Genomic DNA, 84,605 nt, shown 5'->3' with positions numbered 1-84,605 from the left:
GGCCGGCGACCGCAGGGTCGGCGGAGGCGGCATCGGCCGCTGCGTCGGCGGCCAGCATCCGCCGGGCCACCTCGATGCGCGCGGCCTCCGCCTCGGCGGCGGGCAGGCGGCCGGACTTGGCATCGCGGGCCAGTTCGGCCAACTGGTCGCGATAAACCGCGAGGTCCGCCTCCCGTGTCGCCTTCATGGTGCGGGCGCGCGACAGCGGCCACAGCACGGCGAGGGCCGCGACGGCGGTCATGAGGGCGAGGGCCGTGAACAGAGGGAGTGGGATCATCACCTGCGAGCCGTTAGCGGCTGACGATCGTCGTGCATAGGTCACACGCCGTCCCAGCGGCGCGGAGCCGCAGGCGATCAGGCATTCGTGACCGATCCACGCCAGATCGACACCGCTCGGGCGATCCGGTACACCAACCCGAAGTGCGCCGCATCGTGCAGCGCAGCAGGAGGAGATGGGGATGGGCCTGTTCGATCAGATGGCGGGCAGCATGCTCTCCAACATGCTCGGACGCGCCGGTCCGGAGGGCGCCGGCGCCCTCATCGACACGCTGCTCAGCGGCCCCATGGCCTCGGCGCTGCCCGGCATCCTCGACGGCGCTCTGGCGAAGACGCCCTACGGCAGCATCGAGGGCGTGCTGGCGCAACTGCATGAGGCCGGGCTTGCCCACGAGGTGGAGAGCTGGCTGTCCACCGGCCCCAACGTGCCGGTGAGCGCGGACGAGATCGTCAACGCGCTCGGCGCCGAACCCCTCACCGCCATCGCGAACGGGCTGGGCCTCCAGCCGGAGATGCTGCCGGAACTCCTGGCCAAGCACCTGCCGGCCATCATCGATCGCTTCAGCCCCAACGGCGTGCTGGAGCTTCCCGGGCGGTGATTGCCCGGCCGGTGATGATCGGGACGGTGATTTCCGGGACGGGCTGGGCCCGTCCCTTCCGCATCACCTGAAACTCACGTGCACGAAGTCAGGTGCACGAAGTCACTTGCACGACGTCACTTGCACTCCTGCGCCACCCGATCGATGGCCTGGCCGAGGCCGACCAGCGAATATTTGTCGGTGGTCACGTTGCCGCGCAGGGAGGTGGAGGCGACCGTGAGGTCCTTGCCGCGCTTCATGGCTTCCACGAGCTTGGATTCGTCCGCCACGTTGCGCACCCAGGCGCCCTGATCCTTGGTGTAGAGCTGGAGCGTCGCGTTGCCGACCGTCAGGGTGGCGTCCGAGCCCTCCTTCAGGGGGAAGCCCATGGTGACGGTCACTTCGTTCTTCACGTTCTCACCGGGACGGGTGGAGATGAAGAAATAGGCCGGATCACGCTTCAGGCCCTCGGGCGCGCGGGTCTTCGGCTGGGAGATGGCGTAGCAGACCTTCGGACTGGAGGTGGAGACGTAGACGCTCCAGTCGCCGAACTGCGCCACCGCTTTCGACTGAGGCTGACCCTGCGCGACGGCCGGGACGGCTGCGGCGCAGGCGAGGAACACGCCCAGGAGTGCAGGATGGACACGAGGAAGCGTCATGGCTTCTCCTAAATCGCTGGGGCCCTTTAAGGCAATCGGACTTCAGGCTGGCCGCCGGCTGTCGGGTAGCGAGGCAGGCGGTCAAAAAAATGGCGGGGTGGTCTTGCGTTTTCCTAACCCAAAGGCTCGGCTCCGCTCAATGCGCCGGACGTGCGAAGCCGCCCGATTCGTTGCGCCATGGGACTTTGCGAGACTGTCCGGCCGCTCGGTGAAGCGCAAGGCGCAGGGATCGTAAGGGGCCGGTGCCGTCGCGGAAGGGCGTGTTTACCCCGTGCTTCCGCCCGTTTGGGTTAATTTTTGGTAATCCGGTCCCGTCACGCGGGAGAGAAGGAGCGTTCATGAAAGCGGTGGTGTGCGCGCGCCATGGTGCCCCCGAAACCCTCGAGATTCGCGACGTGCCGCAGCCGGTGCCCGGTCCCGGCGAGGTTCTGGTGAAGGTCGCGGCCATCGGCCTCAACTTCTTCGACACGCTCATCATCCGCGATCTCTACCAGGTGAAGCCCGAGCTGCCCTTCTCCCCCGGCGCGGAATATGCCGGCCATGTGGCGGCGCTGGGCGCGGGCGTGACCGGCTTTGCCGTGGGCGATCGGGTGTGCGGCTATCAGACCTACGGCGCGGCGCGCGCGTATGTCGCGGCACCGGCCCAGTTCCTGGCCAAGGTTCCGGACGACGTCGACCTCGTGAAGGCTGCCGGCCTCATCGTCACCTACGGTACGGCGCTCTATGCCCTGCGCGACCGCGGTGAACTGAAGGCCGGCGAGCGGCTCGCCGTGCTCGGCGCCTCGGGCGGTGTCGGCCTTGCGGCGGTGGAACTCGGCCGGGTGCTCGGGGCGCGCATCATCGCCTGCGCCTCCTCGCCGGAGAAGGTGCGCTTCGCCCTGGAGCACGGCGCGGACGAAGGCTTCGACTATGCCTCCGGCGACCTCAAGGCCGCGCTCAAGGCGTTCGGCGGCGAGAAGGGGCTGGACGTGATCTACGACCCCGTGGGCGGCGACATGGCGGAGCAGGCCCTGCGTGCGCTGGGCTCGCTCGGCCGCTTCCTGGTGGTGGGCTTCGCCGCAGGCGAAATCCCGAAGATCCCGCTCAACCTGCTGCTGGTGAAGAATTGCGACATGCGCGGCGTCGCCTTCGGTGCCCATGCCCGGGCCAATCCCGGCTGGCTGCGCGACGCGGTGGCCGAACTGATGGGCTATGCCCGCGACGGGCGCATCTCCGCGCACGTGGACAAGACCTTCCCGCTGGAACACTGCGCCGAGGCCCTCGGCGAGATTTCCGGGCGCCGGGTGAAGGGCAAGGTCGTACTGACCGTGGCGGACTGAAGCTCAGGCCGGGCGGCCTTCCTCCCCGCTCACCTGATGGTCGGGATCGAGGGCTGCCTTGGCCGCTTCATAATGCTCGGGCTTCACGTGGCCGGAGAGCAGCTTCAGCGCGCCCATCAGCACGGCCGCATCGTCGCCGAAGCCCACGAGCGGCAGGAAATCCGGCGCGATGTCGAACGGCAGGACGAAATAGGCCAGCGCGCCGAGCAGCGTCGCCCGCACGCGCAGCGGCGTCTCGCGGTCGAAGGCGGCGTAATAGCTCGCCACCGCGTCCTCGGCGAAGGGGACGTGGCGGGCGGCGCCGCGCATCTTCTTCCAGAAGCCCTTGCGGACGCTGGCCTCGTCTTGCGCGGCCTTGTCCCGCTCGGCGCCCGAGAGGCGGTCGAAATCGTCGGAGTTCAGCGTGTGCGTGGTCATGCCAATGAAATGGGGACCGCGCACAGCGCTGCAAGAGGCGGGTCGTCCTACAGAGGGGCGCCCTACAGGAGAGGGTAGGCCGCTTCGACGAGGTAGGGGCCGCCGCCCACCGAATCCCGCGAGGAGAACAGCACGAAGCGCGGCACGTGGAACGGCGGGGTGCGGAAGGAGCCGCGCGCGGCAAGGTAATCCGCCACCTGCCGTGAGGACGCGTCGCGCAGCCGGGCGAGGGTGACGTGGGGCTTGTAGTTGCGCTCGGCACCGAGGCCGAGCCGCTGCATGATGCGCTCCTGCTCGGCCTGCAATTCCATGAGCGCCGCATTGGCCTTCACCGCCGCGAACACGGCGCGCGGCTTGTGGCCGCCAAACTGGTCCAGCCCGTCCAGCGCGATATCGAAGGCCGGGCGGCGCACCTGCCCGAGCATCAGCATGATGTCGCGGCCGGTGGCGTCGTCCACGTCGCCGATGAAGCGCAGGGTGACGTGATAGTTCTCGGAATCGATCCAGCGCGCGCCGGACAGCCCGCCTCGCAGCATGGAGAGGCCGAGCCCCACCTCGGGGGGGATCTCGATGGCGGTGAACAGTCGCGGCATTGAACCCTCCGCGATGGCCGGCGGAACGGGGCCGGTCTCACGAGGAACCGCGGTGCAACCGCGGGCCCAACGCGTCCAGTGAAGGAGATTCGCGCGCCGAAGGAAAGGGCTCTGCCCCGTCTTCGGCGGCGCTGAAACAAACCGCCCGGCCGAAGCCGGGCGGAATGTCTAGGGCTCAGCGCTGGCCGGGCCGCGGGCGGTTCTGCGGCGCCGCCCGCTGCTGCGGCATGGCCCGCGGCTGCGGACGCATCTGCTGGGGCCTCATCTGCTGCGGCCGTTGCTGAGGCCGCATCTGCTGGGGCCGTTGTTGCGGGCGCATCTGCTGCGGCCTTTGCTGGGGCCGCATCTGCTGGGGCCGCTGCTGCGGGCGGACCTGCTGCGGCCGGTTCTGCGGCCGCACGTTGGCGGGACGGTTGGCCGGCCGGTTCGGCTGGACCGACGGCCGGTTGGGCCGGTTGGGACCCGCGTTCGGATAGCCGGGCCGGTTCGGGCCGGCATTCGGATAACCGGGACGGTTCGGTCCCGCACCCGGAACACCGGGCTGGCCGGGACGGCCCGGACGACCGGGTCCGACGCCGGGAGTGCCGGGATATCCGGGACGGCCCGGACCCGCGCCGGGCTGGCCGGGGATATTGCCGGGCATGCCGGGGCGACCGGGACGGCCGGGGCCGACGCCGGGTGTGCCGGGATAGCCGGGACGACCCGGTCCCGCTCCGGGATAGCCCGGACGGCCAGGCGTGCCGGGAACGACGGGCATACCGGGACGGCCGGGACCAACGCCGGGTCCACCGGGATAGCCGGGCGTGCCGGGACGGCCCGGACCACCGGGATAGCCCGGACGGCCGGGGGCTCCAGGAACAAGCGGCATTCCGGGACGGCCGGGACCGACGCCTGGTCCACCCGGATATCCGGGCATTCCGGGACGGCCGGGACCACCAGGTCCTCCGGGTCCGCCAGGCCAGCCAGGACGACCGGGTCCCCCCGGTCCACCCGGTCCACCCGGCCAACCGGGACCGCCGGGGCCACCAGGACCACCGGGCCAGCCCGGACGACCGGGACCTCCGGGGCCACCCGGCCAGCCGGGACGGACCGGCGGCGGGAAGCCGGGACGGCCGGGAACCCACGGTCCCGGACCCCATGCCGGCGGACGGCCACCCCAGCCCGGACCCCAGTAGGGCGGGCGCACCCAGCGCGGCGGCACGACCCACACCGAATTCCACGGCCGGTTGTTCCAGCCCCAGTTGTTGTTCCAGTAGGAGCCGACCAGCACGCCGGCGCCGAACGCGAGCGCACCGGTGGCGAAGGTGGTGAACACCTCCGAGCTGTCATAGGCCGGCACGTAGATCCGCTCGGGATCCGCCGGCTGGATATAGATGGTGCGCGCCGGGCCGCTGCCGCCGCTGCTGGCGGGCACTTCCTGCGTCGTCACCACCTGCTGCGGCGTCGTCTGCAGGTTGCCGACGGCCTGCGCCTTGGCGCGCAGCATCTGGATGGTGTTGGAGACGTCCTGCGGCTGGGTCGAGAAGGCGAGGCCGAGGGATTCCGACCATTCCATGTGCTCATGGAGGAGCGTGACCACGTCCGGAAAGCGGACCAGCGCCTTCACCGAGGAATCCCAGTTGAAGGCATCCACAGCCGTGAAGTTGCGCTCCTGCACGAGGCCGGGATTGGCGACGATCCAGTTGTAGGCTTCCACCAATTGTTCCGGGAACAGGGTCGCCGGGAACAGGATGGCGAGCAGCGGGTCCGGATAGAGCGCCACCGGGCCGAGCAGATATTCGAGCTCGCTGAGCGAATAGGCCGGCTGCACCTGATCGCCCGGCTGGGGCGGCGGCAGCGGCTGGCCCTGCGGCGGCGGGACGGCGCCGGGCTGGACGGCCGGAGGCCCTCCCTGCGGATAGCCCTGTGCGCCCTGCGGGCCGGGAGGCGGGGTCTGGGCGAGGGCGGGATAGATGGTGGACCAGCCGAACACCGCCGCGAGTGCGATGCGCGAGAGGTTTCCCGTCCGCCCCTTGACGCAGTTTCTTACGGATATGCCACCCATGCGGCCCTCCTTGTGGCGGCGCTTTGACCCTAGGTTAGATCCGCGGGCGCCGTCGTTCCTTGATGTTGCTCTATTTTCTCGGGGTGCGTGCTCAGGGCAGGGGCACGAGGATTTCGATCTCCAGCGCCTCGGGCGAAGCAGTCAGGAGGTCGGTGCGGTAGCGCTCGATGTAGAGGTCGTTCTGCTCGACGTTCTTTTCGTCGAGATAATTGGCGATCTGCTCGTAGGTGTTGTCCATGTCGCCGAACGAGCCGGTATGGACGAACCGCAGAACCTTACCCGCGAAGGAGCCGCCGAGCTTCATGGGCTCCGCCGGCTTCTGCGTGGTGGTGCCCGAGAACGGCACCTGTACCTCATAGTCGAAGCCGCGGTCGTCGCTGGTGGTGTACATGACGAACACTTGGCCGGCCCGCGTCAGGCCCAGCCGCTTCAGCTCGGTGTCGGCCTTGCGGACGGCCTCCACCAGCTTGTCATAGGCGTCTTCCCACGAGGACGAGCCCGAGAGCGTCAGCACCGGCACGGGCGACAGCGTCAGTTCGTCCGGCGCAAAGGTGGATGCGGCGGGCGCGCCGGGTGTGACGGGCGTCGTTTCCACCTTCTTCGGGTCCACCACCGGCGGCGGGGTCAGCGTGTCCTGCCCCTTCTGCGGAGCATCCTGCTGCGGGGCATCCTTGGGCGCCTGCGCGACCGCGGGAGCCGCCAGCGCCATCATGAGCCCGAAAACAACCGCCGCCCGTCCGAGCCTCGTCCCCCAAACGCCCGTCATCGTCCATCCTCCCGCGGGCCGAAGGGCCGCGACGCACTCTGTCTAGCATGTTCTCATGGCGCAGTTCGGCGTGATTGCGGCGCCTTGCGGGCGGCGCGGGGGTGGTGTGATGGACGGAACGGCGCCATATAGGGCAAAGACCTTGTCGGACAGCCCGGACGCCCGTGAACCCGCTCAGCCACCGCCCCTTCGTGAAGATGAATGGTCTCGGCAACGAGATCCTCGTCCTCGACCTGCGCGCCGATCCGGTGGAGGTGCCGCCCGCCGCCGCGCGGGCGCTGGCGCGGCCGTCGGTGCTGCCGTTCGATCAGGCCATGGTGCTCTATCCCCCGCGCCGCGACGACACCGCCGCCTTCGTGCGCATCCTCAACAATGACGGCTCGCTTTCCGCCGCCTGTGGCAACGGCACCCGCTGCATCGCCGCGCTGGAGGCCGAGCGCACCGGCACGCCCCACGTCCTGTTCGAGAGCGAGGCGGGGCTGCTCGACTGCACCGTGCGCCCGGATGGGCAGGTGAAGGTGGACATGGGCGCACCCCGCCTCGGCTGGCGCGACATTCCGCTGGCCCATGAGGTGGGCGATACCGCTTCCGTCCTCGTCCCCGGCTTCGAGACTCTCGGGCCGGCGGTGATGGTGAGCATGGGCAACCCCCACGCCATCTTCTTCGTCGACGATGCCGACGCCATGGATGTGGAAGGTCTCGGCGCCGCGCTGGAGCACCATCCGCTGTTTCCTGAGCGCGCCAACATCTCCTTCGCCAGCCTCACCGCGCCGGATCGCATCCTGCTGCATGTGTGGGAACGCGGCGCCGGCCGCACCCGGGCCTGCGGCACCGCCGCCTGCGCCACCGGCGTCGCCGCCGTTCGCACGGGCCGCACCGGTCGGGCCGTCACGGTGACGCTGCCCGGCGGGCCGCTGGAGATCGAATGGCGTGAGAGCGACGGTCACGTGCTGATGACCGGGCCGGTGGAGCACGAGTTCGCCGGCACCCTCACCCCTGCCATGCTGGGGGAGGCCGCCTGATGGCGGAGGGACCGGGCGTGCAAGCCGGCGTCGAGGTGGTCAATTTCGGCTGTCGCCTGAATGCGCTGGAAGGTGACGGTATCGCCCGCGCCGCCGCGGCCGCGGGGCTTGAGCGCGCCTTCGTGGTGAACACCTGCGCCGTGACGGCCGAGGCCGTGCGGCAGGCGCGCCAGGCCATCCGCCGTGCCCGCCGGCGCGATCCCGCGCTCCGGGTCATCGTCACCGGCTGCGCCGCCCAGACCGAGCCCGCCACCTTCGCCGTCATGGACGAGGTGGATCTGGTGCTCGGCAACGCCGAGAAGGTTTCGACCGCGAGCTGGGCCAGCGCCCGTACCGCCCTCGATTTCGGCATCAGCGCCGAGCAGAAGGTGCAGGTCCAGGACATCTCCGCCGTGCGCGAAGCGACGCCCCATCTCGCCGACCGGTTCGAGGGGCATACGCGTGCCTTCGTGGAGGTGCAGAACGGCTGCGACCACCGCTGCACCTTCTGCATCATCCCGTTCGGGCGCGGCCCCTCGCGCAGCGTGCCCATGGGTGCGGTGGTGGCGCAGGTGGCGCGGCTCGTCGCAAGCGGCCATGGCGAGGTGGTGCTGACCGGCGTCGATCTCACCGCCTATGGCGCCGACCTTCCGGGCGCGCCGACCCTCGGGCGGCTGGTGCGGGCGGTGCTGGCCGGCGTGCCGGAGCTGAAGCGGCTGCGCCTCTCCTCCATCGACGCGGTGGAGGCGGATGCCGAACTGATGCGCGCCCTCGCCGAGGAGGAGCGGCTGATGCCGCATCTGCACCTCTCGCTCCAGTCCGGCGACGACCTCATCCTGAAGCGCATGAAGCGCCGCCACAGCCGGGCCGAGGCGCTGGCCTTCATCGCCGCGCTGCGGCAGGCGCGGCCGGACGTGGTGCTGGGCGCCGACATCATCGCCGGCTTTCCCACCGAGACCGAGGCGCAGGCCCGCGCCACGCGCGACTTCGCGGAGGAGGCGGGCCTCGCCTTCCTCCACGCCTTCCCCTATTCCGCCCGACCGGGCACGGCGGCGGCCCGCATGCCGCAACTCGCCCCGGCGCTGGTGGCCGAGCGCGCGGCGCGGCTGCGCGAGACCGGGGCAGGGCTGCTGCGCCGGCACCTGTCGGCCGAAGTCGGCCGCCGCCGCACCGTGCTGGTGGAAGCCGGCGGGCGCGGACATACCGAACATTTCACCCCGGTGCGCCTCTCGGGCGCAGCCGTGCGCGGCAGCCTCGCCGATCTCAGGATCGCCGGGCACGACGGCGCGCGGCTCATCGCGGCGTGACACATTTCATGGGATCTCGGGCATGAGCCAGCAGGACGGCGGAAACGACAAGAAGAAGCGCGGCTTCTGGGGCTGGCTGAAGGGCGAGCCCGCGGCCGAAACGCCGGTAGCGCCGCCGCCCGACGCGCCTGTTCCCGATGCGGCGGAAGCCGCGCCCGCGCTTGTTGCGCCGGATGTACCGCTGCCGACCTCGGTGGAGAGCGCTGCGGCGGAGCCTGCCGCGCCGCCGGTGCCGGAGCCCGTCGCCGCGTCGCCCGTCGAAGCACCCGCGCTTGAGCCCGCCGAACCCGAGGCGCTTGCCGAGGCTGCGCCGGAGCCCGTCACAGCGGCTGAGCCTGAGCCGGTCGAAATTCCCGCTCCTGAGCCGACCCCGGCCGTCGCGCCCGAAGCTCCTCCGCCCGATCTTCCCCCGCCGTCGCCCGAACCCGTCGCTCCCGCTCCGGCCCCGGAGCCGCGCAAGGGCTTCTGGAGCCGCCTCGCCTCGGGCCTTGCCCGCACCGCCTCCAGCCTTGGGCAGGGCATCACCGACCTTGTTTCCAAGCGCAAGCTCGATGCGGCGACGCTGGAGGAGCTGGAGGAGGTGCTGATCCGCGCCGACCTCGGCGTCGAGACCTCCATGCGCATCGTCGAGGACGTGGGGCGCGGCCGGCACGACAAGATGATCTCGGCCGAGGAGGTGAAGAGCCTCATCGCCGCCGAGGTGGAGCGCATCCTCGCCCCGGTGGCGACGCCGCTGGTGGTGGACACCGCGCACAAGCCGTTCATCCTGCTGATGGTGGGAGTCAACGGATCGGGCAAGACCACCACCATCGGCAAGCTCGCCTCCCAGTGGCGCGCCGAGGGCCGCAAGGTGGTGCTGGCCGCCGGCGACACCTTCCGCGCCGCCGCCATCGAGCAACTGAAGGTGTGGGGCGAGCGCACCGGCGCCACCGTCATCGCCCGCGAGCAGGGCGCCGATGCGGCGGGCGTCGCCCATGACGCCATCACCGAGGCGCGGACCCAGAACGCCGACATATTGATGATCGACACCGCCGGTCGCCTGCAGAACCGCGCCGAGCTGATGGCCGAGCTGGAAAAGGTGGTGCGGGTCATCAGGAAGCAGGAGCCCACCGCCCCGCACGCGGTGCTCCTCGTGCTCGACGCCACCGTGGGCCAGAACGCGCTGTCTCAGGTGGAGGCGTTTGCGCGCATCGCCGGTGTCACCGGCCTCGTGATGACCAAGCTCGACGGCACGGCGCGCGGCGGCATCCTTGTGGCCATCGCGGCGAAGCACAAGCTGCCCATCCATCTCATCGGCGTGGGCGAGGGGCAGGACGACCTCCAGCCCTTTGCGGCGCGGGATTTCGCACGGGCCATCGCCGGGCTGGAATGAGGTCTTTCGCGCCTGTGCGGTAGCGCTCTGCCGCCCTGCTGCCGTTTCGGCACGCGGCGGTTGCGAATCCGCCGTTCCTCGGGAAATGTCGGCCTTGAGCGCCGCCGTGCGCCATCCCGAGGATCGCCGCAATGACCCTGTCTTCCCGACGCCTCTTCTCCCTCTCGCTGGCCGCAGGGACGCTTCTGGCCCTCTCCGGAGCGGCCTTCGCTGCGGAAACGACGCCGCTGTTCAAGATCGTCACGATGAAGGACGAGATCGTCGTCGGCCTCTCGCCGCAGGATGTGGCGGCCCTCGGCGGCAGCGATGTCACCGCCATCGGCAAGGCGCTGAAGGGGAAAGGCGAGGTGACGCTCTGGCGCTATGCGGTGCGCAAGGCCGCCGACGGGGCGCTGGAGCAGGCGCCGGTGGCGCGCGTGAGCATCCTCGGCAATGACAGCCTGCGGGTCGAGCCCTACACGACCCCGCTGAAGATCATCGCGCCCCAATGAGGCGCCTCGTCCTCCTCGCGCTTGCCGTGCCTGTGCTGGCGGGCGAGGCCCGCGCGGAAGACCCGGCGTGGGTCGCCGCCGCCACCGCGCAACTGCCGAAGACGCTGGTGGCCGGCCGCGTTCTGCGCACGGGGGAGCTGGGCCAGACGGCGCTGATCGCCGTCTTTCCCGCCGGGGCGGATGATCCCAGGACACCGGGCAGCGCCTTCGCGCCCGGGCAGGTGCTGGAGGTGACGCTGACGCCTGAGGGCGATGCCCGGAAGGTCGTCTCCGCCACCGTACGCCCGCGCACCCCTCAGGACCCGGCCGGGGACGATCCCTTCGCGGAGGAGCAGGCGGATATCCTCGCCGTTCTGGCGAAGCAGAAGGCGGAGCCGGGTGTCGAGCCCTGCCGGATCAAGGCATGGTCCATCGACATCAGCCGCAAGGGCCTTGCCGTGCGCGCCGCGCCTTCGGCCACGGCGAAGGTGGTCGGCACCCTTGCCCCGCCGCGCCACACGCCCGAGTCCGGACAGGGCGAGGACGACAGCTGGCACGCGGAGTTCGAGATCACCGGCTACAAGGACGGCTGGTTCCGCATTCGCAACGCCACCCCGCCCGGCGCGCCTTACGATGATCCGCCGCCGCGCTCGTACCCGAAGACCTACAAGGGCGCCGGCTGGATTCCGGCGGACAAGGCGGGCGGCGCCTATGCCAACACGCAGATGCCTGTCATGCGCCTGCATCAGGCGCCGAACGTCGATTCCAAAGACATCCCGCCCGGCGATGACGCGGCCGACCCCTCCGGCAATCTGCCCATCGACGGCACGCTGGAGCGCCTCTACGCCTGCTCCGCCAACTGGGCGCTGACCAAGAGCCGGGATGGCAAGCGCGGTTGGTGGCGCGGCATCTGCTCCAACCAGGTCACGAACTGCAGCTGAGGACTAGTCGCGGGGCACCGCCAGCAGGTCCACATGGCCGATGACGCAGCCCTGCGCCAGCGCCCGCGCCTGATGCCAATCGGCTGCGACTTCTGCCGATACGTGCCCGCTCTCCACCGCCGCCTGCGCGGTGCCTTTCGCCAGCTCGGCGATCAGCTGACTGTCGCCGGCACCGAGCCGCCACGGGCTGTCGGCCGTCTCGATGACATAGCCCGCCGCCCCAAGGGCCTCGCCCAGTATGGTGGCGGCCTCCGCGCCAGCGGCGGGGCCAAAGCCCTTGTCGGTGCCCTGATCGGCGCGGAAGGCATCCGCGATTTCGGCATCCGCTGCATGCGGCGGCGACCACGCATCCCGGCCGTCGCACGTCAGCGCCGCATGGAGCACCACGCCGCTGCTGGCGAACGCTGCCGCCAAGCGTCGGCACCAGTCCGCAGACACGAGGTCGTAGAAGGCCGAGGCGGTGACGAGATGGGGCTGGAAGGCCAGCGGCGCGGCGGGGTCGGCGGCGATGTCGCGCAAAGCGAATTCCACCGTCACCTCCTTGCCCGCGAGATCGAGCACCAGCGTTGCCCCGTCCTCCCGCCAGCCGTCAGCGAAGGCGCGAAAGGCGGTCCGGGCGGCCTCGGCGAGGGTGTCGTCGTGGTCCACCAATATCCAGTGCTGGCGCGGTCCGAGCTTCGGCGCGAGCGCCCGCAGATTGGAGCCGGAACCGGCGCCGAGATCGACGATGCGCTGCTCCGCGAGGGACGACAGCCGGGCGGCGAGCTTCGCCTCGAGCGCCGCCGATCGGGCGCGATGGTCGGCGGCCTCCCGCAGGGCGAGCCAGTCGGCGGAGAAGGTCGCGGCAGGGGCGGGGGCCAATTCGCTCATCGGTCGGCGACCTCCATCAGAACCCGACCGATGACGGCCACGGTGTCGGACCAGTCGGGCAGGGCGGTGCCGGCGGCGAAGGCGGCATCGGCCATCGTCCGCCGCCGCGCGGGATCGACGAGCAGCGCGCGCAACGCCGCGGTGAGGGCTTCGGGATCGCCGGGCGGCACCTTCAGGCCGGCCCCGTCCGGGACCGTCTCCCCGGCCGCGCCGCCGGTGGTGCAGATGACCGGCAAGCCGCGCCGCAGCGCCTCTGCCAGCACCATGCCGTAGCCCTCATAAAAGGAGGGATGGACGAAGATGTCGGCGGCGGCATAGGCCTCGTCCAGCCCCGCCACTTGGAGCGCGCCGGCGAGGCGGATGCGGGGGCCGAACCCGGCCGCGCGGGCGGCGATCTCCCGCGCCGTCTCCGGCTCGAAATCCGGGCTGCCGACGATGGTCAGCGTCCAGTCGAGATCCGTGAGGCCGTCGAGGGCGTCGAGCAGCACGCCATAGCCCTTGCGGGGCGTCAGCGACCCCACTGCGATGAGTCGGGGCGGCTGGCCGTCCGCCGGCACGCGGGCCGCCGGGGCGGTGCCGGGCAAGGCGAGGGTGATTTTCTCCGGCGGCACGCCATAGCGCTCCACCAGCATCCGCCGTGTCTCCGGGCTGACGGCGATGACGGCGGCGGCGGCGGCGAGCGCTCCGGCCTCGCTTTCCAGCAGACGGGCCGCGACCTCCTCCGGAAGGCCGGTCTCCAGCGCGAGGGGATGATGCACCAGCGCTACCACGGGTCGGCCCAGCCGCCGCAGGGCCTCGCCCGGCAGGGCGCCGAGGGCGAGACCATCGGCCAGCAGCACGGTGCCGGAAGGCGTCGCAGCAAGAGCGGCGAGAGCCGCCTCGATCTCGTCCGCCGTGGGACAGGGGAAGCCGCCTTCGAGGGAGAGTGGCGTCGCATCGAAACCCTGCGCCTTGAGACCTGCGAGGATGCGCCGGTCATAGGCATAGCCGCCGCTGGGGGTGTCGATGGCGCCGGGATGGACCAGCGCCACCGCCGGCCGCACGGGGGTGCTCACGCGGCGGGGCCGATATCGGCCTCGTACCAGGCGCGGGCGACGTGGGATTCGTGCAGCGACACCCGGATGCGCACGATGCCGTCGCCTCCGGTGCCGAGATCGCCGGAGCGGGCAGCGGCCGCCATGTGGTCGAACACGTGGCGGGCCAGCACCTCGGTGGTGGTGTTGCGGCCGGCGAAGGCGGGCACCTCGTCGAGGTTCTTGTAGTTGAGCGGGCCGAGCACGCCTTTCAGCGCCTCATGGGCGCGGGCGATGTCCACCACCACGCCCTCTTCGGTGAGGTCCTCGCGATAGAAGGCCACATCCACCACGAAGGTCGCCCCGTGCAGCGCCTGCGCCGGGCCGAACAGGTCGCCCCGGAAGGAATGGGCGATCATGATGTGGTCCCGCACCTCTACCGCGTACATGGAATGTCCTTTCTGTCCGGTGGTCCGGCTTCAGCCGTATTTCACGACGGTGGCGATCCCTTCCGCACCGGCTGCGAGAATACGCGGCAGCCGGGCCGGCAGATCATTGAAGGCGACCTCCTCGGTGATGAGCGCATCGAGCCGGTCGTCGGCGAGGAGGTCCAGCGCCTTGAGCAGGCGGCGGCGACGGCTCCAGCGCGGGCGGCGGGCGGGGCTCACGGCCCCCACCTGCGAGGAGAGAATGGCGAGCCGCTTGTGATGGAAGCCGCCGCCCAGCGCCACGTCCACCGGACGGTCGCCATACCAGCTCATCTCGATCACGCGGCCCTCGTCGCCGCAGCAGGCGAGGCAGGCGTTGAGGCCCGCCGAGGAGCCGGAGGTGTGGAAGACGAGATCGGCATCGAGATCGGTCGGGCCGGGCTCGGCGGGCAGGAAACCGGCGCCGAACGTCGCGGCCACCGCCGCGCGGGCGGGATCGGTGTCCACCACCGTCACCTCCGCGCCGGGCAGGCGGCCGCAGAGATAGGTGACCAGCAGGCCGACGAGCCCCGCGCCCACCACCACGATGCGGTCTCCGGGACCGGCGCCGCCGTCCCACACCGCGTTGAGGGCCGTCTCCATGTTGGCGGCGAGGGTGGCGCGCCGCGCCGGCACGGCATCGGGCACCGGGGCCAGCATCTCTGTGAGCGCGACAAACCGCTCCTGATGGGGCGCGAGGGAGAAGACGCGGCGGCCGAGAAGTTCGGGCGGCCCCACTTCCACCGCGCCGACGGCGCAATAGCCGTACTTCACCGGAAACGGGAACTCGCCCTCCTGCAACGGCGCGCGCATGCGCTTGCGATGGACGGGATCGGCGAGCCCGGCGGCCACCAGCCGCTCGGTGCCGCGGCTGATCGCGCTGTATTCGGTGCGGACCTGCGCGGTCGCCTCGTCCACCGCCGGCAGCACACCGGGCCTCAGCTCGCTGATGCCGGGCGCGACGTACCAGAGGGCGCGGGCGAAAACCGAAGCGTGGCAAGTTGACGCAGGATGAACGGCCATGCTTTGGCTCTCGTATACGCTTGGGGTTTCGTCGCCGCGGGCCGCCGGCACCCAGGGAGCTATGCATGTCTTCAAGGTCCGGTCCACTGTCCACGCTTCCGGAGAAACCCGCCCCTGCGTCGGCCACGCTGACGCCGGCCCTGATCCAGCCGCTCTCAACGCTCCGGCGGCGCCGTCTGTTCATGCTGGTCGCAAATCTCGCGACGGTGGCCCTCGTCCTCGCGGGCATGGTGGCGCTGGGCGCCCATGACGGCTTCTCGCTGGTGGATGGGCTGCTGCTGGTCTGCGCGCTCGCCATCACGCCGTGGAATTCCATCGGCTTCTGGAATGCGGCGGTGGGGCTCTATCTGCTGCACGGGCGGCGCCGGGGCGTGGAGGCGGCCGCGCCGTTTCTGGCCCCGCCTCTGCCCGAGGGGCCGATCACGGCGCGCACCGCCATCCTGCTCACCGTGCGTAACGAGGACCCGTCGCGGGCGCTGGCGCGGCTGAAGGCGGTGAAGGCCGACCTCGATCTCACCGGCCACGGCGGCGCCTTCGATTTCCATGTGCTCAGCGACACCTCGCGGCCGGAGATCGCCGCCGCCGAGGAGGCGCTGGTGGCAGCGTGGCGGGCGCAGGAGGGGCCCTCCCGCATCTTCTACCGCCGCAGGGCAGACAATGCCGGCTTCAAGGCCGGCAACATCCGCGCCTTTTGCACGGACGCGGGCGAGCGCTACGACTTCATGCTGCCGCTCGATGCCGACAGCCTGATGGGGGCGGACACTATTCTCTCCATGGTGCGCCTGATGGCGGCCTATCCGCGCCTCGGCATCCTGCAGAGCCTCGTGGTGGGGCTCCCCTCCCAGAGCGCGTTCGGGCGCATCTTCCAGTTCGGCATGCGCCACGGCATGCGCAGCTACACCCTCGGCGCGAGCTGGTGGGCGGGGGATTGCGGGCCGTTCTGGGGGCACAATGCGGTGATCCGCGTGGCCCCCTTCCGCGACGCCTGCCATCTGCCCGAGCTTCCCGGCGGCGCGCCGTTCGGCGGACCCGTGCTCTCTCACGATCAGGTGGAAGCGGTGCTCATGCGTCGCGCCGGCTACGAGGTGCGCGTGCTGCCGGTGGAGAGCGAGAGCTATGAGGAGAACCCGCCCGCGGCCACCGATTTCGTCGGCCGCGATCTGCGCTGGTGCCTCGGCAATCTCCAGTATCTGCGCCTGCTATCCGTGCCCGGCCTCGCCGCTAGCCTCCAGCCCATGAGCCGGTTCCAGCTCGTCTGGGCCATCCTGATGTTCGTGACGGTGCCGGCCCATCCGGTGCTGCTGGCGCTGCTGCCGCTGGCGGCGGCGGAGGCGGGGCCGGCCTATCCCGCCGCGCTCGCCCTGGCGCTCTACGCGGGCATGATGGCGATGGCGCTCCTGCCCAAGCTCGCCGGTGTCGCGGATGTGCTGCTGACCTCGGGCGGCGTCGCCCGTTATGGCGGCGCACTGCGATTTGCGGCGTCCGTGGCGGTGGAGCTGGTGTTCTCCTTCCTGCTCAGCGCCATCACCGCCATGGCGGTGACGCTGGAGATGGTCCGCCTGCTGCTCGGCCGGGTGCGGGCCTCGTGGCGCGCGCAGGCGCGTGATGGCCACGGGGTGGACTTCGCCCATGCGGCCCGGGCGTTCTGGCCGCAGACGGTGTTCGGTCTCGCCGTTCTTGCCGCGCTGCTGGCGGTGCAGCCGGTGCTGGCGCTGTGGGCGGCGCCAGTGCTGGCGGGCTACGTGCTCGCCATTCCCTTCACCATGGCCACCGCCGATCCGCGCCTCGGCCGGCTGTGCGTGCGCCTTGGCCTGTGCGCCGTGCCGGAGGAGTTCCGCCCCAGCCGGGTGCAGCGCCTGCTCGCGGGCGAGAGCTTCGAGGCCCGCCGGGCGGCCTGATCTGAGACGGCGCAGAAACGAAAAGGCCGGGCGCGAGCCCGGCCTTTCCTGATTCTGTGCGAAGGGATGGGATCAGCGCCGGCCGAAGCCGCCGCCAAACCCGCCGCCGAAGCCACGGCCACCGCCGAAGCCTCCGCCAAAGTGGTCTCCACCACCCCAGCTGCCGCCGCCGCCGAAGCGATCGCCGCCGCCGAAGCCGCCGAAGTCGCGGTCGAAGCCGCCGGAGCCGAAGCTGTCGCCACGGCCATAGGCGTCGCCGCCGAAGCCGTCGCCGCCGTAGCTCGACACCCGCTGATTGCTATAGGAGCGGGCCTGCTCCTCGTGATCGAGGCTGGAGGTGTCGCGGGTGGTGTTCTGCCAGCCGGAGGTGGTGTGCTGGCTCCAGCTGCCGTTGTCGTTGTGCTGGTAGACGTTGCCGTCGTGGTCCACCGCCACATGGCCGTTGTCCCAGGCCACCGCGTTGCCGGTCTTGGCATTGCCGGCGACGCCGCGGCTGTTGACGTTCACGTTGCCGTGGTTGTCGGTCACGCCGGTCTGGGAGGCGTGGTAGGTGCCGGTGGTGGGGTTGGCGCCGGCGGATTCACGCCCGGCGGCGGCATTGCCGGTATAGGCGTTGCCTTCCACCCCGGCGCGGCTTTCGCCGCGGGCGCCGGTGGTGGGGTTGTAGCGGCTGTTCTCCCGTCCGGCGGCATAATTGCCGGAATAGGGATTGAACGCGGCGGCCGAGCGGCCGGCGAAGTTGGTGCCGTTGGCCGTGGTGCCGTGCCAGTCGCGGCCTGACCAGTCGGTGCCGTTCCAGGTGGTGCCCCAGGCGTGGTTGACGGTCGCGGCGCCGCCCCAGCGGCCATAGAGGTTGGTCTGGTTCAGGTTGGTGTAGCCCCAGTGGCCGCCCCACGGGCCGTAGGGTCCATAAGGCCCATAGGGACCATAGGGATGCCAGTAGGGACCCCAATAGGGATAGACCGCCGCGCCCCAGCCCCAGCCGGCGGCGAAGCCGAAGGCGAAGCCGGTGTCGAGGCCCAGCGCGAAGCCGGCGCCGACGCCGTAGGTGACCGGGCAGGAATACCAGTCGGCAAAGCCCACATAGCCGACGCAATTGTAGCCGGTGCCGTAGACCACCGTGCCGCCGGGCGCGACCACGACGCCCATGTAGCCGGGGGTATAGCCCACCACCACCGCGTCCGGCGTCGAGCCGTAGATGCGGACGTAGGTGACGTAGTGCATCGGCGAGGACACCGGGATGGTGTAGATCACGTCCGGCACCACGTCGGCGACCCGCCAGGGGCCGGCGGGATCGACGGCCGCGAACCACGCGCCGTTGTTGACCGCATAGAAGCGGTCGGGGGCGAGGCGGATCACCGGCGTTGCGGTGTTCACCGCGTAGGCGAGCGCGGTGCCGCTGATGGGCTCGAACTTGGGCGCGCCCTCATAGGCGACCTTCAGCTCCACGCTGCGCTTCACGGTGGCCGTCTGCGGGATGGTGGCGGCGATGGCCGCTTCCTTCGCCTGCGGCGTGCCCGCGACCGAGACCAGCACGTTGGCCTTCGGATCGTTCGGCGAGATCTTCGAGAAGTCCTTGGGCAGCGCGTTGCTGGCGACGAAGGCCCACGGCCCCTTGAGGTCGGGCGCCTTGAACCAGCGGCCGGAGATCAGGACGTAATAGGAATTGGAGGTGGTCTCCATGAACACCGCATGGTCGGCATTGTTCATGGTGAGCAGGTTGGTGCCGGCGACCGGGAGCATCTGCGGCTGGCCGTCGGTCTGGATCAGCTCGGACGGCTTGGTGACGGCGATGATGGCCGGGGCCGGATTGATGGGCTTCTTGTCGTTGTTGAGCAGCGGATCGGCCGGGGTCTCGGCGATGGCGGCCTTGCCGGCGGAGGCGAGGGCATCGGAGACCTGGGGGGTGACGATCCAGGTGCCGCCGAGGTTCGGCGTCTCATACCAGTGGCCAGCGGCTTCCAGATGATAGGTGCCGGCATCGTCCTTCAGCAGTAGCGGGCGGGTATTGACGACCCGCTGGAAGCCGCTGACGCCCTTGATCGGGCGCAGCACCGGCTCGCCGGCGACCGGAACGAGGATCGTGGTCGTGGTGGCGAACAGGATCTGCGGCGGGGTGTTGTCCACCGGCTGGGTCTGGACCTTGGCCAGTTCCTGGTTCACCGCATAGCTCGCCTGGAGCTGGTCGAGCGGCACGGTCATGCCGTCGGGCGGCAGGCGGGTCTGGAGGGCGGAGCGGATTTCGCCCGCCTTGGCCGGCTCGGTGGGCACCTGCACGCCATCGATGGTGAAGGTGGCGAAATGGACGAGGCCGGCCGGCTTGTCGATGGCGACGCGGGTGGTGAACTTCACCATGCCGTAGGTCGGCGTCCCCGTCTTGACACCGATGGCGACGGCGGCGCGGCCGGACATGGTGTCGCCGGTCCACACGTCGATCTGCGGCTGATAGAGCTGGAGGACCTGATTGTCGGGCAGGTCATAGACGCGCGGCCAGGTCGGCGGCGCGGAGGGCGTGGCTCCGGGCTGGGCCTGCGCCTGAGGTGTCGACTGGGGTTGCTGGGCGTCGGCCGTCGCGGTCCACAGCATCGCCGCTGCAACCAGCGCGGCGGCTGAGGCGCCGCTCCAAAGTCGCTTCATGAACTCCCTCCCTCCCGAAACACCGGGGCGCGCACACCTACCATGTTCGCAGTCGAACGTCAGCGTGGCCGGGCGGCACCTTCGGGTTGCGCCGCCGGGCCGTGGCGCGCGAGGCATGAAGCTCAGCCAGCCCGGGCGCAGCTGCGCTGCCAGGAGAGGCGCGGCCCCTGCCACGACAGGCTGATGGCCTTGCGCGCCGGGCAGGCCCGCGTCGCAGCGTCTGCCCCGCCGCGATCCCAATAGTCGCGCCACTGGTAGGCGACGTTGCGTGCCACGGGCTGGTCCGCCTTCGCCATGGCGGGAGCGGCATCGCCGGGGAAGGCACGCACGAGGTCGCCGCCACCCCAGGCGGCGATGGCGATGAAGGTGGTGGCGGCAGCCGCGATCAGGGATGAGGTCTTCATGGCAGGGTCCGGGGCAGCTCGTTGTTCGACGTCGCGTGGCCGGCTTAGAACGCCGGACCGAGGCAGGTCGTCCCCTCAATGGAGGATGTTTTCATCATGCTTGTACGACGCCGGGGCTGAACCCGTGCCGACACGGGCCTTTACCTTCTGTTCATCTTTTCGCGAGCGCGTCACGCGATGCTGCGTCGCCGCACGTCAAAAAGGTGGGCGGGGGCGGCTCCGATTTGAAATTCCAGTCTTGATCTCTGCCGTTAGCCGGAGTTCGCTTGGGCTGCGGCGCGCCTTCAACGCGCCGCGGGGGAGCCGGATCCGCCCGGTTTCGATCGGCCTCGGCGGTGAATTCGGCCCCTGAACCTGTGCTGGATGCGTGCCAACTGCCCGGTCGCGACGGGCGGAGGCGCGCGGGGGAGACTGGGCAATGAACAAATACGTCGCCGAGTTCATCGGAACCGCGGTACTCGTCCTTTTCGGCTGCGGCTCCGCCGTGCTCACCGGCTACGGCTCCGCGCCCATCGGGATGCTCGCCATCGCCTTCGCCTTCGGCCTGGCCGTGACCTCCATGGCCTACGGCATCGGCCATGTATCCGGCTGCCACATCAATCCCGCCGTCACCATCGGCGTCTGGGCGGCCGGCCGCATCCCCACCTCCGAAGTGCCGAAATACTGGATCGCCCAGATCCTGGGCGGCATCGCTGGCGCCGCCATCCTGTTCATGATCGCCTCCGGCAAGTTGGCCGGCTTCGATGTGAAGACCGCCGGTCTCGGCCAGAACGGCTGGGGCGAGGGCTATATCGGCGGCTACGGCCTCGGCGCCGCGATCCTCGCCGAGCTGGTGGGCACCTTCGTGTTCCTGGTGGTGATCCTCGGCTCCACCTCCAAGGCCGGCATCACCCAGGCGGCGGGTCTCGCCATCGGCCTGTCGCTGGTGATGATCCACATCGTCTTCATCCCCGTCACCGGTGTGTCGGTGAACCCGGCCCGCTCCATCGGCCCGGCCCTGTTCGCCGGCGGCAAGGCCATCTCCCAGCTCTGGCTGTTCATCGTGGTGCCGCTGGTGGGCGCCTATCTCGCCGGCCTTCTGTTCAAGCTGAAGGTGCTCGAGGACTGAGGCTCCGTCGGCAGGACGCATAAAAAGGGGGCGCGCCGGCAAGGCGCGCCCCCTTTCCGTTTGCCGGGTCGGGGCTCCCGGCAAACCCCCGCTCCGGGATCACGTCACTCGGCGGCGACAGGGCCTGCCGGGTTCTTCTGCTGCTGCGCCGTCTCCGCCGCCTTGGTCCGGGTCTCGTGCTCCAGCGCCGCCTTCACGCCCGCCCCGTACTCCGAGTGGACCTTGGTGAAGAGGGCGATCTGCCGGTCGGCGATCTCCTGCGGAATGCCGTACATGGCCGCCGCGAGATTGCTGAAGAGCCGCTGGCGCTGGCCGGCGTCGAACAGCTCGAACAGGGCGCGGGGCTGGGAGAAGTCGTCATTGCCGATGCGGTGGCTGTAGCGCTCGGCATCGCCCGAGATCTTCAGCGGCGGCTCGGCATATTTGGCGTCTTCGGCGGCGCCGTTGAACGAGTTGGGCTCGTAATAGGCGTCGGTATTCCCGGTCATCTGCGGGAAGAACCGCATGGCGCCGTCCTTGTGGTAGTGGTGCACCGGGCACTTGGCGGCGTTCACCGGCAGGTGCTCGTAATGCGTGCCCAGGCGATAACGGTGGGCGTCCGCATAGGAGAAGATGCGGGCCTGCAGCATCTTGTCCGGCGAGAAGGAGATGCCGGGCACGATGTTGGACGGCGAGAAGGCCGCCTGCTCGATCTCGTTGAAATAGTTCTCCGGATTGCGGTTCAGCTCCATGACGCCGATGTCGATGGGCGGATACTCGCCGTGCGGCCACACCTTGGTGAGGTCGAAGGGATTGTAGGAGGTCTTCTCCGCATCCAGCTCCGGCATCACCTGCACCTGCACCTTCCACTTGGGGAATTCGCCGCGCTCGATGGCGGTGAACAGGTCCTCCTGCGTGGATTCGCGGGTGCGGCCGACCACCTCGGTGGCCTCGCCATTGGTCCAGTGCTTGTGGCCCTGCAGGGTCTTGAAGTGGAACTTCACCCAGAAGCGCTCGCCCGCCTCGTTGATGAAGGAATAGGTGTGCGAGCCGTAGCCGTTCATGTTCCTGACGCCCACGGGCAGGCCGCGGTCGGAGAACAGGATCGTCACCTGGTGCAGGCTCTCCGGGGAGAGGGACCAGAAGTCCCACATGGCGGTGGGCGAGCGCAGATTGGTCTTGGGATGGCGCTTCTGGGTGTGGATGAAGTCCGGGAACTTGTAGGCGTCGCGGACGAAGAAGACCGGGGTGTTGTTGCCCACGAGGTCCCAGTTGCCCTCGGGGGTGTAGAACTTCAGCGCGAAGCCGCGCACGTCGCGCTCGGCATCCGCCGCGCCGAGTTCGCCGGCCACCGTGGAGAAACGGGCGATCATCGGCGTCTGCGCGCCGGGCTGGAGGGCCTTCGCCTTGGTGTATTTCGAGATGTCGCCGGTGATGGTCAGCGTGCCGTGGGCGCCCCAGCCCTTGGCGTGCACCACGCGCTCGGGAATGCGCTCGCGGTTCTGGTGGGCGAGCTTCTCCAGGAGCTGGTAGTCCTGCATCAGTACCGGACCGTGCGGACCGGCGGTGAGCGAATTCTGGTTGTCGGCGATGGGATTGCCGGCGGTGGTGGTGAGGGTGGGTCGCGTCATGAAGGGCTCCCTGCTTGGATTCGCGCCGTGACGGCTGCGGATCATCCGGGGCGCAGGATGGCCGTGAGTTGGAATAAGCACAAATCAGATTGCATTGAGTTTTCGATAAGGTAATCTTATCGTGTGCTCTCCACCCGTCAGCTCCGCTACTTCGACGCCCTCGCCCGCCACCGTCATTTCGGCCGCGCGGCGGAGGAATGCGCCGTCACCCAGCCGGCCCTTTCCATGCAGATCCGCGAGATGGAGGAGGCGCTGGGTGTGCGCCTCGTCGAGCGGGGGCGCAGCGGTGTGCGGCTGACGCCGGTGGGCGAGGAGGCGGCCTCCCGCGCCCGCGGCGTGCTCGCGGCCCTTGCCGACATGGAACGCACCATCCGCGATCGCGGGCGCCTGCTTGAGGGGCGGATGCGGCTCGGCGTCATCCCGTCCATCGCGCCCTATCTCCTGCCGCGCCTGTTGCCGGAGATGGCGGGGCGCTGGCCGGGCGTCGAGATCGCGCTCCGGGAGAGCCAGACCGAGCAATTGGTGAACGACCTCGCCCATGGCGACCTCGACCTCGTCATCCTTTCCCTGCCGGTGGAGCACCCGGCGCTGGAGACCAAGGCGCTGTTCGAGGACCCGTTCCTGCTCGCCGTTCCCGAAAGTTCGGCGGATTTTCCGGGCGAGACCGCCGCCGCCGAGGACATCCTTGCCGCCGACCTCCTGCTGCTGGAGGACGGCCACTGCTTCCGCGACCAGGCGCTCAACGTCTGCCGCAAGGTGGATGCACGCCAGTTGCGGCGCTTCGGCGCCTCCAGCCTGTCCACGCTGGCCCAGCTGGTCGCCAACGGGCAGGGCGTGACGCTGCTGCCGCAGATGTTCGTTGCATCAGAGGGCGGGCGCATCCCGCGCGTGCGGCTGCTGCGCTTTCCCGATCCGGCGCCGTCGCGCTCCATCGGCCTCGTCTGGCGGCGCACTTTGCCGTTCCGGGACGACGTGGAGCAGGTCGCCGCCATGGTCCGGGCCTGCCGCCCGGCTGTGCAAGACGGCGAAGACCGGCGCTCTGCCTTGCTTTGACCCGCGTTCGCGGCTAAGCCCCGCGCAAAGACGGGGATCCTATGGCTCAGGACGGACTTTCCTACCGCGACGCGGGCGTGGACATCGATGCGGGCAACCGGCTCGTCGATCTCATCAAGCCGCTGGTGAAGGCCACCGCCCGGCCGGGCGCCGACGCGGACATCGGCGGCTTCGGCGGCGTGTTCGACCTGAAGGCGGCGGGATTCGCCGATCCCCTCCTCATCGCCACCACCGACGGCGTGGGCACCAAGCTCAAGATCGCCATCGATACCGGCGTGCATGACACCATCGGCATCGACCTCGTGGCCATGTGCGTCAACGATCTCGTGGTGCAGGGCGCCGAGCCGCTGCTGTTCCTCGATTATTTCGCCACCGGCCGCCTCGCGCCGGATGTGGGCGCCCATATCGTCGCGGGCATCGCGCGGGCCTGCAAGGCAGCCGGCTGCGCCCTCATCGGCGGCGAGACGGCCGAGATGCCGGGCATGTACCGCGACGGCGACTATGACCTCGCCGGCTTCTCCCTCGGTGCCGTCGAGCGCACCGAGCTTTTGCCGCGCAAGGATGTTGGCCCGGGCGACGTGATCCTCGGCCTCGCCTCGGACGGCGTGCATTCCAACGGCTATTCGCTGGTGCGCCGCATCGTCGAGCGTTCCGGCCTCGCCTGGACCGACGAGGCCCCCTTCCACACGGGTCAGAACCTCGGCACCGCGCTTCTCACGCCCACCCGGCTCTATGTGAAGAGCGTGCTCTCCGTCATCCGCGCGACCGGCGCGGTGAAGGCCCTCGCCCATGTCACCGGCGGCGGCATCACCGAGAATCTGCCGCGCGTGCTGCCGGCCGGGACCATCGCCCGCATCGACCTGTCGAACCTCATCGTTCCTCCGGTCTTCCGCTGGCTGGCCAGCGTCGGCGCGGTGGCTCCGGAAGAGATGCTGCGCGCCTTCAACTGCGGCGTCGGCATGGCCGTGGTGGTGCCGGTGGAGCGCGAGGAAGAGGTGGCCGACGCCTTCGCCGCCGCGGGCGAGACGGTGATCCGCCTCGGCGTCATCGAGCCCGGTGCCGGCGCGGCCCATGTGGTCTATGACGGGGCCGCCGACTTCGGGTTCGCGTCATGAGCGAGGCGGCGCCGAAACGCACCGCGATCCTCATCTCCGGTCGCGGCTCCAACATGGCGGCTTTGGTGAAGGCCGCCGAGGCGCCGGATTTTCCGGCCGAGATCGCGCTGGTCCTTTCCAACCGCGAGGACGCCGCCGGCCTCGACTTCGCCAAGGAACATGGCGTGCCGACCCTCGTGCTCTCGCACAAGGGCTATTCCGACCGCCTCGCCTTCGACGCGGCCCTCGACGCCTATCTGAAGGCCGAGGGCATCGAGATCGTATGCCTCGCCGGCTTCATGCGCCTGCTCACGCCCTGGCTGGTGGAGCGCTGGCGCAACCGGATGATCAACGTCCACCCCTCGCTCCTGCCGAGCTTCAAGGGCCTGCACACCCACGAGCGGGCGCTGGAGGCTGGCGTGCGGTTCCACGGCTGCACCGTTCATTTCGTGCGCGCCGAGATGGACGAGGGGCCGATCATTCTCCAGGCCGCCGTGCCGGTGGAAGCCGACGACACGCCGGACGTCCTCGCCGCCCGGGTGCTGGCGCAGGAGCACGTGATCTATCCCAAGGGGCTGGAGCTTCTGGCCGCCGGCCGGCTGAAGGTCGCCGACGAGCGGGTGGAGATCACCGGCGCCAAGGGCGGGCTGCCGCCGCTGGTTTCGCCAGGGGTGTGAGGGCAGCCCTCGTGCTCCGGACGCATGGAGCGTCAGCGGAATGCGAGCCGGAGCCCAGCGCAAAAGACCGCCGCAGGCGCTTCCCGATCTGCGATACCCAGGCATTGCCCCGCTGCGCGGAGCTCTTGCGCTGGACCCCGGATCAGCGCTCCGGCTGCGCCGTCGCTTGTCCGGGGAACTGACCTCGTGCCTGCTCTCGCTCCACGGCGCTGACGTTTCGTTGCAGTCGGCCGAGCGTGAGAGCCTCACGCCCCGATTTTCACCACCCGCACCTTGTTGTCATGAAAGGCCGCGCCACCCACTGGCGCCACCGGGTCGGCGCCTGTCAGCGTGTTGATGCCGTGCCCGCCGCGATGGGCGCCGGCCGGCTGGATCTGCTCGGAGACCACGACACCGCGCCGCAGCCCGTCGAACAGCCGCACGCGCAGCTCCACCCGCCCGCGCGGGTTCTCCACCGCCACCAGATCGTCCTCGGCCACGCCCAGCGCCGCTGCGTCCTCCGGATGGATGAGCAAAGAGGGCGCGCCCTCCTTCTCCTGCGAGGTGGGGGTCTCGGTGAAGGAGGAGTTGAGGAAGTTGCGGGCCGGTGCGGTGACGAGCCGGAAGGGATGGTCTGCATCCGCCTCCTCGATCACCGCCCAATGGTCGGGCAAAGCCGGCATGTCCGCCACCGGGCCGAACTTGCCGGGCGCGGGGAATGCGAGGTTCGCCCAGTCCACCGCGAGGTGGAAACGCTTGTCGCGGTGGGCGAAGCCGTCGAGGAAATGGGCGGCGCGGAAGTCTTGGCCCACGTCCATGAAGCGGGCGTCCTCCAGCGCTTCCACCGGACCGCGACCGCTCTCGCGCAGGGTCCAGTCGATCAGCTCGCGGGCGGTCATGGCGAAGCCGGGGTGCTCGGCACCGAGGCGTGCGGCCAGGGCGCAGATCACGTCGTGGTTGGTGCGGCACTCGCCCGGCGGCTCTACCAGCTTGGTGCCGATCTGGATGTGGGGATGGCCGCCCGCGCCGTAGATGTCGTCATGCTCGGTGAACATGGTGGCGGGCAACACGATGTCCGCCATCTTCGCCGTGTCGGTCATGAACTGCTCGTGGACCGCGACGAACAGGTCGTCCCGCGCGAAGCCGCGCTTCACCTTCTCCTGCTCGGGAGCGACGGCGACCGGATTGGTGTTCTGGATGAACAGCGCCGCCACCTTGCCGCCGCCCGCCAGCGCATCGGCCTCGCCCATCAGGATGGGGCCGATGCGGGACTGGTCGAGGGCGCGCACGGTGGGATCGAGCCGGTCGAGCCCCTCGATCATCTTCTTGCGCCAGCCATAGGTGCCGGACATGGAGTGCAGCGCGCCGCCGCCGAGATGCTGCCAGCTTCCGGCCACCACGGGGATGGACGCCACCGAGTGCATGTTCACCGCGCCGTTGCGGCTGCGGGAGAAGCCATAGCCGATGCGGAAATAGGAGGCGGGCGTCGTGCCCACGAGCCGCGCATAGGCCTCGATTTCATCGACCGGCAGGCCGCAGAGCGCGGAAGCCCATTCGGGCGTGCGGGTGGCGAGATGCGCCTCCAGCGCGGCTGCGTCGCGGGCGTAGCGCTCCAGATAGGCGCGGTCGGCGAGGCCGTCGCGGAACAGAACGTGCATCACCGCGCAGGCCAGCGCCCCGTCGGTGCCGGGGCGGATGAGGAGGGGGATGTCCGCCTGCTCCATGGTGGGCGTGCGATAGACATCCACCACCGCGATCTTTGCGCCGTGCTTCTTCCGGGCGTGGATGGCATGGGTCATCACGTTGACCTGCGTGGACACCGCATTGGTGCCCCACAGGGTGATGAGGCCGGAAGAGGCCATCTCGCTCGGGTCCACGCCGGAGATCTGGCCGGCGCCGGCCATGTAGCCGCTCCAGGCGGGATTGACGCAGATGGACGCGAAGAAGCGCGAATAGCGCTTCACATGGGTCAGCCGGTTGATGCCGTCGCGCATCACGAGGCCCATGGTGCCTGCGTAATAGTACGGCCAGACGGACTCCGCCCCGTGCTCGCGCTCGGCCTTCAGGAGGCCTTCGGCCACCCGGTCCAGCGCCTCGTCCCACGAAATGCGGGTGAACTGTCCCGAGCCCTTGGGGCCGGTGCGCAGCAGGGGATGGGTCAGGCGGTCCGGATGGTTCGCCCGTTCGGCGTAGCGGGCGACCTTCGCGCAGATGACGCCGGCGGTATAGCGCTGGTCCTTGGAGCCATGCACCCGGCCGATGCGGCCGTCGGCCATCACGTCCACCTTCAGGGCGCAGACGGACGGGCAGTCATGGGGACAGACGGACGGGTGGGTCGCAACCGTGCTGTGGGCGGTGTGCGAAACGGTCGGGGCATGGACGTTCATGGCCCCGAGACAATAAAGGGGGCGACGCGTTCCGTCGCCCCCTTTTCAGGTCTTACGTTAGGAGAGGCTCAGGCGCCGTGCCCGGCCTCGGCGGCGCGGTCACGCTCGCGGTTGCGCAGGACGTAGCCGAGCCCCAGCACGAAGAGGGCACCGATGGTGCTGGCCACATAATGGGGCAGGGCGGCCGGGTGCAGCCCGTCCTCCGCCACCTTCACCAGCGCCGGGTTGATGTGCTGCAGGTAGCTGAGCGCCATGACGTCCCCCACCAGCATCTCCCCCGCGATCCAGCCGAGCAGCGCCGCGCCGGCCCAGATGAGGATGGGGAAGCGGGTGAGCAGCGAGAGCAGCAGCTGCGAACCGAAGATGATGAGCGGGATGGTCAGCAGCAGGCCGAACACGAACAATTCCCAGTGCCCGCGCGCGGCGGCGGCGATGGCCACCACATTGTCGAGGCTCATGACCGCATCGGCGATGGCGATGGTGCGCACCGCCTTCCACAGGCTGTCCGAAGCGGCCACCTCGTGGGCATCGCCGCCATTGTCGGTGACGAGCTTGATGGCGATCCAGAACAGCAAGAGGCCGCCCACCACCTTCAGGAACGGCACGCCGAGCAAGTAGGACACCGCCAGCGCGAACAGGATGCGCAGGCCTACCGCCGCGCCAGCCCCGAGCAGGATGCCCCATTTGCGCTGCTTCGCCGGCAGCGAGCGGCAGGCCAGCGCGATCACCACCGCATTGTCGCCGGACAGGAGCAGGTCGATCCAGATGATCTGCAGGAGGGCGACCCAGAAGGTCGGCGCGGTGAAATCCATCGTCCACTCCATGGGGTGCAGGCGGGTAGTGCGGCGGGGCCCTCGGGTTTGGGCGCGCCGCAGTTATTATTACGTTGCGTCATGTTGATGACGCGGCAGAACTTCCGTTACGTCAATTGAAGGGCAGAAAAAAGGGGCCGGATGCGGCCCCTTTCGTCTCGATCGTCTCAGGCTGCGAGGTCGTCGTGGGCGTGCGCGCGCCGACCCTTGTACCAGCGCAGGGCCAGCGCGAGGCCGACGACAAGCGCGGCACCTCCGGCCGAAACGATGCGGTGGAGGTGATGGGTGGTCTCTTCGCCCAGGCGCTCGATGATGGCCACATCGCCGAGCAGCATGTCGCCGGCGACCCAGCCGAGCAGCGCCGCGCCGGCCCAGACCAGCAGCGGGAAGCGGTTGATGAGGGCCATCACCAGCGAGGAGCCGGCGATGATGAGCGGAATGGAGATGGCGAGGCCGAAGACCAGCAGGAACCAGTTGCCGTCGGCGATGGCGGCCACGGCCACCACGTTGTCGAGGCTCATGACGATGTCGGCCACCGCCACCGTGCCTACGGCCTTCCAGAGGTTGTCGCTGGATTGAATGGCCTCTTCGCCGCCTTCGTCAGGGCTGGCGAGATCCACCGCGATCCACATGAGGGCGAGCGAGCCCACGAGCTTCAGCCACGGCAGGGCCAGAAGTGTCGCGACGATGCCGGTGAAGATGATGCGCAGGCCGACGGCCACGCCAGCGCCGAGGATGATGCCCGTGCGGCGCACCTTCTCCGGCAATGAGCGGCAGGCGAGGGCGATCACCACCGCGTTGTCGCCGGACAACAGGACGTTGATCCATATGATCTGCAGCAGTGCCAGCCAGAGCACTGGTGAATCGAGCGACATGATCCCTACCCCGGGCCATTAGAGCGTCAGCGTCACCGCCAGATTGTATTCTGCGTCTGGTGCGCCGTATTTTGGATTTTGACGCTACGTTATTCTGCCGGAAGGGAACGCTCAACAAAAACCGGACGCCGCGGCGCACAAATTCGATCGCGCGCCGCGGAATCCTAATCAAATACCAGTTCAGCCGACGATTTCATTGCCGGAGAAGAACTGGGCGATCTCCACCTTCGCATTGTCGGTGCTGTCGGAGCCGTGGGCGGAATTCGCCTCGATGGACTCGGCGAACAGCTTGCGGATGGTGCCCTCGGCGGCGTTCGCCGGGTTGGTGGCGCCCATCACTTCGCGGTACTTGGCGACGGCGTTCTCGCCTTCGAGAACCTGCACCACCACCGGGCCGGAGGTCATGAAGGCCACGAGGTCGCCGAAGAAGGGGCGCTCCTTGTGGACGGCGTAGAAGGTCTCGGCCTCCTCGCGCGTCATGCGGATGCGCTTCTGGGCCACGATCTTGAGGCCTGCATTCTCGATGACGGCATTGATGGCGCCGGTGAGGTTCCGACGCGTGGCGTCGGGCTTGATGATCGAGAAAGTGCGCTCGATCGCCATGGGGGACCGTCCTGTCTGTTCATGGAAAAGGAATGCCGCGAGCATCCCGCGGATGGCGCGGCTCTTAGCAGGGGGGCGCCCAAGGGGCAAGGGAAGGGGCGAAATGCCCCGCCCTCAGCGGTCCTTCAGCACCCCGTCGATGGCCCGCTCCACCGCGGCGGAGGCATCGAACGCCACCGGCACGCCGAGCACTCGCGGCCAGAACAGCGGCTCCTTGATGGCCCCGAGGAATTGCGCCGCCGCCAGCTGCGGATCGCTGGTGGCGAGGCGGCCTTCCCCGGCGAGGGTGGCGAAATAGGCGCCGAGGCCCTTCAGAGCCGGTTCCTTGCCCACGGCGAAATAGGCTTGCGACAGCTCCGGAAAGCGCGGCGCCTCGGCGATCACCAGCCGCAGCAGCGGGACTACGTCCGGCCGCTCCCAATGCTCGGTGAGGCGCCCCACATACGCGCGCAATACCGCTCGGGGATCGCCGGCGGTGTCGCCGGGCAGCATGGGCGCGCGGGTGAAGTGGGACCAAGCGTCGTCGATGACCGCGGCGAACAGCTCGGCCTTGCCGGGAAAGTGCTGGTAGAGCGTGCGCTTGGAAACGGGGGCGGCCGCCGCGACGGCGTCCATGGAGGTGCCCTCATAGCCACGCTCTAGAAACAGCCGGCGCGCGGCGGCGCGGATGCGCGGCACGGTGGTGCGGCGGTCGCGCCCCGGGCGGGCGTCAGCCGGTGCGAAATCGGTCGCGGCGCCCGGCACGGGCGGCGGGGAGGGACTGTCGCTTGACATAAGTACACTATACGGTGTAGTTTACATTCGTGGCCAGCGCGGGTCCGCCTGGCTGTACCCTTCTTTCCCCTTCATATGAGGTCCCCCATGGACCATCGCTCCCTCGGTCGCTCGGGTCTGTCCGTGTCCGCCATCGGTCTCGGCTGCATGGGCATGTCTGAATTCTATGGGCCGAGCGACGACGAACAGTCGCTCGCGACCCTAGCAGCCGCTCTCGACCTCGGCATAAATTTCTTCGACACGGCCGACATGTACGGCGTCGGCCACAACGAGCGCCTGCTCGGCCGCTTCCTGAAAGGGCGGCGCGATCAGGTCATCCTCGCCACCAAGTTCGGCAACGTGCGCGGCCCCAATGGCGAGCGCCTCGGCGTCTCCGGTACGCCGGACTATGTGCGCTCCGCCTGCGACGCCAGCCTCGAACGGCTCGGCATCGACACCATCGATCTCTATTACCAGCACCGCGTGGACCCCAAGACACCCATCGAGGAGACGGTGGGCGCCATGAAGGGGCTGGTGGAGGCCGGCAAGGTGCGCTTCCTCGGCCTCTCCGAATGCTCGGTGGCGACGCTGCGCAAGGCGCACGCGGTGCATCCCATCTCCGCGGTGCAGATCGAATATTCGCTGTGGAGCCGTGATCCCGAAGAGGAAATGCTGGCGGCGTGCCGCGAGCTTGGCGTCGCTTTCGTCGCCTATTCCCCGCTCGGCCGTTCCTTCCTGACCGGTGCGGTGACGAGCCCCGACACGCTCGCCGCCGACGATTTCCGCCGCGCCAATCCCCGCTTCAGCGGCGATGCGCTCAAGGCCAATCTCACGCTGGTGGAGGCGCTGAAGGACTTCGCCGCGGCGAAGGGCGCCACCAGCGCGCAGATCGCCCTGGCCTGGATCCTCAACAAGCAGGACAACGTGATCCCGATCCCCGGCACGCGGCGGCAGAAGTATCTGGAGGAGAACGTGGCTGCGACCCGCATCCGCCTCTCGCCGGAGGAGGTCGCCACCCTCGACGCGCTCTTCGCACCCGAGGCCGTGGCCGGCACGCGCTATCCCGAGGCGGCCATGGCCATGCTGAACCTCTGACGCCGGACGTCTGATCCGCCCGCAATTTCTGAAGGCCCGCGACCTGTTCGCGGGCCTTTCCTATTCCCATGGGGAAAGTTTCTGGGTGGCCGGCGCGCCGGGAGGTTCACAGTCCCGATTTCACATGCTAGACACGGTGCATGTGAATATAACATTTCATCATTTGTGAAATGTGAAATCGGGAGCACGTTCCATGATCACCCGCCGCGCCCTCCTCGCCACCGCGCTCGCCGGCGCGGCCGCGGCCCCGTTCGGCGCCGCACCATCGCTGGCCCAGCAGGGGCCGAACACGCTGCTGAACGTCTCCTACGACATCTCCCGTGAGCTGTTCACGGCCATCAACGCCGAGTTCATCCCGTTCTGGAAGGAGAAGACCGGCCAGCAGCTGACGGTGAACCAGAGCCACGCCGGCTCGTCGCGGCAGGCCCGCGCGGTCATCGAGGGGCTGGAGGCGGACGTGGTCACCTTCAACCAGGTGATCGACGTGGATACCCTCGCCAAGGCCGGCTATGTGGCCAAGGACTGGCCGAAGAAGTTCCCCAATTCCGCCTCGCCTTATTATTCCTTCCCGGCCTTCCTCGTGCGCGCGGGCAACCCGAAGAACATCAAGGACTGGTCCGACCTCGTCCGTGACGACGTGAAGGTGATCTTCCCGAACCCCAAGACCTCGGGCAATGCGCGCTACACTTATCTCGCGGCCTATGCCTATGCGCTGGAGCAGAACAAGGGCGATGCCGCCAAGGCGGACGCCTTCGTGAAGAAGCTGCTCGCAAACGTGCCTGTGTTCGACACCGGCGGCCGCGCGGCGACCACCACCTTCGTGGAGCGCGACACCGGCGACGTGCTGGTGACGTTCGAGGCCGAGACCCGCACCATCGAGGGGCTCTATCCCGACAAGAAGCTCCTCACGGTCGTGCCGTCCGTGAGCCTTCTCGCCGAGTTCCCGGTGGCGGTGGTGGACAAGGTGGTGGACAAGCGCGGCTCCCGCGCCTCGGCCACGGCCTATCTCGAATTCCTCTATTCCACCGCCGGCCAGACGGTGGCGGCCAAGGCCTTCCACCGCGTGGTGGACCCCAAGGTGGTCGAGCAGTTCAAGGGCCAGTTCCCGCCCATCCGCCTCGTGAAGGTGGAGGACGTGTTCGGCGGGTGGGAGAAGGTGCAGGCCACCCATTTCGCCTCCGGCGGCAAGCTCGACAGCCTGTTCGTGGGCAAATGACCGTGTGACGCGTCGGGCGCGGGGGCGCCGCGCCGTGTCGCATTCCCGCCAGTCCGGCCCCCCGCGCCGGCGTCCCTCCAGGGCGCCGGCGCTTCTGCATCTGCTATTCCCTTGAACGGCCGAAACTTTCCGATGGCTTTGATGGGACGGCATGCAATTTGAATGGCTCCAGTGAACGCCCACCGAGCCGCGAGCCGTCATGTCCGAAGCCGCCGAAGTCGAAGTCCTCGATATCCCGCAGGTCTATACCCACCACGTCTTCTGCTGCTTCACCCAGCGGCCGCCGATGCATCCGCGCGGCTCCTGCGGGGCGAACGGTGCGCAGCCCTTGTGGGAGCGCCTGGGCAAGAAGCTGGAAGCCTCCGGCCGCCGCGACATCGCCATGACCTCCGCCGGCTGCCTGAGCTTCTGTCAGGCGGGGCCGATCATGGTCGTCTATCCCCAGGGCATCTGGTACACACCCAAGACCCCCGAGGATATCGACGAGATCGTCACCGAGCATCTCCTCGGCGGCAAGCCGGTGGAACGCCTCATCATCGTTCCCCGCATCTGAAAAGTCTGCGGGCAACTTCCTCACTGCTGTCATCACCCGCCTTGCGCGGACGATCCACGGTCGGGCCGGGACGGTTTTCCGGCAATCCGGACACGCGGAGGGGTGGATCCCCCGGACGAGCCGGGGGATGCGGCGGTCTCAGGCCGAAGGCCGAAGCAAGCCCGCGCGCCTCACGCCTTGGCGGGATCGGCGAGGCGGAAGGTGAGGCGCACGCCGGTGCCGCGCTCGCGCAGGTCGAATGTCGGCTCGCAGCCGAGCTTCATGGACATGGCCTTGACGATGCGGTTGCCGAGGCCGGTGGACTTCGCCGGCTTGTCCGGCGAGATGCCGGCGCCGTCGTCTTCCACGGTGAAGTCGAGCCGGTCGCCCATGCGCTTCAGCTTTACCCGCACCGGCCCCTCGCCGTCGGGATAGGCGTATTTCATGGCGTTGATGACGAGCTCTGTGGCGATGATGCCCAGGGCCACGCCACGATCGGGGTCGATGTGGATGGGGTCCGCATCGTAGGTGAGGGTGATGCCGCCGTGCTCCCGGTGCGCCGACACCTGCAGGTCGTCCAGCAGCGAGCCGATATACTGGTCGAGCGCAACGGTGGCGATCTGGTCGGACGTGTAGAGGCGCCGGTGCACCTGCGCGACGGCGGAGACGCGGTTTCGGGCGGAATTCAGCGCTTCCTTCACCCGCGGCTCATCGGTGGCGCCGGCCTGCACGTTGAGCAGCGAGACGATGATCTGCAGCGAGTTGCCGACGCGGTGGTTCATCTCGCGCAGCAGCAGCGCGCGCTCGGCGGCCAGGGCCTCGAACCGGTCGCGGGCGGCGCGGATCTCGGCCTCCGCCGCCTCGTGGGCGCGGCGCATGCGCACCTGCTCCACCGCCAGCACGAAAGCGGCGCGCAGCAGTTCGATGAAGTCGGCCTGCACCTCCTTCACCACATAGTCGGCCGCGCCCGCCTTGAGCGCGGCGACCGCGAGGCGCCCGTCCTGCGCGCCGGTGACGTAAACCACCGGCGGGGCGTTATCGAGGGCGCGGATGGCGCGCAGGGTGGTCATGCCGTCCTGTCCGGGCATGTAGTGGTCGAGGGCGACCACGTCGAACCGCTCGGTGCCGAGCCGGGCCAGCCCGTCTTCGCCCGAGAAGGCCGGAACCACCTCGAACCCGAGCCGGCCGAGCTGGCGCTGCACCAGCCGCCCGAGGGCGGGGTCGTCGTCCACATAGAGCACGCGCAGCGGCGGCGGCGGAGCGGATGCCGCGTCCAGTTGGGTTGCCAGAGGGTCGGACACGGCGCATTCCATCAGTCGGTCTCCGGCACCTGGATGACGGAAAAGAACAGGCCAAGCTGCCGGATCGCGTTGGCGAAATTCTCGTAATTGACCGGCTTCGTCACATAGACATTGGCGCCGAGGTCATAGCAGCGCTGGATTTCCACCTTGTCGTCGGTGGTGGTGAGCACCACCACGGGCGAGCGCTTGAGATGCTCGTTCTGCTTGATGCGGCCGAGGATCTCCACGCCGGTCATGTCTGGCAGATTGAGGTCGAGCAGCACGAGGAGCGCGCGCCCGCTGCTCTCCCGCCCGCTGCCATCGGCGCCGAACAGGAAGTTGACGGCGCTGGTGCCGTCCCTGAAGGCGACGATCTCGTTGTTCACGCCGGCGCGCCGGATGTTCTTCTCGATGAGGCGCGCATGGCCCTCGTCGTCCTCGATCATGATGATGGTGACGTGCTCAACCATGGTCCTTCTTTCCGGTCTCCGTGGGCAGGCGGCGCGGCACCGTCACCTTGAAGGTGGAGCCTTCGCCCAGCTTGGAATCGAGGGAGATGAGGCCGCCCATGCGCCGCACCAGCGCGCGGACATGGGCAAGGCCGATGCCTTCGCCGGGGCGGTCCTGCCGGCCCGAGCGGCGGAACAGCTCGAACACCCGGCCGCGATCCTTGGGATCGATGCCTCGTCCGTTGTCCTGAATGACGAAGGTGACGAAGCCGGGCGTATCCACCGCGCTCACCTCCACCCGGAGCGGCACGTCGTCCCGCCGGTATTTGAAGGCGTTGTCGAGGAGGTTGGTGAAGATCTGCTCCAGCGCCAGCCGGTCGGACTGGATCACCGGCAGGCGCTTGATGGCGATCTCACCGCCGGCCTCATGAAGCTGGTGAGTCATGCTGTCCCGCAGGTTCGAGAACAGCTGGCCCATGTCCACGTCCACCGGCACGAACTCCTTCCGGCCCTCCCGCGACAAGGCGAGAATGGCGTGGATGAGCCGATCCATCCGGGTGATGGACGTCTTGATGAAGCCGAGCGCCTCCTCGAAGTCGGCGGCGATCTGCGCATCGGCCTCCGGCGCCTCGCCGGCCTGCGCCCTCAGCTGGGCGAGGCGCTCGAACAGGTCGCCGCGCATGGCCTCGATCTCACTGGTGAAGCCCATGATGTTGACGAGCGGCGAGCGCAGATCGTGGCTGACGATGTAGGCGAAGCTCTGGATCTCGTCGTTGGCTTCCTTGAGGTCGGCGGTGCGCTCGGCGACGCGCTTCTCCAACCCCTGGTTGGCGGCCTCCAGCTCGCGCTGCGCCGCCTGCAAGGCGCCGACCTGGCGGCGATTGAGGGTGAGGGCGAGGGCACCGAGGACCAGCACCACCGCAAGGCCGGCGAGGCTGACCACGGTGAGCCAGACCGTGCTGTCGTGGGAGGCGTCGGTCCGCTCGTCGAGCAGCTCGGTCTCCGCCGCCTTCATCTCCACCAGCAGCGTACCGAGGCGGGTCATGGCGCCCTCGGTGCGATCCGCCCGAAGGTCGGCGGTGGCGCTCTCCAGATCGCCCGCGGTCCTGAGCGCCATGGACCGCTCGTAGGACGCAAGGCGTTCGGCGATCAGGGTCCGGGCCTCCGCCACGCGCTGCTGCTGCTCGGGATTATCTGCGGTGAGGGCGCCGATCTGTTCGAGCGTCGGCCCGGTCTGGGCCTTTGATTGCTCATAGAAGCGGGCGAAACCCTCGCGTCCGGTGATGAGGTAGCCGCGTTCGGCGCTTTCCGTGCGGCGGATAAGGACCTGCAGCTGGGAAACGGCGTTCATCACCTGAAGCGTATGGGCGACGCTCTCCGCATCCGACCGCGCACGGTGGATGAGGGAGATCGACGACGCGCTGATGGCGACGAGGATGGCGAAGCCGAGCAGCAGGAGCAGAGTCGGCCCCGGTGTCGCGAAGCGGCGTTGCCAGGGGCGCGGGGCGGTTTCGGCGAGGGTAGCCGTCATGACGGGGCACCAACGGGCGGAATGAGAAGGCGCGCGCGCCAATGCGCCCGCCGGCCGGACGTGGCCGAGCGGGCCTGACCCGTGCCGCGCGCGGAAGCCGCCTCACCGAGGGCGCGAGCCGCCCATTGTCCCATTTCGTCCCGCCTCTCCGGCGGCGCGGTAACAAGAAACCTCTGCAGGATCAATCCGCGCCCGCTCAAGGTGTGATAAGTGCGGACTCGCTTGAAGGTTCCCCGCGTTAGCGCTTGGATGCGGCTTGAACGTCGCTTTTTTGAAGACGGAGTATCATGCCGGTCACACTCCCCGGCCGCCGACCCGACGAGGCCTCTGCCACAGCAGAGCCTGCCGACGAGGTCGCGGCCTATCTTTCCACCTACGGCGAGCCGGAGGTGGTGGAAGTGCTTCTGCCCGACACGTCCGCGGTGCTGCGCGGCAAATGGATCCCCGGCCGGTCCATCACCAAGATCTGGAAGGACGGGGTGGCCATCCCCCTTTCCATCTTCGGCCTCGACATCTGGGGCTGCGAGGTGGAGGCCACGGAGATCCACCTGGAGACCGGCGACAAGGACGGTCTGTGCTGGCCGGTGGCGGGCACGCTGAAGCCGGTGCCCTGGGCGCCGCGGCCCACCGCGCAGGTGCTCATCACCATGCATGAGCCCGACGGCTCGGCCAAAGGCGCGCCGTGGAAGCTCGATCCGCGCCAGCAGCTTGCCGGCATCGTGGACCGCTTCACCGCGCGGGGCCTTGCCCCCTGCGTCGCCTTCGAGCTGGAATTCTATCTGCTGAAGCCGTCCGACGTACCCGGCGCGCCGCCGGAGCCGGTGTTCCCCGCCACCGGGCAGGCGCGGCAGAACATGTATTCCATGTCAGACCTCGACGCCTTCGCGCCGGTGCTCCACGACATGCGCGCCGCCTGCGAGCAGCAGGGCCTGCCGGCGGATACGGTGATCTCCGAGGCCGCGCCCGGCCAGTTCGAGGTCAATCTCTACCATCGCGTGGACGCGCTGGCGGCAGCCGACGACGCCATATTGCTGCGCCGGCTCATCGACGGCGTCGCCCGCCGGCACGGCCTGCGCGCCAGCTTCATGGCCAAACCCCTCGTGGACTTCGCCGGCAACGGCATGCACGTCCATGTGAGCCTGATGGAGACGGCCGGCGGCAATCTCTTCGCCAAGCCCGATGGCGTGGGCGACCGGGCGCTGCGCCAAGCGGCGGGCGGGCTGCTCGCCACCATGGCGGACTCCACGCTGTTGTTCGTGCCCAGCTACAACGGCTATCGCCGCCTCGTGCCGGGCTCCTATGCGCCGGTCTCCATCAGCTGGGGCTATGACAACCGCTCGGTGGCCGTGCGCGTGCCCAACGGACCGCCCGCCGCCCGCCGGCTGGAGCATCGCATCGCCGGGGCGGAAGCCCATCCCCATCTCGTCCTCGCCGGCATTCTCGCCGGCATGCTGGAGGGTCTGGAGCGGGAGATCGAGCCGCCTGCGCCGCTCTCGGGCAATGCCTACGAGCACGCGGCCGAGCGCCTTTCCCCCTCCATGGAGGAGGCGGTGCGGCGGTTCTTTGCGTCCGACTTCATCGCCCGCGCCTTCGGTGAGGACTATCGCCGCATCTATGGCGTGATGAAGCGGGAGGAACTCGCCGCCTTCACCCGGCAGATTCTACCGCTGGAATACGACACCTACCTCTGAGCGCTGCGGCGTGGCCGTTTCCTGTTGAGCGTTGTGCCGCAACGCAATAGCCTTCCACCACCGGGGACGGCAGGATAAGCCCGCCCCGCGCAAGAGGAGAACGGCGGATGCTTCGCCAAACGCTAGCTGCAGTCGTCGTGGCCACGCTCGGCCTTACCGGCGTGGCGACGGCCCAGGAAAAGGTCGTCAACGTCTTCAACTGGTCGGACTATATCGATCCGACCGTGCTGGAAGATTTCACCAAGGAAACCGGCATCAAGGTCCGCTACGACGTCTTCGACAGCAACGAGGTGCTGGAGACGAAGCTGCTGGCGGGCAAGACCGGCTACGACGTTGTGGTGCCGTCCGGCTCCTTCCTGCAGCGGCAGATCAAGGCGGGCGTGTTCATCCCCCTCGACAAGTCCAAGATCCCGAACCTGCAGTACGCCTGGCCCGAGGTCACGAAGCGCCTCGCCGTGTATGACCCCGGCAACGATCACGCCGTCAACTACATGTGGGGCACCACCGGCATCGGCTACAACGTGGACAAGGTGAAGGAGCGCCTCGGCGACATCCCGCTCAACACCTGGGACATCATGTTCAAGCCGGAAATCCTCTCCAAGCTGAAGGATTGCGGCGTCTATTTCCTCGATGGCCCGGAGGAGGTGATCCCCACCGCGATGAAGTATCTGGGTCTTGATCCCAATTCCAAGAACCCGGACGACATCGCCAAGGCCGGCACTCTGCTCATGACGGTCCGGCCCTACATCAAGAAGTTCGATTCCTCGGGCTACATCAACGCCCTCGCCCGCGGCGACATCTGTATCGCCCTCGGCTGGTCCGGCGACATCTACCAGGCCAGGACCCGCGCCCAGGAGGCGGCGAAGAAGACCAAGAAGAAGCTGGTGAACGTGGACTATGCGCTGCCGAAGGAAGGCGCGCTCATGTGGTTCGACAACTTCGCCATCCCCAAGGATGCGAAGAACATCGACAACGCCCTCACCTTCATCAACTACATGATGAGGCCCGAGGTGGCGGCGAAGAACTCGAACTTCATTTCCTACGCGAACGGTAACCTCGCCTCGCAGAAGTTCATCGACAAGGATATCATGGACAACCCGTCCATCTATCCGACGAAGGAGGTGTTCGACCGCCTCTTCATCGTCACCACCAACGAGCCGCCGGTGCAGCGGGTCATCACCAAGACCTGGAACACCTTCAAGCGCGGGAAGTGAGGCGCGGCCGGTTTCATTCCGGCCTGAAAAAGAAAGGGCCGCGGGAGATCGTCTCCCGCGGCCCTTTTTATGGGTCCGTCCTGCGTCTTCAGGCCGCCAGCGCCCGCTTCACCGCGTCGACGATGCGGTCCTGCGTCGCCTCGTCCAGATAGGCGTGCATGGGCAGGGAGATGACCTCCTCCGCCAGCGCCTCGCACACCGGCAGGATGGCGCCGGCGGAGGGGTAGTGGCGATAGGCCGGCTGGAGGTGCATGGGCAGGCGGTAGTAGACGGCGGTGGGCACGCCCTCGGCCTTCAGCTTCTCGGCGAGGCCGTCGCGCACGCCGGGGGCGAGCCTGATGGTGTATTGCGCCCACACCGACGTCGCCCGCGGATCGACCACCGGCACGCCGGCCACATCCTTGAGCAGTTCATTGTAGCGCCGGGCTACCTTCTCGCGCGCCGCGATCTCCTCCTCGAAGATGGCGAGCTTTTCGAGCAGCACGGCGGCCTGGATGGTGTCGAGGCGCGCCGTCATGCCGATGCGCACGTTCTGGTACTTGTCCACGCCCTGGCCGTGCTCGCGCAGGCTCTTGAGGATTGTCACCAGTTCCTCGTTGTCGGTGAGGATCGCGCCACCGTCGCCATAGGCGCCCAACGGCTTGGCGGGGAAGAAGGAGGTGGCGGTGGCATCACCGATGGAACCGGTGCGCCGGTTGTTCCAGGTGCCGCCGAAGCCCTGCGCGGTGTCGCACAGCACTTTCAGGCCGTACTTCTCGGCGATCGGCAGGATGGCGTCATAGTCTGCCGGCTGGCCGAACAGGTCCACCGGGATCACCACGCGCGGGTCGAGGCCCTGCTCGATGGCCACCTGGATCGCCTGCTCCAGGCTCTCCGGGTCCATGTTGAAGGTGTCTTCCTTCACGTCCACGAAGACAGGGGTTGCGCCCACCCACGGCACCACCTCGGCGGTGGCGCAGAAGGTGAAGGCCGGGCAGAACACGGCGTCGCCCGCCTTCACGCCCCAGGCCATCAGCAGCAGGGCCAGCGCATCCGTGCCGCTGGAGCAGGAGACGGCGTATTTCGCCCCGGCGAAGGCGGCGAGCTTCTGCTCGAATTCCGTCACTTCCGGGCCGTTGATGAAGCGGCAGGAGGCGAGCACCGCCTGCACCGCATCATCCACGCGCCGGCCGATGCGGGCGCGCTGGGCGGCAAGGTCAATGAAGGCGATGGGGGCGCTGGCGCCCGACGCGGGAGAGGTCATCTCTGGTCCGTTTCAGAAGGCCCGGTCGTCGGGCGTTTCGCAGGCGCGCACCCGCCCGCCGGCCAGGGGCCGGCGCGGCGCGCGTTCAGCAGCAGGCTCAGCCCACCGCGCGGCGCTTGGTGGAGGAGCCTCGCGACGAGGCGGCGGCACCGGGCAGGCACGCCATGGCGATCTCCAGGCTCGCCACGCCCTCCTCGCCGGTCACTTCCGGCGGACGGCCGGTGCGCACGGCGGAGAGGAAGTTCTCCAGCTCCGCGCGCAGCGGTTCGGCATAGGCCACCGGCAGGTGCCGGGTGGAATAGGAGCCGTCGGGGCGATAGTCGAAATGCTCGGTCACCTGACGGGTGAGCAGATCGCCGATCACGTATTTCTTGGAGGTGGCGACGTGGACCGTGCGCGCCTTGAAGGGCGTCAGCCAGTTGGTGTTGATGTGCGCCAGCGCTCCGGTGGCGGTGCGGAACTGGAGCAAAGCGATGTCCTCGCGCTCGGCGATGGCGGCGCGGGTCTGCGGCTGCACTTCCAGGATGTCCGAGCCGGTGAACCAGCGGATCAGGTCGATGTCGTGCACCGCGAGGTCGATCACCACGCCCACATTGGACATGCGCGGCGGGAAGGGGCCGACGCGGGTGATGGCGATAGAGAGCAGGTTCTCGTCGCGGATGGCGTCCTTGATGGCGCGCACCGCCGGGTTGAACCGCTCCACGTGGCCGATCATGAGGGTGACGCCCTTGTCGTGGGCGGCGGCCACGATCTCGCGGCCTTCCTCGGTGGTGGACGCGACGGGCTTCTCCACCAGCACCGAGCAGCCGGCGGCGATCACGTCGAGGGCAATGGAGTGGTGCAGGTGGGTGGGCGCTGCCACCACGACGGCGTCGAGGCCGAGGGCGAGGAGTTCGCGGTGGTCGCCCACCGCCTTGCAGCCGAGAAAATTGGCGACCCGCTGGGCCTGTGCCTGGTCGGGATCCGCCACCGCCACCAGTTCCGCGCCGGGGAGTTCGGCCAGCACGCGGGCGTGATTCGATCCCATGATGCCGATGCCCGTGACGCCGATGCGTACCGGACGGTTCGAGGCGCGCTCCTGCTCGGGCGCTGCCGGATGAGCCATTTCAGCCCTCTTCTGCCGTTCAACGATTGCGCGCTCTAGCACGATCATAGTTGAGAAGGCGAGGCAGTGGGTCAAATCCGGCCCCTGGCCCCGTTCAAGAATTGCATCCCCGTGTTACCGCGCGGTCCGGCGCGGGCGCATGGCCGTGTCCTATTCCCTCCGGCGATGGGCCGGCCTATCACCCGCCGGGACCAGACTGCGGGAGGAGGGGACAGGGGCATGCGCAAGATCGTCGCCGGCAAGCTGCACGGACTGACCGTGACCGGGGCCGACCTCAATTATCACGGCTCCATCACGCTCGATCCCGAGCATTGCGAGGAAGCCGGCATCCTGCCGCTGGAGTTCGTGGAGATCTGGAACCGCAATTCCGGCGCCCGCATCTCCACTTACGTCATCCTCGGCGAGCGCGGATCACGCTGCTGCATCCTCAATGGCGCGGCGGCGCGCACCTGCCAGCCGGGCGACGAGGTCATCATCTGCAATTCGGTCTATGTGTCGGAAGGGGAGATCGTGGCGCTGCGGCCGAAGGTGCTGACCTTCGACAGGGAGAACCGCATCACCGGCCGGCTCACCTACGAGGTTACCCGCGACAGCGCCGGAGCCTACCGATTCGCGGTCCGCGACGAAAGCGGCTGCGAGAAGAAGGTGCCGCTGCGGACGGATGTCTGAATGGACCGCCCAAAGCAAAAGGCCCCCGGCGATGCCGGGGGCCCAATGCAAGGGGGTGCTTCGGATCAGAACTTGTAGTTCACACCGAGGCGGGCGGTCTGGATGTTGCTGCCGACGGACAGCTGATCGCCGTTGATGTAGTTGGTCTTGCTGTTGTCGAAGCCGAGGTACAGGTACTCGGCCTTGATCGTCCAGTTGTTGGTGATGGCGTACTCGACGCCGGCACCGGCGGTCCAGCCCCACTTCAGGTTGCTGTCGGACAGACCATAGGGGTCGGTGTACTTGGTGTTGGCATAAGCCACACCGCCGGTGATGTACGGCAGGAAGCGGTCCATCGCGTAGCCGAGGCGGGCGCGGATGGTGCCGAAGTAGTCAACCTTCTGGTCGATCACGCCGCCGCCGAGCGGGCCGCCGAACAGCACGCCGCTGGTGTTGATGTCGGCCCAGTTGAAGTCCGTCTCGACGCCGAGCACGACGTTGTTGGCGAACTGGTAGTTGTAGCCGATCTGCAGACCGCCGGTGAAGCCGTTGGAGGTGCCGGGGCTGTAGCTGTAGGTGGGCGAAGCGAAGGGGGTGTAGTCGTAGGTGTTGTCAGCCCAGCCCCAGCCCACGTTGCCGCCGATGTAGAAGCCGGTCCAGGAGAAGACCTGCACGGGGATCGGGGCGGCCTTCACCGGATAGCGGGTGGCCAGGTCGGCCGCAGAGGCGGTGCCGGCGAGGAGAACCAGGGCGGTGGCGCCCAGAAGTGCACGCTTCAACATGAGTATCTACCTTTGTGGTTTCGCCGGCTGCTCCCTGAGGAGGTCGCCGTCGGGTGGTTCTTTCTTACAGCTCCTGACCGGTGCCGTCTGTAGCGATCGGGCCACACCCGAAAAATCAAACCGGGCAGAGATGTGGCCTTTTCCTAACTTTCTTTAATCTCCGCGACACATTGGCGCGTAAACGCGGCAGATTTGGGATTGTTCCCATGTTTTGCCGCATTTCTTTTCGTTGCGTTACGTCTCTCCTCAGAATCGATAATTCACACCGGCTCTAAGAATATTTGCGTCGAAGCCAGTAGTGACCGGACCGACTGCAGTGGGGAACGTGGCGCTCCCCAAGTCTACATAAAGGTATTCAAGCTTCGCGGACCAGTTTCGGTCAAATCCTACCTCCGCACCAAGGCCCAACGTCCAGCCGGTCTGGGTCGAGGAGGAGGTAAGGCTGAAGAAATTCGCGCTGCCCTGCCCATAAGCGAAGCCGCCGGTGCCATAGATGAGCACGCGGTCGAACGAATAGCCGAGGCGGGCGCGCACTGTGCCGAGATTGTTGAGGCTGTAGGCGCCGGCCGACATGCCCGCGAAGTCGAAATCCGTCTCGATGCCGAGCACGAAGGGGCTGCCGAACTGGAAATTGTAGCCGGCCTGGAAGCCGCCGAGGAAGCCGCTGGGGCTGCTGAAGGACGAGGAGCCCCAGCCGTAGCCGGCGTTGGCGCCCAGGTAGAAGCCGGTCCATGTGAAGGCTGCCACCGGCTGCACGTAGGGCGCGGGATAGCCGAGGTCGGCCGCTTCGACCGGCGCGGCGAGAGCGAAGCCCGCCAGCGCAGCGGCGGAAGCAAGCAGACGGATACGCATGGATCATCCTCCGAGAGGGTGCGGCCGGTTGGCATCCGGCCTTCCGCGCACCCTCGCAGGTGAAACTTGCCTATTTCTCTGCGGTTGCTGTCGTTCGCGCACATGGTTGATGACGTAGTAACTATCTATGACTTTGCGTTGAATGTGGATTTTTGGCCTTGTGCGGAGCTGGCGCGCGGCCCGGCAAAAGAAGCGAATGCCGCTATGGTTGACGCCCGGTGAAAACGGGCGGCCGGGTGCGCCGTTCCCTCCGGGCGCCGGGCGCATTACATACGCATCCATGACCCGCCGCCGACCTGCCGACCCGCCCGAGATTGCCCTTGCCCGCGCCGATGGCGACGCGCCGGGCGAAGCCTTGCCGCCGGGAGCGGGGGAGGGGACGGCGGAAGAGACGGAAGAGGCTGTCCTTCTCGAGCTTGAGCCCGCGGACGAGACCCTGCCGGGCGAGGAAAGCCTGGCCACCGGCCGCGCCGCCATCATCCGCGCGGTGAAGCACGCGCCCAACGGGCCGGGCGTCTACCGCATGATCGCGGCGGACGGCACCGTGCTCTATGTGGGCAAGGCCAAGAGCATCAAGAAGCGCGTGCTCAGCTATACGCGCCCCGTGGGCCACACCAACCGCATCGCCCGCATGATCGCCGGGACGGCGCAGATGGAGTTCGTCTCCACCCGCACCGAGCCCGAGGCGCTGCTGCTGGAAGCCAACCTCATCAAGCAGCTGAAGCCCCGCTTCAACGTGCTGCTGAGGGACGACAAGTCCTTCCCCTACATCCTCATCACCGCCGATCATGCCTCGCCGCAGATCACCAAGCATCGCGGCGCGCGCAACCGTCCGGGGGATTATTACGGGCCGTTCGCCAGCGTCTGGGCGGTGGACCGCACCATCAACGCGCTGGAGCGGGCCTTCCTGCTGCGCTCGTGCTCCGACAGCTATTACGAGAATCGCACGCGGCCCTGCCTTCTCTTCCAGATCAAGCGCTGCGCCGGCCCCTGCACCGGCGAGGTGAGCCATCAGGACTATGCCGAGCTGGTGCGCGAGGCCCGCGCCTTCCTCTCCGGCCGCTCCCGCGCCATCAAGGAGGAACTGGCGAAGGAGATGGAGCAGGCGGCCGAGGAACTGGAATTCGAGCGCGCCGCCCGCCTGCGGGATCGTCTTGCCGCGCTCTCCGCCGTGCAGGGGTCGCAGGGCATCAATCCGCGCGGGGTGGAGGAGGCGGACGTGTTCGCCTGCCACCAGCAGGGCGGCGCCACCTGCGTGGAGGTGTTCTTCTTCCGCACCGGCCAGAATTGGGGCAACCGCGCCTATTATCCCCGCGCCGACCGCTCGCTTACCGAAGCCGAGGTGCTCGGCGCCTTCCTTGCCCAGTTCTACGAGGACAAGCCCTGTCCGCGCCTTCTCCTGCTGTCCTACAAGGTGGAGGAGCAGGAGCTTCTGGCCGAGGCCTTGTCCGAGAAGGCCGGCTACAAGGTCGAGATCGCCGTGCCCCAGCGCGGGGAGAAGCGCGACCTCGTCGACCACGCCCTGCAGAACGCCCGCGAGGCGCTGGCCCGCACGCTCGCCGAAAGCGCGACGCAGGCGAAGCTGCTGGAAGGCGTCGCTGCCACCTTCGGCCTCAAGGCGCCGCCGCAGCGCATCGAGGTCTACGACAATTCCCACATCATGGGCACCAACGCGGTCGGCGGCATGATCGTGGCCGGGCCGGAGGGGTTCCGGAAGTCGCAATACCGCAAGTTCAACATCAAGTCGGCCGATCTCGTGCCCGGCGACGACTTCGGCATGATGCGCGAGGTGCTGACGCGCCGTTTCGCGCGCCTGCTGAAGGAGGCGCCGCGGGAGGTGACGCCGGTTCCCGAGGCCGCGCCCCCTTCACCCCCGCCCTCTCCCGCAAGGGGAGAGGGAGTTCCGGCGGTGTCGGTTGATGCGACTGTCTCTGAAGCCGAGCAGCCTGTGCCTACTCTCCCCCTGAAGTCGGCTGTTGCCGACTTCAGCTTTCACGAACCGAACTCGGCAAGAGCCGAGTTCGGGCGGGAGAGGGATGGGGTGAGGGGTGACACTCCATCCACAGCCCCACCGGTTGAGGCCGAGCTCGAAGACGAGCCCGACGCCCTGCCGGACGCCACCGGCGCCTCGCCGTGGCCCGACCTCGTGCTGATCGACGGCGGTCTCGGCCAGCTCAATGCCGCGCGGAAGGTTCTGGAGGAACTCGGCATCACCGACGTGCCGCTCGTGGGCATCGCCAAGGGCCTCGACCGCGAGGCGGGGCGGGAGCAGTTCTTCCTGCCCGGCCGCACGCCGTTCCGCATGGAGCCGCGCGATCCGGTGCTCTATTATATCCAGCGGTTGCGCGACGAGGCGCACCGCTTCGCCATCGGCTCCCACCGGGCGCGGCGCAAGAAGGACATTACGGAAGCCGGGCTTCAGGCCATTCCGGGGGTGGGGCCGACCCGCAAGCGCGCCCTGCTGCGCCATTTCGGCACGCTGAAAGCCATCGAGCGCGCCTCGCTGGCCGATCTGGAGCAGGTGGCGGGCATCAATGCCGGTACGGCCAAGGCGGTGTACGATTATTTCCACGAGCGGCCTTCATCATGAAAAGCCCTCAAGGCTTTCGCCGGCCGCACGCCCGGCCTAAATAGGAACGACGGCCGGCGCGATGGCCACCATCGCGACCGTGCTTTCTGAAGTGGTGCCCATGTCCGACGCAGCGACACGATCCGATGCCCCGCCCGCGACCGAGCGGCGTTCCCGCGGGCATGCCCTGTCGCTGCCGAACATCCTCACCTATTCGCGCTGCGTGGCCGTGCCGCTGGTGGCCGCGAGCCTGTTCTGGTCGGACATCCTGGCCGGCGGAGTGTGGCTGCGCTGGGTGGCGCTGTTCCTCTATGTCGCAGCGGCAATCACCGACTTCTTCGACGGCTACCTCGCCCGCGCCTGGTCCCAGCAATCGGCCATCGGGCGGATGCTCGATCCCATCGCCGACAAGCTGCTCGTCTCCACCTGCCTCCTGATGCTGGCGTCGGACGGCACCATCCGCGGCTGGTCGCTCTGGGCGGCCATTGTCATCCTGTGCCGGGAGATCCTCGTCTCCGGCCTGCGCGAGTTCCTGGCCGAGCTTCGGGTGTCGGTCCCGGTCTCGCGCCTCGCCAAGTGGAAGACCACCCTGCAACTTGTCGCCGTGGGCGTGCTCATCACCGGCACGGCCGGCGAGGCTGTTCTGCCGGGCGTGATGCTCGTCGGCCTGACGCTGCTGTGGATCTCGGCCGTGCTCACGCTCTACACCGGCTATGATTATTTCCGCGCCGGCGCCCGCCATCTGGTGGAGGACGAGCGGTGAAGGTGCTCTATTTCGCCTGGCTGCGCGAGCGCGTCGGCCTTGCGGAGGAGGAGGTTGCCCCTCCTGCCGAGGTTGTGACCGTCGCCGACCTCGCCCGCTGGCTGGCATCGCAGGACGAGGCCCATGCCCACGCCTTCGACAACCCCGCCGTGGTGCGCGCCGCCATCGACCGCCGCCATGTGAAGCCGGATTCCGCCATCGCCGGCGCACGGGAAGTGGCGTTCTTTCCGCCCATGACCGGGGGCTGAAGCTCATGTTCGCCGTCCGCATCCAGCGCGAGCCGTTCGACGCCGTGGCGCAAAGCGCCGCGCTCGCCGTCGGACGGACGGATGTGGGTGCCATCGTGACCTTCACCGGCCTCTGCCGCGCCGATGCCGGCCCCGATGGCGCAGGTCTCGCCGCGCTGACGCTGGAGCATTATCCCGGCATGGCGGAAGAGGAGATCGAGCGCCACGTGGAGGAAGCCCGCCGCCGCTGGCCGCTCACCGGCGCCATCGTGGTCCATCGGCACGGGCGTCTGGAGCCGGGCGACCCCATCGTGTTCGTCGCCACCGCCTCCTCCCACCGCGCCGCCGCTTTCGCCGCCGCCGAATTCCTGATGGACTGGCTGAAGACCAGCGCCCCCTTCTGGAAGAAGGAGGAGCCGATCGGTGCCGCCCGTTCCGGGGTGTGGGTCGAGGCCAAGGCCAGCGACGACGCGGCTGCGGACCGCTGGCGGGAGTAGGTCCCGCCGCCCTCCCTCGCACACCTTCTGCACTGCGACACTTGCGCCGCAGCACGGGCCGCGTCTATGAAAACGGACGCTCGCTTTTCAAGAACCGGCAAACGGTCCCTGCGCAGGTGAGAGAAACGCTACCGGGAAGAATTTCATGGATTTCCGCGTCTCGCTGGACGGGCGCTCCGCGTTGGTGACGGGGGCGTCCGGTGGTCTTGGAGCGTATTTTGCGGGCCGGCTGGCGGCCTCTGGCGCCAAGGTCGCGCTCGCGGCGCGCCGGGCCGAGGCCTGTGCCGCCCTCGCCGATGAGATCAAGGCTGCCGGCGGCACGGCCATCGCCGTCGCCCTCGACGTGACCGATCCGGCGTCCGCCGCCGCGGCGGTTGCCGCAACCGTCGAGGCTTTCGGCGGGCTCGACATCCTCGTGAACAACGCCGGCGTCACCGGCACCACGCCGCTGATGGATGAGACGGCCGAGGATTTCGGCCGCATCATCGACACCAACCTCAAGGGCTCCTTCCTCGTCGCCCAGGCGGCGGCACGGGCCATGGCCAAGGCGAAGACCGGCGGCTCCATCATCAATGTCGCGTCCATCCTCGGGCTGCGCGTCGCCGGGCAGGTGGCCGCCTATGCCGCGTCCAAGGCCGCGCTGGTGCAGCTCACGAAGTCCATGGCGCTGGAGTGGGCGCGCCACTCCATCCGCGCCAACGCCCTGTGTCCGGGCTATGTGGAGACCGACCTCAACCGCGACTTCTTCGCCACCGAGGCGGGGCAGGCGCTGGTGCGGCGCATCCCCACCCGGCGGCTCGGCGCCCTCGCCGATCTGGAGGGGCCGCTCCTGTTCCTGAGTTCCGATGCCTCCGCCTACGTGACGGGCACGACGCTGGCGGTCGATGGCGGCCACCTGGTGTCTTCGCTCTGATTCCGCAGGTGCTCATGATTGCGCAGCGGACCCGCTTCCGCTTCGCCCCATGTCCCAATAAGTTCATCTCGGTGCCAGCGCCCCAGGGAGCGCCCAGGAGGAAGTGATGCGACACAAGGTGTATCCGGACGCGAAGAGTGCCCTTGAGGGCATCGTTTCCGACGGCATGACGATCATGGCGGGCGGCTTCGGCCTGTGCGGCATCGCCGAAAACCTGATCGCGGCCATCCGCGACCTCGGGCCCAAGCACCTGACCGTGGTGTCCAACAATTGCGGCGTGGACGATTTCGGCCTCGGCATCCTGCTCGCCAACGGCCAGATCAAGAAGATGATCTCGTCCTACGTGGGTGAGAACAAGCTGTTCGAGCAGCTCTATCTCGCCGGCGACCTCGAGCTGGAATTCAACCCGCAGGGCACGCTGGCCGAGCGCATCCGCGCCGGCGGCGCCGGTATCGCCGGCTTCTACACCAAGACCGGCTACGGCACGATCATCGCCGAGGGCAAGCCGACCCGCGAGTTCAACGGCCAGCATTACGTGCTCGAGACCGGCCTCGTCGCAGACCTCTCCATCATCAAGGCGTGGAAGGCCGACAAGGAAGGCAACCTGATCTACCGGAAGACCGCGCGGAACTTCAATCCGATGATGGCCACCGCCGGCAAGATCACCGTGGTCGAGGTGGAGGAACTGGTGGAGGTCGGCGAGCTCGATCCCGAGAACATCCACACCCCCGGCATCTATGTGGACCGCATCGTGGTCGAGGTCGGCGCCGAGAAGCGCATCGAGAAGGTGACCACCCGCAAGCGCGAAGAGGTGAAGTGATGGCCTGGACCCGTGAGCAGATGGCGGCCCGCGCCGCTCAGCAGATCCGCGACGGCTTCTACGTGAACCTGGGCATCGGCATCCCCACCCTGGTCGCCAACGCCCTGCCGCCCGGCATGACCGTGAGCTTCCAGAGCGAGAACGGCATGCTCGGCATCGGCCCCTTCCCCTATGAGGGCGAAGAGGACCCGGACCTCATCAACGCCGGCAAGCAGACCGTGACCGAGGTGCCCGACACCTCCTATTTCTCGAGCGCCGATTCGTTCGCCATGATCCGCGGCGGGCACATGGACCTCTCCATCCTCGGCTCCATGCAGGTGTCCGAGGAAGGCGACATCGCCAACTGGATGGTGCCCGGCAAGATGGTGAAGGGCATGGGCGGCGCCATGGACCTCGTGGCCGGCGCCAAGGAAGTCATCGTGCTCATGGAGCACGTGGAGAAGTCCGGCGCGCCCAAGCTGGTGACGCGCTGCACGCTGCCCCTCACGGGCACCCACGTGACCGACTTCGTGATCACCGACCTCGCGGTGTTCGAGTTCACCAAGCGCGGCGGCACGCTGGTGCTGAAGGAACTGGCGCCGGGCGTGACTCTCGACGAGGTGAAGGCCAAGACCGAGGCGAAGTTCGAGGTCGGCCTCGCCTGATCGCTGTGCGCAAAAGCCGGTTCGGAAAGGCGCCCCTCGCGGGCGCCTTTTTCGTTCAGGCGGCTTTTCGAGTGGCAAGGTCCGGCAAGGCGAGGCTCACGTCGGCGCCGTCAATGATGTCGCGCCATTGCGGCCCGCGCAGCACGCCGTATTCCACTTCCCGTTGATGGGTGAGGGGATCGCGGGCGACGAGCGGGTCATCCACCCGGCCGGGATGCACCATCACCAGTCCACCATCCGGCACGCCGGCGAGGAAATGGCCGAGCAGCGTCGCGAAATCATGGTCGCCGGAAAAGTCGTAGGCGCCGCCGAAGCCCCGGTTGGTGGCAAGCCCCGCCCGCGCCGCATCCCGGGCGAATCCGGTGGAGAAGGCGCCGATCAGTCGGCCCTTGAGGTCGAGGCCGTTGAGGGCGCCGCGCGCCGGGGTCACATCCCGCAGGAAGGCGCGGGGGGCATGGCGGGCGGTGGCGGCGATCACCGCCGTGCGGATCACCGGCAGCACATGGACGTGCTGGTGGCCGTCCACATGGTCGGGCGGGCGGCCGAAGGCGTTGTGGAAGGCGGCGAACTGCGCCTCCACCTCCGCCGCGACTGCCTTCGCGTCGAGCCGGCGCGACAGGGCCGAGAGCAGCAGGCGCGGCAAGGCGGGGAGGGTGCCTGACGGCTCGGCCATGCCGGGGGTCAGCGGCGCAAAGGCACCGGTGAGGGTGACATGCAGGCCGATGCTGGCGCCGGTGTCGGCCGCCGCATCGTCCAGCGCCCGCGCGGCGGGGCCGAGGCCGTCGAACACGGTCATCACCGAGGTGGCGTTGATGCGCCGGTCGGCGATCAGCGCCGCGATGGCCTCGGATACGCCGGGAGAGATGGCGTAGTCGTCGGCGCAGAGGATGACGCGCTTCACTGGTCGCCCCGCGAGGCGAGCACCGCCGGATGGGAGATCACCTGGGCGTGTCCGTGCGCCTGTCCGTGCGCCGGCACGTTCAGTTCCGCCTCGGGCGCCCGGTTGAAGACGTGGTCGGCCACGTAATAGACCGGCCGCGCCTTGATCTCCGACAGGATGCGGGCGATGTACTCGCCCATCAGCCCCATCACCAGCAATTGCGTGCCGCCGATCACCATCAGGCCCACGACGATGGAGGGATAGCCGGGCAGCGGGATGCCCCACACGAGGCGCTCCACCACGATCCAACTGCCATAGAGCAAGGCAAGGCCGGCGAGCGAGGCGCCGAACAAGGCGGCCAGCCGGAGCGGAGCCGGCGAAAAGGAGGTCAGCGCCTCCATGGACAGGCCGAGCAGCCGCAGGAAGTTGAACGAGGTGGAGCCGTGGGCCCGGGGCGCCGGGCGATAGGGCACGGCCACCTGCCGGAAGCCGATCCAGCTCGTCAGGCCCTTGAAGAAGCGGTTGCGCTCAGGCATCCGCCGCAGGGCCGCCGCGGCGCGCGGCGAGAGGATGCGGAAATCGGCCGCGTCCTCGGGAATGCGGGCGGTGGCCCCGAAATTCAGCAGCTTGTAGAAGGTGCGCACGAAGATGCGCCGGCTCGCCGCCTCGTCGGAGCGATCCGCCTTCACCGCGTAAGCCACGTCCCAGCCCTCGTCCTTCCACAGGCCGATGAAGGTCGGGATCATCTCGGGCGGGTGCTGGCCGTCGCCGTCCATGAACATCACCGCATCGCCGCGGGCGTGGTCGTGGCCCGCCATGAGGGCGGCTTCCTTGCCGTAGTTGCGGCTCAGCGCCACCACCTGCACGTCCGCCCGATCCGCCGGGAGGGAGGCCGCCACGGCAGCGGAGCCGTCGCGGCTGCCGTCGTCCACATAGACGATCTCCACCCGCATCCCGCGCCGCGCCGCCTCAGCCGAGGCGATGGCCGTCACGCGATCGTGGAAACCGGGAAGGCCGGCGGCCTCGTTGTATAGCGGTATGACGATGCTTAAGTCTGGTGTCATGATACTACCGTCGATCCCGCGCCGGGGATGGAGACCGCATCTAGCCGGGGCTGCGGACAATTGCGCATAATTTTTTTGGAATGCATGGAACCCAACGGCGGAACCGGCGTTTTCAAGTCAGCGCGATCATCCCCCCCAATTGATCGTGCCATTGGCGCGGCCGCCTTCCCCCAGGGCGGCCGCGTCGTCATTTCAGGGGGGTGTTCGGCTGTTCCGGTCATTTTCCGCCGCATGCGTGCGACCCCGAAGACCGGAGCCGATTGCTCCACATCAAGACCCGAGACTTTGGGCGAGTTTAGGGTAAGGTCGCGTCGTTCAAACGGCCGAACGGGGGCCTTCCCATATGATTCGCGACATTCTGGTCAATCTCGCCCAAGGGGTCGAGACGGACGTCGCCTGCGACTACGCGGCGAGCCTTGCCGCCAGCTTCGGTGCCCATCTTACGGGGCTGTCGGTGGCGTATGAGATCGACGTTCCGCCCTTCTACATGGGCGCCCTGCCGACCGACTTCATCGATGCCCAGGTGCTGGAGAATCAGGCCGCCGCCGAAAAGGCCGCCGCCCGCTTCTCCGCCTCTGCCGCGGCCGCGGGGCTGTCGCACGAGGTGCGCAGCCTCTCTGCCTCGCTCGGCGTCGCGGCCAACAGCTTCGCCGAGCTGGCGCGGCTTTATGACCTCACGGTCGTCGCCCAGCCCGATCCGGACCGGCCCGGACCGGAGGAGGTGATCTCCGAGACGGTGCTGATGGAGTCCGGCCGCGCCGTTCTCATCGTGCCCTACGTGCAGACCAAGCCCTTCACCGCCGAGCGGGCCGTGGTGGCCTGGGACGGCAGCCGCCCGGCCGCGCGTGCCCTCGCCGAGGCGCTGCCTCTGCTGCATCGGACCAAGGTGGTGGAGATCTTCCGGGTCGTCACCCATGCGGACGACGAGGACACCGCCGGCGTCGAGGTGGCGCGCCATCTGTCGCGCCATGGCCTTTCCGCCACCGTGCGCAAGCTGCCGGTAGGCTCGGGCGAGTCCGTGGCCTCGGCCATCCTCAACGAGGTTTCAGACCAGGGCGCCGACCTCGTGGTGATGGGCGGCTACAATCATTCCCGCCTGCGCGAGATGATCGTCGGCGGCGTCACCCGGGAAATCCTCAACACCATGACCGTGCCGGTGCTGATGGCCCACTGAGGGCGCTTAAGCCCGGAAGGTCCTGAAACAAAAATGCCCCGGCCATGGCCGGGGCATTTTCATTTGCAGCAATGGGCCGGCGACCGGAGGTCAGTCCTCGTCGTCCTCGGCCTCGTTCTTCTTCGAGCCGCCGAGCTTGGCGAACACGGTCTCGAGGTCGAGGCTCGTGCGGCCCTTCGGCGGCTCGTCCTCATGCTCGTCGTGACCGGTGGTGACGTCCGCCGGCAGCAGGGTGGCGCCGCGGTCCTCATGGCCGGCGGTGGCCGGACGATCCTTGGCGGCGCGCTGCACTTCCAGGTCGAGATCGATCTGGCTGCACAGGCCGAGCGTCACCGGGTCCATGGGGGAAAGCTGGGGCGAGTTCCAGTGCGTGCGGTCGCGGATGGACTGGATCGTCGACTTGGTGGTGCCGACGAGGCGGATGATCTGCGCGTCCTTCAGCTCGGCATGGTTGCGCAGCAGCCAGAGGATGGCGTTGGGCCGGTCGTGGCGGCGCGATACCGGGGTGTAGCGCGGACCGCGGCGCTTCTTCTGCTCGGGCAGGCGCACCTTGGGGTCCAGCAGGCGCAGGCGGCGGTTGGCGTCCTTCTCGGCGAGGGTGATCTCGTCGCGGGAGAGCTGGCCGGTGGAGATGGGGTCGAGCCCCTTGATTCCCTGCGCCACCTCGCCGTCGGCGATGCCCTTCACCTCAAGCGGGTGCAGCTTGCAGAAGTCGCCGATCTGCTCGAAGGAGAGCGCCGTATTGTCCACGAGCCAGACGGCTGTGGCCTTGGGCATCAAAGGTACGTTCGACATGACGGCCTCTTCGGCTTGTTGGTCTATCGGGCCCGTCGGGGTGAGACGCGCCGGTCATGAAAAGAATGGGTCGGGCATATGCGTCTTCGCCTGGCCACCCCACCTTTCGGGGCGGACCGCGGAATGCATCGCATATGTCCGGGATGGCACCAACATAAGCGGGCCGGGCACAAGTTGCAATTCCCGCAGCGCCGTCGGCCCCGAAATCGCCGCTGAAGCTTGACACCGGCCCAAGGAGGTCGCCAATTCGCGCCATGTCCGACACTCCGATCGTGCCCGACCGTGCCGCGCCCGCCGAAAGGCCCGCGCTGAAAATCCTGCTCGCGGCGCCGCGCGGCTTCTGCGCCGGCGTCGTGCGCGCCATCGATGCCGTGGAGCAGGCGCTCAAGCTCTACGGTGCGCCGGTCTATGTGCGGCACGAGATCGTGCACAACAAGTATGTGGTGGAAGACCTGAAGCGGAAGGGCGCCATCTTCGTCGAGGAGCTGGACGAGGTGCCGGATACCACCGCGCCGGTCATCTTCTCCGCCCATGGCGTGCCGAAATCGGTCCCCGAGGCGGCCGCCGGCCGCAACCTCTTCGCCATCGACGCCACCTGTCCGCTCGTCACCAAGGTGCATCGCGAGGCGCAGGTCCATTTCAAGCGTGGCCGGCACATCCTCCTCATCGGCCACAAGGGCCATCCCGAGGTGGTCGGAACCATCGGCCAGCTGCCGGACGGCGCCTTCACCCTGATCGAGACGGCCGAGGAGGCCGAGCGGGTATCGCCGCCGGATGCCGATAACCTCGCCTATGTGACGCAGACCACCCTGTCGCTCGACGACACGGCGGAGATGGTCGCCATCCTGCGCCGGCGCTTCCCCAAGCTGTCCGAGCCGCACAAGGAAGACATCTGCTACGCCACCACCAACCGGCAGGAGGCCGTGAAGGCTATCGCGCCGAAGGTGGACGCGCTGATCGTGGTGGGTGCACCCAATTCCTCCAATTCCCAGCGTCTGCGCGAGGCTGCGGAGCGGGCGGGCTGCCCGCGCGCCGCTCTGGTGCAGCGGGCGTCGGACATCGACTGGTCGGTGTTCTCAGGGCTTTCCAGCCTCGGCGTCACCGCAGGGGCCTCGGCCCCGGAAGTGCTGGTGGAGGAGATCATCGACGCCTTCGCCGCGCGCTACGACGTGCGCGTGGAGACCGTGACGTCCACGGAAGAGGACGTGTTTTTCCCCTTGCCGCGCGTGCTGCGGCCGGATGCGGCGGCGGAGTAGAGCGTGGCGGTCTATACGGATGTGGCGCCGGCCGAGCTCGAGGCTTTCCTCTCGGGCTACGACATCGGCTCCCTCACTTCCTTCCACGGCATCGCCGAAGGGGTGGAAAACTCCAACTTCCTGGTCCAGACGACGACCGGCAGCTTCATCCTCACCCTCTACGAGAAGCGGGTGAAGCGGGAAGATTTGCCGTTCTTCGTCGGCCTCATGCAGCACCTCGCCGCGCGGGGCCTGTCCTGCCCCGAGCCGGTGGCGGCGCGCTCCGGTGCCATCCTCGCGGAAGTGGCGGGGCGGCCAGCGGCAATGGTGACGTTCCTGCCGGGCGTTTCGGTGCGCAGGCCCACGGCTCACCATTGCGCCGAGCTTGGGCGGGGCCTCGCCCAGCTGCATCTCGCCGGGGCTGATTTTGCGCTGAAGCGGACCAATGCGCTCTCCGTCGCCGGCTGGCGGCCGCTGTTCGAGGCGGCCGGCGCCGCGGCCGACACGGTGGCTCCGGGCCTGTCCGATGCTGTCGCCGCCGAGCTTGCCGCGCTGGAGGCGAACTGGCCGCAGGACCTGCCCTCGGGCGTGATCCATGCCGATCTCTTCCCCGACAACGCTTTCTTCCTCGACGACCAGCTCTCGGGGATCATCGACTTCTATTTCGCCTGCACGGACTTCCTCGCCTACGACGTGGCCATCTGCCTGAATGCCTGGTGCTTCGAGGCGGACGGGGCCTACAATGTCACGAAGGGCCGGTCGCTGCTCGCCGGCTATGAGGCCGTGCGGCCCCTCTCGGAGGCGGAAAAGGCGGCCCTGCCGCGCCTTGCGCGCGGTGCGGCGCTGCGGTTCCTGCTGACGCGCCTCGTGGATTGGCTGAACGTGCCGGAGGGGGCGCTGGTGCGGCCCAAGGACCCGCTGGAATATCTGAAGAAGCTGCGCTTCCACCAGGCGGTGGAGCGGGCGCAGGATTATGGTCTCGCCGCATGAAGTCCGTGGAGATCTTCACCGACGGGGCCTGCTCCGGCAATCCCGGCCCCGGCGGCTGGGGCGCGCTTTTGCGCTTCGGCGCCCACGAGAAGCCGCTCTGCGGCGGCGAGGGTCTGACCACCAACAACCGCATGGAGCTGATGGGCGCCATTTCCGCCCTTGAGGCGCTGAAGGAGCCGTGCACCGTCGATCTGCACACGGACAGCGAATATCTGAAGAACGGCGTCACCAAGTGGATGCACGGCTGGAAGCGCAACGGCTGGCGCACCGCTGACAAGAAGCCGGTGAAAAACCAGGATTTGTGGGAGCGCCTCGACGAGGCGCTCAAGCGCCACGAGATCCGCTGGCACTGGGTGAAGGGCCACGCCGGCCACGCCGAGAACGAGCGCGCCGATGAACTTGCCCGCGAGGGCATGGCCCCGTTCAAGCTGAAGGCCCGCCTCGGCGGGTGAGGGGCAGGCGCTTTCGTGCTAGGCTTGGCGCGGGAGCTTCTCATGTCGAACCGAGCCCGCGCCTTCCCGCCCATGAGCATCGCCGAATTCTTCGCCTATCGCGGCGAGGAGGGCGTGCGCTACGAACTGGTGGACGGGGTTCTGGTGCGCGCGATGACGGGGGCGAGCCAGCGGCACGACCTCGTGCTGGTCAACATCCTCGCAACGTTGCATGCGAAATTGAGGGGCTCGCCCTGCCGCGCCTCCACCGACGACCTCGCCGTCGTTGTGCCCAATGGGAATGTGCGGCGGCCGGACGTCAGCGTCAGCTGTGGAAAGCTGGATGATCGTTCACAGCAACTCGCCGACCCGCGCATGGTGGTGGAAGTCCTCTCCCCCTCAACGCGCGGCATCGACCTCGTGCGCAAGCTCGAGGAATACAAATCTGTTCCCGGCCTCTCCTACATCCTGCTCGTGGAGCCGGACGTGCCCCACGCTTTGCTCTGGCGGCGCGGAGCCGCAGGCTGGGAGCTTGAGGAGGTCCAGGGGTTCGACGGCGGCTTCGACCTGCCGGACATCGAGGCGAGCCTCTCCATGGCTGAGCTTTACGACCGGCTCACCTTTCCGGCCGGGGGCGAGGCGAAGGCGGACGGCTGAGGCTTTCCTTGCCGCGCTGGGGCGCGGCGGCGGTGTAAGGCTTTCCTTGCCGCGCGCGGGCCATTAGGGTCCGGCCACCCTTTCGCCAGACCGCCGGCCGCCCGCATCCCATGTTCCGCAACATCCTCTCCGTCGGCGGCCTGACGCTGCTCTCCCGCCTCGCCGGCTTCATCCGTGACGTGGTGATGGCGGCGGTGCTCGGCGCCGGGCCGGTGGCCGACGCCTTCCTCATCGCCTTCCGCCTGCCGAACCATTTCCGCGCGATCTTCGCCGAGGGGGCCTTCAACGCCGCCTTCGTGCCCACCTATGCCCGGCTCAGGGAGCAGGACGGGGTGCCGGTGGCGCGCGGGTTCGCCGATGAAATCCTCACCGCCATGACGCTGGTGCACATCGTGCTGCTGGCGCTGGCGCTGGGCTTCACGCCGCAATTCGTCTCGCTCCTCGCGCCGGGCCTCGCGGAGGACGGCCAACGTTTCGACCTCGCGGTCACGCTCACCCGCATCACCTTTCCCTATCTGGCGCTCATCTCCATCGCGACGCTGGTGACGGGCGCGCTCAATGCCTCCGACCGCTTCGCCGTGGCGGCCGCCGCTCCCATCCTGCTCAACGTGTGCATGGTGAGCACCCTGCTCTGCGCCGCGCTGTTCCCCACGGCCGGCCATGCGGCGGCGTGGGGCGTGCTGATTTCGGGCGTGGCGCAGCTGTTCGTCGTCGGTGTGGATGCGGAGCGGCACGGCATCGGGCTGCGCTTTGCCAAGCCGAAGCTTGATCCGGGCACGCGGCAGTTCCTCAAGGCGCTGGGGCCGGCCATCATCGGCTCGGCCGGGGTGCAGATCGCCCTCTTCGCCGACACCATCATCGCCACCTTCCTGCCGGTGGGCGCGCTCTCGGCGCTCTATTATGCGGACCGGATCAACCAACTGCCCATCGGCGTGGTCGGCATCGCCGTCGGCACCGTATTGCTGCCGGAAATGTCCCGGCGCCTCGCGGCGAAGGACGATGCCGGGGCGGCCCATGCCCAGGCGCGCTCCATCGAGCTGGCGGCGCTTCTGGCCATCCCCTTTGTCGCCGCCGCGCTTCTCGTGCCGGACCTGACCATGCGGGCGCTGTTCGCCCGCGGCGCCTTCACGGCGGCGGATGCGGCCGATGCCGCGGCGACCTTGCGGGCCTATGGCGTCGGCCTTCTCGCCTTCGTGGTGGTGCGCGCCTTCATCGCCCCGTTCAACGCCCGCGGCGACACCAAGACACCGATGATCGCCTCCCTCAGCGCGGTGACGCTCAATGTGGCGCTCAAGTTCGCCCTCATGGGCAGCTTCGCCCAGGTAGGTCTCGCCTTCGCAACAGCGGTGGGCGGCTGGATCAATGTGGGCCTGCTCGTGCTGTTCGCCGTGCGGCGGGGCTATCCGGTGGGCGATGCGGCCCTCGGCGGGCATCTGGTTCGGCTCGTGGGCCTGCTTGTGGTGGTCGGCGCCGCGCTCGTCGGGGCGCAGGCCGCGGCATCGGCGATCCTTCCCGTCGGCATGGGCGCGCGCGACGAGCTGATGCTGGTGCTGGTGGTGCTGGGGGGAGGCGCCGCCTACCTCGCCGGGCTGTGGCTGCTGCTGGGCCGTGGCTTCATCGCTGGCGTGATCGGACGGCGGGCACCTCCGCCCCTGCCGCCCGTGGCCTGAAGCCCGGAAGCGCTCCAAAATCGACGTTCGGGAAATCTGCCCTTTTGCATCGCACCCGCGCTGTGCTATCGATCCGCCGATTTTCCGGTCTCGGCTCATCGGTTGCGGGAGGTGCCGAACCTTCTCCGAAAAGAACAAGTGCGGACACCCGTCCGTCCAGGAGCCGGATGCCCATGTCGCCTGCCCCGCGTCTTGCCCTCCCCAGCCATCTCGTTTCGGCCGCTGCGGCCGTTCCGGTGCTCGCACTTGCGCTGGCGCTCGCCGGCTGCGGCCAGCCCACCGCGCAGCAGCAGGGTGCGCCCCCGCCGCCCCAGGTGACGGTGGCTTCCCCGACGTCCGCGAACGTCACCGACACCGACGAATATGTCGGCCGCTTCGTCGCCATCGATGAAGTGAACGTGCGCGCCCGCGTCTCCGGCTATCTGGACAAGATCGGCTTCACCGACGGCCAGATGGTGAAGGAGGGCGACGTGCTCTTCACCATCGACCAGCGCCCGTTCAAGATCGCGGTGGATCAGGCCCAGGCCAATCTCGCCCAGGCCAAGGCCAACCTCGACTTCACCAAGGCGGACCTCGAGCGCGCCCGCACGCTGCTGGAGGACAAGACCTCCAACGCCATCTCCAAGCAGGCCTTCGACCAGCGCACTCAGGCCGAGCGCACCGCCGCCGCCATCGTGCAGTCGCAGGAGGCGCAGGTGCGCTCCGCCCAGCTCGATCTCGGCTTCACCGAGGTGAAGGCGCCGGTGTCGGGCCAGATCGGCGACCGACGGGTGTCGGTCGGCAATTACGTCACCGGCGGCACGGGCGGCACGCCCACGCTTCTGGCCGTGATCGTCTCCACCGATCCGATCCGCTTCGAGTTCACCATCGACGAGGCTTCGCTGCTGCGCCTTACGCGCCGCAAGGGCGGTACCGACTTCAAGGGCGAGCCCGTCTTCCTCAAGCTGATCGACGACAAGGACTTCGTCCACAAGGGCAAGCTCGACTTCCTCAACAACGTCGTCGACCGCGAGACCGGCACCATCCGGGGCCGCGCCGTGTTCGACAACAAGGATGGCCTGTTCCGCCCCGGCATGTTCGCGCGCCTCAGGCTCCAATCCTCGGACCCTTATCAGGCGCTGGTGGTGCCGGATGTGGCCATCGGCACCGAGCAGGTGAAAAAGTTCGTCTACGTGGTCGGCCCCGAGAACAAGGTCAGCCAGAAGTTCGTCACCCTCGGTCCGCTCCAGGGCGACATGCGGGTGATCCGCGAGGGGCTTTCCCCCGACGACAAGGTGGTGGTGAACGGCCTGATGCGCGTGCGGCCCGGCGTGACGGTGACGCCGCAGGTTGCCGGTGCTGCGCCGGCCGCCGGGGCCCCGGGCGCGCCTGCCGGTTCCTCCTCCGCCGCCTCCAAGTGAGGAGGCGGAACCATGCGCTTTTCCCACTTCTTCATTGACCGGCCCATCTTCGCCTCGGTGGTGTCGGTGGTGGTCATCATCCTCGGCGCGGTCTCCTACCTGCGCCTGCCGGTGGCCCAGTATCCGGACATCGCCCCGCCGGTCATCACGGTGACGGGCCAGTATCCCGGCGCCTCGGCCGAGATCGTCGCGGAGACCGTGGTCGCGCCCATCGAGCAGCAGATCAACGGCGTGGAGAAGATGATCTATCTGTCGTCGAACTCGACGGCGGACGGTCGCTTCTCCATCTCCGTCACCTTCGACATCGGCACCAACCTCGACATCGCCCAGGTGCAGGTGCAGAACCGCGTCGCCATCGCCGCCCCGCGCCTGCCGGCCGAGGTGCAGCAGGTGGGCGTGGTGACGGCGAAGGCCTCGCCCGACCTCCTGCTGGTGGTCAGCCTCTATTCGCCGGATGGCTCGCGCGATCCGCTGTTCATCTCGAACTTCGCCAATATCGAGGTGAAGGACGTGCTGTCGCGCATCGACGGCGTCGGCTCCATCACCGTGTTCGGCTCGCGCGAATATGCGATGCAGATCTGGCTCGATCCGGATCGCCTGTCCGCGCTGAACCTCACCACCACCGACGTGGTGCAGGCGCTGAAGGCGCAGAACGTCCAGGTGGCCTCGGGCATCCTGAACCAGCCGCCGGTGCCGAACCAGCGGGCGTTCCAGATCGCCGTGCGGACCCTCGGCCGACTGACCGATCCGCAGGCGTTCGCCGATATCGTCATCAAGCAGACCGATCAGGCGCTGGTGCGGCTGAAGGATGTGGGCCGGGTCGAGATCGCGGCGCAGGACTATGCGTCCACGTCGTTCCTCGACAAGGACATCTCCATCAACCTCGGCATCTTCCAGCGGCCGGGCTCGAACGCGCTCGCCACCGGCAATGCGGTGGTGGCGGAGATGGCCCGCATCGGCAAGAGCTTCCCGGCGGGGCTCAAGTACGCGATCTATTACAACCCCACCGAGTTCATCCAGCAGTCGGTGGATGCCGTGGTGCACACCATTGGCGAGGCCATCGTGCTGGTGGTGCTGGTGGTGATCCTGTTCCTGCAGACGTGGCGGGCGGCGATCATCCCCATCCTCGCCATCCCGATCTCGCTCATCGGCACCTTCTTCGTCATGGCCCTGTTCGGCTTCTCGCTGAACAACCTGTCCCTGTTCGGACTGGTGCTGGCCATCGGCATCGTGGTGGATGACGCCATCGTCGTGGTGGAGAACGTGGAGCGCAACATCGAGGCGGGGCTCTCCCCGCGCGATGCCGCCTACAAGACCATGGACGAGGTGGGCGGGGCGCTGGTCGCCATCTCCCTCGTGCTGTCGTCGGTGTTCGTGCCCACCGCCTTCATCACAGGCATCTCGGGCGAGTTCTACCGGCAGTTCGCGCTGACCATCGCCGGCTCGACGCTGATCTCGCTGCTTGTGTCGCTGACGCTCTCGCCGGCCATGTGCGCGCTGCTGCTGAAGCCGCACCGCTCCAAGCACGAGAAGCCGGCCTGGTATGCCCGGCCCATCGTCGGCTTCTTCGGCCTGTTCAATCGCGGCTTCGAGAAGGTCGGCAACGGCTATGCCTGGATGACGGCCCGCCTCGTGCGGTTTGTCGCGCTGGTGCTCATCGTCTATGCCGGCATCGTCGGCTTCGGCGGCTGGCTGTTCGCGACCACGCCGCAGGGCTTCATCCCGCAGCAGGACCGCGGCTATCTCATCGTCGTCGCCCAGTTGCCGCCCGGCGCCTCCATGCAGCGCACGGAAGATGTGATGAAGCGCGCCGGCAACCTCGTGCTGGGCACGCCCGGCGTCGGCCACATCGTCAACATCGCCGGCTTCTCCGGCGCCACCTTCACCAACGCGCCCAACGCCGGCGCCATGTTCGTGATCCTCGATCCGTTCACCTCGCGCGCGGGGCACCCCGAGCAGACAGCGGCAGCCATCCAGAAGGTGCTGTTCGGCAAGGTGGCGTCCATCCAGGAAGCGCAGATGATCGTGGTGCAGCCGCCGCCCGTCCAGGGTATCGGCAATGCCGGCGGCTTCCGCATGATGCTGGAGGACCGCTCCGGCGCGGGCCTCCTCGCCTTGCGCAATGCCACCTATGCCATGATGGGCGCGGCGGCGCAGACGCCGGGGCTGATGCAGGTCTACTCTTTGTTCGAGACCTCGACGCCCCAGCTCTTCCTCGACATCGACCGGCAGAAGGCCCAGCTGCTGAAGATCAACATCGCCGACGTGTTCTCGGCGCTGCAGACCTATATCGGCTCGTCTTACGTCAACGACTTCAACCTGTTCGGCCGCACCTTCCGGGTGCAGGTGCAAGCCGATGCGCCGTTCCGGCTCGATCCCAAGGACGTGCTCTCCATCCGGGTGCGCGCCGCCAACGGGGAGACCGTGCCGCTCGGCTCCTTCACCACCGTGCGCGACATTTCCGGCCCCTACCGCGTGCCGCGCTACAATCTCTACCCCACCGCCGAGCTCGACGGCTCTCCGGCCCCCGGCTACTCGCAGGGCCAGGCCATCCAGATCATGCAGGAGCTGGCCGCCAAGGTGCTGCCGCAGGGCTTCTCCTATGAGTGGACGGCGCTTGCGTACCAGCAGCAGCGGGCCGGAAACACGGCCATCTTCGCCTTTGCTCTGGGCGTGGTGTTCGTGTTCCTGGTGCTGGCGGCGCAGTATGAGAGCCTGACACTGCCTCTGGCGGTCATCCTCATCGTGCCCATGTGCCTTGTCGCGGCGCTGATCGGCGTGATCCTGAGGGGGCAGGACAACAACATCCTGACCCAGGTGGGTTTCATCGTGCTCATCGGCCTTGCGGCGAAGAACGCGATCCTCATCGTGGAATTCGCCAAGCAGTTGCAGGATCAGGGGCACGGCCGGCGCGAGGCGGCGGTGGAGGCGGCACGGCTGCGTCTGCGCCCCATCATCATGACCTCGCTCGCCTTCATCCTCGGCGTCGTGCCGCTGGTGTGGGCCACCGGCGCCGGCGCGGAGCTGCGCCAGGCGCTGGGCACGGCGGTGTTCTCGGGCATGATCGGCGTGACGCTGTTCGGCCTCGTCTTCACCCCGGTGTTCTACGTCTTCGCTCAGTGGATCGCGTCCCTCGGCCGCCGCCGCGAGGCGGAAGCGCCGCCGCCGTCCCATCCCGCTCCGGCGGAGTGAGGCAGGACACAAAAGAAAACGGGCGGCCCTGGGCCGCCCGTTTTCGTTTCACCACTGTGGCCGGCTGGATCAGCGCGCCTTGTCGCGGCGTGACTTCAGCCACTTGATGCGGTTGACGATCTGCTGGGGCTGGTAGGGCTTGTCGACCCCCGGCCCGTCTTCGCAGAGATTGGTGGCGTGGGCGGCCGCCATGGCGGTGGAGCCGGCGAGGATCACGTCGATCTTCGGGTGCGCCTCGCGCAGCCACTGGGACAGGCCGAAGCCCTCGCGATCACCGGTGGCGGACGCATCGGCCAGCACCACTTCGACCCGCTCGGCCTCGACTTCCAGGATGATCTCGGCCTCGGCACCCGTCGCGGCTTCCAGCACCTCGTAGCCGCAGGTGCGCAGATACTCCGCGATCACGTGGCGCACGAGAATGTCGGACTCGACCACGAGCACGACGGGCGGGAGTTCGCTCGGACGGTTGTCGTTCATCGGTCGCCTTTCCTCGATCGTGTTTTACGAACCTGCTTTCCCCTGAAGCTGGGCCTGGATGATCTGCAGCACGCTCTCGACCCGGTAGGGCTTGGCGAGGAAGGGCGCGACCACCGCGGCAACGGAACGGTCGAACTGGCCCGAGGTGAGGATCACCGGCAGATGCGGACGCTCGGTCTTGAGCAGCAGGGCGAATTGGTAGCCGTCCAGCGCGCCCTCGGTGTGCACGTCGGAGAACACGACATCCACATGCAGGCCGGCGATGATGGCCTCATGCGCCTCCTCGGCCGAGACGGCCTCGATCACCAGCAATCCGGCGGAACGCAACTCCGAGGCCGTCACCATGCGCACGAGCGCGTCGTCCTCGACCAGCAGCACGGTGAGAGGAACCGGCTCCGCCATCGGCTGGGCTTCCCCAAATGTCATTTTTGTTGCCCATTCCAAGGTGCAGCCTGAAAACGCCGTAGCCGCGCTTCGGTTCCCGAATACGGTCCATCAAAAAAGCCGATCCCGCTCATTTCATCTTCCGATTGGCAGGATGCCCCCTCCGGCGCGACGGTTGCGGCCTCCTTCTCGCAGCAGGACGACCCCCTTGGCCCTGACGATCTTCTTTCTCAACGGACCCAACGCCAACCTCTACGGCCTCGATCCCTCCGGCACGTACGGGCGCGAGAGCTTCCCGGCCATCCGCGAGCGCTGCCTCGCCCATGCCGCCGGGCTTGGCGTGGCGCTGGACTTTCGGCAGTCGAACCACGAGGGCGAGATCGTGGACTGGATCCAGGAGGCCCGGCTGAAGGCGGATGCCATCGTCATCAACGCGGCCGGCCTCACCTACACGTCCATCGCCATCCTCGATGCGCTGCTCGCCTTCGACGGGCCGATCATCGAGACCCACATGAGCAACATCTGGAAGCGCGAACCCTTCCGGCACCACTCCTTCGTGTCGAAGGCCGCCACCGGCGTGGTGGCAGGGCTCGGCGCGCTGGGCTACGAGCTTGCCATCGGCGCCGCGGCGAAGCTCGCCGGCGAGCGCAAGGAGGGTGGCAAGTGACAGCGACTTCGCGCGGGGCGTTGGTGTTCTACAGCGCCTTCGATGATCCCGTGGAATGGAAGGCCGCGCTTCAGGCGGCGGTGCCGGGCCTCGATGTGCGGATCGCCGATGTGGCGACCGGTGCGGTGGACGGCGATCCCGCGGATGTGCGCTATGCCCTCGTCTGGAAGCCGCCGCAGGGGTTCTTCGCGCGCTTTCCCAACCTTGGGCTGGTCATCAATCTCGGCGCGGGCGTGGATGCGCTGGTCGCCCGGGATGATCTTCCCGACGTTCCCATCACCCGCCTCTCCGACCCGAACATGTCGCAGATGATGGCGTCCTTCGTGCTGTTCTGCGTGCTGCGCCATGCCCGCGAGATCCCGACCTTCGAGCGGGCGCAGCGGGAGGGGCGCTGGCATTATGTGCATCCGCGCACGGCGGGGGAGATCCGGGTCGGCGTGCTCGGGCTCGGCGAACTCGGGTCCACGACCGCGCTGGAGCTGGTGCGGCACGGCTTCGACGTGCGCGGCTGGTCTCGCTCACCGAAGCAGCTCGAGGGCGTGAAGACCTGCCACGGGGCCGGCGCGCTGCCGGGTTTCCTCGCCGAGGCGGACATCCTCGTGGTGATGCTGCCGCTCACCGGCGAGACGCGCCATCTCCTCGATGCCGGGCGCCTCGCTCTGCTTCCGAAGGGGGCGAAGTTCATCAACGTCGCCCGCGGGCCGGTGGTGGATGAGGCGGCGCTGATCGCGGCGCTGCGCTCCGGCGCCATCTCCGAGGCGACGCTCGACGTGTTCGAGGTGGAGCCGCTACCCACTGAGAGCCCGCTCTGGGGCATGGAGAATGTGCTGGTGACGCCGCACCTCGCCTCCATCGCCATCCCCGCCAGCGCTTCCGCCCAGATCGCGGAGAACATCCGGCGGGTGGAGGCGGGCGAGGAGGTGCAGAACCGGGTGGACCCGGCGCGGGGCTACTGAGCCCCGTCCCGTCCCGCGAGAATCTCCCGCGCCCGCTCGTGTGGCGCCAGCGACTGCTCGGTCGCAGCGTCGCCGAAATCTTCCATTTCGTAGAGCGGGCGGATCTCGATCTCGCTCGGGCCGGGCATGGGGTTGGGGCAGCGCTTCACCCAGGCGACGGCCTCCTCCATGTCCTTGACCTCCCACAGCCAGTAGCCGGCGATCAGCTCCTTGGTCTCGGCGAACGGCCCGTCCATGACGATGCGGGAGGCGCCGTCGAAGCCGATGCGCTTGCCCAGCTTGGAGGGCTTGAGCCCGGCGCCGTCGCGCATGATGCCGGCCTTGGCCAGTTCCTCGTTGAACCGGCCCATGGCCTCCAGCAGGTCCGGAGAGGGCATCAGCCCGGCTTCACTGTCCGCAGTCGCCTTCACGATCACCATAACGCGCATGTCACTCTCCCTGGGGCGGATCGGCTCGATGCTATAAGGACGGTGGACGAACGCCGCCCCCGACACGATGCGGGCAAATTTAGCGGGTGAATTGCAGGGTGTCTGGCCGCGGCCGGGCTCCGGCGTGCCGGTTGGGCGTGGCGGGCAGATGCTCAGGGGAATGACATGCGTTTCTGGGGAATCGCGATCGTGGCGGCGGCGGTCATGGCCGCAGGGGCAGCCGAGGCGGGCAAGCAGACCAACACCCAGTTCCGCGCGTTCGGCCAGTGGAAGGTCGAGACCGTGCTGGACGACGGCAAGTTCTTCCTGTGCCGGGGCGTCACCAAGACCAACGGCGGCATCGTCGGTCTGCTCTATTATCCGAACGGCAAGTGGGCCATCGCCTTCCCGGACCTCAGCCTCAAGCCGGGCAGCAAGGTGTCGGGATCGCTGGAGATCGGCAAGGCGTCGCAGCCGGTGGAGTTGGTGGCCAGCCAGGCGGGCGTTCGCGAGCGGGTCTTCATCACGGACGACGTGCTCAATGCCCTGCGGCAGGGTGGCCGCGTCTCGCTCAAGATCGCCGGCAAGTCCTTCGACTGGGACATGACCGATGCCGGCCAGGCCATCGGCGCGGTGCAGGATTGCTGGACCGCCGGCAAGAAGATCGGCGGCTGACGGCTTCTAGTCCATATCTGGCGCGATCGAGCCCGGCGCGAACATGCCGCCGGGCGAGAAGGCGTCGGCGAGGAAGCGGGCGAACACCTCCACCGCCGGCCGCATAGGCTGGCGGCGGAGCGACAGCCGCATGACGCGCACCGGCGCCAGCTGCTCCTTCAGCGGCCGCACGGCCACCCGGCTGCCGTCATAGGCCATGGTCGTGCGTGGCGAGGCATTGTGCAGCGTGTAGCCGCGCTTCTGGCCGACGAGGCCGCGGATCAGCTCGTAGGAGCGTGAGCGGTAGGCGATGCGCGGGGTGATGCCGCAGGAATCGAACAGCGAGAAAAAATAGTCGCGCGTGTGGGGCAGGTCGTAGAGCAGGAAGGGCTCGTCGGCCACGTCCTTCAGCGAAACCACCGGCTTGCGCGCCAAGGGATGGTCGGCGGCGAGCACGAGGAGCGGCGGCAGGTCGATGAGGAGTTCGCCGGAAAAATCCTCAGGCACCGCATAGCCATAGGACACGGCGATCTCCAGCCGGCCGGAGAGGATGCCGTCGAAGATCTCCTTCTGGTCGCCTTCTTCCAGCTTCACCGTGATGCCGGGCTGCACCTCCGCGAAACGGGCCAGCAGGGCCGGCATGAAGCGCGGGGCGATGGTGAGGAAGCAACCCAGCGAAATCTCGCCCCGCAGCGTATCGCCCAGCGCCTGCGCGCTCTGGGCGAAATCACGCGCGTGGGCAAGGAGATGCCTTGCCTCGTTCACATAGCGCTGGCCGGCGGGCGTCAGCGAGATGCCGCGCGCATGATGGCGGATGAAGAGCGGGATGCGCAGCTCCGCTTCGGTCTGGGCGATGGCGGCGGAAATCGACGGCTGGGAGACGTTGAGCTGGCGCGCGGCTTCCGTGACGTTGCCGAGATCCGCGGCGGCCACGACATATTTGAGTGCCCGGAGCGACACGTTCATTTCGCCCGTTCCCCGCAGGCGAGGGCGTAGCAATGGCACGGGCGCGGGGGCGCGCCGGCAGGGTTCGGCTTGGTCACGGGCGGGGCTCCAGTGAGCCGCCAGTGTCTCGCATTGATCTGGATCAGAAAAGTCAATCTTTTCGCCAAAGATAAAATATTTTATCGATCCCGCGGCCTCGCCCACTCTTGCTCCAATCGTGGGCATGACCAATTCGGGAGCAGGTGTGATGATCAGGACCGGTGCCGCGTACAAGGAAGGCCTGCGCGACGGCCGCGAGATCTGGATCGACGGCGAGCGCGTGGCCGACGTCACCACCCATCCCGCCTTCAAGCCCATCGTCGACATCAAGGCGCGCATGTACGACCTCCACCACGAGGAGGCGACCGCGCCGGCGCTGACCTATGTGGAGGAGAATGCGGTGCATTCCGTCTTCCACCAGCCGCCCACCGAGACCGCGCACTGGGACGCCAAGCGCAAGGGCGTCGACATCCTGCTGAAGGACGTGGGCGGCGTCGTCACCCGCGTCGGCGACGAGACCATCGGCGAGATGTGGTCGCTGCAGGACGGGCGCGACATGCTGGCGGAGATCGATCCGCGCTTCGCCGCCAACATCGACAACCACATCAAGCGCGTCGTGGAGGAAGACCCCTTCCACGTCTCCGCCAACACCGACCCCAAGGGCGACCGCTCCCGCCACATCTCCGAGCGCGACCCGGACATGATGGTGCATGTCACCAAGGAGACGGACGCCGGCATCATCATCCGCGGCGCCAAATACGAAACCGCCGCCGCCTATGCCGACCAGGCCTATCTCAAGCCCACCGTGGGCGCCTGGACGGACGAGAAGGAAAGCGACTACGCGCTGGGCTGCATCGTGAAGATGGGCGCGCCGGGCGTGAAGCACATCTGCCGCTCCTCCTTCGCCGGCCGCTCCAACCCGAAGGATTATCCCCTCGCCAACCGCTATGACGAGGTGGATACGCTGGTGGTGTTCGATGACGTGCTGATCCCCTGGGAAGACGTCTTCTTCTATCGCTACACCAAGGCGGCCCAGTTCGTGCGCGGCACGCTTCACCGCTATTCCGCCTATCCTTATGTGCTGCGCCTCCTCTACGTGGCCGACATGATGATCGGCGCGGCGCTGTGGAACGCCAAGCAGACCGGCCTCGACAAGCTTCAGTCGGTGCAGGAGAAGCTGGCGGATCTCGCGGTCTATCGCGAGGGCATCAACGCCCACCTCACGGCTTCCATCGCCCTCGCCGAGAAGAGCCCGGCGGGCCTGCTGATGCCCAACCAGTCCATCCTCTATGCCGGCCGCGTGCTCGCCTGCTCGCAGCTGCCGACCATGATGCACGCCACCCGCGAGTTGATCGGCGGCCAGATCTGCGTCACGCCCAACGTCGCCGCCTTCGAGGCCGAGGGCACCGCCGAGTGGCTGAAGAAGTTCTATACGCTCAACGACAATTGGGAGTCCGAGGACCGGCGCAAGCTGCTCGCCTTCGCCCGTGATCTCGTCTCCTCCGACTATGCCGGCCACCGCCTCGCCTTCGTGCAGTTCGCGCAGGCGCCGCACTTCAACCACCTCGCGGCGGTCTACAAGAGCTTCGATTTCTCCGGACCCCTCGACTTCGTGCGCAAGACCGCGGGCCTTTCGGACAATGTCAAAGGCTCGCTGAAATGAGCGCGGCCGGCGACATCTCCCCCGTGGATGCGGGCCTGTTTCGTGACGCCATGCGGCGCATGGCGTCGGGTGTCGCGGTGATCGCCACCGACGGCCCGGCCGGGCGGGCGGGACTCACCGTTTCCTCGCTGGCCTCGCTGTGCATGGAGCCGCCTTCGGTCATTCTCTGCATCCACGAGCAGAGCAACGCGTTGAAGGTCATCGAGGCCAACGGCGTGTTCGTCGCCAACGTGCTGGCGCACCATCAGTCGCACGTCTCCGACACCTTCGCCGGGCAGGTGCCGCAGTTCCGGGACGACAAGTTCGCCTGCGCGGACTGGCGGGCCGCGCGGAGCGGCGCGCCGGTGCTCGATGGCGCGCTCATGAGCTTCGACTGCCGCCTTGCCACCCATCACGCCTACGGCACCCACCGCATCGTCGTCGGCGCCGTGACCGCCGTCCATGGTCTTGAGGACGAGGCCGAGCCGCTGCTTTACGCCAACCGCGCCTACCGGCGCCTGACCGCTGCATGAGGCAAAGAACCGTGCCGACCCATACCCGCATCCGCCCCTTCAACACGAAGGAAGCCTATCCCGAGCAGAAGCTCGACAACGACGTGTGCATGGCGGTCCGCGCCGGCAACACCGTCTATCTCCGCGGCCAGACGGCCATGGACCTCGACGGCAACATCATCGGCGTGGGTGATGCCGCGGCGCAGACCGAGAACGCCATGGCCTGCGCCAAGGTGCTGCTGGAAGAGGCCGGCGCCAAGCTCGAGGACGTGGTGAAGATCGTCATCTACATCACGGATCGGGCCTATCGCGAGCCGGTCTATCGCGTGGTTGGCCAGTGGCTGAAGGGCGTCTTCCCGGTCTCCACCGGCATCATCGTGCAGGGGCTCGCCAAGCCCGAATATCTGATGGAAATCGACATCATCGCCGAGATCCCGTCCGAGCGCGCCTGAGGCGTCGCCACGCGTTGCAGCGGCACGCCGCGTCCGGTTTTCCTCGCGCCGCAAATGGCGCGGGGAATATTTGCATTGTTTCGATAAAATATTGATTTTCAAAATAAAAATTGCCACGCACAGGCATTTTTGCTTCCATCGTCATCCGAATTACGTAGATTTACGTATCGGCGACCTTCGCGGTCACACGAAAAGAAACCGCCAGAAGGCGGATCCAGAGGAGAGACGGATGAACGGCAAGATCGTTGCCCTCGGGCTCGCGCTGGCCGCCTTCGTGGCGGGCCCGGCGAGCGCGGCGGAAAAACTGGTGGTGAGCACGTGGGGCGGCAGCTTCCGCGACCTCATCGCCGAGGCCATCGCCTCGAAATTCACGAAAGATACCGGCGTCGAGGTGGAATACATCACCGGCGGCACCATCGACCGGCTGAACAAGGCGAAGCTCGCCAAGGGCTCGCCGGAGAGCGACATCACCTTCACCACCGCCCATGTGGGCTGGCTCTACGCCAATGACGATCTGTTCGAGACCCTCGATCTCTCGAAGATCCCGAACGCGTCGAAGCTGGTGCCGCAGGCGAAGGTGAGCCCCTATCACATCGGCGCCTGGGCCTATGTCTACACCATCGGCTACCGGCCGGACCTGACCCCGAAGAACATCACCTTCTCCTCCTGGGGAGACCTCTGGAATCCCGAGCTGAAGGGGATGCTGGCGGCGCCTGATTTCGACCCGAGCCACATCATCGCCGTCTCGGCCCTGCTGGCGGGCGGCTCGCCGGCGGACTGGCAGAAGGGTGAGCAGAAGCTCCTGGCGCTGAAGCCCAATTTCAAGGCCTTCTACACCAACGACGCGAACTCCCAGCAGCTCATCGCCACCGGCGAGACGCCGGTGCAGATCATGCTGTCCATGAACGCCTATTACATGATCGCGCAGGGCGTCCCGATCAAGCTCGTCATCCCGAAGGAGGGCGGCGTGCTGGGCATCGACACCATGGCCATCATGAAGGGCTCCAAGAACCGCGAGCTGGCGGAGAAGTTCATCAACACCGCGCTTGATCCCGAGGTGCAGGGCAAGATCGCCGAGCTGAAGAAGGGCTCGCCCACCGTGCTCGGCGCCAAGGTGAGCCCCGAGACCGCGAAGCTTCCCGGCGTCTTCACCACCGCTGAGCAGTGGGACAAGGAGACCATCATCATCGACCACAAGCTCCGCGCGGAGAAGACCGCCGAGTGGCGCAAGTGGTTCTCGGAAAACATGATCGCCAAATGATCGCGGGTGAGGCGGACAACCGCTTCCGTTAGACTGCCCTGACCCGGAAGCGGCTCCGTAGCGCGGCGGGCAGGGAAGATGGGTCCCCTGTCATCTTCCCTGCCTCCGCCGGGGCTTCCCACAGAACCAAGAGCGAGAGCCGTGAACAAGCGCCCCTTCCTCGCCCTGTTCGTCGCCCCCGCGACGCTGGCGGCCATCGCCTCCGCGGCGGCGCTGGCGGCGATCCTGCAATATGCCTTCCGTGCCTATGTGCCGGGCTCGCTCAATCCGGGCGGGCTCACGCTGGACAATTTCTTCGCGCTGCTGCGCCCGCTCTATGCGCAGGTGTTCATCCAGACCGTGTGGATCTGCCTCCTCACCGCGCTCATTACTTTGGTGGTGGCGTATCCGATGGCCTTCGCGCTGGTGCGGACGCGGAATGTGGCGCTGAAATCCTTCCTGCTGATTACCGCAGTCACGCCGCTCTTCCTTGGCGAAGTGGTGCGCACCTATTCCTGGATCATCGTGCTGGGAAATACCGGCTTCATCAATTCGGTGCTGAAGGGCCTGGGGCTCATCGACCGGCCGATCCAGATGATGTTCACCACCTTCGGCGTCGTCACCGCCCTCGTTCATGTGACACTGCCGGTGATGGTCATCATGCTCTCGGCCGCGCTCTCGCACATCGATCGCGACTACGAGAAGGCCGCGACCTCCCTCGGCGCGGGGCCGGTGAAGGCCTTTCTCACCGTGACGCTGCCTCTTTCCATGCCCGGCGTGGTGGCGGGCGTTTCCACCGCCTTCGCCTGGACGTTTTCCGCCTTCGCCACGCCGCAGATGATCGGCGGCGGCAAGGTGAGCATGATCTCGACGCTGGTCTACCAGCTCGGCTTCGCCTCCTTCAATTTCCCCTTCGCGGCGGCCCTGTCCGTCACCGGCCTCGCGCTCACCTTCGCGGTGCTCGCCATGGCGAAGCAGGCCATCAAGCCGCTGGAAAAGATCGGAGCCCACTGATGTCCGCTCCGCGCAAGCGTCTCATCTCCGCCAAGGCCGGCGAGCGGCTTCTCGCCATCGCCGGCTGGACCGTGGTGTGGCTGGTGGTGGCCTTCATCATCCTGCCGGCGGTGGTGGTGGGAATCTCGGCCTTCAACGACCGCGCCATCCTCTCCTTCCCACCGCAGGCCTGGTCCACGCGGTGGTTCGCGCGGGCCTTCTCCTACCGCGACTTCTCCGAGGGCTTTCGCAACGGCCTCATCATCACCGCCTTCGCCTCATCCATCGCGCTCGTGGTGGGCGCCGGTTTCGCCTTCGCCCTCGATCGCTACAGCTTCCGGGGCAAGATGGCGCTGGAGGCGGTGCTGACCTCGCCGCTTGTGATCCCGCATTTCACCATCGGCCTCGGCTTCCTGATCCTCGCGGCGCAGATCCACGCCACGCGCACGTTCGCCCTCGTCATCGTCTGCCACGTGGTGCTGGTGCTGCCTTTCGTGATGCGCTCGGTCTATGTGTCGCTGCGCAATCTCGACAGCCGGCTGGAACTCGCCGCCGCGAGCCTTGGCGCCCGGCCCGGACGGGCGCTGTTCACCGTGACGCTGCCTTTGCTGATCCCCGGCCTGTTCTCGGGCTGGCTGTTCGCGGCGATCCTCTCCTTCAACGAGTTCACCGCCTCGCTGTTCGTCACCGCCCAGGCGACGCAGACGCTGCCGGTCGCCATGTACAATTACGTCCGCGAGTATGCCGATCCGACGCTCGCGGCGCTGTCCGTCATCTACATCGTGGTCACGGCGCTGCTTCTCACCATCGCCAACGCCTTCCTTGGCCTCGGAAAGGTTCTGAACGTTGAGCATGTCCGCTGAACGCATCGATCCCCGGGAGCCTGTCTCCCCCGCCGTCTCCGCGCCTGTCGCGGACGCTGCCGCGCGCGTCGCCGGCGTCCAGATCGACGGCGTCACCAAGCGCTTCGGCGATGCCACCGCTTTGCATGAGGCGTGGCTGAAGATCGCCGAGGGCGAGTTCATGACGCTGCTCGGACCGTCCGGCTGCGGCAAGACCACCCTGCTCAACCTCATCGCCGGGTTTCTCGAGGCGGACGGCGGCGAGATCTTTGTTGGCGGACGGCTGATGACCGAGACCGCGCCTTATGATCGCGAGATCGGCGTCGTCTTCCAGAACTACGCTTTGTTCCCGCACATGAATGTCGCGAAGAACGTGGGCTATGGCCTCCGGATGCGCGGCGTGGCGAAGCGCGAGATCGAGACGCGCGTCGCGGAGGCGCTGGCGCTCGTCAAGCTCGACGGCTTCGGCGAGCGCAAGCCGCGCCAGCTCTCCGGCGGACAGCAGCAGCGCGTGGCGCTGGCCCGCGCGCTGGTGATCCGGCCCAAGGTGCTGCTGCTGGACGAGCCGTTCTCCGCCCTCGACAAGAATTTGCGCGGCGCCATGCAGGTGGAGCTGAAGGAGATCCAGCGCCGGCTCGGCGTCACCACCATCTTCGTCACCCACGACCAGAGCGAGGCGCTGTCCATGTCGGACCGCATCGCGGTCATGTCGCAGGGGCGCATCCGCCAGGTGGGCACGCCGGACGAGATCTATCGCCGGCCGCTGGACCCGTTCGTCGCGTCCTTCGTCGGCGATGTGAACGTGCTGCCGGGCCGGCTGGAGCGGCGCATCGGCGAGACCGCGACGGTGCTGATCGCCGAAGGGCGGCTCAGCGTCAGTGCGGATACGCTGGAAGGGATTGCCCCCGGCGCGGCCGTGGACCTCTACGTGCGGCCCGATGCGGTGCGCATCGCGGAAGGGGAGGGGCTGGTCTCCGGCACGGTGGCGACCCACGTCTATCAGGGCTCACACGTGGACGTGCTGGTGGATGTCGCTGCCGCGCGCGGTGGCCGCGTCACGGTGCGCGTGCCGGGGCATGGCGCTTCCACGCGCTGGCCGGCGGGCACCCGCGTCTCGCTCGATTTCTCGCCCGCCGATGCGGTGGCGTTCGCGTCCGATGTTGCCTGACATTGCGGCGCGCCGGTTCTGGTCCGGCGCGCCGTGTTCGCCGTCAGAAGGCCGGGGCGGAGGAGGGGTTCCGCGCGCGGCTTTCGAAGGCCGGCTGCTCCAGCGCATAGCGATCCCACAGGCTGCGCAGCGCGCCGATGGGGTCCTCCTGCCAGTCCACGCGCAGGTCCACCACGGGCCAGTCATAGGTGCGCGCCACATGCAGTCCCGCCGCATGCTCGTCCCCCGTCTCGCCACCGGCGGCCAATCCGGCCTCCAGCCCGCGCATGAGGCGCTCGGCCAAGGGCAGGCCATCGGCCGCGAGGAAGGCATCGCGCATGGCGGCGGGGACGCCGTCGTTCACCAAGAGGTTTCCGAGCGCGATGCAGCCGGGGCCTTGCGCCGCCGCGGCGATGGGCAGGGCCTCGGTCCCCGAATGCCACGCCACCTGCCCGTAACGGTCGATGACGCTGGCCTGCCGGAAAGCGGGCTCCGGCGTGCCGGCGAGCAGCGTGGACAGCACGCCCCCGGCGCCGAGCCCCTGCCGCAGCAGAGCAAGGCCAGCCGGGCCAAGGGCAGGGTCTGTGACGTTCTGCGTCGTCACGAGGCCGAGCGGGCTCACCCACGCGCAGCGACTGGCAACGCAGATGCTGGACGAGGTTATGGCGATGCCGAAGGCGCCCGTATCGGGGCAGCGGGCGGCGATGGAATAGGTCATTCCCGTCTCCTTTTCGGTGGTTTTCTAGAGATGATGGCCTGAATATGCAAGTATCTACGGAAGAAATACTTGAAAAAATCATTTCCGTTTCTTCGGTAACGGATACGGAAAACTCCGAAGTCGTCGCGCGCATCGCCGAAATCGCCGCGCCGTTCGCCCGCGTGCGCCATCTGCCCAATGCGGCGGGGGACCGCACCGCGCTGCTCCTCTCCATCGGCCCCGAGGACCGGCCCGGCGTGGTGCTCTCCGCCCATACGGACGTGGTGGCCGTCGAGGGCCAGCCCTGGACCAGCGATCCCTTCGCCCTGACCGCGCGGGGAGATCGCCTCTACGGGCGCGGCACCTCGGACATGAAGGGCTTCGTCGCCTGCGTGCTCGCCGCGCTGCCCGCCTTCGCCGCCGCTGCGCTGGAGACGCCGGTGCATGTGGCGCTCTCCTATGACGAGGAGATCGGCTGCAAGGGCGCGGGGGATCTGGTGGCGCTTCTGGCCGCCCTTCCGGCGCCGCCGCTCCTGTGCATCGTCGGCGAGCCGACAGGCATGAAGGTGAAGCGCGCCCACAAGGGTAAGACCGGCTGGCGCGTCACCGCCACCGGCCGCACCGGCCATTCCGCCTTGCCGCACCGCGCCGCCAATGCCGTGACTGCGCTCGCCCGTCTCGCCGCCCGCCTCGCCGACCTTGCCGACGAGCTGCGCCACGGCGCGCGGGACGAGGCCTTCGATCCGCCCTATGCGACGCTGCACATCGGCTCGCTGCATGGCGGCGGGGCGCTGAACGTGGTGCCGGACAAGGCGGTGATGGAATTCGAGCTGCGCAGCATCCCGGGTGCCGATACCCCTGCCATCCTGCGCCGCATCGAGGCGCTGGTGGCGGAGGCGCGCGCCGCCCTCAAGGCCGAGGCGGAGGAGGCGGAGCTGGTGGTGGAGGAACTCTCCTCCTATCCTGCCCTCGCCACGGCGGCCGGCAGTGCGGAGGCAGCCGCGGTGGCGCGGCTGTGCGGCGACAATGGTCCGCCCGGCACCATCGCCTTCGGCACCGAGGCGGGGCTTTATTCCGACGCCGGTATTCCCACCCTCGTTTGCGGCCCCGGCGACATCGCCCGCGCCCACAAGGCCGACGAATGGGTGGGGCGGGATGAGCTGGCCCAGTGCGACGCCATGCTGGCCCGCCTCGCCGAACTGCTGCGCCGCCCCGCCGCCGACTGGATCACCCGCTGAAAGGAGCCATGATGACCGAGCAGAAGCCGCTGACCCGCCCCGCCGCGAAGCTCACCCATGCCGGCGCTTTGGTCGCGCTCGCCGCCGCCGTCGCGCGGGCGGAGGAGATGGGCGTGCCGCAGAACATCACCATCGTGGATGACGGGGGCAATCTCCTCGCATTCGTGCGCATGGACGGAGCGAAGCTGCTGTCGCGGGAGACCTCCCTCTCCAAGGCCATCAGCGCCGCCTCCCACCGCCAGCCCACGAGCCGGCTCGATCCGGCGCTGGAGCTGAAGCTCGCCATCGCCTCCGGCGGCCGGCTCACCAATCTGGAAGGCGGCTTCCCCATCATCATCGACGGCGTGTGCGTCGGCGGCATCGGTGTGGGGTCCGGCAAGGGCAGCGAAGACGTGGACGTGGCCAAGGCGGCGCTTGCGGCCCTCGGCGCCCAGGTCTGAGGCGGCGAAATTCTCGGCCGGTGCCGGTTTCTTTGCCGGCACCGTTGCGGATGCGGCCGCCAGCGCCCTTGCCTATCGGCTGAAGCTGCGGCACAGGTTGCGCGCCATCAACGGGGACTGCCCATGTCGACCACCGTGTCTCCCCTCGCGCCGAAGTCCGTGCCCGAGCTCAAGCCTGTGCCGGGCGTCACCTTCACCACGGTGGCGGCGGGCATCCGATACAAGGGCCGTACCGACGTTCTGGCCATGGCGTTCGAGCCCGGCACGACGGTGGCCGGCGTCACCACACGCTCGCTCTGCCCCTCCGCCCCGGTGGAGTGGTGCCGTGAGCTGCTGAAGAAGGGCAAGGCACGGGCGCTGGTGGTGAATTCCGGCAACGCCAACGCCTTCACCGGCATGAAGGGCCGGGAGGCAACCAGCCTGACCGCAGACCTCGCCGCCCAGGCGTTCGACTGCAAGCCCACGGAAGTGTTCCTCGCCTCCACCGGCGTCATCGGCGAGCCGCTGGACGCCACCAAGTTCGAAGCGGCGCTGACCGAGGCCGCCGGTCAATTGGTGGACTGGCCGTGGCTTGATGCCGCGCGCGCCATCATGACCACCGACACCTTCCCCAAGCTCGCCACCGCCACCGTGCTGCTGGGCGACGTGCCGGTGACCATCAACGGCATAGCCAAGGGCGCGGGCATGATCGCCCCCGACATGGCGACCATGCTCTCCTTCGTCTTCACCGACGCGCCGATTGCCGCCGACGTGCTGCAGAAGCTGCTCTCCAAGGGCGTGAAGACCACCTTCAACGCCGTCACCATCGACGGCGACACCTCCACCTCCGACACGCTCCTCCTGTTCGCCACCGGCGCCGCCAAGGAGCGTGGCGCGAAGACGGTGAAGAACATCGACGATCCCGCGCTGAAGGCGTTCAAGCGCGCGCTCACCGAGCTGCTCGCCGACCTCGCCGAGCAGGTGGCCCGCGACGGCGAGGGCGCCCGCAAGCTGGTGCGCATCACCGTGACGGGTGCGGTCTCCAACAAGTCGGCGCGGCGCATCGCCATGTCCATCGCCAACTCGCCGCTGGTGAAGACGGCGGTGGCCGGCGAGGACGCCAACTGGGGCCGCGTGGTGATGGCGGTGGGCAAGGCCGGCGAACCCGCCGACCGCGACCTGCTCTCCATCTCCTTCGGCGACATCCGCGTCGCCCATGAGGGCGCCCGCGATCCTGACTACGACGAGGCCGAGGTCTCGGCCTACATGAAGAACGACGTGATCGACCTCACCGTGGACCTCGGCCTCGGCCGCGGCACAGACCGGGTGCTCACCTGCGATCTCACCAAGGAATACGTGGCGATCAACGGGGATTATCGCTCGTGAAGATCACCCTCGTCGCCGCCTGCGCCCTCATTGACGGCGACGGCCGCGTGCTGGTGGCGCAGCGGCCGGAGGGCAAGGCGCTGGCGGGGCTCTGGGAGTTTCCCGGCGGCAAGGTCGAGCCCGGCGAGCGGCCGGAGCAGACGCTCATCCGCGAGCTCGATGAGGAACTGGGCATCACGGTGAAGGAGGCGTGCCTCGCGCCCCTCACCTTCGCCAGCTATCCCTACGAGACCTTCCACCTCCTGATGCCGCTCTGGATCTGCCGCCGCTGGGAGGGCGTGATCCAGAAGAAGGAGCATCAGGCGCTGCAATGGCTCCGGCCCGGTCGGCTGCGCGACATTCCCATGCCGCCGGCCGACGAGCCGCTCATTCCCGCGCTGATCGACCTCCTCGGGCCCTGAGCGCCCCATGTCCTCCGGTGTGACGTCTTCCGGCATGATGTCTTCCGCAACGGCGACCCGCATCGGCTTCCTCGCCATCCTGCTGTGGGCGACGCTCGCCTTCTTCACGGCGGCGACGGGGAAGGTGCCGCCCTTCCTGCTGACCGCGCTCACCTTCGGCATCGGCGGTGCGGTGGGGCTGGGGGCGGCGCTGGCCGGGCCGGGGCTCGGCGTGCTGAAGCAGCGGCCGCTCGCCTATCTGCATGGCGTGGGCGGGCTGTTCGGCTACCACTTCCTCTATTTCACCGCCCTGAAGCTGGCCCCGGCGGCAGAGGCGGGGTTGATCGCCTATCTCTGGCCGCTGCTGATCGTGCTGCTTTCCGCCTTCCTGCCCGGTGGCGGGCTGCGCAGGGTGCATGTGATCGGCGCGCTGATGGGCTTTGCCGGCACCGTGGTTCTGCTCGCGGGCAAGGGCGGCTTCTCCGGCATCGAGATGCGCTTCCTGCCCGGCTATCTCGCGGCTTTCGCCTGCGCCTTCATCTGGTCGTCCTATTCGGTGGCCTCGCGCCATTTCGCCGATGTGCCGACGCAGGCGGTGGCCGGCTTCTGCCTCGCCACGGCGGTGCTGGCCGCCCTCTGCCACCTCGCGTGGGAGGAGACCGTGTGGCCCGCCTCGGCAGGGGAGTGGACGGCGGTGGTGCTGCTCGGCATCGGTCCGGTGGGGCTCGCCTTCTACACCTGGGACATCGGCATGAAGCGCGGAGATGTGCGTCTTCTGGGCGTCGCCTCCTATGCGGCGCCGGTGCTCTCCACGCTACTGCTGGTTGCGACCGGCTTCTCGGCGCCGTCCCTCTCTCTGGCGGTGGCCTGCGCGCTCATCGTCGGCGGAGCCTTCGTCGCCACACGGCGTTGAACGCGCGAATCTGAACGGAGACCCGTCATGACCCATCCCGCGCTGTCCTCCGGCGCCGTCGCCGTCATCACCGGCGGCGCGTCCGGCATCGGCCTTGCCGCAGCGGAAAAGCTCGCCGCCCGCGGGCTGAAGGTGGCCATTGCGGACCTGCCGGGCGAAAAGCTTGATGCGGCTGCCGCGCAGGTGGCCGCCGTGGCGACGGGCGGGGCCGGGGACGTGCTCGCTGTCGCTACCGATGTCAGTCGGCCCGAGGATCTGGAGCGGCTGGAGGAGATCGTCGCCGGGCGCTTCGGCGGCACGGACCTCCTCATGAACAATGCCGGCGTGCAGCCGGGCAGCGCCATCTTCGGCCCCTTCGGCAATTGGGAGAAGGTGCTGGGCGTCAACCTCATGGGCATCATCCACGGCTGCCGCGCGTTCGGGCCGAAGATGATCGCGCGGGGTCGGCAGGGGCTGATCGTCAACACCGGCTCCAAGCAGGGCATCACCACCCCGCCGGGTGATCCGGCCTACAACGTGTCCAAGGCCGGCGTGAAGGCCTTCACCGAGGCGCTGGAACACGAATTGCGCAACACGCCGGACTGCCGGATCTCGGCGCGGCTGTTCATTCCCGGCTTCGTCTTCACCCCGCTGGCGGCAGGCGGGCGAACGGAGAAGCCGGCGGGGGCCTGGACCGCTCAGCAGACCGTGGACTTCCTGCTGGAGAAGCTGGAGGCCGGCGATTTCTACATCCTCTGCCCGGACAATGACGTACCCCGCGCGCTCGACGAGAAGCGCATCGCCTGGGCGGCCGGCGACATCATCGAGAACCGCCCGCCGCTGTCGCGCTGGCACAAGGATTATGCGGCGGCCTTCGCGGCCTTTGTGAAAGGGGCCTGAATACCGCGGGCCGGCGTGTTCCTCCTTGCCATCGGCCCTTTGAGGCCCTAGCACTCCGCGCCGAGCCGCCGCCCTCAGGGCGACCCAAAAACGGCGCGATGCCGCAGCGTAAATCAAGACCCGAGGAATCCACCCATGGCCACCCACAAGCTCCTTCTTCTCGCCGGCGACGGCATCGGCCCTGAAGTCATGGCCGAGGTGAAACGGGTGGCGAAGTGGCTGGAGCAGGCGGGCCTCGCCTCCTTCGCCATCGAGGAGGATCTGGTCGGCGGCTGCGCCTATGACGCGCACGGCGTCGCCATCTCCGAGGACGCCATGGTGCGCGCCAAGGGCGCCGACGCCATCCTGCTCGGCGCGGTCGGTGGCCCCAAGTGGGCGGACGTGCCCTATGAGGCGCGCCCCGAGGCGGGCCTGCTGCGGCTGCGCAAGGATCTCCAGCTGTTCGCCAACCTGCGTCCCGCCATCTGCTACCCGGCGCTGGCGGATGCCTCCTCGCTCAAGCGCGAGGTGGTGGAGGGGCTCGACCTCCTCATCGTGCGCGAGCTGACCGGCGGCGTCTATTTCGGCGAGCCCAAGACCATCACCGACCTCGGCAACGGTCAGAAGCGCGCCATCGACACGCAGGTCTATGACACCTACGAGATCGAGCGCATCGCCGCCGTGGCCTTCGAGCTGGCCCGCACCCGCCGCAACAAGGTGACCTCCGCCGAGAAGCACAACGTGATGCGCTCTGGCGTGCTCTGGAAGCAGGTGGTGACCGACCTCCACGCCCGCGCCTACAAGGATGTGGAGCTGGAGCATGCGCTGGCGGATTCGCTCGCCATGCAGCTGGTGCGCTGGCCCAAGCAGTATGACGTGATCGTCACCGACAATCTGTTCGGCGACATCCTCTCCGATCTCGCGGCCATGGCGACCGGCTCGCTCGGCATGCTGCCCTCCGCCTCGCTCGGCGCTGTGGATGCGGCCACCGGCAAGCGCGCGGCGCTCTACGAGCCGGTGCACGGCTCCGCCCCCGACATCGCCGGCAAGGGCATCGCCAATCCCATCGCCATGATCGGCTCGCTGGCCATGGCGCTGCGCTATTCGTTCAATGAGGGCGCGGTGGCGGATCGCATCGAGCAGGCCATCGCGGGCGTGCTCGCTTCCGGCAAGCGCACCGGCGACATCGCCGCGCCGGGCATGGAGACCATCGGCACCGAGGCGATGGGCAAGGCCATCATCGCCGAACTCGACGCCGCGACCGCCTGAGCGGCCGCGCTGCCGTTCTGACCATCGACCCCTCCGGCTCGTCCGGAGGGGGATCGGCGAGAACCGGCGCCAAGCGCCACGCCGACAGAATGGTGCCCCGGTCTGGCCGGAGCACCGCCCAGGGCGCCCGCGCCTCAGCCGCGCTCGACGTCGAAGCCGGCTTCGCGCCAGCCCATGATGCCGCCCTTCATGTGCTCCTCATAGGCAAAGCCCGCCTTCTGCGCCGCCGCGGCGGCCTGCTGCGAGCGCTGGCCCGAGCGGCAGGAGAAGACGAGGCGCTTGCCGGCCGGGTCCGGCAGGGCAGCGGGATTCCACGTGCTCAGCGGGAAATTGACCGCGCCGGGAATGCGCTCGGCCTGAATCTCGTTCGGCTCCCGCACGTCCACGAGAAGGATGCTGCCATCGGCGAGTCCCTGACGGACCTCCGACGGGGAGAGGTGGCTGATGGTCCCGCCGAAGGGGTTGCGTTCACTCATTGACCTGTCCTGAACACGAAGCTGTGAGCCGGTTTGTCCCGGGGGCGCGAGCCTGCACCGGAGCGCCTTGCTGATGCAAGAGGTGTTCCCTTGTCGTGGAAGGGACACGCAACGGAAGTGGGTCTTTACGGCGCAGCTTGCCCGGTCCAGAACCATGAACGAAGCTGCACGATGCCCGAACGCTCCGCTCATCTGGCGTTCATGTGGCCTTTGCTAAATCAGGTGCCATCGCAGCACGCCGCGGGTTGATGCCCGGCGGATGCGGAAAGGATCAAGATGTCGACCCGTAATGCCGCGCTCGGCGCTTTCACTGCCTTCACCCTGGCCGCCGCCGTCCTCGCCGGCGCGGCCGTCACCGCCAGCGCCCAGAACAACACGGTGGGCGGTGCGCTCATCGGCGGCACGGCCGGCGCGCTGATCGGCGGCGCCGTCACGGGCAATGCCGGTGGCGTCGCGGCCGGCGCGCTCATCGGCGGCACCACCGGCGCCATCATTGGCAACCAGCAGGACCAGCGCCGCGCCTACTATTTCTGGGGCAACAACGGCCGCTGCTACCTGCGCCAGACCAACGGCAACGTGGTCAAGGTGTCGCGCGGCTACTGCGGTTGATCCTCGTTTTCAGGGCTGTTGATCGGTTCCGTTCCCCCGCACGGATCCGATCAGTGGGAGAGGCGCCGGCTTTTGCCGGCGCCTTTTTCCGTTGGCGCGGAACTGCGGTGAGTTGCCTCCCGCACTGCGGCAGCTAGATTGGCGCCATGCCGCCCGAGCCCGCTTCCGCCGACGCCCCAGACCGCCCGCGCACCTCCGCCGTGCCTGATCTCGCCACCGTGGCCGCCGGCGGCAAACGCGCCGTCGCGCGCGCGCTGGCGCTGGTTGAGACGGCTCGCGGACAGCCCGACCTCGTGGCGCTGCTCGATGCCGCGGCCCGCGCCGGCAAAGCCGAGGTGCTGGGCCTCACCGGCCCGCCCGGCGTGGGCAAATCGACCCTGACCAACGCGCTAGTCCGCCGCGCCCGTGCGGCCGGGCGCACCGTGGCCGTGTTGGCGG

At 68.3% G+C, this 84,605-nt stretch carries 85 protein-coding genes and 1 pseudogene; 52 read left to right on the top strand and 34 right to left on the bottom strand.

Translation table 11 applies throughout. The annotated features are described in order from the left end of the window. On the bottom strand, positions 1 to 277 hold a 277-nt coding region (gene ccmI / locus ACE3QW_RS09300), incomplete at its 3' end, for a c-type cytochrome biogenesis protein CcmI (protein WP_374251316.1). Positions 278 to 458: 181 nt separating this feature from the next. Here ccmI and ACE3QW_RS09295 point away from each other — a divergent pair. Then, positions 459 to 875, top strand: a complete 417-nt coding sequence (locus ACE3QW_RS09295; RefSeq protein WP_024277241.1) for a YidB family protein — start codon at positions 459 to 461, stop codon at positions 873 to 875. Between the two features lie 116 nt (positions 876 to 991). On the opposite strand, the gene ACE3QW_RS09290 is transcribed toward ACE3QW_RS09295, so the two are convergent. Continuing rightward, a complete protein-coding gene (locus tag ACE3QW_RS09290) occupies positions 992 to 1,513 on the bottom strand; it encodes an invasion associated locus B family protein (RefSeq protein ID WP_024277242.1) in 522 nt (173 codons plus the stop codon). A gap of 338 nt (positions 1,514 to 1,851) precedes the next feature. Here ACE3QW_RS09290 and ACE3QW_RS09285 point away from each other — a divergent pair, with 338 nt between their 5' ends. Beyond that, complete coding sequence (locus tag ACE3QW_RS09285; protein ID WP_374251315.1) at positions 1,852 to 2,832, top strand: NADPH:quinone oxidoreductase family protein; 981 nt, start codon at positions 1,852 to 1,854, stop codon at positions 2,830 to 2,832. A gap of 3 nt (positions 2,833 to 2,835) precedes the next feature. On the opposite strand, the gene ACE3QW_RS09280 is transcribed toward ACE3QW_RS09285, so the two are convergent. From ACE3QW_RS09280 to ACE3QW_RS09265, 4 genes are all read right to left on the bottom strand, one after another. Further along, positions 2,836 to 3,249, bottom strand: a complete 414-nt coding sequence (locus ACE3QW_RS09280; RefSeq protein WP_250165097.1) for a YkvA family protein — start codon at positions 3,247 to 3,249, stop codon at positions 2,836 to 2,838. Between the two features lie 62 nt (positions 3,250 to 3,311). Further along, complete coding sequence (gene thpR / locus ACE3QW_RS09275; protein ID WP_024277245.1) at positions 3,312 to 3,842, bottom strand: RNA 2',3'-cyclic phosphodiesterase; 531 nt, start codon at positions 3,840 to 3,842, stop codon at positions 3,312 to 3,314. A 175-nt stretch (positions 3,843 to 4,017) separates the two neighbouring features. After that, the gene (locus ACE3QW_RS09270; protein WP_374251314.1) at positions 4,018 to 5,886 is read right to left on the bottom strand and encodes a DUF3300 domain-containing protein; all 1,869 of its coding nucleotides are present in this window, start codon (positions 5,884 to 5,886) and stop codon (positions 4,018 to 4,020) included. 91 nt (positions 5,887 to 5,977) lie between these two features. Continuing rightward, the gene (locus ACE3QW_RS09265; RefSeq protein ID WP_374251313.1) at positions 5,978 to 6,652 is read right to left on the bottom strand and encodes a GyrI-like domain-containing protein; all 675 of its coding nucleotides are present in this window, start codon (positions 6,650 to 6,652) and stop codon (positions 5,978 to 5,980) included. 164 nt (positions 6,653 to 6,816) lie between these two features. On the opposite strand from ACE3QW_RS09265, the gene dapF reads away from it, so the two are divergent. The 5 genes from dapF (at position 6,817) to ACE3QW_RS09240 (ending at position 11,743) form a co-directional block, all read left to right on the top strand. Then, entirely contained in the window at positions 6,817 to 7,674 is an 858-nt protein-coding gene (gene dapF, locus ACE3QW_RS09260) for a diaminopimelate epimerase (protein ID WP_374251312.1), read from the top strand. Further along, entirely contained in the window at positions 7,674 to 8,960 is a 1,287-nt protein-coding gene (mtaB, locus tag ACE3QW_RS09255; protein ID WP_374251311.1) for a tRNA (N(6)-L-threonylcarbamoyladenosine(37)-C(2))-methylthiotransferase MtaB, read from the top strand. Before dapF ends, mtaB begins: the two co-directional genes overlap by 1 nt. A 22-nt stretch (positions 8,961 to 8,982) precedes the next feature. After that, positions 8,983 to 10,332, top strand: coding sequence for a signal recognition particle-docking protein FtsY (gene ftsY, locus ACE3QW_RS09250; RefSeq protein WP_374251310.1), 1,350 nt, complete (start codon positions 8,983 to 8,985; stop codon positions 10,330 to 10,332). Between the two features lie 131 nt (positions 10,333 to 10,463). Continuing rightward, entirely contained in the window at positions 10,464 to 10,823 is a 360-nt protein-coding gene (locus ACE3QW_RS09245) for a hypothetical protein (RefSeq protein WP_374251309.1), read from the top strand. After that, complete coding sequence (locus ACE3QW_RS09240) at positions 10,820 to 11,743, top strand: SH3 domain-containing protein (protein WP_374251308.1); 924 nt, start codon at positions 10,820 to 10,822, stop codon at positions 11,741 to 11,743. Before ACE3QW_RS09245 ends, ACE3QW_RS09240 begins: the two co-directional genes overlap by 4 nt. Before the next feature lie 3 nt (positions 11,744 to 11,746). Here the strand turns inward: ACE3QW_RS09240 and ACE3QW_RS09235 are convergent, their stop codons facing one another. The 4 genes from ACE3QW_RS09235 to ACE3QW_RS09220 are packed head-to-tail and all read right to left on the bottom strand — an operon-like array spanning position 11,747 to position 15,116. Beyond that, positions 11,747 to 12,613, bottom strand: a complete 867-nt coding sequence (locus tag ACE3QW_RS09235) for an SAM-dependent methyltransferase (protein WP_374251307.1) — start codon at positions 12,611 to 12,613, stop codon at positions 11,747 to 11,749. Next, entirely contained in the window at positions 12,610 to 13,668 is a 1,059-nt protein-coding gene (locus ACE3QW_RS09230) for a glycosyltransferase family 4 protein (protein ID WP_374251306.1), read from the bottom strand. Before ACE3QW_RS09230 ends, ACE3QW_RS09235 begins: the two co-directional genes overlap by 4 nt. Further along, positions 13,665 to 14,075 carry a 6-carboxytetrahydropterin synthase gene (locus tag ACE3QW_RS09225; protein ID WP_024277257.1) on the bottom strand — a complete coding sequence of 137 codons (411 nt, stop codon included), beginning with the start codon at positions 14,073 to 14,075 and terminating at the stop codon, positions 13,665 to 13,667. The genes ACE3QW_RS09230 and ACE3QW_RS09225 overlap by 4 nt, the downstream gene beginning before the upstream one ends. A 30-nt stretch (positions 14,076 to 14,105) precedes the next feature. After that, positions 14,106 to 15,116 carry a zinc-binding alcohol dehydrogenase gene (locus tag ACE3QW_RS09220; protein ID WP_374251305.1) on the bottom strand — a complete coding sequence of 337 codons (1,011 nt, stop codon included), beginning with the start codon at positions 15,114 to 15,116 and terminating at the stop codon, positions 14,106 to 14,108. Positions 15,117 to 15,181: 65 nt separating this feature from the next. Between ACE3QW_RS09220 and mdoH the strand changes: the two genes are divergently transcribed. Further along, positions 15,182 to 17,014 (top strand): glucans biosynthesis glucosyltransferase MdoH, encoded by a 1,833-nt coding sequence (gene mdoH / locus ACE3QW_RS09215; RefSeq protein WP_374251304.1) that lies wholly within the window; start codon positions 15,182 to 15,184, stop codon positions 17,012 to 17,014. Positions 17,015 to 17,086: 72 nt separating this feature from the next. On the opposite strand, the gene ACE3QW_RS09210 is transcribed toward mdoH, so the two are convergent. Both ACE3QW_RS09210 and ACE3QW_RS09205 read right to left on the bottom strand, forming a co-directional pair. Beyond that, a complete protein-coding gene (locus tag ACE3QW_RS09210) occupies positions 17,087 to 19,651 on the bottom strand; it encodes a carbohydrate-binding family V/XII (protein ID WP_374251302.1) in 2,565 nt (854 codons plus the stop codon). A gap of 122 nt (positions 19,652 to 19,773) precedes the next feature. Next, positions 19,774 to 20,055 (bottom strand): hypothetical protein, encoded by a 282-nt coding sequence (locus ACE3QW_RS09205; protein ID WP_374251301.1) that lies wholly within the window; start codon positions 20,053 to 20,055, stop codon positions 19,774 to 19,776. A gap of 418 nt (positions 20,056 to 20,473) precedes the next feature. Here ACE3QW_RS09205 and aqpZ point away from each other — a divergent pair, with 418 nt between their 5' ends. Next, positions 20,474 to 21,163 (top strand): aquaporin Z, encoded by a 690-nt coding sequence (gene aqpZ / locus ACE3QW_RS09200; RefSeq protein WP_029556870.1) that lies wholly within the window; start codon positions 20,474 to 20,476, stop codon positions 21,161 to 21,163. Between the two features lie 104 nt (positions 21,164 to 21,267). Here the strand turns inward: aqpZ and ACE3QW_RS09195 are convergent, their stop codons facing one another. Then, a complete protein-coding gene (locus ACE3QW_RS09195; RefSeq protein WP_374251300.1) occupies positions 21,268 to 22,773 on the bottom strand; it encodes a catalase in 1,506 nt (501 codons plus the stop codon). 123 nt (positions 22,774 to 22,896) lie between these two features. Here ACE3QW_RS09195 and ACE3QW_RS09190 point away from each other — a divergent pair, with 123 nt between their 5' ends. Genes ACE3QW_RS09190 through purN form a run of 3 tightly spaced genes read left to right on the top strand, consistent with a single transcriptional unit; the run spans position 22,897 to position 25,597 of the window. Beyond that, complete coding sequence (locus tag ACE3QW_RS09190; protein WP_374251299.1) at positions 22,897 to 23,826, top strand: LysR substrate-binding domain-containing protein; 930 nt, start codon at positions 22,897 to 22,899, stop codon at positions 23,824 to 23,826. Between the two features lie 41 nt (positions 23,827 to 23,867). Next, the gene (gene purM / locus ACE3QW_RS09185) at positions 23,868 to 24,941 is read left to right on the top strand and encodes a phosphoribosylformylglycinamidine cyclo-ligase (RefSeq protein WP_374251298.1); all 1,074 of its coding nucleotides are present in this window, start codon (positions 23,868 to 23,870) and stop codon (positions 24,939 to 24,941) included. Further along, positions 24,938 to 25,597 carry a phosphoribosylglycinamide formyltransferase gene (gene purN, locus ACE3QW_RS09180; protein WP_250165112.1) on the top strand — a complete coding sequence of 220 codons (660 nt, stop codon included), beginning with the start codon at positions 24,938 to 24,940 and terminating at the stop codon, positions 25,595 to 25,597. Before purM ends, purN begins: the two co-directional genes overlap by 4 nt. Before the next feature lie 245 nt (positions 25,598 to 25,842). On the opposite strand, the gene ACE3QW_RS09175 is transcribed toward purN, so the two are convergent. The 5 genes from ACE3QW_RS09175 to ACE3QW_RS09155 all read right to left on the bottom strand — a co-directional run bounded on the left by ACE3QW_RS09175 (position 25,843) and on the right by ACE3QW_RS09155 (position 31,027). Next, a complete protein-coding gene (locus ACE3QW_RS09175) occupies positions 25,843 to 27,963 on the bottom strand; it encodes a molybdopterin-dependent oxidoreductase (RefSeq protein WP_374251297.1) in 2,121 nt (706 codons plus the stop codon). A gap of 68 nt (positions 27,964 to 28,031) precedes the next feature. After that, positions 28,032 to 28,775, bottom strand: coding sequence for a TerC family protein (locus ACE3QW_RS09170; protein WP_250165115.1), 744 nt, complete (start codon positions 28,773 to 28,775; stop codon positions 28,032 to 28,034). Positions 28,776 to 28,942: 167 nt separating this feature from the next. Next, entirely contained in the window at positions 28,943 to 29,650 is a 708-nt protein-coding gene (locus ACE3QW_RS09165; protein WP_029556877.1) for a TerC family protein, read from the bottom strand. Between the two features lie 180 nt (positions 29,651 to 29,830). Next, complete coding sequence (ndk, locus tag ACE3QW_RS09160) at positions 29,831 to 30,253, bottom strand: nucleoside-diphosphate kinase (RefSeq protein WP_024277270.1); 423 nt, start codon at positions 30,251 to 30,253, stop codon at positions 29,831 to 29,833. A 114-nt stretch (positions 30,254 to 30,367) separates the two neighbouring features. Further along, entirely contained in the window at positions 30,368 to 31,027 is a 660-nt protein-coding gene (locus tag ACE3QW_RS09155; protein WP_374251296.1) for a TetR/AcrR family transcriptional regulator, read from the bottom strand. 87 nt (positions 31,028 to 31,114) lie between these two features. On the opposite strand from ACE3QW_RS09155, the gene ACE3QW_RS09150 reads away from it, so the two are divergent. The 3 genes from ACE3QW_RS09150 to ACE3QW_RS09140 all read left to right on the top strand — a co-directional run bounded on the left by ACE3QW_RS09150 (position 31,115) and on the right by ACE3QW_RS09140 (position 33,870). Further along, complete coding sequence (locus ACE3QW_RS09150) at positions 31,115 to 32,101, top strand: aldo/keto reductase (RefSeq protein WP_374251295.1); 987 nt, start codon at positions 31,115 to 31,117, stop codon at positions 32,099 to 32,101. Between the two features lie 193 nt (positions 32,102 to 32,294). Continuing rightward, positions 32,295 to 33,317 (top strand): sulfate ABC transporter substrate-binding protein, encoded by a 1,023-nt coding sequence (locus ACE3QW_RS09145; protein ID WP_374251294.1) that lies wholly within the window; start codon positions 32,295 to 32,297, stop codon positions 33,315 to 33,317. Between the two features lie 199 nt (positions 33,318 to 33,516). After that, positions 33,517 to 33,870, top strand: coding sequence for a ferredoxin (locus ACE3QW_RS09140; protein WP_029556881.1), 354 nt, complete (start codon positions 33,517 to 33,519; stop codon positions 33,868 to 33,870). Positions 33,871 to 34,040: 170 nt separating this feature from the next. Here ACE3QW_RS09140 and ACE3QW_RS09135 read toward each other — a convergent pair whose 3' ends face one another. The 3 genes from ACE3QW_RS09135 to ACE3QW_RS09125 are packed head-to-tail and all read right to left on the bottom strand — an operon-like array spanning position 34,041 to position 37,109. Beyond that, entirely contained in the window at positions 34,041 to 35,150 is a 1,110-nt protein-coding gene (locus tag ACE3QW_RS09135; RefSeq protein WP_374251293.1) for a histidine kinase dimerization/phosphoacceptor domain -containing protein, read from the bottom strand. Between the two features lie 11 nt (positions 35,151 to 35,161). Then, a complete protein-coding gene (locus ACE3QW_RS09130; protein WP_024277276.1) occupies positions 35,162 to 35,599 on the bottom strand; it encodes a response regulator in 438 nt (145 codons plus the stop codon). Then, the gene (locus ACE3QW_RS09125; RefSeq protein WP_374251292.1) at positions 35,592 to 37,109 is read right to left on the bottom strand and encodes a CHASE3 domain-containing protein; all 1,518 of its coding nucleotides are present in this window, start codon (positions 37,107 to 37,109) and stop codon (positions 35,592 to 35,594) included. The genes ACE3QW_RS09130 and ACE3QW_RS09125 overlap by 8 nt, the downstream gene beginning before the upstream one ends. Before the next feature lie 287 nt (positions 37,110 to 37,396). Between ACE3QW_RS09125 and ACE3QW_RS09120 the strand changes: the two genes are divergently transcribed. Both ACE3QW_RS09120 and ACE3QW_RS09115 read left to right on the top strand, forming a co-directional pair. Continuing rightward, a complete protein-coding gene (locus ACE3QW_RS09120) occupies positions 37,397 to 38,800 on the top strand; it encodes a glutamine synthetase family protein (RefSeq protein ID WP_374251291.1) in 1,404 nt (467 codons plus the stop codon). 107 nt (positions 38,801 to 38,907) lie between these two features. Continuing rightward, positions 38,908 to 40,014, top strand: coding sequence for a polyamine ABC transporter substrate-binding protein (locus ACE3QW_RS09115; protein ID WP_029556885.1), 1,107 nt, complete (start codon positions 38,908 to 38,910; stop codon positions 40,012 to 40,014). An 88-nt stretch (positions 40,015 to 40,102) separates the two neighbouring features. Here the strand turns inward: ACE3QW_RS09115 and ACE3QW_RS09110 are convergent, their stop codons facing one another. Both ACE3QW_RS09110 and ACE3QW_RS09105 read right to left on the bottom strand, forming a co-directional pair. Further along, positions 40,103 to 41,257, bottom strand: a complete 1,155-nt coding sequence (locus ACE3QW_RS09110) for a DegT/DnrJ/EryC1/StrS family aminotransferase (RefSeq protein ID WP_374251290.1) — start codon at positions 41,255 to 41,257, stop codon at positions 40,103 to 40,105. A gap of 97 nt (positions 41,258 to 41,354) precedes the next feature. Then, positions 41,355 to 42,362 carry a Gfo/Idh/MocA family protein gene (locus ACE3QW_RS09105; RefSeq protein WP_374251289.1) on the bottom strand — a complete coding sequence of 336 codons (1,008 nt, stop codon included), beginning with the start codon at positions 42,360 to 42,362 and terminating at the stop codon, positions 41,355 to 41,357. A gap of 219 nt (positions 42,363 to 42,581) precedes the next feature. Here ACE3QW_RS09105 and panD point away from each other — a divergent pair, with 219 nt between their 5' ends. Beyond that, the gene (gene panD, locus ACE3QW_RS09100) at positions 42,582 to 43,031 is read left to right on the top strand and encodes an aspartate 1-decarboxylase (protein ID WP_374251288.1); all 450 of its coding nucleotides are present in this window, start codon (positions 42,582 to 42,584) and stop codon (positions 43,029 to 43,031) included. 65 nt (positions 43,032 to 43,096) lie between these two features. Here panD and ACE3QW_RS09095 read toward each other — a convergent pair whose 3' ends face one another. Further along, positions 43,097 to 43,792: an outer membrane protein gene (locus tag ACE3QW_RS09095; protein ID WP_029556889.1), complete on the bottom strand. Its 696-nt coding sequence runs from the start codon at positions 43,790 to 43,792 to the stop codon at positions 43,097 to 43,099. A gap of 246 nt (positions 43,793 to 44,038) precedes the next feature. Then, positions 44,039 to 44,644, bottom strand: coding sequence for an outer membrane protein (locus ACE3QW_RS09090; RefSeq protein WP_029556890.1), 606 nt, complete (start codon positions 44,642 to 44,644; stop codon positions 44,039 to 44,041). 280 nt (positions 44,645 to 44,924) lie between these two features. Between ACE3QW_RS09090 and uvrC the strand changes: the two genes are divergently transcribed. The 7 genes from uvrC to ACE3QW_RS09055 all read left to right on the top strand — a co-directional run bounded on the left by uvrC (position 44,925) and on the right by ACE3QW_RS09055 (position 51,077). Further along, positions 44,925 to 47,234 (top strand): excinuclease ABC subunit UvrC, encoded by a 2,310-nt coding sequence (gene uvrC / locus ACE3QW_RS09085; protein ID WP_374251287.1) that lies wholly within the window; start codon positions 44,925 to 44,927, stop codon positions 47,232 to 47,234. A gap of 100 nt (positions 47,235 to 47,334) precedes the next feature. Further along, a complete protein-coding gene (gene pgsA / locus ACE3QW_RS09080; protein WP_024277286.1) occupies positions 47,335 to 47,976 on the top strand; it encodes a CDP-diacylglycerol--glycerol-3-phosphate 3-phosphatidyltransferase in 642 nt (213 codons plus the stop codon). After that, positions 47,973 to 48,224 carry a molybdopterin converting factor subunit 1 gene (gene moaD, locus ACE3QW_RS09075; protein ID WP_374251286.1) on the top strand — a complete coding sequence of 84 codons (252 nt, stop codon included), beginning with the start codon at positions 47,973 to 47,975 and terminating at the stop codon, positions 48,222 to 48,224. The genes pgsA and moaD overlap by 4 nt, the downstream gene beginning before the upstream one ends. 5 nt (positions 48,225 to 48,229) lie before the next feature. Beyond that, positions 48,230 to 48,700 (top strand): molybdenum cofactor biosynthesis protein MoaE, encoded by a 471-nt coding sequence (locus ACE3QW_RS09070; RefSeq protein WP_374251285.1) that lies wholly within the window; start codon positions 48,230 to 48,232, stop codon positions 48,698 to 48,700. Positions 48,701 to 48,845: 145 nt separating this feature from the next. Next, positions 48,846 to 49,613 carry a glucose 1-dehydrogenase gene (locus ACE3QW_RS09065; protein ID WP_029556895.1) on the top strand — a complete coding sequence of 256 codons (768 nt, stop codon included), beginning with the start codon at positions 48,846 to 48,848 and terminating at the stop codon, positions 49,611 to 49,613. Positions 49,614 to 49,719: 106 nt separating this feature from the next. Beyond that, on the top strand, positions 49,720 to 50,433 hold the full coding sequence (locus tag ACE3QW_RS09060) for a CoA transferase subunit A (RefSeq protein ID WP_029556896.1): 714 nt from the start codon (positions 49,720 to 49,722) through the stop codon (positions 50,431 to 50,433). Next, the gene (locus ACE3QW_RS09055; protein WP_029556897.1) at positions 50,433 to 51,077 is read left to right on the top strand and encodes a CoA transferase subunit B; all 645 of its coding nucleotides are present in this window, start codon (positions 50,433 to 50,435) and stop codon (positions 51,075 to 51,077) included. Before ACE3QW_RS09060 ends, ACE3QW_RS09055 begins: the two co-directional genes overlap by 1 nt. Before the next feature lie 55 nt (positions 51,078 to 51,132). Here the strand turns inward: ACE3QW_RS09055 and ACE3QW_RS09050 are convergent, their stop codons facing one another. Together ACE3QW_RS09050 and ACE3QW_RS09045 are read right to left on the bottom strand one after the other, a co-directional pair. Continuing rightward, on the bottom strand, positions 51,133 to 51,978 hold the full coding sequence (locus ACE3QW_RS09050) for a ChbG/HpnK family deacetylase (protein ID WP_374251284.1): 846 nt from the start codon (positions 51,976 to 51,978) through the stop codon (positions 51,133 to 51,135). Continuing rightward, the gene (locus tag ACE3QW_RS09045) at positions 51,975 to 53,021 is read right to left on the bottom strand and encodes a glycosyltransferase family 2 protein (protein ID WP_250165126.1); all 1,047 of its coding nucleotides are present in this window, start codon (positions 53,019 to 53,021) and stop codon (positions 51,975 to 51,977) included. Before ACE3QW_RS09045 ends, ACE3QW_RS09050 begins: the two co-directional genes overlap by 4 nt. Before the next feature lie 343 nt (positions 53,022 to 53,364). Here ACE3QW_RS09045 and ACE3QW_RS09040 point away from each other — a divergent pair, with 343 nt between their 5' ends. Further along, complete coding sequence (locus ACE3QW_RS09040) at positions 53,365 to 54,195, top strand: universal stress protein (protein ID WP_374251283.1); 831 nt, start codon at positions 53,365 to 53,367, stop codon at positions 54,193 to 54,195. 90 nt (positions 54,196 to 54,285) lie between these two features. Here the strand turns inward: ACE3QW_RS09040 and ACE3QW_RS09035 are convergent, their stop codons facing one another. Next, complete coding sequence (locus ACE3QW_RS09035; protein WP_029556901.1) at positions 54,286 to 54,990, bottom strand: DUF1013 domain-containing protein; 705 nt, start codon at positions 54,988 to 54,990, stop codon at positions 54,286 to 54,288. Positions 54,991 to 55,244: 254 nt separating this feature from the next. On the opposite strand from ACE3QW_RS09035, the gene ispH reads away from it, so the two are divergent. The 7 genes from ispH (at position 55,245) to ACE3QW_RS09000 (ending at position 64,565) form a co-directional block, all read left to right on the top strand. Next, on the top strand, positions 55,245 to 56,246 hold the full coding sequence (ispH, locus tag ACE3QW_RS09030) for a 4-hydroxy-3-methylbut-2-enyl diphosphate reductase (RefSeq protein WP_250165127.1): 1,002 nt from the start codon (positions 55,245 to 55,247) through the stop codon (positions 56,244 to 56,246). A gap of 3 nt (positions 56,247 to 56,249) precedes the next feature. Next, complete coding sequence (thrB, locus tag ACE3QW_RS09025; protein WP_374251282.1) at positions 56,250 to 57,215, top strand: homoserine kinase; 966 nt, start codon at positions 56,250 to 56,252, stop codon at positions 57,213 to 57,215. Further along, on the top strand, positions 57,212 to 57,667 hold the full coding sequence (gene rnhA / locus ACE3QW_RS09020) for a ribonuclease HI (RefSeq protein WP_029556903.1): 456 nt from the start codon (positions 57,212 to 57,214) through the stop codon (positions 57,665 to 57,667). Before thrB ends, rnhA begins: the two co-directional genes overlap by 4 nt. Positions 57,668 to 57,709: 42 nt before the next feature. Further along, the gene (locus tag ACE3QW_RS09015) at positions 57,710 to 58,303 is read left to right on the top strand and encodes a Uma2 family endonuclease (protein WP_374251281.1); all 594 of its coding nucleotides are present in this window, start codon (positions 57,710 to 57,712) and stop codon (positions 58,301 to 58,303) included. A 110-nt stretch (positions 58,304 to 58,413) separates the two neighbouring features. Continuing rightward, positions 58,414 to 59,973 carry a murein biosynthesis integral membrane protein MurJ gene (murJ, locus tag ACE3QW_RS09010; protein ID WP_374251280.1) on the top strand — a complete coding sequence of 520 codons (1,560 nt, stop codon included), beginning with the start codon at positions 58,414 to 58,416 and terminating at the stop codon, positions 59,971 to 59,973. Between the two features lie 173 nt (positions 59,974 to 60,146). Beyond that, a complete protein-coding gene (locus ACE3QW_RS09005) occupies positions 60,147 to 61,373 on the top strand; it encodes an efflux RND transporter periplasmic adaptor subunit (RefSeq protein WP_374251279.1) in 1,227 nt (408 codons plus the stop codon). A gap of 12 nt (positions 61,374 to 61,385) precedes the next feature. Then, the gene (locus ACE3QW_RS09000) at positions 61,386 to 64,565 is read left to right on the top strand and encodes an efflux RND transporter permease subunit (RefSeq protein ID WP_024277302.1); all 3,180 of its coding nucleotides are present in this window, start codon (positions 61,386 to 61,388) and stop codon (positions 64,563 to 64,565) included. A 69-nt stretch (positions 64,566 to 64,634) separates the two neighbouring features. Here ACE3QW_RS09000 and ACE3QW_RS08995 read toward each other — a convergent pair whose 3' ends face one another. Continuing rightward, on the bottom strand, positions 64,635 to 65,042 hold the full coding sequence (locus ACE3QW_RS08995) for a response regulator (RefSeq protein ID WP_029556907.1): 408 nt from the start codon (positions 65,040 to 65,042) through the stop codon (positions 64,635 to 64,637). 24 nt (positions 65,043 to 65,066) lie between these two features. Beyond that, positions 65,067 to 65,444: a response regulator gene (locus tag ACE3QW_RS08990; RefSeq protein ID WP_029556908.1), complete on the bottom strand. Its 378-nt coding sequence runs from the start codon at positions 65,442 to 65,444 to the stop codon at positions 65,067 to 65,069. A gap of 190 nt (positions 65,445 to 65,634) precedes the next feature. On the opposite strand from ACE3QW_RS08990, the gene ACE3QW_RS08985 reads away from it, so the two are divergent. Together ACE3QW_RS08985 and ACE3QW_RS08980 are read left to right on the top strand one after the other, a co-directional pair. Further along, a complete protein-coding gene (locus ACE3QW_RS08985) occupies positions 65,635 to 66,093 on the top strand; it encodes a type II 3-dehydroquinate dehydratase (RefSeq protein WP_029556909.1) in 459 nt (152 codons plus the stop codon). Continuing rightward, positions 66,090 to 67,049: a 2-hydroxyacid dehydrogenase gene (locus ACE3QW_RS08980; protein ID WP_374251277.1), complete on the top strand. Its 960-nt coding sequence runs from the start codon at positions 66,090 to 66,092 to the stop codon at positions 67,047 to 67,049. Before ACE3QW_RS08985 ends, ACE3QW_RS08980 begins: the two co-directional genes overlap by 4 nt. Here ACE3QW_RS08980 and ACE3QW_RS08975 read toward each other — a convergent pair. Continuing rightward, positions 67,043 to 67,477, bottom strand: coding sequence for a YciI family protein (locus ACE3QW_RS08975; RefSeq protein WP_374251276.1), 435 nt, complete (start codon positions 67,475 to 67,477; stop codon positions 67,043 to 67,045). The two genes, ACE3QW_RS08980 and ACE3QW_RS08975, sit on opposite strands and share 7 nt — an antisense overlap. 165 nt (positions 67,478 to 67,642) lie before the next feature. Between ACE3QW_RS08975 and ACE3QW_RS08970 the strand changes: the two genes are divergently transcribed. Continuing rightward, the gene (locus ACE3QW_RS08970; RefSeq protein WP_024277308.1) at positions 67,643 to 68,131 is read left to right on the top strand and encodes a hypothetical protein; all 489 of its coding nucleotides are present in this window, start codon (positions 67,643 to 67,645) and stop codon (positions 68,129 to 68,131) included. A gap of 6 nt (positions 68,132 to 68,137) precedes the next feature. Here the strand turns inward: ACE3QW_RS08970 and ACE3QW_RS08965 are convergent, their stop codons facing one another. Next, positions 68,138 to 69,076, bottom strand: a complete 939-nt coding sequence (locus ACE3QW_RS08965; protein WP_029556912.1) for a LysR family transcriptional regulator — start codon at positions 69,074 to 69,076, stop codon at positions 68,138 to 68,140. Between the two features lie 226 nt (positions 69,077 to 69,302). Between ACE3QW_RS08965 and ACE3QW_RS08960 the strand changes: the two genes are divergently transcribed. The 7 genes from ACE3QW_RS08960 (at position 69,303) to ACE3QW_RS08930 (ending at position 75,943) form a co-directional block, all read left to right on the top strand. Next, on the top strand, positions 69,303 to 70,757 hold the full coding sequence (locus ACE3QW_RS08960) for a 4-hydroxyphenylacetate 3-hydroxylase family protein (RefSeq protein WP_029556913.1): 1,455 nt from the start codon (positions 69,303 to 69,305) through the stop codon (positions 70,755 to 70,757). Beyond that, positions 70,754 to 71,269 (top strand): flavin reductase family protein, encoded by a 516-nt coding sequence (locus ACE3QW_RS08955; protein WP_374251275.1) that lies wholly within the window; start codon positions 70,754 to 70,756, stop codon positions 71,267 to 71,269. The genes ACE3QW_RS08960 and ACE3QW_RS08955 overlap by 4 nt, the downstream gene beginning before the upstream one ends. A gap of 11 nt (positions 71,270 to 71,280) precedes the next feature. Continuing rightward, positions 71,281 to 71,700: a RidA family protein gene (locus tag ACE3QW_RS08950; RefSeq protein WP_374251274.1), complete on the top strand. Its 420-nt coding sequence runs from the start codon at positions 71,281 to 71,283 to the stop codon at positions 71,698 to 71,700. A 229-nt stretch (positions 71,701 to 71,929) separates the two neighbouring features. Next, positions 71,930 to 72,961: a PotD/PotF family extracellular solute-binding protein gene (locus tag ACE3QW_RS08945; RefSeq protein ID WP_250165137.1), complete on the top strand. Its 1,032-nt coding sequence runs from the start codon at positions 71,930 to 71,932 to the stop codon at positions 72,959 to 72,961. A gap of 141 nt (positions 72,962 to 73,102) precedes the next feature. After that, on the top strand, positions 73,103 to 73,954 hold the full coding sequence (locus ACE3QW_RS08940; protein ID WP_374251272.1) for an ABC transporter permease: 852 nt from the start codon (positions 73,103 to 73,105) through the stop codon (positions 73,952 to 73,954). Next, positions 73,954 to 74,796, top strand: coding sequence for an ABC transporter permease (locus ACE3QW_RS08935; protein WP_374251271.1), 843 nt, complete (start codon positions 73,954 to 73,956; stop codon positions 74,794 to 74,796). Before ACE3QW_RS08940 ends, ACE3QW_RS08935 begins: the two co-directional genes overlap by 1 nt. Further along, positions 74,786 to 75,943: an ABC transporter ATP-binding protein gene (locus ACE3QW_RS08930; RefSeq protein ID WP_374251270.1), complete on the top strand. Its 1,158-nt coding sequence runs from the start codon at positions 74,786 to 74,788 to the stop codon at positions 75,941 to 75,943. The genes ACE3QW_RS08935 and ACE3QW_RS08930 overlap by 11 nt, the downstream gene beginning before the upstream one ends. Before the next feature lie 43 nt (positions 75,944 to 75,986). On the opposite strand, the gene ACE3QW_RS08925 is transcribed toward ACE3QW_RS08930, so the two are convergent. Next, complete coding sequence (locus ACE3QW_RS08925; RefSeq protein ID WP_374251269.1) at positions 75,987 to 76,640, bottom strand: DUF1028 domain-containing protein; 654 nt, start codon at positions 76,638 to 76,640, stop codon at positions 75,987 to 75,989. 44 nt (positions 76,641 to 76,684) lie between these two features. Here ACE3QW_RS08925 and argE point away from each other — a divergent pair, with 44 nt between their 5' ends. The 7 genes from argE to leuB all read left to right on the top strand — a co-directional run bounded on the left by argE (position 76,685) and on the right by leuB (position 83,082). After that, positions 76,685 to 77,857, top strand: coding sequence for an acetylornithine deacetylase (gene argE / locus ACE3QW_RS08920; protein WP_374251268.1), 1,173 nt, complete (start codon positions 76,685 to 76,687; stop codon positions 77,855 to 77,857). 11 nt (positions 77,858 to 77,868) lie between these two features. Then, positions 77,869 to 78,297 (top strand): heme-binding protein, encoded by a 429-nt coding sequence (locus ACE3QW_RS08915; RefSeq protein ID WP_374251266.1) that lies wholly within the window; start codon positions 77,869 to 77,871, stop codon positions 78,295 to 78,297. 123 nt (positions 78,298 to 78,420) lie between these two features. Then, positions 78,421 to 79,662 carry a bifunctional glutamate N-acetyltransferase/amino-acid acetyltransferase ArgJ gene (gene argJ, locus ACE3QW_RS08910; protein ID WP_374251265.1) on the top strand — a complete coding sequence of 414 codons (1,242 nt, stop codon included), beginning with the start codon at positions 78,421 to 78,423 and terminating at the stop codon, positions 79,660 to 79,662. Beyond that, entirely contained in the window at positions 79,659 to 80,063 is a 405-nt protein-coding gene (locus ACE3QW_RS08905) for a (deoxy)nucleoside triphosphate pyrophosphohydrolase (protein WP_250165144.1), read from the top strand. The genes argJ and ACE3QW_RS08905 overlap by 4 nt, the downstream gene beginning before the upstream one ends. 37 nt (positions 80,064 to 80,100) lie before the next feature. Next, positions 80,101 to 80,955, top strand: coding sequence for a DMT family transporter (locus ACE3QW_RS08900; RefSeq protein ID WP_374251317.1), 855 nt, complete (start codon positions 80,101 to 80,103; stop codon positions 80,953 to 80,955). A gap of 27 nt (positions 80,956 to 80,982) precedes the next feature. Then, positions 80,983 to 81,834 (top strand): SDR family NAD(P)-dependent oxidoreductase, encoded by an 852-nt coding sequence (locus ACE3QW_RS08895; RefSeq protein ID WP_374251263.1) that lies wholly within the window; start codon positions 80,983 to 80,985, stop codon positions 81,832 to 81,834. A 135-nt stretch (positions 81,835 to 81,969) separates the two neighbouring features. After that, positions 81,970 to 83,082 carry a 3-isopropylmalate dehydrogenase gene (gene leuB / locus ACE3QW_RS08890; protein WP_250165147.1) on the top strand — a complete coding sequence of 371 codons (1,113 nt, stop codon included), beginning with the start codon at positions 81,970 to 81,972 and terminating at the stop codon, positions 83,080 to 83,082. Between the two features lie 134 nt (positions 83,083 to 83,216). Here leuB and ACE3QW_RS08885 read toward each other — a convergent pair whose 3' ends face one another. Continuing rightward, positions 83,217 to 83,558 (bottom strand): rhodanese-like domain-containing protein, encoded by a 342-nt coding sequence (locus tag ACE3QW_RS08885; protein ID WP_374251262.1) that lies wholly within the window; start codon positions 83,556 to 83,558, stop codon positions 83,217 to 83,219. 276 nt (positions 83,559 to 83,834) lie between these two features. Between ACE3QW_RS08885 and ACE3QW_RS08880 the strand changes: the two genes are divergently transcribed. Further along, positions 83,835 to 84,167: a glycine zipper domain-containing protein gene (locus ACE3QW_RS08880; protein WP_374251261.1), complete on the top strand. Its 333-nt coding sequence runs from the start codon at positions 83,835 to 83,837 to the stop codon at positions 84,165 to 84,167. 146 nt (positions 84,168 to 84,313) lie between these two features. After that, positions 84,314 to 84,605, top strand: a pseudogene (locus ACE3QW_RS08875) (hypothetical protein); the annotation flags it as partial.

This window comes from Xanthobacter sp., from assembly GCF_041911315.1.
In the GTDB taxonomy this organism is placed as follows: domain Bacteria; phylum Pseudomonadota; class Alphaproteobacteria; order Rhizobiales; family Xanthobacteraceae; genus Xanthobacter; species Xanthobacter aminoxidans.
Note: the sequence above shows the minus strand (reverse complement) of the source record. Positions and strands in the feature narration are given on the sequence as shown.

Coding starts and splice junctions, on each gene's coding strand:
- ACE3QW_RS09120 (WP_374251291.1), top strand. CDS start 37,397: ATGCCGGTCACACTCCCCGGCCGCCGACCCGACGAGGCCTCTGCCACA.
- ACE3QW_RS08935 (WP_374251271.1), top strand. CDS start 73,954: ATGTCCGCTCCGCGCAAGCGTCTCATCTCCGCCAAGGCCGGCGAGCGG.
- ftsY (WP_374251310.1), top strand. CDS start 8,983: ATGAGCCAGCAGGACGGCGGAAACGACAAGAAGAAGCGCGGCTTCTGG.
- ndk (WP_024277270.1), bottom strand. CDS start 30,253: ATGGCGATCGAGCGCACTTTCTCGATCATCAAGCCCGACGCCACGCGT.
- ACE3QW_RS09210 (WP_374251302.1), bottom strand. CDS start 19,651: ATGAAGCGACTTTGGAGCGGCGCCTCAGCCGCCGCGCTGGTTGCAGCG.
- ACE3QW_RS08945 (WP_250165137.1), top strand. CDS start 71,930: ATGAACGGCAAGATCGTTGCCCTCGGGCTCGCGCTGGCCGCCTTCGTG.
- ACE3QW_RS09155 (WP_374251296.1), bottom strand. CDS start 31,027: ATGTCAAGCGACAGTCCCTCCCCGCCGCCCGTGCCGGGCGCCGCGACC.
- purN (WP_250165112.1), top strand. CDS start 24,938: ATGAGCGAGGCGGCGCCGAAACGCACCGCGATCCTCATCTCCGGTCGC.
- mtaB (WP_374251311.1), top strand. CDS start 7,674: ATGGCGGAGGGACCGGGCGTGCAAGCCGGCGTCGAGGTGGTCAATTTC.
- ACE3QW_RS08990 (WP_029556908.1), bottom strand. CDS start 65,444: ATGGCGGAGCCGGTTCCTCTCACCGTGCTGCTGGTCGAGGACGACGCG.
- ACE3QW_RS09290 (WP_024277242.1), bottom strand. CDS start 1,513: ATGACGCTTCCTCGTGTCCATCCTGCACTCCTGGGCGTGTTCCTCGCC.
- purM (WP_374251298.1), top strand. CDS start 23,868: ATGGCTCAGGACGGACTTTCCTACCGCGACGCGGGCGTGGACATCGAT.
- ACE3QW_RS09005 (WP_374251279.1), top strand. CDS start 60,147: ATGTCGCCTGCCCCGCGTCTTGCCCTCCCCAGCCATCTCGTTTCGGCC.
- argE (WP_374251268.1), top strand. CDS start 76,685: ATGCAAGTATCTACGGAAGAAATACTTGAAAAAATCATTTCCGTTTCT.
- ACE3QW_RS08995 (WP_029556907.1), bottom strand. CDS start 65,042: ATGAACGACAACCGTCCGAGCGAACTCCCGCCCGTCGTGCTCGTGGTC.
- leuB (WP_250165147.1), top strand. CDS start 81,970: ATGGCCACCCACAAGCTCCTTCTTCTCGCCGGCGACGGCATCGGCCCT.
- ACE3QW_RS09035 (WP_029556901.1), bottom strand. CDS start 54,990: ATGTCGAACGTACCTTTGATGCCCAAGGCCACAGCCGTCTGGCTCGTG.
- ACE3QW_RS09205 (WP_374251301.1), bottom strand. CDS start 20,055: ATGAAGACCTCATCCCTGATCGCGGCTGCCGCCACCACCTTCATCGCC.
- rnhA (WP_029556903.1), top strand. CDS start 57,212: ATGAAGTCCGTGGAGATCTTCACCGACGGGGCCTGCTCCGGCAATCCC.
- ACE3QW_RS08895 (WP_374251263.1), top strand. CDS start 80,983: ATGACCCATCCCGCGCTGTCCTCCGGCGCCGTCGCCGTCATCACCGGC.
- uvrC (WP_374251287.1), top strand. CDS start 44,925: ATGACCCGCCGCCGACCTGCCGACCCGCCCGAGATTGCCCTTGCCCGC.
- ACE3QW_RS09175 (WP_374251297.1), bottom strand. CDS start 27,963: ATGAACGTCCATGCCCCGACCGTTTCGCACACCGCCCACAGCACGGTT.
- ACE3QW_RS09285 (WP_374251315.1), top strand. CDS start 1,852: ATGAAAGCGGTGGTGTGCGCGCGCCATGGTGCCCCCGAAACCCTCGAG.
- ACE3QW_RS09195 (WP_374251300.1), bottom strand. CDS start 22,773: ATGACGCGACCCACCCTCACCACCACCGCCGGCAATCCCATCGCCGAC.
- ACE3QW_RS08975 (WP_374251276.1), bottom strand. CDS start 67,477: ATGCGCGTTATGGTGATCGTGAAGGCGACTGCGGACAGTGAAGCCGGG.
- aqpZ (WP_029556870.1), top strand. CDS start 20,474: ATGAACAAATACGTCGCCGAGTTCATCGGAACCGCGGTACTCGTCCTT.
- ACE3QW_RS09090 (WP_029556890.1), bottom strand. CDS start 44,644: ATGCGTATCCGTCTGCTTGCTTCCGCCGCTGCGCTGGCGGGCTTCGCT.
- ACE3QW_RS08965 (WP_029556912.1), bottom strand. CDS start 69,076: ATGAACGTGTCGCTCCGGGCACTCAAATATGTCGTGGCCGCCGCGGAT.
- ACE3QW_RS08955 (WP_374251275.1), top strand. CDS start 70,754: ATGAGCGCGGCCGGCGACATCTCCCCCGTGGATGCGGGCCTGTTTCGT.
- ispH (WP_250165127.1), top strand. CDS start 55,245: ATGTCCGACACTCCGATCGTGCCCGACCGTGCCGCGCCCGCCGAAAGG.
- ACE3QW_RS09065 (WP_029556895.1), top strand. CDS start 48,846: ATGGATTTCCGCGTCTCGCTGGACGGGCGCTCCGCGTTGGTGACGGGG.
- ACE3QW_RS09295 (WP_024277241.1), top strand. CDS start 459: ATGGGCCTGTTCGATCAGATGGCGGGCAGCATGCTCTCCAACATGCTC.
- ACE3QW_RS09055 (WP_029556897.1), top strand. CDS start 50,433: ATGGCCTGGACCCGTGAGCAGATGGCGGCCCGCGCCGCTCAGCAGATC.
- ACE3QW_RS08915 (WP_374251266.1), top strand. CDS start 77,869: ATGACCGAGCAGAAGCCGCTGACCCGCCCCGCCGCGAAGCTCACCCAT.
- ACE3QW_RS09060 (WP_029556896.1), top strand. CDS start 49,720: ATGCGACACAAGGTGTATCCGGACGCGAAGAGTGCCCTTGAGGGCATC.
- ACE3QW_RS09170 (WP_250165115.1), bottom strand. CDS start 28,775: ATGGATTTCACCGCGCCGACCTTCTGGGTCGCCCTCCTGCAGATCATC.
- ACE3QW_RS09070 (WP_374251285.1), top strand. CDS start 48,230: ATGTTCGCCGTCCGCATCCAGCGCGAGCCGTTCGACGCCGTGGCGCAA.
- ACE3QW_RS09165 (WP_029556877.1), bottom strand. CDS start 29,650: ATGTCGCTCGATTCACCAGTGCTCTGGCTGGCACTGCTGCAGATCATA.
- ACE3QW_RS09105 (WP_374251289.1), bottom strand. CDS start 42,362: ATGGCTCATCCGGCAGCGCCCGAGCAGGAGCGCGCCTCGAACCGTCCG.
- ACE3QW_RS09235 (WP_374251307.1), bottom strand. CDS start 12,613: ATGAGCGAATTGGCCCCCGCCCCTGCCGCGACCTTCTCCGCCGACTGG.
- ACE3QW_RS08960 (WP_029556913.1), top strand. CDS start 69,303: ATGATCAGGACCGGTGCCGCGTACAAGGAAGGCCTGCGCGACGGCCGC.
- ACE3QW_RS09015 (WP_374251281.1), top strand. CDS start 57,710: ATGTCGAACCGAGCCCGCGCCTTCCCGCCCATGAGCATCGCCGAATTC.
- pgsA (WP_024277286.1), top strand. CDS start 47,335: ATGTCCGACGCAGCGACACGATCCGATGCCCCGCCCGCGACCGAGCGG.
- ACE3QW_RS08930 (WP_374251270.1), top strand. CDS start 74,786: ATGTCCGCTGAACGCATCGATCCCCGGGAGCCTGTCTCCCCCGCCGTC.
- ACE3QW_RS09130 (WP_024277276.1), bottom strand. CDS start 35,599: ATGGTTGAGCACGTCACCATCATCATGATCGAGGACGACGAGGGCCAT.
- ACE3QW_RS09040 (WP_374251283.1), top strand. CDS start 53,365: ATGATTCGCGACATTCTGGTCAATCTCGCCCAAGGGGTCGAGACGGAC.
- ACE3QW_RS08900 (WP_374251317.1), top strand. CDS start 80,101: ATGTCTTCCGCAACGGCGACCCGCATCGGCTTCCTCGCCATCCTGCTG.
- thpR (WP_024277245.1), bottom strand. CDS start 3,842: ATGCCGCGACTGTTCACCGCCATCGAGATCCCCCCCGAGGTGGGGCTC.
- ACE3QW_RS08925 (WP_374251269.1), bottom strand. CDS start 76,640: ATGACCTATTCCATCGCCGCCCGCTGCCCCGATACGGGCGCCTTCGGC.
- ACE3QW_RS09150 (WP_374251295.1), top strand. CDS start 31,115: ATGGACCATCGCTCCCTCGGTCGCTCGGGTCTGTCCGTGTCCGCCATC.
- ACE3QW_RS08885 (WP_374251262.1), bottom strand. CDS start 83,558: ATGAGTGAACGCAACCCCTTCGGCGGGACCATCAGCCACCTCTCCCCG.
- murJ (WP_374251280.1), top strand. CDS start 58,414: ATGTTCCGCAACATCCTCTCCGTCGGCGGCCTGACGCTGCTCTCCCGC.
- ACE3QW_RS09095 (WP_029556889.1), bottom strand. CDS start 43,792: ATGTTGAAGCGTGCACTTCTGGGCGCCACCGCCCTGGTTCTCCTCGCC.
- ACE3QW_RS09220 (WP_374251305.1), bottom strand. CDS start 15,116: ATGGCCGTTCATCCTGCGTCAACTTGCCACGCTTCGGTTTTCGCCCGC.
- ACE3QW_RS09140 (WP_029556881.1), top strand. CDS start 33,517: ATGTCCGAAGCCGCCGAAGTCGAAGTCCTCGATATCCCGCAGGTCTAT.
- ACE3QW_RS09280 (WP_250165097.1), bottom strand. CDS start 3,249: ATGACCACGCACACGCTGAACTCCGACGATTTCGACCGCCTCTCGGGC.
- ACE3QW_RS08880 (WP_374251261.1), top strand. CDS start 83,835: ATGTCGACCCGTAATGCCGCGCTCGGCGCTTTCACTGCCTTCACCCTG.
- ACE3QW_RS08970 (WP_024277308.1), top strand. CDS start 67,643: ATGCGTTTCTGGGGAATCGCGATCGTGGCGGCGGCGGTCATGGCCGCA.
- ACE3QW_RS09145 (WP_374251294.1), top strand. CDS start 32,295: ATGATCACCCGCCGCGCCCTCCTCGCCACCGCGCTCGCCGGCGCGGCC.
- argJ (WP_374251265.1), top strand. CDS start 78,421: ATGTCGACCACCGTGTCTCCCCTCGCGCCGAAGTCCGTGCCCGAGCTC.
- mdoH (WP_374251304.1), top strand. CDS start 15,182: ATGTCTTCAAGGTCCGGTCCACTGTCCACGCTTCCGGAGAAACCCGCC.
- ACE3QW_RS09240 (WP_374251308.1), top strand. CDS start 10,820: ATGAGGCGCCTCGTCCTCCTCGCGCTTGCCGTGCCTGTGCTGGCGGGC.
- panD (WP_374251288.1), top strand. CDS start 42,582: ATGCGCAAGATCGTCGCCGGCAAGCTGCACGGACTGACCGTGACCGGG.
- ACE3QW_RS09125 (WP_374251292.1), bottom strand. CDS start 37,109: ATGACGGCTACCCTCGCCGAAACCGCCCCGCGCCCCTGGCAACGCCGC.
- ACE3QW_RS09115 (WP_029556885.1), top strand. CDS start 38,908: ATGCTTCGCCAAACGCTAGCTGCAGTCGTCGTGGCCACGCTCGGCCTT.
- ACE3QW_RS09265 (WP_374251313.1), bottom strand. CDS start 6,652: ATGACGGGCGTTTGGGGGACGAGGCTCGGACGGGCGGCGGTTGTTTTC.
- ACE3QW_RS09245 (WP_374251309.1), top strand. CDS start 10,464: ATGACCCTGTCTTCCCGACGCCTCTTCTCCCTCTCGCTGGCCGCAGGG.
- ACE3QW_RS09110 (WP_374251290.1), bottom strand. CDS start 41,257: ATGACCTCTCCCGCGTCGGGCGCCAGCGCCCCCATCGCCTTCATTGAC.
- ACE3QW_RS09045 (WP_250165126.1), bottom strand. CDS start 53,021: ATGACACCAGACTTAAGCATCGTCATACCGCTATACAACGAGGCCGCC.
- ACE3QW_RS09225 (WP_024277257.1), bottom strand. CDS start 14,075: ATGTACGCGGTAGAGGTGCGGGACCACATCATGATCGCCCATTCCTTC.
- ACE3QW_RS09270 (WP_374251314.1), bottom strand. CDS start 5,886: ATGGGTGGCATATCCGTAAGAAACTGCGTCAAGGGGCGGACGGGAAAC.
- ACE3QW_RS09000 (WP_024277302.1), top strand. CDS start 61,386: ATGCGCTTTTCCCACTTCTTCATTGACCGGCCCATCTTCGCCTCGGTG.